At 56.0% G+C, this 115,343-nt stretch carries 91 protein-coding genes and 1 pseudogene (2 of these 92 only partly in view); 49 read left to right on the top strand and 43 right to left on the bottom strand.

Going from position 1 to position 115,343, the window contains the following annotated elements; all coding sequences use genetic code 11:
* The 7 genes from HH216_RS15975 to HH216_RS15945 all read right to left on the bottom strand — a co-directional run.
* Nucleotides 1-417, bottom strand: partial view of a SusC/RagA family TonB-linked outer membrane protein gene (locus tag HH216_RS15975; protein ID WP_169551718.1) — the 5' end (the start) only. 2,892 nt of this gene lie to the left of the window's left edge; 417 of the gene's 3,309 nt are visible here — the first part of the coding sequence; it begins with the start codon at nucleotides 415-417; the stop codon falls past the left edge of the window.
* Nucleotides 418-510: 93 nt separating this feature from the next.
* Nucleotides 511-1,617, bottom strand: coding sequence for a FecR family protein (locus HH216_RS15970; protein WP_169551717.1), 1,107 nt, complete (start codon nucleotides 1,615-1,617; stop codon nucleotides 511-513).
* 48 nt (nucleotides 1,618-1,665) lie between these two features.
* Nucleotides 1,666-2,241: an RNA polymerase sigma factor gene (locus HH216_RS15965; RefSeq protein ID WP_408641736.1), complete on the bottom strand. Its 576-nt coding sequence runs from the start codon at nucleotides 2,239-2,241 to the stop codon at nucleotides 1,666-1,668.
* Nucleotides 2,242-2,684: 443 nt separating this feature from the next.
* Entirely contained in the window at nucleotides 2,685-5,321 is a 2,637-nt protein-coding gene (locus tag HH216_RS15960; protein WP_169551715.1) for a glycoside hydrolase family 2 protein, read from the bottom strand.
* Between the two features lie 81 nt (nucleotides 5,322-5,402).
* Entirely contained in the window at nucleotides 5,403-6,413 is a 1,011-nt protein-coding gene (locus HH216_RS15955) for a formylglycine-generating enzyme family protein (RefSeq protein WP_254448449.1), read from the bottom strand.
* A 135-nt stretch (nucleotides 6,414-6,548) separates the two neighbouring features.
* Nucleotides 6,549-8,081 carry a sulfatase family protein gene (locus tag HH216_RS15950; protein ID WP_169551713.1) on the bottom strand — a complete coding sequence of 511 codons (1,533 nt, stop codon included), beginning with the start codon at nucleotides 8,079-8,081 and terminating at the stop codon, nucleotides 6,549-6,551.
* A gap of 289 nt (nucleotides 8,082-8,370) precedes the next feature.
* Nucleotides 8,371-12,177 carry a beta strand repeat-containing protein gene (locus tag HH216_RS15945; protein ID WP_169551712.1) on the bottom strand — a complete coding sequence of 1,269 codons (3,807 nt, stop codon included), beginning with the start codon at nucleotides 12,175-12,177 and terminating at the stop codon, nucleotides 8,371-8,373.
* Between the two features lie 397 nt (nucleotides 12,178-12,574).
* Here HH216_RS15945 and HH216_RS26035 point away from each other — a divergent pair, with 397 nt between their 5' ends.
* The 11 genes from HH216_RS26035 to HH216_RS15905 all read left to right on the top strand — a co-directional run bounded on the left by HH216_RS26035 (nucleotide 12,575) and on the right by HH216_RS15905 (nucleotide 26,505).
* The gene (locus HH216_RS26035) at nucleotides 12,575-15,073 is read left to right on the top strand and encodes a ligand-binding sensor domain-containing protein (protein ID WP_254448448.1); all 2,499 of its coding nucleotides are present in this window, start codon (nucleotides 12,575-12,577) and stop codon (nucleotides 15,071-15,073) included.
* Complete coding sequence (locus HH216_RS26030; RefSeq protein ID WP_254448447.1) at nucleotides 14,992-16,254, top strand: ATP-binding response regulator; 1,263 nt, start codon at nucleotides 14,992-14,994, stop codon at nucleotides 16,252-16,254. The genes HH216_RS26035 and HH216_RS26030 overlap by 82 nt, the downstream gene beginning before the upstream one ends.
* Nucleotides 16,251-16,730 carry a helix-turn-helix transcriptional regulator gene (locus HH216_RS26025; protein WP_254448446.1) on the top strand — a complete coding sequence of 160 codons (480 nt, stop codon included), beginning with the start codon at nucleotides 16,251-16,253 and terminating at the stop codon, nucleotides 16,728-16,730. Before HH216_RS26030 ends, HH216_RS26025 begins: the two co-directional genes overlap by 4 nt.
* Nucleotides 16,731-16,802: 72 nt before the next feature.
* Entirely contained in the window at nucleotides 16,803-16,931 is a 129-nt protein-coding gene (locus tag HH216_RS26450) for a hypothetical protein (RefSeq protein WP_256366328.1), read from the top strand.
* An 88-nt stretch (nucleotides 16,932-17,019) separates the two neighbouring features.
* Nucleotides 17,020-18,069, top strand: coding sequence for a hypothetical protein (locus HH216_RS15935; protein ID WP_169551711.1), 1,050 nt, complete (start codon nucleotides 17,020-17,022; stop codon nucleotides 18,067-18,069).
* Between the two features lie 132 nt (nucleotides 18,070-18,201).
* Nucleotides 18,202-19,371: a PQQ-binding-like beta-propeller repeat protein gene (locus HH216_RS15930; RefSeq protein WP_169551710.1), complete on the top strand. Its 1,170-nt coding sequence runs from the start codon at nucleotides 18,202-18,204 to the stop codon at nucleotides 19,369-19,371.
* Between the two features lie 215 nt (nucleotides 19,372-19,586).
* Nucleotides 19,587-20,762 carry a DUF4249 domain-containing protein gene (locus tag HH216_RS15925; RefSeq protein ID WP_169551709.1) on the top strand — a complete coding sequence of 392 codons (1,176 nt, stop codon included), beginning with the start codon at nucleotides 19,587-19,589 and terminating at the stop codon, nucleotides 20,760-20,762.
* 17 nt (nucleotides 20,763-20,779) lie between these two features.
* Nucleotides 20,780-24,313, top strand: a complete 3,534-nt coding sequence (locus HH216_RS15920; RefSeq protein WP_169551708.1) for a TonB-dependent receptor domain-containing protein — start codon at nucleotides 20,780-20,782, stop codon at nucleotides 24,311-24,313.
* Between the two features lie 177 nt (nucleotides 24,314-24,490).
* The gene (locus HH216_RS15915; RefSeq protein WP_169551707.1) at nucleotides 24,491-24,649 is read left to right on the top strand and encodes a hypothetical protein; all 159 of its coding nucleotides are present in this window, start codon (nucleotides 24,491-24,493) and stop codon (nucleotides 24,647-24,649) included.
* Nucleotides 24,649-25,830, top strand: a complete 1,182-nt coding sequence (locus HH216_RS15910; protein ID WP_169551706.1) for a type IV secretory system conjugative DNA transfer family protein — start codon at nucleotides 24,649-24,651, stop codon at nucleotides 25,828-25,830. Before HH216_RS15915 ends, HH216_RS15910 begins: the two co-directional genes overlap by 1 nt.
* 282 nt (nucleotides 25,831-26,112) lie before the next feature.
* Complete coding sequence (locus HH216_RS15905; RefSeq protein WP_332871404.1) at nucleotides 26,113-26,505, top strand: response regulator; 393 nt, start codon at nucleotides 26,113-26,115, stop codon at nucleotides 26,503-26,505.
* An 86-nt stretch (nucleotides 26,506-26,591) separates the two neighbouring features.
* Here the strand turns inward: HH216_RS15905 and HH216_RS15900 are convergent, their stop codons facing one another.
* Nucleotides 26,592-27,233 (bottom strand): deoxynucleoside kinase, encoded by a 642-nt coding sequence (locus HH216_RS15900; protein WP_169551705.1) that lies wholly within the window; start codon nucleotides 27,231-27,233, stop codon nucleotides 26,592-26,594.
* A gap of 56 nt (nucleotides 27,234-27,289) precedes the next feature.
* Between HH216_RS15900 and trhO the strand changes: the two genes are divergently transcribed.
* Complete coding sequence (gene trhO, locus HH216_RS15895) at nucleotides 27,290-28,252, top strand: oxygen-dependent tRNA uridine(34) hydroxylase TrhO (protein ID WP_169551704.1); 963 nt, start codon at nucleotides 27,290-27,292, stop codon at nucleotides 28,250-28,252.
* Here trhO and HH216_RS15890 read toward each other — a convergent pair.
* On the bottom strand, nucleotides 28,249-28,557 hold the full coding sequence (locus HH216_RS15890) for a cysteine-rich CWC family protein (RefSeq protein WP_169551703.1): 309 nt from the start codon (nucleotides 28,555-28,557) through the stop codon (nucleotides 28,249-28,251). The two genes, trhO and HH216_RS15890, sit on opposite strands and share 4 nt — an antisense overlap.
* Nucleotides 28,558-28,586: 29 nt before the next feature.
* Here HH216_RS15890 and surE point away from each other — a divergent pair, with 29 nt between their 5' ends.
* From surE to HH216_RS15870, 4 genes are all read left to right on the top strand, one after another.
* Nucleotides 28,587-29,372, top strand: a complete 786-nt coding sequence (gene surE / locus HH216_RS15885) for a 5'/3'-nucleotidase SurE (RefSeq protein ID WP_169551702.1) — start codon at nucleotides 28,587-28,589, stop codon at nucleotides 29,370-29,372.
* An 86-nt stretch (nucleotides 29,373-29,458) separates the two neighbouring features.
* The gene (locus tag HH216_RS15880; RefSeq protein ID WP_169551701.1) at nucleotides 29,459-31,000 is read left to right on the top strand and encodes a GH3 auxin-responsive promoter family protein; all 1,542 of its coding nucleotides are present in this window, start codon (nucleotides 29,459-29,461) and stop codon (nucleotides 30,998-31,000) included.
* Between the two features lie 223 nt (nucleotides 31,001-31,223).
* Nucleotides 31,224-32,372, top strand: a complete 1,149-nt coding sequence (locus HH216_RS15875; RefSeq protein ID WP_169551700.1) for a glycosyltransferase family 61 protein — start codon at nucleotides 31,224-31,226, stop codon at nucleotides 32,370-32,372.
* Between the two features lie 114 nt (nucleotides 32,373-32,486).
* Nucleotides 32,487-32,711: a heavy-metal-associated domain-containing protein gene (locus HH216_RS15870; RefSeq protein WP_169551699.1), complete on the top strand. Its 225-nt coding sequence runs from the start codon at nucleotides 32,487-32,489 to the stop codon at nucleotides 32,709-32,711.
* 90 nt (nucleotides 32,712-32,801) lie between these two features.
* On the opposite strand, the gene HH216_RS15865 is transcribed toward HH216_RS15870, so the two are convergent.
* Both HH216_RS15865 and HH216_RS15860 read right to left on the bottom strand, forming a co-directional pair.
* Nucleotides 32,802-33,437: a LysE family translocator gene (locus HH216_RS15865; RefSeq protein ID WP_169551698.1), complete on the bottom strand. Its 636-nt coding sequence runs from the start codon at nucleotides 33,435-33,437 to the stop codon at nucleotides 32,802-32,804.
* A gap of 106 nt (nucleotides 33,438-33,543) precedes the next feature.
* A complete protein-coding gene (locus HH216_RS15860) occupies nucleotides 33,544-34,092 on the bottom strand; it encodes an NUDIX domain-containing protein (protein WP_169551697.1) in 549 nt (182 codons plus the stop codon).
* A gap of 62 nt (nucleotides 34,093-34,154) precedes the next feature.
* Between HH216_RS15860 and HH216_RS15855 the strand changes: the two genes are divergently transcribed.
* The 3 genes from HH216_RS15855 to HH216_RS15845 all read left to right on the top strand — a co-directional run bounded on the left by HH216_RS15855 (nucleotide 34,155) and on the right by HH216_RS15845 (nucleotide 36,879).
* Nucleotides 34,155-35,162, top strand: a complete 1,008-nt coding sequence (locus tag HH216_RS15855) for a cation diffusion facilitator family transporter (protein ID WP_169551696.1) — start codon at nucleotides 34,155-34,157, stop codon at nucleotides 35,160-35,162.
* 110 nt (nucleotides 35,163-35,272) lie between these two features.
* Nucleotides 35,273-35,881: a TetR/AcrR family transcriptional regulator gene (locus HH216_RS15850; RefSeq protein ID WP_169551695.1), complete on the top strand. Its 609-nt coding sequence runs from the start codon at nucleotides 35,273-35,275 to the stop codon at nucleotides 35,879-35,881.
* Nucleotides 35,882-36,159: 278 nt separating this feature from the next.
* Nucleotides 36,160-36,879 (top strand): outer membrane beta-barrel protein, encoded by a 720-nt coding sequence (locus tag HH216_RS15845; protein WP_169551694.1) that lies wholly within the window; start codon nucleotides 36,160-36,162, stop codon nucleotides 36,877-36,879.
* Nucleotides 36,880-36,960: 81 nt separating this feature from the next.
* On the opposite strand, the gene HH216_RS15840 is transcribed toward HH216_RS15845, so the two are convergent.
* The 5 genes from HH216_RS15840 to HH216_RS15820 form a co-directional block, all read right to left on the bottom strand.
* Nucleotides 36,961-37,587, bottom strand: coding sequence for a TlpA family protein disulfide reductase (locus tag HH216_RS15840; protein WP_169551693.1), 627 nt, complete (start codon nucleotides 37,585-37,587; stop codon nucleotides 36,961-36,963).
* Between the two features lie 20 nt (nucleotides 37,588-37,607).
* Nucleotides 37,608-38,237 (bottom strand): hypothetical protein, encoded by a 630-nt coding sequence (locus HH216_RS15835; RefSeq protein ID WP_169551692.1) that lies wholly within the window; start codon nucleotides 38,235-38,237, stop codon nucleotides 37,608-37,610.
* A 136-nt stretch (nucleotides 38,238-38,373) separates the two neighbouring features.
* Nucleotides 38,374-39,594, bottom strand: coding sequence for an efflux RND transporter periplasmic adaptor subunit (locus tag HH216_RS15830; protein ID WP_169551691.1), 1,221 nt, complete (start codon nucleotides 39,592-39,594; stop codon nucleotides 38,374-38,376).
* 88 nt (nucleotides 39,595-39,682) lie between these two features.
* A complete protein-coding gene (locus HH216_RS15825) occupies nucleotides 39,683-40,894 on the bottom strand; it encodes a TolC family protein (protein ID WP_169551690.1) in 1,212 nt (403 codons plus the stop codon).
* Nucleotides 40,891-44,076 carry an efflux RND transporter permease subunit gene (locus HH216_RS15820; protein ID WP_169551689.1) on the bottom strand — a complete coding sequence of 1,062 codons (3,186 nt, stop codon included), beginning with the start codon at nucleotides 44,074-44,076 and terminating at the stop codon, nucleotides 40,891-40,893. The genes HH216_RS15825 and HH216_RS15820 overlap by 4 nt, the downstream gene beginning before the upstream one ends.
* A 381-nt stretch (nucleotides 44,077-44,457) precedes the next feature.
* On the opposite strand from HH216_RS15820, the gene HH216_RS15815 reads away from it, so the two are divergent.
* The 3 genes from HH216_RS15815 to HH216_RS15805 all read left to right on the top strand — a co-directional run bounded on the left by HH216_RS15815 (nucleotide 44,458) and on the right by HH216_RS15805 (nucleotide 50,214).
* A complete protein-coding gene (locus tag HH216_RS15815) occupies nucleotides 44,458-45,786 on the top strand; it encodes a TolC family protein (protein ID WP_169551688.1) in 1,329 nt (442 codons plus the stop codon).
* Nucleotides 45,787-45,890: 104 nt separating this feature from the next.
* The gene (locus tag HH216_RS15810) at nucleotides 45,891-46,976 is read left to right on the top strand and encodes an efflux RND transporter periplasmic adaptor subunit (RefSeq protein ID WP_169551687.1); all 1,086 of its coding nucleotides are present in this window, start codon (nucleotides 45,891-45,893) and stop codon (nucleotides 46,974-46,976) included.
* A 106-nt stretch (nucleotides 46,977-47,082) separates the two neighbouring features.
* Nucleotides 47,083-50,214 (top strand): efflux RND transporter permease subunit, encoded by a 3,132-nt coding sequence (locus tag HH216_RS15805; protein WP_169551686.1) that lies wholly within the window; start codon nucleotides 47,083-47,085, stop codon nucleotides 50,212-50,214.
* 405 nt (nucleotides 50,215-50,619) lie between these two features.
* On the opposite strand, the gene HH216_RS15800 is transcribed toward HH216_RS15805, so the two are convergent.
* Together HH216_RS15800 and HH216_RS15795 are read right to left on the bottom strand one after the other, a co-directional pair.
* Nucleotides 50,620-51,930 (bottom strand): DUF2254 domain-containing protein, encoded by a 1,311-nt coding sequence (locus tag HH216_RS15800; protein ID WP_169551685.1) that lies wholly within the window; start codon nucleotides 51,928-51,930, stop codon nucleotides 50,620-50,622.
* Nucleotides 51,931-51,949: 19 nt separating this feature from the next.
* The gene (locus tag HH216_RS15795) at nucleotides 51,950-53,188 is read right to left on the bottom strand and encodes a cation:proton antiporter (protein WP_169551684.1); all 1,239 of its coding nucleotides are present in this window, start codon (nucleotides 53,186-53,188) and stop codon (nucleotides 51,950-51,952) included.
* Between the two features lie 84 nt (nucleotides 53,189-53,272).
* Between HH216_RS15795 and HH216_RS15790 the strand changes: the two genes are divergently transcribed.
* On the top strand, nucleotides 53,273-54,670 hold the full coding sequence (locus tag HH216_RS15790; protein ID WP_169551683.1) for a TIGR00341 family protein: 1,398 nt from the start codon (nucleotides 53,273-53,275) through the stop codon (nucleotides 54,668-54,670).
* 630 nt (nucleotides 54,671-55,300) lie between these two features.
* On the opposite strand, the gene HH216_RS15785 is transcribed toward HH216_RS15790, so the two are convergent.
* The 3 genes from HH216_RS15785 to HH216_RS26015 all read right to left on the bottom strand — a co-directional run bounded on the left by HH216_RS15785 (nucleotide 55,301) and on the right by HH216_RS26015 (nucleotide 58,898).
* Nucleotides 55,301-55,690 (bottom strand): DoxX family protein, encoded by a 390-nt coding sequence (locus HH216_RS15785; RefSeq protein WP_169551682.1) that lies wholly within the window; start codon nucleotides 55,688-55,690, stop codon nucleotides 55,301-55,303.
* A gap of 194 nt (nucleotides 55,691-55,884) precedes the next feature.
* Complete coding sequence (locus tag HH216_RS26020; protein ID WP_254448837.1) at nucleotides 55,885-56,739, bottom strand: RecB family exonuclease; 855 nt, start codon at nucleotides 56,737-56,739, stop codon at nucleotides 55,885-55,887.
* Nucleotides 56,740-58,274: 1,535 nt separating this feature from the next.
* Complete coding sequence (locus HH216_RS26015) at nucleotides 58,275-58,898, bottom strand: hypothetical protein (protein WP_254448445.1); 624 nt, start codon at nucleotides 58,896-58,898, stop codon at nucleotides 58,275-58,277.
* Nucleotides 58,899-59,213: 315 nt separating this feature from the next.
* Between HH216_RS26015 and HH216_RS15775 the strand changes: the two genes are divergently transcribed.
* Nucleotides 59,214-59,375 (top strand): lmo0937 family membrane protein, encoded by a 162-nt coding sequence (locus HH216_RS15775; RefSeq protein ID WP_169551681.1) that lies wholly within the window; start codon nucleotides 59,214-59,216, stop codon nucleotides 59,373-59,375.
* Nucleotides 59,376-59,454: 79 nt separating this feature from the next.
* Here the strand turns inward: HH216_RS15775 and miaE are convergent, their stop codons facing one another.
* The 3 genes from miaE to HH216_RS15760 form a co-directional block, all read right to left on the bottom strand.
* Entirely contained in the window at nucleotides 59,455-60,051 is a 597-nt protein-coding gene (miaE, locus tag HH216_RS15770) for a tRNA-(ms[2]io[6]A)-hydroxylase (RefSeq protein ID WP_169551680.1), read from the bottom strand.
* Between the two features lie 94 nt (nucleotides 60,052-60,145).
* Nucleotides 60,146-60,553 (bottom strand): EVE domain-containing protein, encoded by a 408-nt coding sequence (locus HH216_RS15765; RefSeq protein ID WP_169551679.1) that lies wholly within the window; start codon nucleotides 60,551-60,553, stop codon nucleotides 60,146-60,148.
* A 107-nt stretch (nucleotides 60,554-60,660) separates the two neighbouring features.
* Entirely contained in the window at nucleotides 60,661-61,224 is a 564-nt protein-coding gene (locus HH216_RS15760; RefSeq protein WP_169551678.1) for a DinB family protein, read from the bottom strand.
* A gap of 551 nt (nucleotides 61,225-61,775) precedes the next feature.
* On the opposite strand from HH216_RS15760, the gene HH216_RS15755 reads away from it, so the two are divergent.
* The gene (locus tag HH216_RS15755) at nucleotides 61,776-62,324 is read left to right on the top strand and encodes an RNA polymerase sigma factor (protein ID WP_169551677.1); all 549 of its coding nucleotides are present in this window, start codon (nucleotides 61,776-61,778) and stop codon (nucleotides 62,322-62,324) included.
* On the opposite strand, the gene HH216_RS15750 is transcribed toward HH216_RS15755, so the two are convergent.
* The 6 genes from HH216_RS15750 to HH216_RS15725 all read right to left on the bottom strand — a co-directional run bounded on the left by HH216_RS15750 (nucleotide 62,321) and on the right by HH216_RS15725 (nucleotide 70,445).
* The gene (locus tag HH216_RS15750) at nucleotides 62,321-63,106 is read right to left on the bottom strand and encodes a hypothetical protein (RefSeq protein WP_169551676.1); all 786 of its coding nucleotides are present in this window, start codon (nucleotides 63,104-63,106) and stop codon (nucleotides 62,321-62,323) included. The two genes, HH216_RS15755 and HH216_RS15750, sit on opposite strands and share 4 nt — an antisense overlap.
* Nucleotides 63,107-63,223: 117 nt before the next feature.
* Nucleotides 63,224-63,853, bottom strand: coding sequence for a CAP domain-containing protein (locus HH216_RS15745; protein WP_169551675.1), 630 nt, complete (start codon nucleotides 63,851-63,853; stop codon nucleotides 63,224-63,226).
* A gap of 154 nt (nucleotides 63,854-64,007) precedes the next feature.
* Entirely contained in the window at nucleotides 64,008-64,709 is a 702-nt protein-coding gene (locus tag HH216_RS15740; RefSeq protein WP_174842717.1) for a SanA/YdcF family protein, read from the bottom strand.
* 27 nt (nucleotides 64,710-64,736) lie between these two features.
* Nucleotides 64,737-67,448: a DNA gyrase/topoisomerase IV subunit A gene (locus HH216_RS15735; RefSeq protein WP_169551674.1), complete on the bottom strand. Its 2,712-nt coding sequence runs from the start codon at nucleotides 67,446-67,448 to the stop codon at nucleotides 64,737-64,739.
* Between the two features lie 141 nt (nucleotides 67,449-67,589).
* Entirely contained in the window at nucleotides 67,590-68,522 is a 933-nt protein-coding gene (locus HH216_RS15730) for a D-2-hydroxyacid dehydrogenase (protein WP_169551673.1), read from the bottom strand.
* Between the two features lie 138 nt (nucleotides 68,523-68,660).
* Nucleotides 68,661-70,445, bottom strand: coding sequence for a hypothetical protein (locus HH216_RS15725; RefSeq protein WP_254448444.1), 1,785 nt, complete (start codon nucleotides 70,443-70,445; stop codon nucleotides 68,661-68,663).
* Nucleotides 70,446-70,681: 236 nt separating this feature from the next.
* Here HH216_RS15725 and leuS point away from each other — a divergent pair, with 236 nt between their 5' ends.
* From leuS to cysD, 12 genes are all read left to right on the top strand, one after another.
* Nucleotides 70,682-73,561: a leucine--tRNA ligase gene (gene leuS, locus HH216_RS15720; protein WP_169551672.1), complete on the top strand. Its 2,880-nt coding sequence runs from the start codon at nucleotides 70,682-70,684 to the stop codon at nucleotides 73,559-73,561.
* A 196-nt stretch (nucleotides 73,562-73,757) separates the two neighbouring features.
* Nucleotides 73,758-74,243 (top strand): DUF2306 domain-containing protein, encoded by a 486-nt coding sequence (locus HH216_RS15715; protein ID WP_169551671.1) that lies wholly within the window; start codon nucleotides 73,758-73,760, stop codon nucleotides 74,241-74,243.
* A gap of 47 nt (nucleotides 74,244-74,290) precedes the next feature.
* Nucleotides 74,291-75,151, top strand: coding sequence for a glycerophosphodiester phosphodiesterase family protein (locus HH216_RS15710; RefSeq protein ID WP_169551670.1), 861 nt, complete (start codon nucleotides 74,291-74,293; stop codon nucleotides 75,149-75,151).
* 210 nt (nucleotides 75,152-75,361) lie between these two features.
* Nucleotides 75,362-76,501 (top strand): glycoside hydrolase family 76 protein, encoded by a 1,140-nt coding sequence (locus HH216_RS15705; protein ID WP_169551669.1) that lies wholly within the window; start codon nucleotides 75,362-75,364, stop codon nucleotides 76,499-76,501.
* 149 nt (nucleotides 76,502-76,650) lie between these two features.
* A complete protein-coding gene (locus tag HH216_RS15700) occupies nucleotides 76,651-78,474 on the top strand; it encodes a glycoside hydrolase family 35 protein (RefSeq protein ID WP_169551668.1) in 1,824 nt (607 codons plus the stop codon).
* A 162-nt stretch (nucleotides 78,475-78,636) separates the two neighbouring features.
* A complete protein-coding gene (locus HH216_RS15695) occupies nucleotides 78,637-79,698 on the top strand; it encodes a sulfite exporter TauE/SafE family protein (RefSeq protein WP_169551667.1) in 1,062 nt (353 codons plus the stop codon).
* Between the two features lie 111 nt (nucleotides 79,699-79,809).
* Nucleotides 79,810-81,054 (top strand): trans-sulfuration enzyme family protein, encoded by a 1,245-nt coding sequence (locus HH216_RS15690; RefSeq protein WP_169551666.1) that lies wholly within the window; start codon nucleotides 79,810-79,812, stop codon nucleotides 81,052-81,054.
* 14 nt (nucleotides 81,055-81,068) lie between these two features.
* Complete coding sequence (locus tag HH216_RS15685; RefSeq protein ID WP_169551665.1) at nucleotides 81,069-81,296, top strand: UPF0175 family protein; 228 nt, start codon at nucleotides 81,069-81,071, stop codon at nucleotides 81,294-81,296.
* Nucleotides 81,277-81,747, top strand: a complete 471-nt coding sequence (locus HH216_RS15680; protein WP_169551664.1) for a DUF3368 domain-containing protein — start codon at nucleotides 81,277-81,279, stop codon at nucleotides 81,745-81,747. Before HH216_RS15685 ends, HH216_RS15680 begins: the two co-directional genes overlap by 20 nt.
* A gap of 1 nt (nucleotide 81,748) precedes the next feature.
* Nucleotides 81,749-82,837 carry a Gfo/Idh/MocA family protein gene (locus HH216_RS15675; RefSeq protein WP_169551663.1) on the top strand — a complete coding sequence of 363 codons (1,089 nt, stop codon included), beginning with the start codon at nucleotides 81,749-81,751 and terminating at the stop codon, nucleotides 82,835-82,837.
* Between the two features lie 46 nt (nucleotides 82,838-82,883).
* Nucleotides 82,884-83,618, top strand: a complete 735-nt coding sequence (locus tag HH216_RS15670) for a phosphoadenylyl-sulfate reductase (protein ID WP_169551662.1) — start codon at nucleotides 82,884-82,886, stop codon at nucleotides 83,616-83,618.
* Between the two features lie 90 nt (nucleotides 83,619-83,708).
* Complete coding sequence (cysD, locus tag HH216_RS15665; protein WP_169551661.1) at nucleotides 83,709-84,605, top strand: sulfate adenylyltransferase subunit CysD; 897 nt, start codon at nucleotides 83,709-83,711, stop codon at nucleotides 84,603-84,605.
* Nucleotides 84,606-84,612: 7 nt separating this feature from the next.
* Here the strand turns inward: cysD and HH216_RS15660 are convergent, their stop codons facing one another.
* Complete coding sequence (locus HH216_RS15660) at nucleotides 84,613-85,455, bottom strand: FkbM family methyltransferase (protein WP_169551660.1); 843 nt, start codon at nucleotides 85,453-85,455, stop codon at nucleotides 84,613-84,615.
* A 225-nt stretch (nucleotides 85,456-85,680) separates the two neighbouring features.
* On the opposite strand from HH216_RS15660, the gene HH216_RS15655 reads away from it, so the two are divergent.
* The 7 genes from HH216_RS15655 to HH216_RS15625 all read left to right on the top strand — a co-directional run bounded on the left by HH216_RS15655 (nucleotide 85,681) and on the right by HH216_RS15625 (nucleotide 92,143).
* Nucleotides 85,681-86,934 (top strand): sulfate adenylyltransferase subunit 1, encoded by a 1,254-nt coding sequence (locus HH216_RS15655; RefSeq protein WP_169551659.1) that lies wholly within the window; start codon nucleotides 85,681-85,683, stop codon nucleotides 86,932-86,934.
* 37 nt (nucleotides 86,935-86,971) lie between these two features.
* Nucleotides 86,972-87,634: a Uma2 family endonuclease gene (locus HH216_RS15650; RefSeq protein ID WP_169551658.1), complete on the top strand. Its 663-nt coding sequence runs from the start codon at nucleotides 86,972-86,974 to the stop codon at nucleotides 87,632-87,634.
* 133 nt (nucleotides 87,635-87,767) lie between these two features.
* A complete protein-coding gene (locus HH216_RS15645) occupies nucleotides 87,768-88,961 on the top strand; it encodes a glycosyltransferase family 87 protein (RefSeq protein ID WP_169551657.1) in 1,194 nt (397 codons plus the stop codon).
* 23 nt (nucleotides 88,962-88,984) lie between these two features.
* The gene (locus HH216_RS15640; RefSeq protein WP_169551656.1) at nucleotides 88,985-89,686 is read left to right on the top strand and encodes a class I SAM-dependent methyltransferase; all 702 of its coding nucleotides are present in this window, start codon (nucleotides 88,985-88,987) and stop codon (nucleotides 89,684-89,686) included.
* Between the two features lie 86 nt (nucleotides 89,687-89,772).
* Nucleotides 89,773-90,264: a hypothetical protein gene (locus HH216_RS15635; protein ID WP_169551655.1), complete on the top strand. Its 492-nt coding sequence runs from the start codon at nucleotides 89,773-89,775 to the stop codon at nucleotides 90,262-90,264.
* A gap of 37 nt (nucleotides 90,265-90,301) precedes the next feature.
* Nucleotides 90,302-91,615, top strand: a complete 1,314-nt coding sequence (locus HH216_RS15630; protein WP_169551654.1) for a serine hydrolase domain-containing protein — start codon at nucleotides 90,302-90,304, stop codon at nucleotides 91,613-91,615.
* Nucleotides 91,616-91,657: 42 nt separating this feature from the next.
* Entirely contained in the window at nucleotides 91,658-92,143 is a 486-nt protein-coding gene (locus HH216_RS15625) for a nuclear transport factor 2 family protein (RefSeq protein ID WP_169551653.1), read from the top strand.
* Nucleotides 92,144-92,223: 80 nt separating this feature from the next.
* Here HH216_RS15625 and HH216_RS15620 read toward each other — a convergent pair whose 3' ends face one another.
* Nucleotides 92,224-92,742, bottom strand: coding sequence for an acyl-CoA thioesterase (locus HH216_RS15620; RefSeq protein WP_169551652.1), 519 nt, complete (start codon nucleotides 92,740-92,742; stop codon nucleotides 92,224-92,226).
* Nucleotides 92,743-92,897: 155 nt separating this feature from the next.
* Here HH216_RS15620 and HH216_RS15615 point away from each other — a divergent pair, with 155 nt between their 5' ends.
* Together HH216_RS15615 and trxA are read left to right on the top strand one after the other, a co-directional pair.
* Nucleotides 92,898-93,788, top strand: a complete 891-nt coding sequence (locus tag HH216_RS15615) for a sterol desaturase family protein (protein ID WP_169551651.1) — start codon at nucleotides 92,898-92,900, stop codon at nucleotides 93,786-93,788.
* Nucleotides 93,789-93,878: 90 nt separating this feature from the next.
* Nucleotides 93,879-94,208, top strand: coding sequence for a thioredoxin (gene trxA, locus HH216_RS15610; protein WP_106138819.1), 330 nt, complete (start codon nucleotides 93,879-93,881; stop codon nucleotides 94,206-94,208).
* Nucleotides 94,209-94,396: 188 nt separating this feature from the next.
* Here the strand turns inward: trxA and HH216_RS15605 are convergent, their stop codons facing one another.
* The 3 genes from HH216_RS15605 to HH216_RS15595 form a co-directional block, all read right to left on the bottom strand.
* Nucleotides 94,397-96,169: a pyruvate dehydrogenase complex dihydrolipoamide acetyltransferase gene (locus tag HH216_RS15605; protein WP_169551650.1), complete on the bottom strand. Its 1,773-nt coding sequence runs from the start codon at nucleotides 96,167-96,169 to the stop codon at nucleotides 94,397-94,399.
* Between the two features lie 91 nt (nucleotides 96,170-96,260).
* Nucleotides 96,261-97,472, bottom strand: a complete 1,212-nt coding sequence (locus tag HH216_RS15600; protein WP_169551649.1) for a class I SAM-dependent rRNA methyltransferase — start codon at nucleotides 97,470-97,472, stop codon at nucleotides 96,261-96,263.
* A gap of 40 nt (nucleotides 97,473-97,512) precedes the next feature.
* Nucleotides 97,513-98,736 (bottom strand): acyltransferase family protein, encoded by a 1,224-nt coding sequence (locus HH216_RS15595; RefSeq protein WP_169551648.1) that lies wholly within the window; start codon nucleotides 98,734-98,736, stop codon nucleotides 97,513-97,515.
* Nucleotides 98,737-98,868: 132 nt separating this feature from the next.
* Between HH216_RS15595 and HH216_RS15590 the strand changes: the two genes are divergently transcribed.
* Nucleotides 98,869-99,282, top strand: a complete 414-nt coding sequence (locus HH216_RS15590) for a MaoC family dehydratase (RefSeq protein WP_169551647.1) — start codon at nucleotides 98,869-98,871, stop codon at nucleotides 99,280-99,282.
* A gap of 86 nt (nucleotides 99,283-99,368) precedes the next feature.
* Here HH216_RS15590 and HH216_RS15585 read toward each other — a convergent pair whose 3' ends face one another.
* Nucleotides 99,369-99,554, bottom strand: a complete 186-nt coding sequence (locus tag HH216_RS15585) for a histone H1 (RefSeq protein WP_106138814.1) — start codon at nucleotides 99,552-99,554, stop codon at nucleotides 99,369-99,371.
* Nucleotides 99,555-99,693: 139 nt separating this feature from the next.
* Nucleotides 99,694-100,998 (bottom strand): aminotransferase class I/II-fold pyridoxal phosphate-dependent enzyme, encoded by a 1,305-nt coding sequence (locus tag HH216_RS15580; protein WP_169551646.1) that lies wholly within the window; start codon nucleotides 100,996-100,998, stop codon nucleotides 99,694-99,696.
* A gap of 257 nt (nucleotides 100,999-101,255) precedes the next feature.
* Here HH216_RS15580 and accC point away from each other — a divergent pair.
* Nucleotides 101,256-102,751, top strand: a pseudogene (gene accC, locus HH216_RS15575) (acetyl-CoA carboxylase biotin carboxylase subunit).
* A gap of 251 nt (nucleotides 102,752-103,002) precedes the next feature.
* Here accC and HH216_RS15570 read toward each other — a convergent pair.
* From HH216_RS15570 to HH216_RS15560, 3 genes are all read right to left on the bottom strand, one after another.
* On the bottom strand, nucleotides 103,003-104,343 hold the full coding sequence (locus HH216_RS15570) for an ammonium transporter (protein ID WP_169551645.1): 1,341 nt from the start codon (nucleotides 104,341-104,343) through the stop codon (nucleotides 103,003-103,005).
* 57 nt (nucleotides 104,344-104,400) lie between these two features.
* Complete coding sequence (locus HH216_RS15565) at nucleotides 104,401-105,573, bottom strand: porin (RefSeq protein ID WP_169551644.1); 1,173 nt, start codon at nucleotides 105,571-105,573, stop codon at nucleotides 104,401-104,403.
* Nucleotides 105,574-105,924: 351 nt separating this feature from the next.
* On the bottom strand, nucleotides 105,925-106,275 hold the full coding sequence (locus HH216_RS15560) for a 4Fe-4S dicluster domain-containing protein (RefSeq protein ID WP_169551643.1): 351 nt from the start codon (nucleotides 106,273-106,275) through the stop codon (nucleotides 105,925-105,927).
* A 132-nt stretch (nucleotides 106,276-106,407) separates the two neighbouring features.
* On the opposite strand from HH216_RS15560, the gene HH216_RS15555 reads away from it, so the two are divergent.
* Complete coding sequence (locus HH216_RS15555) at nucleotides 106,408-107,517, top strand: aldehyde dehydrogenase family protein (RefSeq protein ID WP_169551642.1); 1,110 nt, start codon at nucleotides 106,408-106,410, stop codon at nucleotides 107,515-107,517.
* A gap of 100 nt (nucleotides 107,518-107,617) precedes the next feature.
* On the opposite strand, the gene HH216_RS15550 is transcribed toward HH216_RS15555, so the two are convergent.
* The 3 genes from HH216_RS15550 to HH216_RS15540 form a co-directional block, all read right to left on the bottom strand.
* Nucleotides 107,618-112,060, bottom strand: coding sequence for a nitric oxide synthase oxygenase (locus tag HH216_RS15550; protein ID WP_169551641.1), 4,443 nt, complete (start codon nucleotides 112,058-112,060; stop codon nucleotides 107,618-107,620).
* Between the two features lie 235 nt (nucleotides 112,061-112,295).
* A complete protein-coding gene (locus tag HH216_RS15545) occupies nucleotides 112,296-112,985 on the bottom strand; it encodes a LytR/AlgR family response regulator transcription factor (protein ID WP_169551640.1) in 690 nt (229 codons plus the stop codon).
* Nucleotides 112,982-115,343, bottom strand: partial view of a PAS domain S-box protein gene (locus HH216_RS15540; protein ID WP_169551639.1) — the 3' portion only. 527 nt of this gene lie beyond the right edge of the window; only the last 2,362 of its 2,889 coding nucleotides appear in the window; the start codon falls outside the window, past its right edge; its stop codon occupies nucleotides 112,982-112,984. The genes HH216_RS15545 and HH216_RS15540 overlap by 4 nt, the downstream gene beginning before the upstream one ends.

Here is a 115,343-nt window from a genome sequence, read left to right as displayed (position 1 = left end):
CTGATCGGCAACTACTTCGATAGACTCACCGGCTTCGTTGAGCTGAATCGTCATCGCTTCCGATACCGTCCGGGCCAGAATAATCTGCTCGCCAGCTACGGTGTAGCTCACCTGAAGGGGCGTCAGCAGTTTATTCAGCACGTCCTGCAAAGTACTGTTCTGCACACGCAGCGAAATAAGCTGCCGGGCCCGAACCACCTGCGGGCTGTACGAAAATTTGACCTTAGCGGTCTGCTCAAGCGTGCGTAGTACCGATTTGATGGATTGGCGCTCGATGGACAGACTAATGCGCCGACTTAGCAATTCGGGGGCGGGCAGGTCGGTGGCCTGCGTCGCCCGCGCCCATTGTACCAGCAGCAACGCGACTACCAGCACGATTCGCCTGTAGACGGGCAAATAACAGCTTATTTGTTCCATTGATTTACTTGGTTGAGTTTAGGAATAGACCCGGCGTACCGGGGAACTGGACACGAAGAAAAGGGGGCAATTCAGTTGTGAAGGTGTATTCGGCTATTGACAGGTACCGCCGTTGATAACGACCTGACCATCGACCATGTCGTAGGTGGCCCCGACCGTTGCGCAGATGATGCGGAGCTTACTGGCAAACGACTCATCGACCAGCGACGCCGTCAGCTGGCAGCTCGCGAGAGCGTCTTTGTTGTAGCGGATCTCGATACCGTAGGCATCCTGCAAGTCCTGAATCACCTGCGGAATCGGCGTGTCGCTATAGGTGAATGCGGGCGTCGCGGTTCGTTCACGGCTGGACGGGCGCACCACGATTTGCGGCAGATCAACGATCTGCTTGATGAACTGATCGGATTGCCGGTTGAACACAACCTGCTGATTCGGCAGCAGCAAAACGCCGTGTTGTTTGTTGGCCGTCTCCGCCGGTTTGTTCTGGTAAACAGCCACCTGCCCCGACTGCACCTGCACGTGTACGCTGCTCTCACCCGTATAGGCCCGCACGACGAAGCGGGTGCCGAGCACTTTGGTAACGACTTCGTTGGCGTAGACCAGGAAGGGTTTGGCCGCGTTCTTCGTCACGGCAAACGTGGCTTCGCCGGAGAGGTAGACCGGGCGATTTTTCTGGCCAAACGTGCGCGGGTAACTGATCCGGCTTGCCGGTGCCAGCTCAACCGTCGACCGGTCGGGTAAGGTGATTTGCTGAACCGCCTTCGTATCGTTCACGAATTCGCTGACGGGGTCGGGCTGCGCGGCTAGCTGCTGCGTATAAATCGAGACCGGGCGGCTATACCACCACAGGCCGAAGCCAGCCACGAGCAGGACCGAAGCCGCTGCCACCCACCAGACCCGGCGCAGGGGCCGGACAATCGGGTTGGCTACGGGCGTATGCTGCGCGTTGGTTTGCTGAATGCGGGTCAGCAACTGCCGGATGGTATCGTCTGGCAGTTGGGTATGGGCGTAGTCGTACAGCCCCGCTTCGATGGCCCGAACCAGCCGTTCGGCCTGCTGCCAGGTATCCCGGCAGTGCGGATGATTCGCCAGCCAGTCGGCCCAGAACCGGTTCGACTGATCGGTGGGCGCCAGCAGATGATCCACGAAGGCATCATCCAGCAAGAAGTCCGTTGTGGTAAAGGTGTTGTATGCAGGCTGCACGGGTTGTGGGTTATATCAATAGATGACGAAACCCGCAAAATGTACTCACTAAACCCAAAAAAATAGCTGAAAAATTAAAGAAATGCTGATTATCAATCGCCTTAGCTTCTCTACAGCCCTAAACACCAGATTCTTCGCCGACTGCTGATTGACGGCCAGTACTGCTCCGATCTGATCGTAGTTCATGTTTTCGACGAAGCGCAGTTTCAGGGCTTCCTGCTGCCGGGGTGGCAGTTGGGCAATCAGTCGTTGCAGCCGCTGCTGCTGATTATCGGCGGTTTCCAGCGCGTCGAGCAAGTCCGCGTCGGGTTCGGCCCACAGCGCGTCGTAATCCGTTTCGAGCAACGGCGAGAGGGGTCGCTCCTTTCGTTCGAGCAGGTGCATGATGCGATTCTTGAGCGCCCTCAACAGGTAGTACCGGATGTTGTCCGGGGTACTCAGCCGGGTACGCTTCGCCCACAGCTCGGTAAATACGTCGTGGATACAGTCGAGCACGAACGATTCCGACACCGCGACGAGACTCATGCCGTATCGGTACATGGCTTTGATGTGCTGCTGATACAACTGGGTATACGCACCTTCATCACCTGCCTGAAACGCCTGCCAGAGTTCTTGTTCGTTCACTATCATTCACTGTTACTAGTCACTAACTAAGCCCCAACTGGTGGGTGCCCAGTATAGTAAAACGCACAGGCAGGCTATTCTTTAGTTGTAGCGAGGATTTTTTTGCGAATAGGTGGATTGTCTTGAACTGTGATTGTCTTGAACTGTGATTCTTGTGATTACGCAGATAGACTATGATTCTTCTTTTAATCAGTGAAATCAATAAATCACAATAATCACAGTTCAAGATTGTCTGAACTGTGATTATTGTGATTACGCAGATGGACTGTGATTCTTCTTTCAATCAGCGAAATCAAAAAATCAGACGAATCATAGTTCAAGATTGTCTGAACTGTGATTCGTCTGATTACACAGATAGACTATGATTCTCTTTGTAATCAGCGAAATCAAAAAATCACACGAATCACAGTTCAGACAATCCTAGACCGCGATTCGTCTGGTACCTACTGCCCTACCGGCGCGAACTGTTCGGGGACGTTCCAGCCTTCCAGCGATACGAGCGGCATAACCTGTCCGGGGGTGTAGTCCAGCGTGATTGTTTTCTGCTGACCGGGTGGCACCGATACGTAATTGTCGCTGTAGAAGACGGGGAGCAGCCGTTTTTTCGTCGTCGCGTCGACCAACGACAGGCGGTTGAAGAAGGCGACCGGACCACCGGCGGGGTTGGTCAGCGTCACCTCGACCTTACCAGCAGCCACCTGCCGGGCGCTGAGCCGGACGGGGGCTTTCGCCAGTTGTTGCAGGCCCGAATGGGTACCCGTCGAGTCGGGGAGCCAGTACAGGTTATCGCTGATCGGTTTCCGGTTCAGGTCGAGGAGTTGCAGGTTCAGGAAGGCCCCGTTAGCGCGCGTCAGGTTGCGGATGGCGCGGTTGATCGGGACGTAGGGGCGCACCAGCGTCGGGCCGATTTCCGAGAATACCTGCGTTAGCGTCGTATCGCGCCCGGCCATGTCGTAGACCTTGATAACCATCATCATGTCGCGGTGGTACTGGAAGGTGTTGTTAGCCACCATCACCATGCTGTCGACGGGGTTGTACATGATGTGCAGGGGTTCGCTGCCGTGGTGCAGGCCGTACAGCCCGGCGTTGGGGTCGAGGTAGTAATCATACATCTGCCCGCGCATGGCCGTCCAGGGGTTTTGCGTTTTCCAGATGATCGTACCCGTGTACCAGTCCCACATGTGCGACGAAAATCCTTCCATCAGCGCGCGGTATTGATCGTAGTTGACGAGCTGCGCTTTCTTCGTGAAGTCGCGAATGTCAGTGGCCTTGCCGTAGGGGTCGATGGATGCGTCGTAACCGATGTATTTGTGGTACTGCCAAACCGAATCGACCACGCTTTTACCGCCCGGCACGTAGACCGGGGCCACGCGGTTGGCGTCGGGCATGAACCGCTCCAGCGATGCGTAATCGTTCACCCCTACCGACCCGACTTCCGAGTTGAACGGCCATGTGCGGTACGCCCAGAACCGGTTGATCGGCTGAATGCCGTAGGGACCGTCGCCATTACCACCGAGGAAATTGAACGACATCTCATCGGAGTTGGAGTAGTCGATAAACCAGCGCGTCCCGTCGAGTTTGGGCAGGATCGAATCGCGGAGGGGCGTCATAATGTCCTGCGGCAGTGTAATTTCGTTGCCCCCGCACCACATCGCCAGCGACGCATGGTTGCGTATCATCTTGATCTGATCGGCGGCCGAGGTCAAAAACAGCGCGTGGTCGTCGGGGTACTGTCGGCGGGTCCATTGGTCGTCTTTCTTCGCCGGGTCGACCCAGCGACCGTTGCAATCACCCGATCCCCAGAAGTCCTGCATCACCAGCAGGCCGTATCGGTCGCAGGCTTCGTAAAACTCCGGCCGTTCGAGCAGCGCACCGCCCCACACCCGCATCAGGTTGAGGTTCATGTCGCGGTGGAAGCGGATTTCGGCGTTGTAGCGTTCGGGCGACAGCCGCAGCATGGCGTCGGACACGATCCAGTTGGCACCCTTGATAAACACTTTCTGCCCATTGACGCTGACCTGCCGGCTGCGGGTAGTGCTGTTCCACTCGGTCTGCATTTCCCGTACACCTACGGCCAGTTTCTCCTCGTCCGACACGGTTTGCGAACCCGTTACGAACTGCATCGACGCGGGATACAAGTACTGCTCACCGTAGCCGTTGGGCCACCACAGCCGGGGGTTCGCCAGCGTTAGCGCGGGTAGATCGACGGTGGTGGTAGTATGCGGGGCCAGGCTAACGTTCTTGGTCACCGTCTGCCCATTCATGGTGTAGCGCAGGGTACCAGTCTGCATCGCACCCGTCGCGTTTTCCAACTCGGCCGATGGGCGGATCGTAGCGGGCGACTGCGTTCCCGTTGGCGTTCGCTGACCGGGCACGCGGGTGACGACGTGCGGATTGCGGACGTTGACCGCGCCCGTTTTTTCGATGGTCACCTTGTCCCAGATACCGGTGTTCCGGTCGCGCATGGGCTGAATCCAGTCCCAGCCAGCGACGTACTGATGGGCCACGTTCCGGGCGATGGTGCCGTCGCCCCCCTGCCCCCCGTTGGGATTCCCGACCGGGTCGGGTGGGTAAACGATGACGGCCAGCCGGTTTTTCCCGTCTTTTTGCAGGAAGGGCGTGATGTTGTAGCTCTGCCGGAGAAACATCCCCGTGAACCGCTTCGTGTTCAGCTTATGGCCATTCAGGAAAACGTCGCAACTGTAGTTGATGCCCCGGAAGTTGAGCCAGACCTGTTGGCCCGTTTTCGGTGCTTCCGTAAACTCATTGACAAACCAGTAGGTGTAGTAGTCGCGACCCGTGCGGTAGATGTCGGGAATGGCTTCGTTATTCATGCCGTAGAACGGGTCAGGCACCTGCCTGTTGGCCAGCATAGTCGTCAGCACGGTGCCGGGCACAACGGCAGGTTGCCAGCCATTCAGCGCGTAGGTCGGCGTGGAAATCGCGGTGCCAGCACCGGTTGTTTTGCCGATGGGATTGCAGCGCCAGCCAGCGGTAAGCTCGTACGTCGTCTGTGCGTTGGCCCAGTACGACACCAGTACGAGCAGGCCGATAAGTCGGCCGATGGTGAATCGATTCATGAAAAGTTGCAGGTTGTATCGTAAGCCCGCAAGATACTAAGGACACCCAATGTGGGCGGCCGACAGCCCAAAAACGAACCCCTATTTGTCGCGCACGCAGCGGAAACCGAGATTATTGCTGCCGCTGCTGACCTCCCCTTTTCCCCGACTACCGGCTTTGTAGCGGGTGCAATACTGATCGCTGCACAGAAAAGACCCGCCCCGCTGCACCCGCTTGACACTTCCCGGTTCGTCAGGGTCGTAGCTGTCGGCCGGTCCCGGTGGATTGGCCGTGGGCGATTGACTGTAATAGTCGGGACGGTACAAATCCTGACACCATTCCCAGACATTACCTTCCATGTCGTAGAGACCGTAGGGGTTGGCGGGAAAGCTCTTCACGGGCGCGATACCGGCAAAGCCATCGGCGCGGGTGTTGCGCTGCGGGAAGTCGCCCTGATAGATGTTGGACACCCATTTACCGCCGGGCGTCTGTGTGTTGCCCCAGTAGTAGGGTTGCTCTTCGCGCCCGGCTCGTGCGGCAAATTCCCATTCGGCTTCGGTAGGCAGTCGTTTCCCGGTCCAGTTGGCGTAGGCCATCGCATCGTCGTAACTAACGTGCACAACGGGTTCGTTCTCGTGCCCCCGGATCGAGCTGCCGGGGCCGGCCGGGTGCTGCCAGTTGGCCCCACCCACATACTGCCACCACTGCAACGGATTATCGAGCGACACGGCCTGCGCCGGGGGTGTAAAGACGGCCGAACCCTGCACCAGTTTGTCGGCCGGAACGTCCGGATAGTCAGCCGGGTCGAGTGGCCGTTCGGCGGTTGTCCGGTAGCCCGTCTGTTTAACAAATTGAGCAAACTCGGCATTGGTCACCTCGTGCGTATCCATCCAAAACCCGTCGACCGTAACGTTATGCACCGGGCGGGCATCGGCAAATTCGTCGCTGCCCATCCGAAACGATCCGCCCGGCAACCAGACCATGCCCGCCGTGCTGCCGGTCGCGGTTCGATGGGCTGGTACCGTCGTCGCCGTCGTATCGCGTTTCGTATCTGACTGACAGGCCGCTAGAGCCACAGTCGTGATTGTCAGCACAGTACCGAATAACCGCATAAGCAACATCAGTCCATTCAGGAATCAGTTCAATGTATTTTTTGTCATTCCGAGCCTGCGGGGAATCTTCGGTGAATTGTGACTTATACTGACTATTCCGAAGATTCCTCGCAGGCTCGGAATGACAAAAAAACACTAATAATTACCCTCGTAACGGTGGTCAAAGCGTTTTTGCCGGATGGGGTGTAATGGAATCTGGAGCCCACCCGTCGATTCGAGCCAGGTAAACACCTGGTCTTTCATATCCTTGGCAATGGCCTGATGCGCCGGACTCCGAATCAGATTATTGACTTCCTGTGGGTCGCTTTGCAGGTCGTAGAGTTCGTTAGCGTCCCAGACACCGTGGTTGAAAATGTATTTGTAGCGATCCGTCCGCACACCGAACATGGTGGGTGTCTGCGGAAAATCGGCTTCCCAGTAGTACTCGTAGAACGCCCGGTCGCGCCAGGGGATGCGCTCCCCTTTGAGCAGCGGCAGAAACGAATTGCCCTGCATCTGTGCCGGTTTGGGTAGTCCCGCATACGCCAGAAAGGTCGGGGCCAGATCGATGTTCTGCACGACGGATTCCAGCTTCGTACCGGGCCTAGCCACCGCCGGACAACGCACCAGCAACGGCACCCGCATCGACTCTTCGTACATATGCCGCTTGTCAATCAGCCCCCGTTCGCCGAAGCTAAAGCCGTTGTCGCCCATGTAGACGACCATCGTGTTGTCCAGTTGTCCGTTCTGCTCGAGCCACGCCAGCACCCGGCCCACACTGTCGTCAACACCCAGCAGCGTTTCGCAGTACTGCCGGTAGAAATCGTTGAAGCTGATCGTGCCGTGATAGAGATAGTCGACGCCGTGCCAGCTGTAGCGCTGCTGCTTCACCCAGTTCGGCATATCCGCCATGTTGACTTTCAGATCAGGGCTGACAACGGGCTTGGCGCCCGGCGTGGATTCGCCCCACACTTTACTGCTGTCGGTAGCCGTCAGGTACATCGTTTCGGGGTAATTGATCGGCGTATTCCGAAACGCATTCCGGTGGCGTTTGGCGGGTTGAAAACCCGCATGAACGGCCTTGTGCGAGAGGTACAAACAGAACGGCTTGCTCTTATCGACCGTGTTGAGCCATTTCAGCGCGTAGTCGGTGAGCAGGTCGGTGGTGTAGCTGCTGTCGGTATACGATACGCGCTTGCCGTTGATGTTAAACGTCGGGTTGTAGTAGTCGCCCTGCCCTCTGAAGCTGAGCCAGTAATCGAAGCCGGGCTGCGGGGCATCGTCGGTGTTGCCCATGTGCCACTTGCCCAGAAACGCCGTTTTATACCCCGCTTTTTTCAGGTACTGGGGAAAGAACCGCAACCCCGGCGTCAGCGGAGCAAAATTGTCGACCACCTTATGCGTGTGAGCGTACTGCCCCGTCAGGATGCTGGCCCGACTAGGAGAACACAGGGCCGTGCTGACGAACGCGTTTCGCACGTGGGCACCCTCGCGGGCCAGCCGGTCGAGGTTGGGCGTTTGCAGACCGGGCACTTTCCCGGTAAAGCCCATGAAGTCGTAGCGGTGATCGTCGGCCAGGATAAAGATGATGTTGCGCGGCCGGGTGGGCGCGTTCACCTCCGGCCGGAACGCAGCCAGCAAACTGGTGATAAGCACCAATGTACATCCGGCAAGGAGCGTGTTTTTCATTGGGTTGTTCTTGAACTGTGATTGTCTGAACTATGATTATTGTGATTACTCAGATAGACTGTGATTCTCTTTGTAATTAGTGAAATCAATAAATCACACGAATCACAGTTCAAGATTGTCTTGAACTGTGATTCAAAAAATCAGCGAAATCAAAAAATCAAAAGAATCACACGGGGCCGCCCGGCGGTTCAGACAGTTCACAAAAATCACAGACCAGGATATTCTACCGTAAAAAAAGCGCCCCGACTGATAGTCAGGGCGCTTTCACTCTTTATTGGGTCAGGGTTGCTTACGGCTTGAGCAATTTAATCACCCGACGTTCGGTGGCGGTGCTCACCTGCAACAGCAACTGCCCTTTCGCATTGCCCAGCGGCAGGCGTACCCGTTCGATAGCACCCGCCTGGTCAATCCGTTGCGCGTGCACCGGTTTGCCCTGCATGTCGATCAGGTTGAGTTGCACGGCCTGCCCGCTGGCTCCGCTGATCTCCACCTCGGCGATGTTGCCATACACGGGGTTACCCAACACCCGAACCACCAGGACTGATTCGGCTTCACCCAGACCAAGCCGCCCCGTCGGGTTGCACACCGACAGCCAGTTGTAGCGGTAGGTGCTTACCGCCGAACCCTGCTGTGCGCTCAGGGTAATGGCTGGGTTGTCGTTGTAAAGCCGCAGCGTGTAGGGACCCGGCTCCGTAGTGGGCCGTAGCTCGTTGACCACCGAGAAGCTGATGGGCGCTCCACTTACGCCGGCATACTGGGGCGTAAACGTCAGCTGACGCTCGCCCGCTCCGATCACCTGGCAACTTACGGTCGATACGCCCACGATAGCAAAGCCCGAAGGGGGCGTAACGGGCATGGGACTCGCCGTCAGTTGGAAGCTCGTGCTCACTTGCAGCCCGCCGGGGTCAATCGCCGTTACTTTGACCGTCGATACGCCTGTCTGAGCGGGTGTGCCGCTGATAACCGAACCCGTCAGGCTCAGGCCCGCCGGTAGACCCGAGGCCTGGAAGGTCAGGGCCTGCCCGTCGGGGTCGGTGAAATAGCTGGTCAGTTGCAGCTGGTAGGCCTGCCCCTCTACGATGGTCTGGTTGGGGATGCCCGCGGTGGTCGGTGGCCGGTTGGGGCTGGTACCACTCTGGCAGGACGCCCGCCAGTTGTAAGCGAAGCGGGCTTCGCCGTTGCCCGCCTGAGCGGCCACCAGGGTAATCACCGGATTGTCGGTGTAGAGCCGCAGCGAGTACGGGGCGGGAGCGGTTGTCGTTGCCAGTTCGTTGACCACTGAGAAGCTGATGGGGTCGCTGGTCTGGCCGGTGTACTGGGGGGTGAACTGCACCCGGTAGCCGCCTTTAGCTTCGTCGAAGAGCTCGCAGTTGACCATGCTCACCCCCGTGATGGCAAAGCCGCCGGGCCGGATTTGCAGCGCGAGTGGGGCCGAGGGGCTACTGGTGCAGCCGTTGAGCGAGCAGCTGGCCGAGAGGGTATAGTTACCCGGCTGGGTCAGCGTGTAGGTGTTGCCGCTGGCCTGGCCCGTGCCACCCAGAGCGGTCCAGGTGATGGTTCCACCCGTGCAGCCGCTGGCCGTAACGGTGATGGGCTGGTTGGTGGTGGTCGTTGCCGGAGCGGCTGCGAGGGTGGGGGCGGTCGGCGCATCGGTGGTGCCGCTGACGGTGGCCTGGGCTACGGCCTGGCAACCGTTGCTGCTAGTGACGGTCACCGAGTAAGTACCGGCTACGTTGACGCTAATGCTGGCGGTAGTTTGCCCGGTGCTCCAGATCAGGCTACCGGCCGATGCGCTCGCCGTCAGCACCACGCTGGGTGCGGTACAGCTTAGCATGGCCGTGGTGGGAGTAATCGATACGGTGGGCACCGTCTGATCGCCCGTCACCGTGACGGAGGCTACCGATGAGCAGCCATTGGCTGACAGCACCGTCACCGAGTACGTGCCCGCCGTCGTGACCGTGGCCTGATTGGTGGTGCCAATCGGGGTGGCTCCGTCACTGAAGCGGTAGGATTGCCCGTTGGGGCTGGCCGTCAGCGTGGCACTGGTCACGTTACAGCTGAGGGGCCCACTGCTGACCAGGCTGGCCGAGGGGGCCGCATTGTCCTGGCTGATGGTGATGCTGGTGGTACTAAAACAGCCCGTAGCGGTGTTGGTCGCCGTCACCGAGTACACCCCGGCCTGGGCCACCGTCGCCTGGTTGCCAGTCTGGGCCGCCACGTTGGGGCTAAAGCGGTAGGTGTCCCCGCCCGAGGCCGTCAGTGTGAGGGTAGGCTGGGCGCAGGTGAGCGTGGTCGAGGGGCTGGCTGCTAGCGTAGCCGTCACGACAACCGTATTGCTGGTCACGCTGGTGGTGGTGGTGCTGGTGCAGCCGTTCAGACTGGCCGTGACGGTGTAGGTGCCGGGGCTGCTCACGCTGGCCGTGTTGCCACCGCTGGTGATGGGGCCACCCGGCCCACTAAAGGCGTAGGTGGAGCCACTGGTGCCGCTGGCGGTGAGCGTAACGCTGGTCTGGGCGCAGGTCAGGGGGCCGTTGTTGCTCAGGTCCACGGTGGGCGGGGCGTTGACCGTCAGGCTAAAGGCGGTGCTGGTCACGCTGTTGCAGGCGCCGGTGACGACGACCGAATACGAGCCACTCTGGGCGGGCTGCACATTGGGTAGCATGAGCGTGGCTGAGGTCTGCCCACTAACGGCTTGACCGTCTTTGTACCACTGGTAGGCGCTGACCGTGCCGGTGGTGCTCACGGAGGTGATGACGGTAGCCCCGGCACAGACGGCTGAGCCGCTGGCGGGTTGCCGGATGATGCTGATGGGAAAGTTGGGGTCCCCCTGATACTCGTAGGCCCCCATATCGATCGTGCCTCCGTTGTAGCGACGGGGATTACCGGCCAGGTCGGTAGCGGTGGTGTTGGCCGCGTTATTGCCCGCATCAATGGCGGGTGCGCAGGCGTTGAGCCGGGTATCGGTGTCACTGACAAAGGGGGAAACAGCGGTGGTCAAGTTGTTACCCCCATTGCTGTAGTTTGTTATACCTGTCTCGAACAACGAGTAGGTTGCTGAGACGCTGGCTTGGGACATATAAAACGTATTCTGCAACAACCCCCCATTCCCCTTATTACCGAATACGATGCAGTTGGTCATCACCGAATTACTGGTACCACCGAAACCATCGCTTTGTATAACCCCGGCCGAACTTCTAGATGAGTTATTCAGAAACGAGCAGTTGGTCAGCACTGGACTACTAGCGCCCCTGGACCCATCATTGGTTATGGCCCCACCCCCATTTGTAGTTGAATTGTCCAGAAACGAGCAGTTGGTCAGCACCGGACTACTAGTGCCCCCACGAGACCCATCGTTGTCCATGGCTCCGGCCCCATTGAGAGACGAATTGCCCTGAAACGAGCAGTTGATCAGCACTGGACTACTAGCGCCGGCATAGGTCCCGTCATTGTCCATGGCCCCGGCCCCATTGAGAGACGAATTGCCCTGAAACGAGCAGTTCCGCACCGTGGGGCTGCACACGAAGCCGCTGCTACTGGTACTACCATAATCGCCAAGACCATTATTGTACATCCCCCCGCTATTGTTTACACCAGTACCGCCGGTGATGAGGAAGCCATCGAGCACCGCCGAGTTGGTTAAGCCCCGCGGGTTGCTGATGACGGTGTAACTGTTGTCAGCGGAGTTACCCACAATGCCAATGTCGCCACTGAGGATTGTCGCCAGGGCATTAGCCGGCACCCGTTGGCTCAGGTTGCCTTCAGTGCCCGCGAAGCCGCCGTAGATCGCCACCCCGTTCTTCATGGAAAAGCTGACGTTACGGTTAGAGTTGGCATCGCCCCCGGGCTTGTAGGTACCGGCCGCCACCCAGACCTGATCCCCGGCGGCACTGGCGTTGATGGCCCCCTGTAGGTTGGCAGTACTGTTGGCCCAGGTGGTGGCCGTAGCCGGGTTGGCATTTGGCCCATCGGTGCGCACGTAGCGGATGGCCGGGGTCGCGTTCGACTGAGCTTGAACCACCAGGCTAGTGCCCAGCAGCAGGAGCAGGCTGAGCATTCGCAGGCCAAGTCGGGAAAAAGAAGGTAAAGAATGTGTCATAGAGAAATCAGTTGGTTTGTTACGAGAGGAAATCAGCAACAGATGTCATTGCCGGGGACGGCGCATCGCCCTGCCCCGCAACGGGCGGAGACAGACCAGTTTGTGTAAATAGGTGAAGCATACTGAGCGCGGTTGGGTAGAACACAAAGCGGAACGAAACCGCAGGCATTGACCAACGGATTACCAGTCGGAAGTAGGTATTTTCCTGGTAGCCAATGCCTGTGCAAGTTTAGTGGGTCGCCATTACCCCGGTGTGCACATTTCACCCAAATAGGTGCACATTTGTTGCACGCGACGCGACGAATGAAAAAATGTGGCCCATTTGTTGTATTTTTTCAGACTAATCGACCCGGCGCCCTGTCCGTGCGCTCACGGGCGGAAGTACTTAATTCGCTCAATGGCCCACCCCTACTCGACAGCTTCCCCGCTGCGTAAGGCGCTGAAGCATCTGTCGTTGTCATCGATTTCGCTGATCATTGCCATCCTGCTTGGGTTCTGCTCAGTGGCGGGGGCGCAGCGTTTTGCGGCCACCGTGCAGCGGTATGGTCCTGAAGACGGCCTGGCGCACCGCGAAGTAAACGCCATTCTCCAGGACCGCCGGGGTTTTATGTGGTTCGGTACGAAGCTGGGTCTTTGTCGCTTCGACGGGGCCACGTTCACGACCTACACCCGGGAAAAAAACGGGCTCGACTTTGATGACATTCACTCGATGGCGCAGGATGCCGACGGGCTGCTGTGGCTCATGGGACCGTCGGGGCAATCAAACATCACGCTGTTTGACCCGATAACGGGCGTGGCTACCTCCTTCGAAAAACGCTTCCACCGATCCCGGCCTACGCACTTTTTCGGAGTATGGCAGTCGCTGCGGAGTAGCAACGATGGAACCATCGTGTTTGTCGATTACCAGCCGGCCAGGTTGAATGTTTACCAGTCCAAAACGGGCTTACGGACGGTGTCGTTACCCCAATACAAGAGCCTGTCGTTGGTGGCTGTTACGGCTCGAAACACGGTCTGGGTCTCTGCCGACCACACCCAGCTGGTCGAATTAACGATGGATGGGCGCGTGTTGCGTACGTATGATAACCCACAGCTACGAGGCATCTACGCCTGCGTGGGGCAATCGAATGCCAGTGCGGAAGTCTTTTACCGATACGCAAGGTCAGATGATCCATTGGCCCCTGTAGATAAGCTGTATAAAATTGACGGAGCGGGTCATCGCCAGGCCCTGTCCCCGGCCCTGATCGAATCGGCGAAAATGCAATACCCCCTCGCCTACGCGTTTAATCAGCATGGCCTACTCTGGAATGGCTGCCAGTTGCGCGACTCCACCGGCCGGGTTCTCCTCGATATCACCAGCCAGCTACCCAGCGGCCTCATTGAAGACCGAAGTTTTTTTCAGGATCGGACTGGGAGTATGTGGCTGGGGACCAGCTTTGGTCTTTACCAGATCCGGGTGGGCAGAGACTACTTTCAGCGCTTGTTCTATGAACCTGGCGAAGGGAAAAAGCCTGCCGCCCGGGGCATTACCGCCGTGGGAAAAACGCTCTACACGAATCTGGAAAACGTGGGGTTGTTCAGCAGTACGTTTTCGGGCGAATCCGTCCGCCAGTTATCAGTGGGCGAAGAGGTTTTCAACAGCATGAGCGATACGCTGGGCGGAAAGCTGTATTTAGCCCAGATTACCAAACTGGTGGCCTACGACTACCGGACCGCCAAAACTACCATCATGCCGACCCCGGCTCCGGGCATGATGGTCTGGAGCATTCATCGGTATTCGACAAAACCCAATCGGCTGCTGGCCGGTGGCGATCCGGGTCTGTCACTGGTCGACCCAATCGCCAACAAGATGCTCCCCTTCCGGGGCTATAACCAGTTTCCCGAATTAGCCAGGGCTCACATTCTGCACATTGGTACCGACCGGCAAGGTACGATCTGGCTCTGCGCCACAACGGGCCTGTACACCATCGACCCCCACCGGGGCGTTACGGCCCGCTACTGGAGTGGCGGCCGGGGTGTTTTCAGACTCCCCGCCGACAGCTACCAGCATTTTTACCAGGACCCGCAGGGGCTGTTCTGGCTGGCGACGGCCAATACCGGGCTGATTCGCTGGGATCGCGCCCGGAATAGCTACCGCCAGTTCAGACGGGCCGACGGGCTGAACAACGATAACATTTACGCGGTGTATCCCGACCGGCGGGGTCACCTCTGGCTAAGCAGCGACGAAGGCATCATGCAGTTTGACCCGGTCCGGCTCACCACCCGGACCTATACGGTGCAGGATGGTATCACCAACAACGAGTTCAACCGCATCGCCCACTACCAGGACGCGCAGGGACGGCTTTATTTCGGGGGTCTGAACGGGGTAACGGCCTTCGACCCGCGTGATTTCGACGCCGAGCCTTCACAACCCGCTCTGCCCCTGCGCGTGGTTTCCTTTCGCCAGTTCGATGACAGTCGCAACACGCTGGTCGACAAGACCGCCGAACTGCTCAGGACCAACCAGATTACGCTGCAACCCAACGACCGGAACAGTATCATTAACTTCGCGCTGCTCAACTACGCCGACGCCCGGAAAAATACGTACGCCTACCAGTTTAAGGGCATTGAGGACAGCTGGCACTACCAGCCCGAGCAGTACCTGCGCCTGAGCAACCTGCCCTACGGCGATTACCAGTTGCTGATTAAAGGGCAGTCCGCCGACGGGCGCATGTCGGCAGCTACGCTCGCCTTCGAGATGCACGTACTCCGCCCGTTTTACCTGCGCAGCTGGTTTCTCGTTTTGCTGATCGTTCTCCTGTTGGCTGGTACCTGGGTGTGGGGCGGTGGCGCGACCGTCGATACGAGCGGGCACAAATTCGGCTGCAAAGCCAGATCGACGAAGCCACCCGAACCATAGCTCAGCAGGCGCAGGACCTGAAACAGCTCGACGAGGCCAAATCCCATTTCTTCGCCAACATCTCCCACGAGTTCCGCACTCCGCTGACGATCATTATGGGCATGGCCGACCGGCTTCATCAGCAGGCCGACCCCCAGTTGCAGCAGTCGGCCGGTCTGATCAAGCGCAGCGGACAGAATCTGCTGCGGCTGGTCAATCAGATTCTGGACCTGACTAAGCTGGAGGCCGGAGCCATGTCGCTGCAACCCGTCCGGGCCGATCTGGTCGGGTTCATCCGGTACGTCGCTGAGTCGTTTCAACCCATGGCCACCACCAAAGGCATTTACCTGCACTTTCAGGCCGACCAGCCCACCCTCGACACCGACTTCGACAAGGATAAGCTGAATGACATCCTGTCTAACCTGCTGACCAACGCCCTCAAATTTACCCCCGCCGGTGGCCATATTTCCTGCCAGCTGACAACCCACCCGACATACCCACCCCTGCCAGCCGATTATTACGAAGCCATCGTGCCGACGCAGTCTGATGACGATTCCTGGATTTCGATTCATATCCGCAACACCGGCCCCGGCATCAGCACGCAGTACATACCGCACATCTTCGACCGGTTCTATCAGCAATCCACACTAGACAACCCGACGCTGTCGGTCTCCGGAGCGGGCGGAACGGGGATCGGGCTTTCGCTGGTGCGGGAATTACTGCTGCTCATGCACGGTGGCCTGGCCGTGCGGAGTCAGACGGGCGAGGAAACGGAATTTGTTGTCCGGTTGCGCCAGACCCGGCAGAGTTCTGTACCCCAGACGCCCGACACTGACCCGGTTGTACCTCATCAGTCCATACCAGACGAAGTTGCCCTCACGGCAGCTGCCGGGGCCGACAAGCCGGTGCTGCTACTGGTGGAAGACAATGACGACGTGGCCCGGTACATCGTTTCCTGCATTCAGACCGATTACAGCGTCCTTTGGGCACCCAACGGGCAGGCCGGCATTGATCTGGCTCTGGAGAAAATACCCGACCTGATTATCAGCGACGTAATGATGCCGGGCAAGGACGGCTTTGAACTCTGCGCCACGCTGAAGAGCGACGAACGAACCAGCCACATTCCCATCGTGCTGCTCACGGCCCGGTCCGCAGCCGACGACCGGCTGACGGGCCTGCGACGGGGGGCGATGCGTACATGATCAAGCCCTTTCAGCCGGAAGAGCTGCTGCTGGTGCTGCGCAATCTGTTACAGGCCCAACGGCGGCAACAGCGTTATTACAGCCAGCGGGCAATGGGTGCTATACAGCCTGATTCGACTCCGCCTGTAGAAGCAGACGTCCGGGAAGACGACTTCATCAACAAGCTACGCAGCACGCTGGAGCGTCACATGAGCAATGTGGATCTGGACACCGATCAGATCTGTCAGCTGATGGGCATGAGTCGCAACTCGCTGTACCGCAAGACATTGGCGTTAACGGGCATGTCAATCATCCCGTACCTGCGCGCGCTTCGCCTGCAAAAAGCCGAATTACTCCTGAAAAGCTCATCAATGAGCGTAGCCGACGTTGCCTTCGCGGTCGGCTTCGAGAACCCTCGCTATTTCAGCCGGGTATTTTCGGAGGAAAAAGGCATCTCCCCGAGCAGTTTCCGAGACACAACGCAGGCGGTGCAATAACGGACTTACGTCAGGCGAACCACTTAGAACCCCGCAGATCAGACGGCTTTCCATCACCAACAGTCGACAGGTATGTTCACCTGCCGTAGTCGTAGTCAGCAGGGGGTATTGCTGATGCTTGTTAGTGCGCTGGTCGGCGCGGTAAGCTACCAGCCCAGGCTGCAACTGGAGCCAGTAAGTGAATCACTTATCCGCTTGTGACGATTTGTTAAAAATTCCCAACAAACGTTAAAAAACTTGTACTCTGTCTGGTTAGACGGCTGCTTTGCGACAAAATCATCTGCACTGCATGAACAAGATATACGGTATTCTTCTACTCATTTGCTGTGGCCTGCTGCCCGCCCATGCCCAGCCGACCCGTCTGGAAGACCTTTGTCAGGTGTTCCACCTGCCAAGCGGCAAGGACACAACCACGTTTATTGTTTTCGGTACGAAAGACGATCTCAAGGTTAAAAAGCCCCTGTTTTTGTTTCGACAAGGCTCCCCCCCGACCCCATTCATCATTCGTGACAGTTCCCGGTATTTCCTTGCGGGGCCGTTTCGGTTTCGGGATTATAAAAGCGAATACCATTTTGCGATAATTCAGAAACCCGGTGTTCGACTCGTAGCCGACCAATCCTACCTCGACGCTTACCAGAAGGCTATCGAGCAGCCGGATACACCCGAGGAGTTTATTAGTAAAAAATACTTAGCCAACAACTACCGGGAACGATACGTCGAGCAGTGCGATCAGGTGATTAATTATCTGGTAAAACAGCCGTGGGTAGATGCCCGGAAGGTGGTGTACTGCGGTGGCTCGGAAGGGTTCACGGTAGGGGCTGATCTGGTCGCCAACGTCAATCGGCACGTTACGCACACGGTCCTGTTCTCCAGCAATCCGAACCGGCGATTTGAGGTGATCGTTCAGCAAATAAGGGCACAGATCGACCGGGGTGAGAAGTCGTTCGACGAAGGACAGGAACAAATCGAGAAGGTGTATCAGGTCTGGGCCGATATCTGCGCAAACCCGACGTCGATTGACAAGCAGTTTGGGGATACGTATCGAGCCTGGTATTCATTTTCACAACCGGTCCTGCCCAATCTGCTAGCCATACGTACGCCCCTCTACATCGCTTATGGGAGTGCTGATCGGGAAGTGGCGTCAGGGCTCGATGTAGTACCGCTTGAGTTTATAGCGCGGGGCAAAACTAACCTGACGCTAAAGCCTTACTTCGACCATGACCACATGTTTTTTAAGCTCAAACGCGATACGGCCGGCAAAATCATTGGCAGTGAATATAACGGTGATGCGGTTGCGAAAGACTGGATGAACTGGCTACGGACGACACCAGCGCATTAGTAAAGTAATTCGCACTGGATTGGCTGACAACAGAACGTGGCAACCAGATGATGTGCAGGCATTTGGCATGGATAGTAGACAAATGATTTGCTATCTTTTACCAACATTACTCCACGCAACGTTAGCCCCGGTATGTCGCTGCCCCAACTCTATCTGTGCACGGTCCTGTTGCTGGGGCTGGCGTCGTGCCGGACGGCGTCGGAGTTGAGCGTTGTACCGCCCCCACCCGACCGCCCCACCCCCCCGGTTACGACACCGACCGAGGTTACGCTGACCAACCCGACCCTGTATGTGGGCAGCTTCGATAGTAATCTCTACGCTATCGATACCACCGGCAAAACCAGCTGGACGTTCCGCGCCGACACGGCTATTCAGTCCAGCCCCGTTGTGGCATACGGGCGGGTGTATGTCGGCAGCAACCGCAATCACATCTACGCCGTCGATGCGCAGAACGGTGCCTTGCAATGGCAGTACCAGACGGGCGGGGCCGTAGTGTCGAGTCCGACGGTTGCCGCCGGTCGGTTGTTCGCGGGTTGCCTCGACGGTAAACTCTATGCGCTCGATGCCACAACCGGCAATCAGCTCTGGACCTACCAGTCGACCCACGGCATTTACGCCAGCCCGGCTCTGAGCACTAACCTGTTGTACGTAGCAGGTCTGAGTGGCCGGGTCGACGCGCTTGATCCGGCGAGCGGTACCCTTCGCTGGTTTTTTACAACCGGTGGGTATCTGCTGTCGAGCCCGATAGTCGAGAACGGTGTGGTGTACGTGGGTAGCGCGGACAATACGTTCTACGCCATCGACGCCCAGACGGGTACGTCCCGCTGGACTTACAAGGCTACGGCTGCCTTTGTCGGTAGCCCGGTCGTGGCCGACGGTATCTTGTACGTCGTCTGCTCCGACTGGCTGCTGTATGCCTTCAACGCGGTATCGGGTCAATCGCTGTGGACGTTCCCGCTGGGCGATTTCAATCCGGGTCAGCAGCAGCAGACGAGTCCCGTTGTGGCCAACGGCCGGGTGTACGTCGGTAGCCGTAACCACATCCTGTACGCGCTCGACGCCCGGACAGGTACGGGCCTGTGGCAGTTCACAACAAATTTTGACATCTATGCAACCCCACTGGTTGTCAACGGGATCGTGTATATCGGCAGCACCGACCGGTCGTTGTACGCGCTCGATGGCCGCACCGGTCAGCGCAGGTGGTCGTTCAAAACGGGTAATATTCTGTTCTCCAGCCCGACCAGCGCACTGAAAAGCAGTATCACTGGCAAGTACCCAACGATCAGCGGGGCGGGGAAATAGGCAAAGCGGTTTAAGGGTTAAGGTTGGCTGACGCATAACTCGCCTGACGGCCTACAAAACTCAAACTACATGGAAGCAATTTGATTGTCCCCGGCAGCATCCTGCTGTCGGAGCCGCGCCAGCGGCTAATCTGGCCACTGGATTTAGCCTGACGGCTCCGACAGCTAGAAGCTGCCGGGGACAACCAAACAACAAACTACAAACCACAAACTTCCATGCCCAAACTCCTCTCCCTTCTCCTCATTTGGCTGATGCTGGGCTGCGTCAGTGCTTACGACCCGAAGCTGTCGCTCGATGCGGATTTGGTGGTTGTCAGCGGCATGATTACCGACCTGCCCGAAACACAGACAATCAGCCTGAGCCGGTCGCGCTCGAAACGCGACAGCGCCGACGTCGTTACGCCCATTCGACGGGCGCAGGTCGACGTACGGGTGGATGAGGCAACAACGATCCGACTGACCGAATCGCAGCCCGGCGTTTACGCGTTTCCGGCCGACTTCCGGGGCAAGGTGGGTAGCCGCTACCAACTACGCTTTACGACCGAAGAAGGCGAATCCTACGCATCGACGGTCGAATCCATGACGGTCGCCCCCGCTATTCAACGGGCGTACGATCAGTTTACGCCGACCGGCCCAACCGTCCGCGCCGACGGAACGCCCATTCCGGCCAACGACGTGTACATCGATTTTCAGGACCCCGCCGGTACCCGCAATTTCTACCTGTGGCGCTGGCGGCTCTACGAAACGCAGCTGTGGTGTGCCACCTGCAAACAGGGGCGTTATATGGTCCGCGACATTGGGCCGGTGGGCGCGGGCCCGCTCGACGTCGTTGGCTGCGTGCCCGACCAATCGCTGGTCTACAGCAACCTGTACGACTACGCCTGCCGGAGCCAATGCTGGGATATTTTCTACAGCACCGCCATCGATACGTTTTCCGATATCTATACCAACGGACAGACACAGGTCGGGCATAAAGTGGCCAGTATTCCCATTTACCAGCTCGATCCGGCGCTGATCGTCATTGAGCAACTGTCGATTTCGGCGGATGCGTATCGCTATTACAAACTGTTTGCCGATCAGGTGCAAAACACGGGTACGCTGGCCGACTCGCCCCCCGCCCCCATCTCCGGCAATGTAAAAAACCTGAATAACGTGCAGGAGAACGTTGTGGGGTACTTTACGGCGGCCTCAGTAGCCGTTAGCCGGTACAAGCTCAAGCGGCAGAACGTAACGGGCGCGGGCCGGTATCAGGGGTTGTTCTACGCCCAGACCGGTCGGCTACCCAACGTCGATCCCGGTGGTGGTTCAACCTTTGGTACGGGCATCCCATCGGCCCTCTGCGTGCCGAGTGCTACCCGTACTGATTTGATTCCCGAAGGCTGGAACCAGTAACTCGTCATCGACACCCTATGATTCAGCGATTTATACCCTACCGCTTTCGGCAAATCATCTGGTCGTTGCTGCTGGTGTTGTCGATGGCAACGGCGACACTGGCCCAGACCGAGATACGTCTGTACAACGGTCCGACACTCGGTGGTCCGACACTCGGTGGTCCGACACTCGGTGGTCCGACACTCGGTGGTCCGACACTCGGTGGTCCGACACTCGGTGGTCCGACACTCGGTGCCGGGCTACGACCGGAAACGACCCAGCCCGACCGGTCGTTCAACCGGGTCGTGTACAACGTCAGCTCGCCTACGCTGACCGCTTACCTCCCCGACCCGGCGCGGGCTACGGGCCGGTCTGTGCTGATTTTTCCCGGCGGGGGACTGAGTCGACTGTTTATCGATGAACAGGGGGTATTTGTAGCGCAGCAGCTCGCGGAGAATGGCGTGGCGGCCTTCGTCGTTAAATACCGGCTCGCTCAGCGACCGGTCGGCAGCAGTACCGACCCGCTCCCGCAATTGCCAGCATCCGTTCGCGACAGCGCGCTAACACGGGCCGTTGCTGATGGTGCTACGGCCCTGACCTACCTCCGGCAACATTCGACGGACCTGGGTATTCAGCCAGACCGAATTGGCCTGCTTGGCTTTGCGGCTGGCGGTACCATCGCGCTGCGGCTGGGAACAACGTCAGACGGGACCCTACGCCCCGCGTTTCTGGCCCTGATCGACCCGGATATCACGACGCAATCAACCCCCACCGTTCAGCCTACCACGCCACCTTTGTTTCTGGTTACGGCTACCAATCAAACCCAGCCGGTACTACTGGCGCAGAGTCAACTGTATCAGGATTGGCTACGCGCTGGTCGGCCCACCGAACAACATAGCTACCCGGCCAACGCCACCGACCCCAACGCTCTGTCTATTCCGCTCGACAAATGGATTGACAGGCTGACAACCTGGATTGGCGAATTAGCGGCCTCTTCACCCCCACCGCCCGTTTCGCCATCGGCAACTCAGACCGCTCCACCAACCCTTCCGGCCATACCCCCATCGGTACCAGCTTCGACACCGACAACGTCACCAGCCAACTCAGCTAGTACGGCTTCGGCACCCGCAACAAACTCCAGTCCAGCCGCTCTAAAACCAGCCGACAAACCGGTTAGCAGCCGTCGGCCCGAAAAACAGGTTGTTCGGCAGGCACCCGTCTATGTCAGCGGACCGGGCGGGCTGGTCACGGGCGTCGTACGGGATTCGGCTACGGGAACACCGCTGGCCGGGGTCGCGATTGTTGTCGATTACCGGCGACACCTGACCGGCACCAGTACCAACGACCGGGGGCAATACAACATCGACCTGACCGCCGGGGAACACGTGCTGGTAACCCGGTTGGTTGGCTACACGCCCGTCCGGAAAATCGTACAGGTGAGCAATACCGGTGCCCTTCGGGTCGACATCAACATGGTGTCGGTTGCCAGTCAGCTGGAAGAAGTGGTGGTAACCACGAAAGGATTTGACCAGACAATCCGGCAACCACTGCTGGGCGTCAGCCAGATCAACATTGCCACGCTACGCAAGCTACCGGCCGCGCTGGGCGAAGTCGATCTGCTGCGGGGCCTGCAATCGTTGCCGGGCGTGACGAGCGTGGGCGAAGCCAGCAACGGGGTCAATATCCGGGGCGGCACCACCGATCAGAACCTGATTCTGCTGGACGAAACGCCCATTTTCAACCCGACGCACATGTTCGGCCTGTTCTCGGTCTTTCCCACCGACGTACTGAGCACGGTAGACCTCTACAAAGGCAACGTACCGGCGCGGTTTGGCGGGCGGGCGGCTTCGGTACTCGACGTATCACTGCGCAACCCCAACCTCGACCAGTTTCAGTTATCGGGGGGCGTCAGTTTCGTCTCTAACCGGCTCACGGCCGACATTCCCATTGTGAAAGGTAAGCTGGGGCTACTCGTGGCCGGGCGCGGGGCCTTCAATGACTTTCTCTTACCCAGAATATCTAATCGGCTGGCGGGTATCCGCGCCCGTTTCGGCGACGGCGTAACCAAGCTGTTCTGGCGCATCGACGACCGCAATACGCTGACCGCGACGGGCTACTACAGCAAAGACGAATTCCAAACGTCACTGCTGGCCAGCCTGCCCAACGTCAACGGTACCACCACCCGCTACGACCACCAGACCATCAACGGGATGGCCCGCTGGTTTCACACGTTTTCGCCCCGCACGTCGCTTCAAACGTCGGCGGTCTGGGTCGATTACGTCCCAAAAATTCTGGCTCCCGAACTCAACTCGACAAACACCGTCACGCTGTATTCCGCTGTACGACAGCGGCAAATCAAGTCGAACCTCAACTATCAGTTTACCAATCAGAAGCTGGAAGTCGGCCTGAGTGGCACGCAGTACCGGATTCAGCCCGGCACGCTGCTACCCGGTGCCAGCGACCGGGTCAATTACATTACAACACCCACCGAAAACGGGCTGGAACTGGCCGCGTACGCCGATTACGAACGAAGCATTACGCCCGATCTGGCGGTATCGGCGGGGCTGCGCTACTCCCATTTTCTGGCACTCGGTCCTTCGCTTGTGCGCCGGTACCTCCCCGGTCAGCCGCGCGACGAACTGTCGGTAATTGACTCGGTACGCTACGGGGCCGGGCAGGTCAGCAAACAGTACGGCGGCTTCGAGCCCCGGCTGGGTATCCGCTACTCGCTCAGTCCCACGGCATCGGTCAAGTTTGGGTATAACCTGATGCGGCAGTATTTACAGGTCGTCACCAACACCACCACGCCCCTGCCCACCTCACGCTGGAAAACCGCCGACGCCAACATCCGCCCGCAGGTCAGTCAGCTTGTGTCGGCTGGGTATTTTATGACCTTCCACAAAGACATCTACGAACTGACGGTGGAGGGTTACTGGCGCAGCACTGAGAACAGCATCGACTACCGGCCGGGAGCCGACTTCCTGCTGCAACCTTACCCCGAAGCCCAGCTATTGCAGGGCCGCAGCCGTTCGTACGGCGTTGAAACGATGATTTCCAAGAAGCGGGGCGAGATGACGGGCTGGCTCAACTACACCTACGCCCGCACGTTTAATCAGGTCTACGAGGGGCCGACCATCGAGCAGAACATCAACGGCGGGGCCTGGTACCGCGCCAATTACGACCGCCCCCATACGGTCAACGCGTCGCTGACGTTCGACGTCGACAAGCACAACAGTTTCGGTTTTACGTTTGCCTACAGCACCGGCCGACCCTACACCGCCCCAACCGGTTATGTGACCATCGACGGGGCGCAGTACCCGTACTACGGCGTTCGGAATCAGGCCCGCTTGCCCGATTACCACCGGCTCGATTTCGTCTGGAATATCTATAACCCCAGTCTGCAAAACCGGCGCTGGCAGGGTAAATGGGCTTTTACGATCTACAATCTGTACGGTCGCCGGAACGCGTACTCGGTATTTTTCCGCACGGAAAACGGTAAAACCAACTCGTATCAGCTCCAGATTTTTGCCACGCCTATTGCGTCGCTGTCGTACAACTTCATTTTCAAGTGACGGTACTTTGCCCGGCATCTGTTACACCCATCGGGACCGCTACACCCGCCACTCCAACTGGCGGCCTGACAAACCATCTTCTGTTTGACAATCAACTTACTAGAGTAAAAATTTAATCATTTTTTCAAGTCGGAGCATACGGCCTTTCGAATACATTTAGGGTTTAACGCTCTCTCCATGTCTTTCGATGTCACACCCCTGCTTGTCGGCTATAAAACCGACGATCCACCGGCTAGTCTGCCGTCAACACCGATTACGGGCTTCCACCGCCCCCGGCTGCCCCCGACGAACCCGCCCCGCACGATCCGATTTATTACGATGGTACGGCGCACCTGATGACCGTTGCGCCAACCGGTACGGGCAAAGGGCGCGGAGTCGTGATTCCAACGCTGCTCACGTACCCCGGCTCGGTGGTCGTGCTCGACCCAAAAGGCGAAAACTATCAGGTGAGCGCCCGCGCCCGGCGCGAAATGGGGCAGCACGTCATCCGGCTCAATCCGTTTGGGGTCAACGAAAAAACGTCCGATGCCCTCAACGTGATGGATGTGTTCGACCTGCCCGGCATCGACGTCGAAACCGAAGCACAACTCATGGCCGAACTGTTCTCGCAGGGGCAGAAAGGCCACAAAGAACCTTTCTGGGACATTACGGCCACCTCGTTGCTGGCGGGTGTGATCGGCTACGTAGCGACGGTATGCCCACCCGAAGAGCGTAATCTGGCTACCGTACGCGATATTTTGTTCGATAGTGATGTCATCTATCGGCTGGCGCTCATCCTCGATACCCATGGCAAGCAAATTCCCAAAGCCGCCTACCATCAGTTGTCGGCGTTTCTGGCTATGCCCGACCAGAATACCCGCCCCAGCACCCTGGCAACCGCAAACTCTTACCTGACAGCTTTCCTGAGCGAAGACGTTAACCGGGTCACCAGTCAGTCGTCGTTTAAGCTGGTCGACTTTCGCGACGGCAAGCCCCTGTCGATCTACATCATCGTGCCGCCCGACAAACTGGTGTCGCACCGGGCGTTGCTGAAACTCTGGATCGGGGTACTGCTCAAGACCATCACCAGCCGCGTCACGATCCCCGATCAGCAAACGCTGTTTATGCTCGACGAAGCGGGTCAGCTGGGCCATTTCGCCTACCTCTACAGTATCATCACGCTGTGCCGGGGCTATGGGCTGAAATGCTGGACGATCTGGCAGGATTTTCAGCAACTCGAATCCAACTTCCCCGACGACTGGCAGACGCTGATGAACAACTGTGGAGTGCTGCAATTCTTTGGCTGTAAAAACACGCAGATCGCCCGGCGCGTCGAGTTCGTGACCGGAACACCGGCCCATCACGTACAGAAACTCCGCTCCGACCAGCAGTTGTTGCTGCTGGACGGCGAGTCGATCTTCTCCCGCAAAGTCAACTACCTGACCGATCCCGCCTACCAGACTCGTTTCGACCCCAATCCGTTCTACCAGCGCAGCGGCTCAATGGGTACAGATACGACCGGCCCCGGCCGGGGTTAATAGTGGCACAGAAATCGGATCGTCGGGTAGCCAGTCGGTTGCGCAGCGATCTGATTTCTATGGTTATCCCGTGGGTCGACAGGCCATCTGCCGACCAGTAAATTTACGTTGCCTGACTACCCGACCAGCATCTATACGTATATACATCTAAATGACTGGCCTGCAATTTGTTATGTATATATTAAAAAGAGGCACAATCACTTGGACGTGTGCCTTTTACTCAACATCTTTACTTCCCGCTCCCACGAGCAGACTCCTCTTTCCAACACACCGTCAATCTATATGAACACGTACCAGCCTACTGATATCGATAGTAACGGCAACGGTACCCAGCTAAGCCGGACCAGTCCGGAGTTGGTACCAACCGTTTGGGTCGTTGATGACGACGATGATGATCAGACGTTTATTGAACTGGCCTTCGGCGTGATGACGCCCGCCGTCAACGTGCTGCCCCTGACCGACGGCGCGTCGCTGCTCACGCGGCTGAGCGAAAGCGAAACAGCGCCCCGGCTGATTATTCTGGACATCAACATGCCCGGTCTGGATGGGTTCGATACACTGCGACAGATCCGCAGCCAGTTGGCCTACGCCAACATTCCCGTTGTGATGATGACGACCTCGTCCAACTCCGACGACCGCGACAAATCGCTGGCGTTGGGGCTAATCAATTTGTGACCAAGCCGAATACGTACACGCAGCTAACGCAGCTGACCGCCAGTTTCTCGCAGCAGTGGGGGCTATCGTAGTAAATTCCGGCTTGCTTACGCACTCCTGGTTCGTGTGGCCAGCCATGCATCAATCTGCGCCGTAATGGCCGCAAAATCGGCGGGATTCGCGACATAATCGAGCTGATCGACATCGATAGTCAATAGCGCCCCGCCCGTATAGGTGGCTATAAACTCGTCGTATAGCTGGTTTAACCGCCCCAGATAATCGGCGGTGATCGACTGCTCAAACGAGCGTCCCCGCTTCTGAATTTGCTGTTGCAACTTGGGCAGGCCAGCCCGCAGGTAAAGCATCAGGTCGGGCGGCTCCACCAGACTCATCATATTGTCGAATACGCCCCGGTAGGTCTGGTAATCGCGTTCGGTCATTGTGCCGGCCTGATACAGATTCCGGGCGAAAATGGCCGAGTCCTCGTAGATCGTCCGGTCCTGAATAACGGTGCGCCCCCCGCCGGGTTCCTGCTTCAGTGCCCTGATCCGGCGCATCTGCGTAAACCGACTGTTCAGGAAATAAACCTGTAGGCTGAACGCCCAGCGGGGCATGTCGGCGTAAAAATCGGCCAGATACGGGTTTCCGGCTACTGCTTCGTAAAGTACGTCCCAGTCGTAGTGCCGAGCCAGTTGTTCAGCCAGTGTCGTCTTACCCGCCCCGATATTTCCCGTAATCGCGATGTGCATAGTGTCTCCTCCCTACTGAGGAACCAAGTCCGGGCAAATGGGTTTATTTTTGTACTATGAAACCGTACCGCGTCCTGCTTTATTACATCTATTCGCCCATCGAGAACCCCGATCAGTACCGCGACGAGCACCACCGGCTCTGTCTGGAACTGAACCTGCTGGGGCGGGTGATCGTAGCCGCCGAAGGGCTCAACGGCACGGTGTCGGGGCTGGCTGCCGACTGCGAGCAGTACATGGCAACGCTCCACGCCGACCCGCGCTTTGCCGGTATCGACTTCAAAGTCGACGAAAGCGACGTCCACGCGTTTCAGAAGCTACACGTCCGTACGAAAGCCGAAATCGTGCATTCCGACCTGCCCGTCGACCCGCTGCGGCAAACGGGTATTCACCTCGAACCGGCCGAGTTTCAGCGCATGAAAAACGACCCCGACGTGGTACTGGTCGATATGCGGTCGAACTATGAGCACGCGGTGGGCAAGTTCAGCGGAGCCGTCACCTTCGACATGGAGAACCTGCGCGACCTGCCCGACCACGTCCACGAACTCGACCATCTGCGCGACAAAAAAATCATCACCTACTGCACCGGCGGTATCAAGTGCGAGAAAGCGTCGGCCTATCTGCTGTCGCAGGGGTTTGAGAACGTGTATCAGTTGCACGGCGGTATCATCAAATACGGCATGGAAGCGGGGGGCGAAGGCTTCGACGGCGAATGCTATGTGTTCGATAATCGGCTGGCGGTACCGATCAACGAAGTAAACCCAACGGTTATTTCGACCTGCTACCGCTGCGGCACCCCCACGAGTCGCCTTATCAACTGCGCCAGCCCGGCCTGCAACAACCACGTGACCCTCTGCGACGACTGCGGCCACACCCACGAAGGTACCTGCACCGACGCCTGCAAGGAAGACCCCAACCGCCGACCCTACGACGGCACCGGTTACTACAGCAAACAAACGCAGAGCTATTCGCCCCTACAGGGCTACAAAAGCCGGCAGGGGCAACACGGACCACTGGTTTAGCGAGCGGCCTCGTCCGGCTGATTGTCCTGAAACTCGGTTTTCAATTCATTCAGACACGCCAGACACAGGCACTCCCCATCGTAGTCGAACAGGGATACGTCGCGGATGTACTCCGTCTCGGCCTTCGTCAACCCCACGTACTGACAGTCGCAGTGGAGCACGGTGTTGACTTTGCAGGTAAAGAGCCGCCCGCAGCGCGGACAGCTATCGATCGCGTGTTTTGGCATAGTCGTGTAACCCGACTTTTTCTGCCATCGTTCACGGGTAAAGCCGGTACGTTCGGGCGTATTTGCGTAGGTTTGCACACACGAAAGCAGACTTGCAACCCGACTATATGCCGGACAGAAAACCCCTTATTTTAGTAACCAACGACGATGGTATCACCTCGGCCGGTATTCGCACACTGGTCGAACTGATGCAGCAGCTGGGCACGGTAGTCGTTGTGGCCCCCAACAGTCCACAATCGGGTATGGGCCACGCCATCACCATCTCCAGCCCGCTGCGGCTCTACCCGTCGGACCTGTTTACCGATGCCACCGACGTCATCGCCTACGAATGTTCGGGTACCCCCGCCGACTGCGTGAAGCTGGCCAAGCACCACGTCCTGAAAGATCAGGCCCCCGACCTGGTTGTCAGCGGTATCAACCACGGCAGCAATACGTCGATCAGCGTGCTGTATTCGGGTACCATGTCGGCGGCAATCGAAGGAGCCCTCGAAGGCATCCCGGCTATTGGTTTTTCGCTCAACGACTTTACCCGGCAGGCCGATTTTTCGCATACGCACGAGCATATCCTGACCATCGCCCGGCAGGTGCTGGAACGCGGACTACCGAAAGGCACGGCCCTCAACGTCAACTTCCCGGCGCGCGCGGCCGAACCTATCCAGGGTATCAAAATCTGCCGGCAGGCCAACGCCAAATGGCAGGAGGAGTTCGACGAACGGCGCGACCCCCACGGCCGTCGGTACTTCTGGCTGGCGGGTGAGTTCGTCAACTTCGACACCCACGCCGAAGACACCGACGAATACGCCATCGCCCAGAACTACACGTCCGTCGTTCCGTGCCAGTACGACCTGACCGCCTACGGCCTGCTCGACGAACTGGCGGGGTGGAACATGTGACCTTGAGTTTAAGGTTTAACGTTTTCGCGCAGAACATTAAACGTTAAACATTGAACCTTAAACGTTAGACGTTAACCCCAAAATCAATGGCTTTACTGGGCAGTATGTTGAAAACCGGCATTCGACTGACGAATGCCGCCCGCCGACGGCAGACTACCGCGTATCGGCAGCAGCGTAAAGTATTCCGTAAACTGGTTGGCAAAGCCCGTCACACAGCGTTTGGGCAGGCGTATGGCTTTGAGCAGCTGACCCAGGCCGCCGAGTTTGGTACGGACCATACCTTTTACGAGCAGTTTAAAACCCGCGTTCCGATCCACGATTACAACCGGATGTTTGAGGGCTGGTGGAAACGGACACTCGACGGTGAGCGCGACGTAACGTGGCCGGGGCGGGTGAAATACTTTGCCCTCAGTTCGGGTACGTCGGAAGCAGCCTCGAAGTATATCCCCGTGACGAAGGCGATGTCGAAGGCGATACAGCGCACCAGCATCCGGCAGATTCTGACGCTGGGCCGCTACCAGAACCTCCCCTCGACGCTCTACGAAAAAGGCTACCTGATGCTGGGCGGCAGCACCACGCTCAGCGCCCGCGAAGGCCATTTCGAAGGAGATCTGAGCGGTATTACGGCCAGCCAGATACCGTTCTGGTTTCAGCGCTTCTACAAGCCCGGCCGCGAGATTGCGCAGGAACGCGACTGGGCCCGCAAGCTCGACGAAATCACCGAGCAGGCGGGCAACTGGGACATTGGTTACGTGGTGGGCGTACCGGCCTGGATTCAGCTGCTGATGGAAAAAATCATCGCCCGCTACAACGTCAAAACCATTCACGACGTCTGGCCCAACCTGATGGTGTTTTGCCACGGTGGGGTGTCGTTTGAGCCGTACCGGGCGGGCTTCGAGAAACTGCTGGCCCACCCGATTACCTATATCGAAACCTATCTGGCATCGGAAGGATTCATTGCCTACCAGACCCACCCCAACGCCCACGGCATGAGTCTGGTGCTGAACAACGGGCTGTTTTTTGAATTTATCCCGTTCAACGAGCAGAACTTCACCCCCGACGGTGACCTGACCGACCAGCCCGAAACGCTGATGATCGATGAAGTCGAAGAAGGTAAAGAATACGCCCTGCTGCTGTCGACCTGTTCGGGGGCGTGGCGGTACCTGATCGGAGACACCATCCGGTTTATCGACACCCAACGCGCCGAAATCGTTATTACGGGCCGTACCCGACACTTCCTGAGCCTGTGCGGAGAACACCTGTCGGTCGACAACATGAACAAAGCGGTTGAACTGGTTTCCGACGAACTGGACATCGCCATTCGCGAATTTACGGTTGTCGGCAGTAGTCACGATACGCTCTTTGCCCACCACTGGTATATCGGCACCGACGACGCGGTCGACGCCGGTGTGCTGCGCGACCGTATCGACGCCCACCTTAACGAACTCAACGACGATTACGCCGTCGAGCGGAAGCATGCCCTGAAAGAGATAACCGTAACGGTACTCCCGGCCGCTACGTTTTACCGCTGGATGGAGTCGCGGGGGAAAATTGGCGGACAAAACAAGTTTCCCAGGGTGCTGAAAAAACAACTGGCTACCGAGTGGGAAAAATTTGTGACCGATTAGGAGATATGCGCGTGTCAGACAGGTGACTTGGGGCCGTGGTGGGCGTCAACGTTATAAGATAACCCATCTGTACCCAAAACTTAAGCGGAAGCAGTATTTGCTACGCAATCGGATTACCAGCTTTCGGCCAGCTAAGTTGCTGGTCAAACGGTTCGTTCACGGACGATTCAACCCGAAGTAAGATGACCCGATTCATGGCATACCGCTGTTTTTGCAACACTCCATGTCACCACTGTCCTTCAAAGAAACGGCCAAGGCGTCGGCTCTTACTGTCGCTCGTCTGTTAGGCGTCACGTTTCTCGACAAAAACCAGACCATCGACCTGCTCCGACCGTACGAGCAGGTCCATCACCCGGCTAATCGGCAGTTGTTAAGCGCCGTTCCCGACCTGATCGACCCCACGTTACAGCTGTTTGACGAGCAACAGGCGGAGAGTCAGCCCACGCACGCGTGGCTGTTCGAACGCGGCACGCAGTCGGCCGTGCAGTTACGTTGCGGCAACGTAAAAATTGGGGGAAAGGTACTCTGCACCGACTATGGCAATGAGAGCCTGCTGCGCGACAGTCTGCGGCCTGGAAAACGCACGGTAATCGAGGTCGATACGCTCGTTGCCCCCTTCGGGCACTACCAGGATGGCATTGTGTTTGGCGGTTACTACGACTTCATCTACCTGGTGGCGGCCAAGCTTAGCCGCATCCGGCAGAGCCTGCCCGGCGGCTTTCCCGCTGGCGCGGTAGTGGCCTACCCCTTGTTTCACACCAGCTACGAGCAGGAGTTTCTGGCGCACCTGGGCTTCCAGCCAGACCAGATTTTCGACACCCGGCAGTACGACGTCCGGTTCAAACGCTGCCTGCTGGGTAGCAGCGGGCATTGGTTCTATCCCAACGCCAGCGATGTGCGGGCCATCCGCAACGAGTTGGCTCCCCTGATTCAGCCGTCACCCGTTCGGGAGCGGGTGTATATCAGCCGGGTCGGGCGTCGGCGGGTACTCAACGAAGACGAACTCACGACGATGCTGGCCCGGTACGACTTTACCGTGATTGAGGATACCCCCCGTACACTGCGGGAGCAACTGGCGATCTACAACCGGGCTTCGGTCGTGCTTGGCCCGCACGGTGCATCGTTTTCCAACCTGATCTGGTGCCAGCCCGGCACGCAGCTGATCGAGCTATTTTCGGCGAATTACGTTCCTAACTTTTTCCAGTACCTGTCGAGCCTGAGCGATCTGCGCTATGCCGCGGTACGGCAGGGGCAGCCCGATCCCGCCCGCCACAACGATCTGACGGAAAACATACAGGTCGACGTCTCCGCATTCGAGCGTGGCCTGAACCAGTTGTTTGAAGACGAGCACAGATCGATGTCGCTGCGTTAGTTCGGGCGTTTTTGTGCCGTCAATCGATCATTTCAGAGCAAACCGTGTTATACCCACAGAACGCCGTCAATCCTCGGCGTTGATACACGGTTTTCTCTCTGGACTGGTACAACTATGGAAACGTTGAACTTCAAAACGAATATCAAGTGCAGTAACTGCGTGGCCGCTGTGACGCCGTTCCTCAACGACATCGAGCAACTCGACGGCTGGAACGTCGACACGAATAGCCCCGACCGAATTCTGACTGTGCAAACCACCGACACCCGCATCGGCGACGAGGTGAAGAAGGCCATCGAGAAGGCTGGGTATAAGGCTGAGCCGATGACCGAGCGGCCCTAACAACGCGTTAGCACGTACTGAGAATGATTGACTTGTCCCCGACACCGGACCGCCAAAGCGGCTGGAAGCTGTCGGGGACAAGCTTTTTCGTTACCAGTGCAGCAATTTCGATGCGGGTTCGAGCAGGCGGGTATAGGCGATATTAATTGCCCCGATCAGGAAGACTACCCCGGTAACGCGGTTGAAAACCGTAACGACGCGGGGGGTGAAAAACCGTTTGAGCCGGTTAGCATAGTAGGCCAGTGCCGATTCGGTCGCGAACACGCCAACCAGACTGGCAATCATGAACGCGTACTGCTGACCAACCGTGTAGTGCAGATGCCCGCGGATGTACGCGACGATGGCTACCCACGACACGAAGTTGACCGGGTTGAGGGCATTCAGAAAGAAGCCCGTGGTGAAGTAGTAGATGAAGTTGCCGAAACGGGTTTGCGGATAAGCCAGCCGGGGGGTTCCCTTGAAGATATTAACCAGCCCCATCGCCACCAGAAATACCACGCCCACCAGCGCCATGATCGTTTCAAACCCGTTGATCGGTGGCAGAAACGACGTGCCAAACAGAGCAGCCGCGACAAAGATGGCGTCGCCGGTGATGACACCCAGCACGATCTTCATTCCCGACCGGAAGCCGTTGTCGACGCTGTTCTGAATAAGGGCAAAAAAGACGGTTCCGAACGTCAGGCAAAGAGCCGCTCCCAGCAGAAACCCGTATAGAATAGGTAGCAAATCGGTTTGTAGTTTGTAGTTCGTAGTTTGTAGTTCTACCGGCGACAGACCCGCTATTCGGTTCGACCTTAACTACGAACCAAAAACTACAAACCACAAACAAATGTTAAATGCCCCTCAATCGGGCTACCATGAGCAGCGCGCTGACACTGAGCGCGTCGGTAATTTCGCTGCGCATGACCATCTCGACGGCTTCAGCCAGCGGCAGACGCCGGACGTGTAGCTGTTCGGTATCTTCAGGTTCGTGATCGCCCTGCTCCAGTTCTTCGGCGATGTAGAGAAACCCCTCCTCATCGGTGGCGGAGTTAGACGTATGGATCCGGGCAAATTTGGTCCATCGCTGGGCCACTAAGCCCGTTTCTTCCCGCAGCTCGCGCCGGGCCGACTCCAGCGGATCGGTTCCGACGGGCGAGCCGCCTTCCGGGATCTCCCACGAGTATTCGTTGAGCGGATAGCGGTACTGCCCCACCAGATAGGTGTACCCATCGGCATCGATCGGAACCACACCGACGGCTTTGTTTTTGAAACTTACCACACCATAAATGCCTGGTGTTCCAGCTGGTGTGACTACTTCTTCGTGCCGAATCGACAGCCACGGGTTCTCGTACCGAATGGCCGAGTTGAGCGTCTGCCAGGGGTTTTCAGTCGTATTCATGTGGGCGAAAGTACGAACTTTTCGTGGGCGACGACTACCTTTACAGTCCGGCTAAGGTCATTATGCAATCTCTTCAACAACTTAAATACCGCTGGATGGGTATCTCGCTCGGGCTGAGCGTGGTGCTGCTGGTGGTAAAATTTGCGGCTTATTTTCTCACCTATTCCACGGCCATCCTGACCGATGCTGTCGAATCGATCGTTAACGTTGTAGCCAGTGGTTTTGCGTTCTACAGCATCTATCTGGCCGGACTCCCGCGCGATCAGAACCACCCCTACGGCCACGGCAAAGTCGAATTTCTGTCGTCGGGGTTCGAGGGTGCCATGATCCTGTCGGCCGGGCTGGTTATCATCTGGCAATCGATCCTGAGCTTTTACGAACCCCATGCGCTGAGTAACCTCGACTGGGGTATAGCACTGGTGGGCGTTACGGCCGCGGCCAATGCGTTTGTCGGCTACCGGCTTATCGAAACCGGCAAACGGGCCGATTCGCTGGCCCTGATCGCCGACGGGCGCCATCTGCTGACCGACGTTTTCAGCAGCGTGGTCGTTATGGTAGCCGTAACGCTGGTCTGGGCAACGGGCCTGACCTGGCTTGACCCGGTGCTGTCGATGGTGCTGGCGCTGGTGATTATCTACAATGGCTTTCAGCTGGCCCGGCAGTCGGTGGCCCGGCTCATGGACGAAACCGACGCCCCTACCCTCGACCGGGTCGTTACGCTGCTCAACGTGCATAAAGACCGCAACTGGATTGACGTACACAACCTGCGCGTACAAAAATACGGGGCTGACCTCCACGTCGACTGCCACCTGACGCTGCCCTACTACTGGGATTTAAACTGCGTTCACGACGAAGTCCACCACTTCGAAGACACGATAAAGGAAGGCTTTCAGTCGGAAGTCGAGATTTTCGTGCACACTGATCCCTGCGTCAAGGCCTGCTGCTCGTACTGCCGGGTTGCCGACTGCCCCGTTCGGGCGTTTGCCTTCGTCCGCGACGTCGACTGGACACCCGATAATCTGCCCCTCAACCAAAAGCATTTTCCGCCCCTGCTCGCCCCGGAAAATTGATCGGCTACGATAATACCGTGACGTTGGCAGGTATCGACTAAGCCAACTGTTCAGGCATTATCCTGAGTACACAAACCAGTCTTAACTTTATAGGTATAGTAAGGCTTCACATGGAAAGTGCGCTGACAACGGAGGAAAAAATCAGGCAGGCAGCGACCAGACTATTTCTGGAGAAGGGTTTCGACGGAACCACTACGCGCGATATTGCCGCTGAAGCCGGTATCAACGTAGCGTTGCTGAACTACTATTTCCGCAGCAAGCAGAAGCTGTTCGATTCCGTTTTCGAGGAGATGCTCCTGCTTTTTTTCGCGGGCGTCAACACCGTGCTTAGGCAACCCATTCCGCTCAGAGAAAAAATTGTCGCCCTGATCGATCACGACTTCACCACGTTTCGGCAAAGCCCGGATCTGGTCATTTTCGTACTGAGCGAGCTACACAGAAACCCAGACCTGATTGTATCCAGCATCATCGACGCTGAAGCGAAATTGACGACTTTATTTCAGGAACAACTCGAAGAAGCCCACCGGGCAGGCCTGATACGGTCGATCAACGCATCCCATCTGATGAGCATTATGTCGGCGAATACGCAGTCCGTTTTCATCAACAAAAACGTCCACCTGAAACTCTGGAATCAGACGGAAGAGCAGTTTGAAGCCTTTGCCCTGGAACACAAAAAACTGATCGCCGATATGATTATTAATTACTTGTTTATCACTTAACCACCGATCCGTTTTTTTTTCGATCATGTGTTAAACAAATGATTAATCAATCTGATTAAGACGTCTGTATCTCATCTGGAATCACTTATCCGACCAATTCCGCAGGCTAACTATACAATTTAACGGTCCGGCCGAAACCTTGCATCTGGCAGGCAGTTGTAGGTGATATAACCAGATCGTTTTACAACCAGTAGTCGCCTGGCGATTGGTGATTCGGCGATGGGGATACAACCTAACAATCAATTTAAAGTCCGTTTAACTCCCAAAACAATTACGTTATGAAAAGTAAATTAACTGTTCCTTTTGTAGCAGCCTGCCTGCTCGGTCTGGGTTTCGCTCAGGCACAGTCGACCACCGAAAGCACACCCGAAACGGTTGCTGTTACTACTACCACCGAAGGAGGTCCGGCCACTTATACGGCTCCCGCTGACGTCAAGCGCGCCAAAGCCGACTACAAAAATTTCGCTTTCGGTATATACGCTGGTCTGAACTCGACCAAGCTGCCGGGCGAAAGCAACAGCTCAAACGGAAACGTTTCGGGCCGTCTTGGTTACCAGGCCGGTTTCTTTGTACGGGGTGGTGGTCGCCTGTTCGGGCAGATCGGTGCCGAGTATTTTGCTTCCAGCTCAAACTACTTCACCGCTGGCTCGGGTCAGAGCGTATCCAGCATTCAGGACCAGATCAACATCCAGTACGTGCAGGTTCCGGTGTATATCGGCTATAAACTGACGGAATCGGATCGGGGCATATCGGCCGTGCGCGTTCAGCTTGGTGTTGAATACGCGAACCGCATCAACTCGAACAGCAACTCATTCAACCTGAGCAACGGAGAAATCAAAAGCGGCTCGTTCAACGGGCTGGGCCAGATCGGTCTCGACGCGGGTCCGGTATTTCTGGATCTGACGTATCACTACGGTTTCAGCGACGCCATCAGTGGCACAGGCTTCAACGGGTCGGCCCGCCGGATTCTGAGCGCCAGCGTTGGCTTCAAGTTCTAGACAATACATTACCAAATGCGAAAGCGGCCCGCCGATTCCTGATCGGCGGGCCGCTTTCGCATTTGATTACTCAGATTTACCTTACGGTTTACGGTTTATCAGCTGACTAAGACTGTCAATCATCTGACTTCCGCGTAAATCCTTCAGCACCACCTTTCCATCCCGGTCGAGCAGAATGGTTGTCGGCCAGCTATCAACATGATACTGATCGACCAGCTTGTTTGTGTCGTCGGCGAGTATCTGTGGCCACTGGGCTTTTTCACTGGCGCAATACGCTTTTATTTTCTCCGCCGTATCGTCACAGCCAATGCCAATAATTTCCAGGTCCGACCGACTGAACTGCTCGTACGCCCTCCGTAAGTGGGGCGTCTCAGCGCGACAGGGGCCGCACCAGGTTCCCCAGAAGTCGAGCAATACGTAACGCCCTTTGTAGTCACTCAGCGCCAGCTTTTTATCGGTGTGCAGGTTTACCGCATTGAACTGATGCGGACGAAAACCAACTTGCGGGGAAAATAAGCTGTCCTGCTTACTGACACGCTTGAGCTGGAGCAGCTTACGGCCATAGTCAACGCGTTGTAATTCAAACACATCCGGCCCGACGGTAATATACTCGCCCTGCTTGATTAAATCGTGCCGCGAGAATCGGCGTGTGGAGTCGTGTTTGTCGGTAACGATGGCTGCTACCGCTGGCTCGTATACCGGATTCATAAACGACTCCGGGGAAATCGTCAGCGACTTGGTTTCGCCCCACTACGAATCGACGCCGACGCATAAGTCGGATAATTATACAGGACATTGCCGTCTGACAGGGCGAACAGCACTTTGACCGGATACGTTACAACCTGCCCACCCCGATAAAAGTCAGCGGGCAGACTCACAATAGCTTCTTGCAGCGGCCCCGTTTTCCAGATCGATAACATTGTCGGCGGGTAAACGACGCGTTCATCGGTGAAATCAAGGTCATGGTTTGTATCGACCAGTACGCCCTGTTTACCGTCGCTGGTAGTGCCGGTTACGACGTAGACAAAGCAGCGAATGGGCTTGGGTGATAGTTGCGTCGTATCTATCTTCCAGCCCTCCTTTAACCCTTGATAAACATCGGCCTGTAGCAGCCCTGCCCGGTAATTCTGGTAGGCAAACTGGTGCGCGTCGATCCAGATATTTCCTTTTTTGACGTCTTTCCACGAAGCCGGTATTCCCTTCACAGGTTGGTATGTTTTGTACCAATCGTTATCGTTCGGCCCGCGCTCCCAGTTAACGCCCCCGTATCCGGGTGCAAACAAGCCATGTCCATCGTGAAATTCCAGTGGCACTTCTACCACCGGCGATTGCGCGAGTAGCCGGGTCCCAGCGAGCAAAAAGCAGCTTAGTATGAGTCGTGATATCATGTCGTAAGCTACCGTAAATCAGTCAATTACTCAACCGAATATTAACCGGCGGCACAAAAAAACGCCGGGTGCTGACCCGGCGCAGGTATTCTCGTACAGCAACCGTTTACTCGCCTTTCTTGCGCTCGGCTTCGAGGGCCAGCACGTTGTTGTTGGCGATCTTGATATTGACCGGCAGCTTACCCAGCGGCTTTACTTCGACGTACTGATCGCCCTGCCGGGTAATTTCGATCTTCTGCTTGCGGAATGGAATGGTGTCGGCGGTCGACTGGCTTGTAACGAACATGAACTTGCCTTCGCCATCGTCCAGAATGGCGGTACGGGGCAGCGCCGTTTTGCTGACGTATTCGCCCGTTCCGACGAGCCGGGCCTGCACGGTCATGTCAGCAGCCAGCAGTTCACCCTTGGGCCGGTTGAAGTTGACGTGCAGCGTAATGGCGTTGTTTTCATCGTCGACAGCGCGGGAAATGTAAGCTACCGTGCCCTTCACCGTCGGCAGCGACCGGTTGACGAAGCTCAGGTCGACGGTTTGCCCTTCCTTCACGAAGTCGGCGTCTTTTTCGTAGACGAATACGTTGGCTTCGATCCGATCGGGGTTGATGATTTCGGCCAGCAGGGTCTGCGGCTGCACGAGTGTGCCAATGTTTCCGTGAAACTTGGAGATATAGCCATTGATCGGCGAACGGATAATGAGCGTCGAGGTCATGCTCCCGCCCTGACTGATGGCCGATGTGCCAACGCCAATCAGCCGAAGCTTGTCGCGCAGCGACATTTCGCGGGCGCGGGCGGCTTTCAGCTTGGCATCGGCCGACTGGTACTGCGACAGCACACCGATGTTGCTCTTTCGCAGTTCATTCTGCCGGTTGTATTCGGCCAGCAAAAACTCGACATCGCTGTGGGCTTCGGCGTACTGGTTTTGCAGTTCGAGCAACTGGAAGCTGGCCAGTTGCACGATCGGTTGCCCCTGACTGACCCGCTGCCCCTCGCGCACGTAGATTTTGTTGATCTTCCCCTCGATATGGCTGCTCACCTCCGCCCGGCTGTCGGGCAGCAGGGCCAGCACGCCGTTTGCCAGAATAACGGGTTTCAGCGGCTGCGTTTTGTAGTCGACCATACTAACGTTGACCAGCTGTAGCTGCCGGGGTGTCAGCCGGACGGTATCGGCACTGCCCGACGAGGCTTTATCAGCGGCCTTATCGGGCGAATCGTTCGTGGCCGTTTCCCGGCCGCTTTCGTTCTCGTCGCTGTCCTTGCTTTTGGAGTCACTACAGGCACTTAGCCCCAGAACCAGCAAGGCCGCCCCCATGTATATCGTTGTGTGTGTCATAATTCCGTTTAACGTCTATGGTTCAATGGTCAAGGTTTCCTGACGGCAGAGCACAACCTTAAACCTTGTACATTGAACCTTAAACCAATTATTCCCCCTTCAGGTAATTGAGTGTGACGACAGCCTGATTGTAGTTACGAAGCGCTTCCAGATAGCCGAAGCGGATTTTAAAGGCCTGCTGTACGTTAAGCAGGTAGTCGTAGTACCCGATGCTGCCCAGCCGGTAAGCGTCGCTGGCGGCCGTTACGATGGCTTCGGCCTGCCGCAGACCGATTGTTTCGTAGTAATCGACCGCTTCCGTGTATTGCAGAAAATCGGCGTAGCCCTTGTCATAATCGCCCTGCAACTCGTATTTGTTCAGCTTAATCTGGCTTTTGGCAATTTCGACGTCGGTCTTAGCCGCGTTGATGCGCGAACTCGCCACCCAGCCCCAAACGGGTAGCGATAACCCGAACCGAAACCGGTAGAGTAACGGCGACTCCGGGCCACCCTGATTCAGATACCCGACGATGATGTTGGGCAGCCGACGCTTACGTTCGAGCACCAGCGCCGATTCGTTGAGCACCTGATTCTGCTTGTAGTAGTCGGTCTGCGGGTTGCGCAGGAAGGTGCTATCGGTGGTCAGAAACGGATCGGTAAACGACATTTTCTCGAAGGGGCCGGTGGCTCGCAGCGAGGTGTCGTTGGGGGTTCCGATGAGCAGGCCGAGCTGAATTCGGTTGCTGCGCACCTGCGCCCGCGTCTGATCGAGCTGATACTGAAGTTCCTGCTGCTGCGAACGGGCGTTTAGCACTTCGATCCGCGAGATTTGACCCACCCGCTGCCGCACTTCGGTTACCCGCGTAAATACCTGCAAGAGGCTGTCCTGACGCCGGTAGTTGTTGATGCTTTCGCGCAGATACAGCAGGTTGTTGTAGGTCGTGCGGACGTTGTAGCGAATGGTATTGGTCGTAATCGCTTTCTCGCGCTGACTCAGCTTCACCTGCTGCTCCTGCACGATCCGCTGGTTTTTATAGACCGTCGGCAGTGAGACTGGCAGCAGGATTCCGGGCTGAAACTTTGTCGTCGTAGGGGCTTCAAAGATCAGCTCCGGCCCCGACAGACTCAGTGCGCCCGGTATCAGTGCCCGCTGCTTGTCGATACGCAGATTGGCCACGTTGACCTGCGGGTTATTTTCCTGCGCCAGATCGAGGGCCTGTTGCAGGGTAACGAACCGGCGCGACTGACCGGGCTGGGCATGCGTAGAATGGACCACTAGCAGGGCGAGTGCGGCCCCGGTTATCGAAAGGTGTTTGTTCATACAACGTCGGCTTCTTGTTCCTGGTGGGTGGGGGTAATTACGCGGGGCGATACCATCGCGTAGAGTACGGGCAACACGATCAGGGTCAGTACGGTAGCCGTCAGCAGACCGCCGATAACGACCGTTGCCAGCGGCTTCTGCACTTCGGCACCCACACTGGATGAAGTCGCCATCGGCATAAAGCCCAGTGCGGCCACAAACGAGGTCATCAGCACCGGCCGCAACCGCTCCTGCAAGCCCCGCAACACCCGTTCGTTGGGGTCTTCTACGCCTTCGGCACCCAACGCGTTGAAGTGACTGACCAGCAGAATACCGTTCAGCACGGCTACGCCAAACAAGGCGATGAAGCCCACGCCCGCCGAAATACTGAAGTTCATGTCGCGCAGCAGCAGCGAGAAAATACCGCCCACGGCCGACAGCGGCACGACAGCGTAGATGAGCAGACTGTCGCGGAAGTTGCCGAACGTCAGATAAAGCAGGCCGAAGATGACCAGCAGCGAAATCGGCAGCACGATCGACAGCCGTTCTTTAGCGCGGCTGAAATTTTCAAACTCCCCCCCGTACGTAATCGAGTATTCAGCGGGTAGCTTCACCTTCGCCCCGACGGCCTTGATTACGTCCTTGACGACCGATTCCAGATCGCGCTCCCGCACGTTGAAACCCACGTTAACCAGCCGCTTCATGTCGACGTGCGTGATCTCCGACGGGCCAACGTCTTCGCTGATGTCGGCCAGTTCGCGCAACGGAATCGGATTGTTATTCTGATCGTTCACCAACAGGTTCGCGATAGCGTCGGGCCTGACCCGGTCGTCGCCCGCGAGCCGGAACGTCAGGTCGAAGCGTTTGTCGCCTTCGTAAACGACCCCGGCCGTAGCCCCGCCAAACGCCATCTGAATCGCGCGGTTGATCTGCTCGACCTTGATACCGTGCAGGGCCAGCCGATGCCGGTCGTACTTGATATTCAGCTGCGGCAACCCAAATACTTTACTGGCTTTCACGTCGACCGCACCGGGCACCGTGCGGACGACCCCGATCACCTGCCGCATTTTCTTCACCAGCGTATCGAGGTTGTCGCCGTAGAGCTGCGCCACCACGTCGGTACGGGCCCCGTTCATCATGTCGTTGACCCGGCTTTCGATTGGCTGCGTAATGGCGTAGACCGGCCCCGGATACTGCGCCATAAATTCATTTACTTTCACCGCCAGTTCCTGCTGCCGGGTCGCTTTTTTCCACTCCTCCTTGGGGGTCAGCGATAAGTATAATTCCTGTGATTCGAGCGGCAGCGGATCAACCTTTACTTCCGACGTACCAATCTTGGAAACAATGTTTTCGATTTCGTCGGGAAATTCTTTCAGCAGCGCGCCCTGAAACTCCTGACTCAGCCGGATCGACTCGGTTAAGGTCGTGCCCGTTGGCAGGTCCATATCGATCACCATGTCGCCCTCCTGAAGTTTGGGAATAAACTCGCCCCCGATGCGCCCAAACCCGATGACGCCCAGCACCAGAATACCGACGGCAACGCCCACCACGACGTAGCGGGCCCTGAGCGCGGCCGTCAGCACGGGCCGCAGCCCCCGGTAGAAGAACTGCACGATTTTCTCCGAAAAACCGTGGTCATGGGCCGATTTGGGCGGGCGGAGCAGCAGCGCACTCATCATCGGCACGTAGGTAATCGATAGCAGCAGGGCCCCCAGAATGGCGAAACCGACGGTCTTGGCCATGGGTGAAAACATCTTGCCCTCAACGCCTTCCAGCGTCAGAATGGGGAAATACACGATCAGGATAATCAGTCCGCCGAACACCACGGAGCGTTTCACTTCCGAGGTTGCGCTGATGATTACGTCCTGCCGGTCTTTGTAGGTCAGGGTCGCGCTGGTACCGGTCTGTTTGGTTTTTTCCTGCTGGTATTTCGCCATCGCCAGTGCCAGAAACAGCACCGCCGACTCCACAACGATAATCGCCGGGTCGACCAGCAGGCCGAAGTCGATAGCCCCCAGGCTCATGATATTACCCACAATACCCAGCTGACCCATCCAGATAAACGCAAACAGCATGGCCAGCGGAATAACCGAAGCCGCCAGCAGACTCGCCCGCCAGTTGCCCAGCAGCACCAGAATCACGATCACGACGATGGCCGCCCCTTCGAGCAGGTTGTGCGCAACCGTGTCGATTGCCGCCGTTACGATTTCCGACCGGTCGAGGAAGGGTTCTATAATCAAACCGGCGGGCATTCCTTTCTGAATCTCCCCAAACCGATCTTTCAACCGGTTGATGACTTCGTTGCCGTTGGCCCCCTTCATCATCAGAATTGAGCCGCCCACTACTTCGCCCTGCCCGTTGCGGCTCAGCGCCCCGAACCGCAGCGCGTGGCCCATGTCGACGTCGGCCACATCGCGGACGAGTACCGGCGCGTTGCCGTTTTTGCGAACCACCGTCTGCGCGATCTCGTCGAGGTTATTGACCAGACCAATCCCGCGAATGGTGAATGCTTTGTTGTCTTTTTCGATGTAGGCACCGCCTGTGTTGCCGTTGCCCTGCGAAAGAGCCGCGTACAGATCATCGACCGTTACGCCCAGCGCCCGCATCCGGTCGGGTTTGAGTTTCGCCTGGTACTCCTTGCTGTAGCCACCGTATCCGCTGACGTCGGCCACGCCCGGCATACCTAACAGCTTGCGCCGAACGTACCAGTCCTGAATCGTGCGGATTTCGGTGAGGGTGTAGCGGGGGCTGCTGGGGTCTTCGGGCTTGATGACGTACTGGTAAATTTCACCCAAACCCGTCGATACCGGCCCGAGGGCGGGTGTTCCGGCTCCCTCAGGAATATCGGCTTTAACGCCTTCGAGCCGCTCGAATACCTGCTGCCGGGCCCAGTAGATGTCGGTCTGATCGGTAAAAATCAGCTTGACAACCGACGACCCGAATTTAGACACCGAGCGCGTTTCAATCAGCCCCGGAATATTGGCCATTGCCATTTCGAGGGGGATGGTGATAAACTTTTCGATCTCCAGTGAGGAAAGATTCGGCGAGTTAGTAATGACGTCAACCTGCTGGTTTGTCACGTCTGGTACGGCGTCGATGGGCAGTTTTTTAAGGGAGTAGCCCCCTGCCAGTACGAGAATCAGAACCAGAAAACCAATCGTCCAGGGACTTCGCACGCTGAACGCAATCAGCCGATCGATCATAGAAAAGTGTGTTGAGTGTACCGGCAGTCATTACCCGTCTGCCCGATGCAAAGAGCCTGCTTGGCGAGCAAATGTCACATGGCAGGCTTTTTGTTAAAATACCATTAAACCGAAAAAGGTTTCCTTCTCCTATTGAGCAGTCCGTTCAACGCATCAATTCAGGTCGTTGATTGACCATAAATTGGTAACTGCCAGTTGCTCAGAATAGCAGCCCTGTTCTGGGCTTTTGGCTAAGCAGTTTTACTTAATTTTTTAAGATTTACTTAACAAGGCTTTAACAATGGATTAATTTGACGGGCGCTACTTGCCACCGGAATCTCACCCCCCGGTTTACCAGCTGCGCGTTTAGTGCCCGATTCCAGACTTGCCCGTACATCATCCATGACACGCATTAGCACTCAGATCATTAAATCGTTTTTCTTACTGATTGGCAGTTTGGTCGCGGTACCGCTACTCGCTCAGACCCCCACCCCACCCGCATCGGCCGATACCCTCCGTGTTTCCCTGCCCCAGCTGGAGCAGCAGTTTCTGGAGCGTAACTACCAGCTGATCGCACAGCGGTACCAGATCGACATTGCCGGGGCCGCTATCACGCAGGCCGGTCTGCGCCCCAACCCCAACCTGTGGTTTCAGACCAACCTCTACAACCCCAACACGGGCAAGGTGCTGCCGCTGAAAACGCCCTCGCAGGCCGACATCAACAGTCAGGTTTTCAACAGCGGGTACTTCGCCGTGCAGCTACAACAGGTGCTCTTGCTGGCCGGTAAGCGGAGCAAGCTGGTGGCGCTGGCCGAAAGTAACCGGAGTCTGGCCCAGCTGGCTTTTCGCGATGTGCTGCGGACGCTTCGCTACCAGCTCTACACGACCTACGCCAACCTGTTTTACGATCTTCAGGCACTCAATCTGTTTCAGGAAGAACTGGTCCGGCAGCAGCGGCTGACCGAATCGTATCGGATTGCCCAGCAAACGGGGGGGGTCGCCCCCTACGAGGTAACCCGTCTGGAAGTGGCCACGCGCGACCTGCAAGCCAACATTGCCAATTACAGCTCGCAGATTGCCGACGAGCAGGCGACGTTGCGGGTGTTGCTGCGACAGGCCAATACGCGGGCGTTTCTGTTACCCACCGAACTGTCTATGAATGTACCAGCCCTGCCCAACGTCGCCACAGCCATTGATTCGGCGCTGACCAATCGCCCCGATGCGGCTCTGTCGCAGGAGCAGATTACCAACGCCGAGCGGAGTCTGGCCCTCGAAAAATCCCGCCGGACGCCCGATCTGACGACGGGGATTCTGTTTGAACGCTACGGAAATGCGTACGTCAACTTCACGGGCCTGCAACTGGCGATGGACCTGCCCGTGCGAAACAGGAATCAGGGCGCTATCCGGTCGGCTGAACTGACGTTGCAGAGTGCGGGTGTGGGCCGGGAAAACCAGCAGGCCATTATCCAGAGCGACGTGCTGAACGCCTACGACAAGCTGAACACCTACTACGGTCAGTACAACAGCCGCCCCACCGGGTACCTCGACCGCATCCGGAATATTTCGGTCGAAGCCACCCGCGCCTACAACGCCCGCGTAATCGGCCTGCTCGACTACCTCGACAAGATCCGCACCTACCAGCAGGCCCAGCTCAACAACATCAACCTCCAGAACAATCTATTCCAGTCGCAGCAACTGCTCGACTACGTGACGAATACGCGGTTTTTTTAATGATAGAATGACTGAATATTGAATGATTGAATAGGTCAGGGTCCGTTTTGCCATTCAATCATTCAACAACTCAATCATTCTATCATTCTACCACTCATTGAACCATGAAGTTTCCCCTCATTCTCCTCTCCGGTGTGTTGCTTGTAGCCTGTGGGCACAAGGAAGAAGCCGAACAAGTACCGACCTCAGCCGCTGATTCGAGCAGCAGCTACCTGACCGATTCGGTGCGCCGTATCAACCCCGAAAGCGAGCTGACGCTCAACGGTACCGTTACCTTCGACCAGGACAACGTTGTGCGGGTGTTTCCGCTGGTGTCGGGTAATGTCGAAAAGGCAACCGTCACGCTGGGCAGCTATGTGCAGAAAGGGCAGGACCTGGCCCTGATCCGGTCGGGTGATATTTCCAACTACGTCAACGATTACCAGGCCGACAAAGCCGATCTGGAAGTGGCGCAGCAGAACCTGAAAAACGTACAGGCGCAGTACAAAGCCGGTTTCACGTCGGAAACAGACTTTATCACGGCCAAAAACAACCTGCAAAAAGCGAAAGACGAACTTGGTCGGTCGGGAAATATTCTGCGGGTGTATGGCGGCAGCAACACCACCGGGCAACCCTATTTCAGCGTGAAAGCGCCCATCGCCGGGTATATCGTCGAGAAGAACGTGAACAGTGGGCAGGATCTGCGGTCCGACAATACCAACCCGCTCTACACCATTTCGAGCCTGCAACAGATCTGGATCATGGCCAATGTCTACGAAACCGACATCCCCGAAATCAAGCAGGGGCAGCCGGTCGACGTGCAGGTGCTGGCCTACCCTGACAAGGTATTCCGGGGCCGTATCGACAACATCAGCAGTGTGCTCGATGAGCAGGCGCGGGTGCTGAAAGTCCGGATCGTACTCAGCAACAAAGACGGGCTGCTCAAACCCGATATGTTCGCGACCATCCATGTTCACCTGCCCAACACGGCCGCGCAGCAGGGGTTAGCGGTAGCGCAGAAAGCCCTCGTCTTCGACCGCGACCACTACTACGTGATCGTGCAGAGCGCCCCCAACAAATTCGACGTCCGCGAGGTAAAAGTCATCCAGAACACAACCCGGTACGCCTTCGTCGAAGGCGGCAATCTCCAACCCGGCACCCGCATCGTAACCGAAGGTAGCCTGCTGCTTTATAACGACCTGACCAATTAAATTTTGAATGATTGAGTGATATAATGACTGAATAGGCTAACTGAGATATGTTTTGCCGGATGGGCTATTCAATCATTCTATCATTCTCTCACTCAATCATTGATCTATGAATTCCTTCATTCGCAGTATCATAACATTTGCGCTGACGAATCGCTTTGCCGTGTTTTTCGGCATCGGGATCATCATCGTAGGGGGTGTCGTGAGCTTCATGAACACGCCCGTTGAAACGTTTCCCGACGTCACGAACACCAACGTGATCGTTATTACGCAGTGGCCGGGCCGGTCGGCGGAAGAAGTCGAGCGGTTTGTGACAATCCCGCTCGAAACTGAGCTGAACTCGGTGCCGCGCAAAAGCACGCTGCGGTCGGTGTCGCTGTTCGGGCTGTCGGTCGTGACCATGATTTTTGACGATGGCGTCGACAATTTCACCGCCCAGACCAACGTCTCCAACCGCATGGCCGACGTCGATCTGCCCGACGGAGCCAACGCCGAAATCGAGCCGCCCTACGGCCCGACCGGTGAGATTTACCGCTTTACGCTGGAATCGAAAACCAAAGACGTAACCGAACTGAAAACCATTCAGGACTGGGTGATCGAGCGGCAGATCAAAAGTGTGCCGGGCATTGCCGACGTCGTCAGCTTCGGTGGCAAAGTCAAAACCTACAACGTCGACCTCAACCCGACCCTGCTCGCCAACTACGGATTTACCGCCATCGACATTGCCCAGGCGCTGCAACAAAGCAACATCAACGTCGGGGGCGATGTGATCAAGCAGGGTAATCAGTCGCTCGTCGTGCGGGGTATTGGTCTGCTGACCAAACCCGAAGACGTAGCCGGTATCGTTATCGACAATGTTAACGGTGTGCCTATCAAGATCAAAGACGTGGCTACGGTACGTGAAGGGTTTCAGCCCCGGCTCGGTATCGTCGGGCGCGACAGGCAGGACGACGTCGTGGAGTGTATCGTGGTGATGCGGAAGGGCGAAAACCCCAACGAAGTCATCCCGGCGCTAAAAGCCAAAGTCGACGAACTGAACAATCAGGTGTTGCCCAAAGACGTCAGGATCAAGACGTTTTATGACCGCACGACGCTCAATAACTACACCCTGCATACGGTAGGCGAAAACGTGCTGACGGGTATTTTCCTCGTCACGCTTATCCTGCTGATCTTCCTGGCCGACTGGCGAACTACGCTGACCGTAGCGATCGTGATTCCGCTGGCGCTGCTCTTTGCCTTCATCTGCCTGCGGGCGCGGGGCATGACCGCCAACCTGCTCAGCATCGGTGCCCTCGACTTCGGTATCATCATCGATGGGGCCGTGGTCATGGTCGAAGGGTTGTTTGTGATGCTGGCTTTGCGGGCCGAACACATGGGCATGATGAAGTTCAACGGGCGGGGCAAACTTAGCTGGATTGCCAGCACCGCCACCGAACTGGGCAAATCGATTTTCACCTCGAAAGTCATCATCATCACGGCCCTGCTGCCCATCTTCACCTTCCAGAAAGTTGAAGGCAAGCTGTTCAGTCCGCTGGCCTGGACCATCGGCTTTGCCCTGCTCGGTTCGCTGATCGTCAGCCTGACACTGATCCCGCTGTTGTGCGCGATACTGCTGAAAAAGAACGTTCGGGAGCGACACAACCCCATCGTACTGGGGCTGGAGAAAGGCTACGTACCCGCGCTGGCCTGGGCCATTCGCAAGCCGGCCACCATTTTCGGTATCGCCATCGGCTCGCTGGCGTTTGCGCTTTACCTGTTCCTGTTCCACATTGGGTCGGAGTTTCTGCCGCAGCTCAACGAAGGGTCTATCTACGTCCGGGCCAGCCTCCCCTACTCGGTAGCCCTCGACGAAAGCTACGTCTACACGCGGAAGTTCCGCGCCATCTTCGACGAGTTTCCCGAAGTGCGTGGGGTGATTTCGCAGACGGGACGCCCCAACGACGGCACCGACCCGACGGGCTTCTTCAACAACGAATTTTTCGTGGACCTTTACCCGAAAGAAGAATGGAAGCGCGACATCACGAAAGACGAGCTTATCAGCGAAATGCAGAAAAAGCTGTCTCGTTTCCGGGGGGTTAGCTTCAACTTCTCGCAGCCCATTTCCGACAACGTCGAAGAAGCGGTGTCGGGCGTGAAAGGGTCGATGGCCATCAAGATCATCGGGCAGGACCTGAACGTGCTCGATAAGGAAGCGACGCGAGTGTACGACATCATGAACAAGGTGCCCGGCGTAAGCGACCTGGGCGTGTTCCGCAACCTGGGTCAGCCCGAATTCCGCATCACGCTCGACCCCGCCCGGCTGGCGCTGTACAACGTCCCGACCGACGTGGTGCAGTCAGTGATTGAAACGGCGATTGGTGGCAAAACGGCCACGCAGCTCTACGAAGGCGAACGCCATTTCGACGTGAAGGTGCGCTACGACGAGCGGTTCCGGTTTGCGCCCGAACAAGTTGCCAACCTGCTCGTACCGACACGCTCCGGCTCGAAGATTCCACTCAAAGAACTGGCCGACATTGGTACGCGCTCCGGCCCGGCCTTCGTCTACCGCGAAAACAACGCCCGGTTTATCGCTATCAAATTCTCGGTGCGGGGCCGCGACCTGGGTAGTACCATCGCCGAAGCACAGCAGAAAGTGGGCGCGGCTGTCAAGCTGCCCGACGGCTACCGGATGCGCTGGGCTGGTGAATTCGAGAATCAGACGCGGGCCGAGCACACGCTGGCGATCGTCGTACCAATCAGTATCACGATTATCTTCCTAATTCTGCTCTTCACCTTCGGCAGCGCCATCGACGCAACGCTCATTATCCTGAACGTTCCCTTCGCCCTGATCGGCGGTATCCTGGCCCTGTGGCTGACGGGTATCAACTTCAGCATCTCGGCCGGGGTGGGCTTCATCTGCCTGTTCGGCGTATCGGTGCAGGACGGCGTTATCCTGATCAACCGGTTCAAGGAGAACCTGCACAACCGGATGCCTATGCTCGACGCCGTGCGGGAAGGGGCGCAGACAAGGGTACGACCGGTGGTGATGACGGCCCTTATGGCGTCGCTGGGATTGTTGCCAGCTGCCCTCAGCACGGGTATCGGGTCGGAAACGCAGAAACCGCTGGCAACGGTAATGATCGGCGGACTGATTACCTGTACAATCCTGTCGCTGCTGATTCTGCCGGTTATGTACAACCTCATTCACAGCGGCCGTATCCGCCGGGAAACCGAACGCCGGGAACGAAAGACGGTGGCGTAGGCAGGTTTACGGTTTTCAGTTTATAGTTTACGGTTGTTCGTAGCGGCCCCGGTATCATTGCTGGGGCCGCTGCTTTTTGTCGTTCTCTTCCCCCCAGGGGCTGTGTCTTCACAGCCCCCTTCCCCGGCAGGCTAGCGAGTGCTTGTCTGTTCACCCCCGGCCATCCAAATAGCAGGGCTACCAAGTTCTGATTAGCTATACCCTCGGCCCCCTGAGAGGTTGTTTGGTGAACGATTTTAGGGTCCTAGAATCGTCTTTTTTGTCATCCCGACGCAGGAGGGATCTTCTGTAAAAGCAAATAAAACCGCCTATTAGCGAAGATCCCTCCTGTCGTCGGGATGACAAAAACACCTCCCTAGACAACCTCTGAAGGAGAATGGCGCGGGGCGAAGGCGAAACAACTAACTACAAACTGTTAACCACCTCCTTCTCGTAGCGGGTTTCCAGCGTTTTGTCGGAAAATTCCCGGACGAGGGCCGCGTGTCGGCGGATGATCATCAGGCGATCGGAATCGTGTGTTTGCCCGGCCAGCTTGTCGAACGTGCGGAGCAGAGTCAGGAAAACGGCGTGGTTGGCTTTCCCGCTGATCCGGATCAGGTCGAACGCGTCGGCCATCATCTGATCGAACTGCGCCGACCGGGTCAGTACGAGAAGCTGCGTGCCGTCGGTGCGGAAGGGTGATGGAAACGGTCGGGTCACCAGTCGGCCGATCACGACGCCCAGATGGTCGATAGCCATGATGGCGGTCGTGGTGTCGTTGATACCCGGCGACAGCGCTTTGATGGCGACGTCGACCAGCTGCTGAATACCGAAGCGGACGTCCTGCTCAACGGTTCGGTACCGACCCAGTTGCAGACAATCCTGCAAGTCGTCGCACTCACCATCGGTCAGTTTGCCAGCAACGCCCCGTCCGTCGACCGGCCGGACGCTGAGCATCGGTAGCCCTTTACCGATAAAATAGCCCGTATCGTGCTCCAGCCGCACGATCATCTTGTGTTCAACGGCCCAGTCGAGCAATCGCACGCTGTCGACCTCTTGCAAATACCCCGACCGCGACGCCGACACTATTGTCCAGCCGTCCGGCTCGTTCAGCAGTCGCTTAGCCTTCTCGTTCAGCGTGGCCGATACGACCGGCTCGCCCAGTTCCTGCGGAAAAAGTTTGTCGATAGCGTCGGTTGTTTCATCCATGATTTTGTAGATGATCGTTCCGACCTGCATCGACTCGGCAATGTGGTGAATAAACAGAATCAGGGCCAGCACCCCACCCAGCGCCAGCAGCAGTCCCGCCAGCACCGCAATCGACGGCACAAACGTGACTTCATCACCGCCCCGGATGGTACGCAGCACAATGAGGCAGTAGGCAAAGGAGCCCGTAAAATACCCCATCACAAACTGGTTGATCCGGTCTTTCATGAAGTTGCGCAACAGCCGGGGTGAGTACTGACTACTGACCTGCGAAATGGCCGACAGGGTCAGGGTAAAACTCAGGCCCGCGACGGTTAGCATCGAGCTGGCAATGGCCGACAACATACCGCGCGACCCGTCGGCCCCGACGCCAAACAGCAGCGGGTACTCGTTGCCGCCGTGAAGCGGGTAGTACACTTCCAGTTCTACCAGCCCAAGCCCAAGCGCCATTGAGCTTATAATCATCAGCCCCGGTATGAACCAGAGCGAGTCGGTCAGCAACTTCCAGAGTTGACGTAGTTTTGTCTTCATAAAAGATACAGTTTACGGTTTACGGATACAGCCGCCGGATGAGTCGCTCCATGGTCAGGCCCTGCCCGAGCACGGAGAATAGCACGACGGCGTAAGTGATCGTTACGATGATATCTTTGTGGGGTATGGTGTTGTCGATGGAGAGCGCCATGGCGATGGATAGCCCCCCGCGCAGCCCGCCCCACGTTAGCATGACGGGGGCTTCCGGCCCCAGATCGATCCAGCGCCGGGCCAGCGACACCGGAATCAGGATAGACAGATAACGGGCAAGCAACGTGATTAGAACGGCCAGCAGTGAAAGCATCAGATACGCCCGCTCAAACGGAATAACCAGCAGCTCCAGCCCGATCAGCACGAACAGCAGGGCGTTAAGTATGCTGTCGATTAGCTCCCAGAACTTGTCGAGGTACTCTTCAGTGGTGTGGCTCAGCGCATCTTCGCGGGCCTGATCGCCCACCAGCAGCCCCGCCACCACCATGGCCAGCGGTCCCGACACGTGCAGATGCCGAGCCATTAGGTAACCGCCCATGACGCCGGCCACCGTGATGAGCACCTCCGTCTGGTATTCGTTTACCGAGCGCAGCAGCCAGTACATACCGTAGCCGATTGCCAGTCCCAGCAGCACTCCGCCACCCGCTTCTTCCAAAAAAAACAGCAGTGTTTTGCCGGGGTCAAGATGCGTCGATCCCGACTCGACCAGCTGGTAGAGCGTCGCGAATATCACAACCCCCACGCCGTCGTTGAAGAGCGATTCGCCGACGATGTTTGTCTTTATCTGTTCGGGCAGATCAAAGCGGGCCAGAATACCCAGCACCGCCACCGGGTCGGTGGGTGAAATCAGCGCGCCAAACAGCAGGCATAGCGTGTAAGGCAGCTCGTAGCCCAGCCCGTCGGCCGCGTAGTACAGGGCCGTACCAACCAGTCCCGTGCTGATGAGTACGCCTACAAACGCAAACAACATGACCGACCGCCGTTCGACCCGCAGTTTCGATGCATCGGTATGGAATGCCCCGGCAAACAGCAGCAGGCTCAGCATCACATTGAACAGAAGTTTGTAGAAGTCGATACCGGCGATTGCTTCCCGTATTGTCGCGAAGGCGTCGGGAATCAGCGAATTGAATACCAGCAGCAAGGCCGAAAAAGCCAGCGAAACGGCCATTACCCCAATAGCGCCGGGGAGTTTCAGCAGACGGGTGTTGAGGTAGGCAAACGCAGCGGCTATGACGAGGAGAATAGTAAACAGATCAAAAAAAGCCATAACAGAGGGGCAAAAGCACCCGTTAGATACTAACGGGTCAATATGATAAGTTTAATTTTTCCCAGATTGTTTTCCCCTCTGACTATGACACCAGCCGACAAACACTCGACCACATCCCCTGCTCCACCAGGCCTGTGGTTTGCTTTCCGCCGGTTTCTACACGACCGGTTTAGTCTCGACGAAGACAAGGACGACGAGGCCGCTATCATCCAGTCGATCAGCCGGGGTATCGAGTTTCGGGGGATTAATCTCTGGACGCTGATCTTCGCTATTTTCATCGCATCCATCGGCCTGAACGTTAATTCCACGGCCGTCATCATCGGAGCCATGCTGATTTCCCCGCTGATGGGGCCGATCATGGGCATCGGGCTGGGCGTTGGCATCAACGACCTCGACATGATCCTGCGGGCTATGAAAAACCTGGCTATCGCCGTGCTGTTCAGCCTGATCACGTCGACGCTGTATTTCCTGGTCAGCCCGCTGCACGTTGCCCAGTCAGAGCTGCTGGCCCGCACCTCACCGTCCGTCTGGGATACGTTTATCGCGTTTTTCGGCGGTCTGGCGGGGATCGTGGCCGGTTCGCGCCGGGAAAAAATCAGCAACGTCGTGCCGGGTGTTGCCATCGCCACGGCCCTGATGCCTCCTCTCTGCACAGCGGGCTACGGCGTCGCAACCGGCAACCTGATCTATTTCGCCGGGGCATTTTATCTGTTTCTCATCAACAGCGTTTGTATCAGCCTGAGCACATTTCTGATCGTACGATTTTTGGGCTACCAGCAGAAGCCCTACCCCTCGGCGCAGGTCGAACGACGCGTCCGAACGACGATCTGGGCGGCCGTCGTCGTCGCCATCGTACCAAGTACGTACCTCGGCTATCAGCTTGTTCGGAAAACGATTTTCGAGCAGAACGCTAAACGCTTTGTCGATGCGGAAATCAACTCGCAGTCCCGGCAGCTAATCGGCTACAAGGCTCGGTTCAACCGCAAACTGCCAACCCTCGAACTAACCCTCGTCGGCGAGTCGCTCCCCGCCGATTCGCTGGCAAAGTTGAAGGCGTCGATGCCACGTTACGACCTCAACAACACAAATCTGGTGGTGAAACAGGGCAATTTTAAAGACGCTAACGTCGATGTCGACGCCATTACGTCGACCATTACCGATCAGGTTATTCAGTACAGTCAGGCGTCGATTGCCCGTAAAGACCAGACCATCGACTCGCTGCGCCGACAGATCGAGCGCACCAACCTGTCGCGGTTACCGGTTGCCGATCTGCGCGACGAACTCAAAACGTTAATGCCTGACATTCGGACATTTACGGCGTCCCGCGCCCTGCTCATGACGGCTACCAGCGCCCGCCCAGATACCCTGCTACTGGTCTATGCCCGGTTTAGCCGCCCTCATTCCACGGCCGAAAAACAGCGTATTGAAAACTGGCTGCGCAGCCGCACGAAAAGCCCACGGGTGAAGCTGATCGTTGAGTAACCACATGGGCACAATCATTTTATTTACGTTATTTTTTATCCGAATAGTTGAATTATTTCTTTTTATTCAACAATTTTGGTCCGGATTCAGTAGTGTTATTACTGTTGAAAACAGGATTTTTCAATTCAGGTTGTATTCATAATACGGGTCAAAAATGCCTTCTACCAGTGTGTAAGAGGGCATTTTTCCTTTATGACCAATCTATCCTCGCTTCTTACCTACCAAACACAGGTTTATATACATCTGGCACACCCATAAAGTAGCCTGGTATCACTGACTGTAAATCGCTCCACCCGGCCGATCCGATAAAAAAAGGACAGTCGCAAAACGGCTGTCCTTTTCTAAATACCAAACTTTTTTTCTCGGTTAGTAAACCGCTTACTCAGCATTAGAGTTCCTACTCTACGCAGCCAATCGACTAGAAGCCAGTCAATGGTCCGTTCGCAAACTATTCCGTCGATGCTATTTCGCCAGTCATTTTACTAACCGAATCCAATCAAGTTTTACAGGCTTCCGCCGAGCAGGCTCCCACGGGAGAGTACGGTACGCTATTAAAGCTGAGCCACTACGCCAACCCCGTAGGCCAGCGACTCGTCGACGCCATCATTGCCGCAATTCCCTACGCGAGGTTTAGATGTTGTCGGTACTTTTTAGCGCCCAGTACACCAGCAAAGGCTGAAAGAACAGCCGGACAAACCGCTTCCGGTCGGTGTCTAGGCCCAGCGAACTCCGGTGCCGGGTATACTGCTCAATGTTGCCGGGAAAGATGGCGGTGAAAAAACCACCGGCAATCTGACCCACCGTTTTCTGCTGCTTCTCATTGGCAAACACCAGACTGCCCCCCAGCAGCATCTCCACGATACCCGAGTAAACGACTGTATCATCTTTCTCCAGCGGAACAAAGTCGGGTACCTGCGCCTGAAAACCCTTGCGGGCAAAGGTCAGGTGGCTCACTCCGGCAAAAATCAGGGCCGATCCCAGCGCGACGCGGGCTATATTCTTGGCTGCTTTTTCAGTCATGGCGATACGATGTAACAGGTTGTTGCGCAAAACGCGTTGATTCACCTTACATAACCCGCCCAGCCGCCGAGGGTTTGTTTTATGGACAGGATTGGTTTCATAGACAGGATTACAGGGTTTACAGGATTTGATTTTCTTATCGATAAGAGTGTAATCCTATTAATCCTGTCTAATAAAAACCTTATCCGTAAAAATCATCGTCCGCAGATGCCTTTGAAATCGCAGTATTCGCAGGTGTCGAGCTGATCGGTACGTTTGAACGGCTCGTCGGGGTTTAGCATCGCCCGGACCAGTTCGCCCAGCAACTCCTCCGACTCCGCAATGTAATCGGCTACCGACTGTTCCGTACCGAACTGAACGGGGTTCGTTTTGAACCCACCCGGCACGTCGCGAAACGAATAGAATCCCGCTTCGACGGGCATCCCCACGGCCGGGTAAATGTCGCCGTCGTTGTCGCTGCGGGGCAGTCCACTCTTCTCCTGAATGGTTTTCAGGGCCAGATACCGGTATAGCCACACCTGCCGCATCTTCTCCTGCCCACCGTCGTGGAGTAGCTTCTCGCGGAGTTGGTCGGGCGAAATCCGATTTTTCAGATCGACCTTACCAGTTTTGTAGTCGACGATACGGATTATGTCGCCGAAGCGTTCAATCCGGTCGATCTTCCCGGCAATCGTCACCTCCAGCGGGTCGCGGCCTTCCCCCATCGACACGCGCAGCTTCGTTTTCAGCGTCTGCTCCGTACCGATCACCGTCAGGTTGGGCAGGCTGTTTTGCTGCCGCTGAAAATCGAGCATCAGTTGCCGGGCCATGTCGTAGAGCAGCAGGTTCATGCCCGACTCTACTACCCGCCCTTTCATGCTGTTGGCAAACTCCTCTTCGAGCAGGCTGCGGATAATTGGCTCGCTGACAGGCTGCCCCTTGAGCCGGTAATCGATATCAAGCCGTTCGAGCACCTTGTGCAACCAGTTACCGAAGTCGGCCGCGCCCATCCGCTCTTCGATGTCATCTTCCTCACTGATGTTGACGATCCGGCTAAAGTAAAAGCGCATCGAGCAACTGACGAACTGATTGAGCATCGACGGATACAGTCCCCGCTTGGAGTCGGTCAGCAACGATCGAATCCGGTCGGTAATCTCGACCGTCTTGGGTACCGTCATTACGTTGACCGCATCGACCGGCAGCCCGCTTTCGCGCCCGAACCGTACGGTTGGTTCGGTGAGCATGATACGGCTGTTGGCCGGGATCAGTTCGTGTTTGATCTGCCGGATGTAGCGGCTGGGCTCGCCCTTACTCGACCCGTAGGCGTCGGTCGATGTGGTGTGAACCAGCACGACCTCGCTTGCCCGCTGAAGCAGCCGGTAGAAGTGATACGCCATCACCGACTCCTGCTCGCGGTAGGTTGGCAGACCAATCTCCTGGGCAATGTCGAACGGGATGAGTGAGTTCATCTTCCGGGCTTTGGGCAGCGTACCTTCGTTGACCGACAGAATGATGACCCGGTCGAAGTCCAGCCCCCTCGTTTCGAGCATCCCCATCACCTGTAGGCTGCTGTCGCCCTCGCTGGTAAACGGAATGCTCGTCTGCCGGATCAGTTCGTAAAGAAACGTGCGGAAACTTTTCACCGTCACGGGCGATGCCTGCCTTTGACTAGCCTGCCGGTGGAGGGTGGTTTCGAGTTGCCGAAGCAGGGTGTGGAACAGGTACAGGTACTCGATCTCGATGGCGTCCTGACTGCTGCGGTACACCTCCCGCAACAGGTCGATCAGGTCGTAAAAAACCCCGATCACTTTATCGGGCCGACTATCGGACCAGCGCCGGAAGAGTAGATCGATCAGCGGATCGTTGTTGCTCAGCGCCAGCATATCGTCGCGGGTCAGGTATACCCGCTGGTCCTTCACGATGCTTTTGGCCATCCACTGAAACAGCGGTTCGGACGGCATCACGTCGCCATTGGGCAGTGGTTCTCCCCCCGGCCAGATGCACTGATTAATGCGCTCGTACTGCTTTACGAACGGGTGGTTCAGCACCTTAACGACGTGCCGATGGTGGAACTTGGGGATCTTCAGGTTTCGTCCGTCGCGGGCGCGAAACTCGTGTACCGTCCGCTGCATCTCGAACAGCGTATCGATGAGCGTAAACAGCAGCGAACTCCGCAGCGACAGCCCCATCGTCACGTTCAGATTCGTCACGCTCTCGTCCAGCGCGTAGAGCGTCGGTACCAGCAGCGTTTCGTCGGCCAGTATAATCGCCGTTTTGCGGGATTTCCCGTCCAGCGGCCGGGGCTGACTGGCGTCCGGCGTTTCGTGCTGCCAGTCCTGATACAGTTTACCGGCGACTTTGGTTTGCATACTGGCGTTGGGAACACCCACGACGCGCATGTTCTTTTGCGACGTCAGCAACAGCGACGGCTGGTTCAGATCGTTGTGATTGTCGCGGCTGAACAGCAGGCCGTTCTGTTTGTACTTGCGCAGAAACGTACCCGCTTCCTGCATAACATCGTCGACGTAGTAGCTGTCGGCATCCCAGAGCAGGGCGGCTTTTTCGGCCTTCGACAGTACTTCGATAATCCGTTCTTCGGCCGCACTCAGGGCGTTGAACCCCACAAACCAGAGCCGTTCATAGGCCGTATTGTCGCGGATGAGTGGACCGACATTCTCAGCCAGTCGCCGGTAGGCCATCCCCCGATAAGCCAGCCCCTGCCGATCGAGCCGCTTCTGAAGGCTGGCGTACGCTTTGTTAAGGTTATCAAACAGGGCAAAATACCGTGTCGTACCCGTCGTTTCGCTGATGGGGCCGCGCCGGGCGGCAGTTCCAGATTCCACGCTTCGAGCCGCTTAACGGCCGTCAGGTTTGAAAACAGGGCTTTGGTGTCGATGAGGTACTGATCGATGCGGTCGAAGTCGGTCAGCAGCACCGGTGCCCAGCCCACAAACTGCTCGAACTCGACGGTAGGGTCGATCTCGCGGAACACGTCGTACAGCTCAAACAGCAGACTTACCGAATCAATCTGCTGCAAGCCAGCCGCCTGGGCAATAAAATCATCGACGGCCAGCGCGTGGGGTGCCAGAAAAGGCCGGTCGGAGCACTGCGCCAGTTCGGCCAGAAACACCGATACGGCCCGGCGGGTAGGCAGTATCACCCACACGTCGCGCAGGCTGGCACCGTGGTAATCGTAAATGCGTTGAGCCGTTTGTTTAAGAAACGTCATTAAGTTGTCGTACTACCCAAACTGATTCCGGGTTCTGTAAAGATAACCATCCATCGTTTCTCCACGGGTATACTGTTCGACGAATCACGGCCCGACAGCCTACGGGTCTGGCGCTTGTTGAGGGGATCGTTTCGGGCTTCGGATGACCAGTAGCGTAATGCTGATGCCAGTAACAAAACAGTGTATAACCCCTGAGAACTGGTGAACAGGCAGGCTCTATCTGACGTCGATCCTGTACACTTTTCAGAACATATTGCTCTATGCTCAGTTATTAGCTACAAATACACCTAATTCTATCACTAAACACTACCAATCATGGGTAACTTACTTTACACCATCGCAGTCGTTCTGATCATCATCTGGCTGCTCGGTTTTCTAGGCTTCAACAGCTTCGGCCTGGGAGGAATTATCCACGTACTGCTGGTCATCGCAGTTATCGCTATTATCCTGCGATTGATACAGGGTCGTGGCGTCTGATCCTGACTCAACCAACTGATTTCACGACAAAGCCAACTCCTGACGGGGTTGGCTTTTCTTTTTCCAGCGTAGATCGATCTTAGTGCATCCGGTCGTTGCGGACGTCCAAATTGGCCATGATATCGGCTTCCACAGCCAGGAATTCTTTCCAGCGTTCGCGCACGCGCTCGGCGGGTAAGTATGTCTCAGCCAGTTCGATGAAGCTCCGGTAGTGCCCGGCTTCCGAAATCATCAGTTCGCGGTAAAATTTCCGCAGCCCTTCGTCGGCCACGTGCTCAGACAGTAGTTTGAAGCGCTCGCAGCTACGCGCTTCGATCAGGGCGTTCATGAGCAGGTTGTCCATCAGCTGCTCTTTCTGATCGCCGATAGACCGGCGCAACCGACTCCGCACCTGATTGACGTACTCATCTTTCCGCTGACGCCCCAGCGGAATACCGCGCTTACTCAACTCCTTCAGCACCCGCTGAAAATGCCCCCATTCTTCGGCCACGATGGGCGTCAGTGCGTTCACCAGTTCGACTTTGTCGGAGTATTGCACGATCAGCGAAATACAGGACGAAGCCGCTTTCTGTTCGCAGTAGGCATGATCGATCAATATATCGCCAATGTTCATTTCGGCAATATTGACCCAGCGTGGGTCGGTGGGCAGTTCCAGACCAAGCGTCGTCAGGGACATGGTTGTTTTGTGTTTAATGTTTGCGGTTCAAGGTTTAGGGTTTGCCGATACTACCGCGAAACGTTAAACCTTGAACTACAAACGTTGAACTTGCCTACTGGCCCAATTGCAGAATCAGTTCGAATTCGTCGGGGCGGACGGGCATCACCGATAGCCTCGACTGCTTGATGAGTGCCATTCGGCCCAGCAACAGATCGGCGCGGATCTGCGACAGCATCACCGGCTTGGCCAGCTTCATCACCGGCTCCAGTTCGACAACCACCCAGCGTGGGTCGTCGGGGCTGGTCGGGTCGGGGTAGGCTTCCCGCACAACGGTGGCCAGCCCTACGACGCCGGGTTTCGTTACGCTATGATAGAACAAAACCTGATCGCCGAGTTTCATAGCGCTCAGATTGTTACGGGCCTGGTAATTGCGCACACCGTCCCAGACGGCACGGCCCTGAGCCGTGAAATGGTCCCACCCGTATTTGTCGGGTTCGGACTTGACAAGCCAGAAGTTCAAGGGAAATTTTGAATTACAGACTGACAGACTGATAGAGTGGTTGAATGACTGTCTAGGGACAGGTGTGAGTCATTCAATCACTCTATCAGTCTGTCAGTCAAAATTTATCAATAGTAATCGTCGTGGTCCTGCGTGCTGCCGTACCGGTCGTTGTAGTCGTCCTCCTCGTCGGCGTATTTTGACCCCGCACCCAGTGCCTTTTTCAGGATCACCACCTGCCCCGTATGGTAGAGGTCGTGGTTGATGATACCGTGCAGCATGTCGTAATAGGTGTAATCGCGCCCCGGCACAATGTCTTCCAGAAACTCATCGTCATCCCGCTTGTCGAGTTCGTTGATGAGTTCTTCCTGACTCAGGCTCAGCTCCATTTCGAGGGCTTCCCACTCGAAATCGTCGATTTTGTCGGGCAGGGCACCGAAGTTCTTGTCGGGCGTCAGAATATCGAAGTTAGCGTCACCCTGCATCTTTTTCACGCAGAAGATACGCCAGCTCGTCATGTGAAACACCAGTTCGGCGATATTGTGCGTGTTGGGGGCAATTCGGCGGCCCGCCATATCGGGCGTTACGCCCCGGAGTGCTTCCACTACCGACGGGCCATGCCAGGCTTCTTCACTTTCGTACGTTGTATTGAGCAGATCAATAATCCGTATCAATTCATCATTAGGCACCATAGTATTCAAAAGCTGCGAAAGGGAGGTAACATACTGAACAAACGAAACCAGCGCAATCGGGTCGCCGTTGTCAGCGTAATTTTTTACTCAAGCGGTCTGTTTTCTCTCCTGCCGGTGTACTAAACGGTTTCTCAGTCGCCAGTCAGCAGCCGCTACCGGCGTTCCTTCGGCGAGGTATATACCAACAAAGGTACGGTATTGTTGGTGGTCTGCCACACTATCGCCCATTCATCGGACTGATCGGCGGGCGTCGATCGTTTGCCGCTGAGTCAAACTACGCCTGTTCAGATATAGTACAATACGCATTTCCCCGCAATATGTGGCAATCCGGAAGCAACTGACCCGGTTCGTGCAAATCGGTTCCAGACAGGCCATATTTTACCGTTAGATAGATCGAATTCCAGTAACTGTCTCGACTTTGGCACCAACCATACGTCGAAACCTACATATTTGTGGATTACACACGAAACAGTCCCGTTTGTCGCTGTCTCGCGCCAGCGAACGGCTTTAATTGGACAAAAACGTGTTGCCCTAACTCACCGAATAATTGTATGAACCATCAACTACGCGACGAAGAGCTGATACAGCAGTATCTGCACACCCGCGAAAACGACTACTTTGAAGTACTCTATAATCGGTACGCCAGCAAGGTATACCGGCGTTGCCTGTCGATAACCAAAGACGTGGCCCGGGCAGAAGATTTTACGCAGGATATTTTTCTGCGAATCTATGGTAACCTGAACAGCTTTAAGGGTCGGTCGGCGTTTTCGACGTGGCTGTATTCAGTATCGTATAACTACTGCATGGATCAGCTGCGTCATGCCAGCCGCACCCCACTCGTAGCCCTCGACGAACGACAGGAGTTTGTCTACGACGACAGAAACGAACAGGATTGCGTCGACACGCAGCTGTACTATCTAACCACGATCATGAATACCATTTCGCCCGACGAAGTGCGGATGATCCGGCTCAAATACGAAGACGGGCTTGATGTGCGGGAAATTGCCCGGCAGTTCCGGCTCAACGACAGTGCCGTCAAGATGCGGCTGAAACGCACGCGCGACAAAATTCGCCGGCTCTATCAGGCACAGCTCAGCTAGTTAAGGTTCAGCCCGATCGTTACACCCAGGTAAGGCTTATTTCGGTAAATCCAGAATCGGTTGTCCGCGCTGATCAGGTTCTCAAACCCGAGGGCCAGACCAGCCGTGAACGTTTTGTAACCGACGATGCTGGCAAGGCCATAGTTTAAACCCAGGGCCTCGTATTCGTCGGTGATGGCTCCGTTGGTCGTGAACGAGCTGACCAGTGCCGAACCGATGCTGGAGAAACCCCCGAGCCCAAAACTCAGCGACCGAATTTCGGATCGACGTTCACGCCGGAAGAACAGCGTTCGATACCCGCCCCGGTCGTAGCGCAGGCCTACATAAATACCCACGTTAGGATTTGTGTTCAACTGCCCGGGGCGGCCTTCCTGCGGAAACCGGAACTTGAACGGCACGGTGAACAGGTCGATATCGAACGACTTGAGCTGATAATTAAACCAAGGGCTTTCTTCTTTGATACGCTTCAGCACGGGGTTGTGGTGAACAAACAGTACGGCTGTTGAATCAGACTGATCGAGCGTGCCGGGATCGTTATCAGTCGGGGGCAGCGATTTGGCGATAAACTCGGCAAACAGGGTATCGTTGCGCTCGTACAAACCGGCTTTTGTAAGCTGCGTGTTTAGCTTTGACACGACCTTCCCCCGTTGGTATGTAAACAGGGTTTGCCGGGGACGGACCTGAAAAATATCGTTCAGTTCCAGGATTTCCGACCGTTGGTGAACGCTGGCGCAGGAAGTCGCAACCCAAAGAAACAATACGAACAGGGAGAGTTTTTTCATACGCTGGCAAGTTTGCCGCAAACATACAACGTCCCGGACAGGAAGTCCCCGACAGGAAGTCTTGAACTTCCTGTCGGGGACTTCCTGTCCGGGACGTTATCGTATGAGAACGCTGTACTACCGCCGTTTGCCAAAGTCGGTAACCCAGTAGTGTTTGTAGGTGCTGTTGGTGTTGTAGCCGTACCCCACGCCGACTTCCGCAAAATTGGCGCTCATAATGTTTTTGCAATGTCCCGGCGATTTGAGCCACCCGTCGACCGTAGCGCGTACCGTCGTGTAGCCAGCCGCGATGTTCTCGCCCGCTGCCCGCCAGCTATAACCCGCCCGCGTCATACGGTCCCAGGGCTGCGAGCCATCCAGGCCCGTATGGCTGAAATAATTGTTTGTCGCCATGTCGACGGCATGGGCGTCGGAAGCAGCGTTGAGCTGTGTGTTGAGGGTCAGCGCCGGAACCGCCGGGTAGGTCGTCGTACCACATTGGCAGGATTTTGACCGGGCCTGATTGATGTACGTCAGCATTTCCTGCTGTTGCGCCGAGGTAGCCGCAGCCACTTTCGCGCCCGACAGATCAGGGGTTACGGCACCGTCCGGTGTGGCACCATCCGGTGTGGCAGCATCCGTGCGCTCAGTGTAGGTCGACGATTGTACCGGCGCGGGGGTCTGAACCGTTGAATCCGACTCGGTCTGACAGGCAGTAACACCAGCCAACAGGGCAACAATGATGAAAAGGTAAGGGGTACGTTGCATAAAGCGTAAGGTGATTTGTTGATTAAACGGTATCCTATGCAGCTTAGTACGTACATGATCCTGTTTTCAACTATCAACTTTTCCCACAAACAAAATCAGCAACAGACCGAAGCCCATTGCTGAAAACTAAACCTGTATGTCGAAAACCGTACGCTTACTTCCCCACCCGCCAGTTGCTGGTTTCCACAGTAGGGCGTAGCAGGTACACATCCATAATGGCGTACGGCCGGGCGAGGTATTCGCGGATAAGCGTCCGCAGCGAATACCCATCCGGTACATCCTGCGCGGCAAACGCAACGGCTTCCATGCCTTCGTGATTACCGATGAACAGGGCGCGGGTGTTGTGGAAATTCTGCGAGATAATCGTAATCTTTTCCTGATTGAACACCTCTTTGCAGCGCACGACTGAGTCGAACGTGCGGTACCCGGCATAGTCGAGCGTCATGACCGACGCCGGAACACCCATCTTTTCCAGGGCCCGCTGCATATCGGCGGGTTCGTTGTAATACTCCGAATCGTTGTTGCCGCTCAGCACAAGGTATTTCACCTTGCCTTCTTTCCAGAGCCGGGCGGTCGCTTCCATCCGGTAGCGAAAAAACAGATTTTCCTTCCCCGACCGCACAAATTTGCTCGTTCCCAGCACCAGCCCAACGTCGTTGGCCGGTAGCTTATGGATGTCGAAATAGGTCTGCTGGCGGGTGTTGTAAACCACCCACCAGTTACTGACCAATATGAGCACCACGCCCGCAAACGACAGCACAATGATGCCTTTCACGATGCGCTTCACCACGCGCACGCCGGTACCCTCCGTGTGGGGCATATCGTCGGCATAGTCGGTGGCAAACGTGGTGTTCATGAGGAGTTTGCGGTAGTACGGGTAAAGTTAAGAAAACAACCCTAACTGAGCCGTTTCTTTCGTTTCCGGCTCTTCGGCTTCAGCCAGAACAGGGGTCTGAACAGCAGCGGGTGCTTCTTTGACCACTTTCGGTTCCAGCAGTTTAACATCCTTTACGCGGGCGAAGGGCAATTTGTTGCCTAACGCCTTCCAGCCCCGTATTTCGATGAATCCTTCCGGCTCCAGCACCATCTTCTCCACCGGCCCCCGGTCTTTGACCTGATGCACGATTTCGATGCGCGGATGGTGATCGGTGGTTACGGCCAGATTCTTCGACCCTTTCACGTCGCCGATGAAGCTGAATTTCTTATCCAGCGTCGTTGTCTCGACCTTGAACCGCTTTACGTACCACGCTTTCTGGTTGGCTTCGTAATACACCGCCGACACCACCGTTTCCGGCTCGAACCGGTTCAACGATTGAATCTCATTGGGTTCGTAGCGGTTGGTCAGGTCGAAATTGGTTAGTTCGTACTGCCCGTCTTTGTAAATCACCAGGATGCTGTCTTTGGCGTCGAACTTACCCAGTAACCGCCCCCGCTCGTCGCGGTTGAGCCGGCCCAGGTGCTCGTCGTACCAAATGTCGACCCCACCGAGCGTCGAAACGCCCCCGCTTTTCTGCGTAAGCTTCCGCACCGGGTATTTGGTCAGGATGTTGCCCTGCGCCGACCGGTTTTTGATGCCCACACTGGCAAAGTCGTAGTCGAACTGCTTGATCTTGGCCGAACTCTGCGCCGTCAGGTTTACGGTAATTACTTCCGCTTCGCCGTTTTCGTTGGCGCTGAAGTAAGTGATCTTCGACTTGGGGCTGCCCATCGTCAGGTCGTATTCCCGATCGCGGGTGACGCCCGTAATGGGGAACCGTTTGATCATTGAAATACCCGATTTCGCGTCCAGATACACGAGGTTATAGATTTTCCGTTCGTCGTTCTTTTTAAAGACCGACACGTACAGAATATCCTTACCAACGAATACCTTTTCCTGCACTTTCGTAACCACGCAGACGCCGTCGCGCCGGAACACGATTACGTCGTCGATGTCGGAGCAGTCGCTGACGTATTCGTCTTTTTTCAGCCCGTAACCGACGAAGCCGTTTTCTCGGTCGACGTACAGTTTCTGGTTGGCAGCGGCCACCACGCTCGCGGCAATGGTGTTGAAGCCCCGAATTTCGGTCTTGCGTTCGCGGCCCTTGCCATACTTCTTTTGCAGGTCTTTGAAGTACGCAATGGCGTAGCGGGTGATGTTGGCGAGGTTATCTTCGACTTCGGCCAGTTCCTGCTCCAGCTTCCGCATCAACTCCTCGGCTTTGAAGCCGTCGTACTTCGAAATCCGCTTGATCTTGATCTCGGTCAGCCGGATCAGGTCGTCCTCCACGATTTCGCGGTAGAACTGTTTCTTGAACGGTTTGAGGGCTTTATCGATCGTTTGCAGTACGGCCTCGAAGGTTTCGCACTCTTCGATTTTGCGGTAGATGCGGTTTTCGATAAAGATCTTTTCCAGCGAACTGTACAGCAGCCGCTCCATCAGCTCACCCCGGCGAATCTCCAGCTCACGCTGCAACAGGTTTACGGTCTGATGGGTGTTGACCTTCAGAATGTCGCTGACACTGACGAAGTGGGGCTTGTCGCCGATGATAACGCAGGCATTGGGCGAAATACTGACCTCGCAGTCGGTGAAGGCATACAGCGCGTCAATCGTGACGTCAGGCGAAACACCGGGTTGCAGGTGAACCAGAATCTCGACGTCGCGGGCCGTATTATCAACCACAGCGGCCACGTTACGACTCGGTGCCTTAATACGGATTTTGCCCAGCTCGGCCGCTTTTACGATCGAATCAATCAGTTGTGAAGTCGTTACGCCGTACGGGACGTCGCGGATCGCCAGTGTCTTTTTGTCAACCTCTTCAATACGGGCCCGAACGCGCACTTTACCGCCCCGGTGCCCATCGTTGTAATTGCTGACATCAATGAGGCCGCCCGTCTGGAAGTCGGGAAACAACTGCACCGGTTTGTCTTTCAGCACCTGAATCGACGCGTCGATCAGCTCGTTGAAGTTATGGGGCAGCACTTTGGTCGACAGGCCCACGGCGATGCCTTCCACCCCCTGCGCCAGCAGCAGCGGAAACTTCACCGGCAGCGTTACCGGCTCGCGCTTACGGCCGTCGTAGGTTAACTGCCACTCGGTGGTTTTCTCATTGTAAACCGTGTCGTGGGCAAACTTCGACAGCCGCACTTCGATATAACGCGGAGCCGCTGCTCCATCGCCCGTACGCACGTCGCCCCAACTGCCCTGCGTGTCGAAGAGCAGTTCTTTCTGCCCGATATTGACCAGGGCTTCGCCAATTGATGCGTCGCCGTGGGGGTGGTATTGCATCGTCTGCCCGATCACGTTGGCCACCTTGTTGAAGCGACCGTCGTCCATCTCGCGCAGCGCGTGCAGAATGCGTCGCTGAACGGGCTTGAGGCCGTCTTCCACGGCTGGTACCGCCCGTTCCAGAATTACGTACGACGCGTAATCGAGGAAGTAGTTTTCGTACAGACCCGACACGACCGTCTGGTCGTGCAGCACCTGGGTTTCGGTAGTCGAGTCAGCCGACTGCCCATCGGGTTCGGTGACCGGGGGTAGCTCAGCATCGGCGGGCGTGGGATCACCGGGCTGTTCGGCCGACTCGTCCATCGGGTCCAGATTTTCTTCGTCTATCATGAATGATTACACAAACTTGCTATGAATATCGAGCGGCAAAAGCCACCGAAATGGCCACCGTTCGACTCCCTAAATATACGAAGAAAAGTTAAAAAAACCCGCCCTATTCGCTACAAAGCCTGAAAGCATCACCACTTACGCTCAATACCCGCGTCCCAGCTCAACCGCGTTTTCGAGGGCTTGCCCCGCCCGGAAGCGGTTCAGATTTCGCAGCAACTGCGCCACTTTACCGCCGTCTTCGTTGGGTAATCCACCACCGGTATGCTGGGTCAGCAGCACAGTCGGCATCGTCCAGAGCGGACTGTCGGTGGGTAGCGGTTCGGTCTCGGTCACGTCGAGTACGGCCCCGCCCAGCTTACCCGTTTGTAGGGCATCGATCAGGGCTGGTTCGTCGGTGGTGCTCCCCCGCCCGACGTTGGCATAGACGCAGGTCGGCGACATGGCCGCAATGACGGCGGCTGAGACAAAGCCCCGCGCCGTACCGGGCAGGCAGTTGATGACCAGGTCGGTTTCGGGTAGTTCAGTGATCAGTTCGTCGGCCGAGTGCAGATCGGCTTGCGGATCGGTACGGGCCAGCATCCGAACGGAGCAGTCGAAGCCTCCCAGCATCTGCTTTACCGCCATTCCGATGGTGCCGGTACCAAGCACCACGACCCGCTTACCACGTAACACCTGCATCTGTTCGCGCAGGGGTGCACCAATCCATTCGCTGCGACTTTGCAGCACGGCCAGTTCGGGAATGCGTCGGTACAGACCCAGAATACCGGCGATCATCGTTTCGGCGCAGGGCCACGCGAAGTAATCGCCCATGTTGGCCACCTGCGCCGAGGTTTTTACCCCGCTGAATTTATCGAACCCGGCCGAGTCGATCTGCCAGAACGCCAGCCTGGCCGGCCCATTGTCGAACCAGTCAGATGGCGGGTTGCCCAGTAGCGCATCGGCCTGCTGGAACGCTGCCTGCTGTTCAGATTCGGGCAAATCCTGCCGAAAAACCAGCGCCACATCGTTGGGTGTGTGCAGTTGTAACTGCGTTTTTACAGGCTCAGAAAGGGTCGGATAAATGAAAAGGTCCATGATGAAGGGGTAGCTGGTTTGTCGTTCGTAATTATCAATAGTAACCGAAGATTAAGCGGATTGGCTTGCAGCAGCGGTGATTTACTGGTTGCGGATGCGTGTAGCGCGCCCACCCGGACCTGGACCCGCCACGCTACTTCATCTCAAAGGCACAAACACCAACCGCCCAGCTTCAGGGAAACGGGTTTGGGCGATGGGATTGCCGTAGCGTCGGTAGAACCCTGCCAGTTGTTCGGGTGTTAGCAGGTCGGGGTAGAGGTTGATACCGGCGAAGTGATTCTCCCGTAAAAAGCTATCTAGAAACTGCCAGTCGGTATCAGTGAAGACGTGACCGGGCGCAAGCAGACGGGGCCAGTTGTCGCGCAGGAAGGGCTGAATCTGATCAGGGTGTAACCGCCCGAAGTACTGCCCAACCCCTTTCTTATCGTAGAACCGCCGGAAGGTAAACACGGCGTTTTGCCGCACGTAGTACGGGCATAGTCCTTCCTTCTTCCCAACCCCGTCGGCCCCGACGGTGCAGAACGGAAAATCGAGCACGGCCACACCGGGTTGTTGCCGGATAACGGCGCAATAACGCAGCACATCGGCCGATACGACCGGCGTCGGCACGAATTCACGGAGTCGATAGGCGGTGTACCACTCAGCCCCCAGCAGACCCAGCACCGCTATACCGATTACCGCCCCCACCCGATGCCGGGGCCACCGCACCGACAGGGCCAGCAGACCGAACAATACCGGATAGACCAGACTGGCGCGGCCACCGTGCCGATTGTACGTAAACCACGGAAACAGTTTCAACGTCGGTAGAAGCACCGGGTGATAGAGCAGGCACAGTACCAGCATCGACCCGATGGGTAGCCACAGGGCCACCCGCCGACGAATTTGCCACCAACCCAATCCCGCCAGTACCACTAACCCCAACCCCGGACTACCCTGCCCGAAGCTTTCGTAGATGTCGTGGATCCAGCGCGAATAGTCATGGTCGAAGGTGTGCAGGCCGGGCAGATACGGAATCAGCAGCCGCACCGGACTAGACCAGAGCGGAGCCAGCGGCACCTCCGCGAAATCGAAGCCCCACGCGCCAAACGCGATCTGAATTGTCAGCGGCAGATACAGCCAAAGGCTCAGTAGAATCAGCCCGATCATTAGCCAGCCCGACGCACCGGGTTTGAATCCGGCGATAATTCCTGCCCAACCCGTTTGTTGATACCAACGCCACAACGCCCACCCCAGCACGGGCAGCGTCAATGTCGTAAACGTCAGCGCGTAACCCGCGACGTAGGCCAATTCCTGCCCCAGCACCTGCACGTGTAGCCATACCCAGACCAGCACAAACGATAGCGTGAGCGGTCGGCGGTCGAGCACGTCGCGCAGTAGCCGGTAGGTTGCCACCATGCACAGCACCGTCCAGTGGTCGATGCAGACGTTCATGTGCACCGGAAATTTCCAGACCGCGTAGACGTTGAACACCGACACGGCCAACCCAAACAAGGCACTTTTCGCGAAGCCGTACCAGGGTCGCAGCAGCGCGCAGCTCCCAACGGCGGTCAGCACCAGCGTGTAAACGTAGTAGTATTGCAGGTACGGCCCGGCGGGACCAAACAGCCGGTAACAGATGGCGTACCAGTAGTCACGCTCGAAGCCCCAGTCGAGAAAAATCTGGTTGATGCCGTAGGGGTAAAACGTCTGGTTGTTCAGCAGATGAAGCATCGGCCAGGGCCAGAGCGTCAGGTTGCTGGCAAACACATAACCTACGTACTCAAACTGATCGGTGTCGGTACCGTCGGAGAGCGGGTGGCTAAAATCGCCGACGATACCCACCGCCAATAAGCCCGTCAGCACCGCCAGCCCCGCATAGGCCAGCCACAGCCGATAGCTGGTTTGCTGGTGCGGTACGATTGGCGCGACGGCGAGGTTAGACATAGATTTTTGGACAGGATTACAGGATTCGCAGGATTTGTGGAATTTTATGTAAGTCATCCATTACCGTGGTGTCATGTCTGGAACGCCAGCCCGGCGATGAATGAATCAAATAAAATCCTGTCAATCCTGTAATCCTGTCTAATAAAAATCCGGTCGGGCAAAAGTCTCGGTAAACGGCTATTTTTGCAATTCATTTTGCGGGGCCGTCCCACCGATAGCCCCCCACCTACTCCGTCATGGCCGATTACAACCACCAGCAAGTCGAAAAATACTGGCAGCAATTCTGGGACGACCACAACACGTTCAGCCCAAAATCCGACACCGACAAACCAAAGTACTACGCGCTTGACATGTTCCCCTACCCATCGGGTGCCGGGCTGCACGTGGGCCATCCGCTGGGGTATATCGCGTCGGATATTGTTGCCCGCTACAAGCGACTTAAAGGATATAACGTACTGCACCCCATGGGTTTCGACTCGTTTGGTCTGCCCGCTGAGCAGTATGCCATTCAGACTGGTCAGCATCCCGCCGTGACCACCGAAGCCAACCTGACGCGCTATATCGAGCAGTTGAAAAACATCGGTTTCAGCTACGACTGGACCCGCGAAATCCGCACCTCCGACCCATCGTATTACAAGTGGACGCAGTGGATTTTTATGGAACTGTTCCGCTCGTGGTATAACAAAGAAACCGATCATGCTGAGCCTATCGAAACGCTGACGGCGAAGTTTGCCGCCAACGGTACAGCGGGCGTTCAGGCGGCCTGCGATGACGACGTTACGTCGTTCACGGCCGACGAGTGGAACGCAATGAGCGAAACGGAGCAGTACGCCATCACGCTCAAATACCGCCTGACGTTCCTGGCCGATGCGGTCGTGAACTGGTGCCCGGCACTGGGTACCGTACTCGCCAATGACGAAGTGAAAGACGGCGTATCAGAGCGGGGCGGCTACCCCGTTGAGCAAAAACTGATGCGGCAGTGGATGATGCGGATCACCGCATACGCCGATCGCCTGCTCACCGGCCTCGACACCATCGACTGGACTGAGTCAATCAAGGAACAACAACGCAACTGGATCGGCAAATCGGTCGGCGCGAGCGTGCGGTTTAAGGTTCAAGGTTTAACGTCTAAGGTTGATGAAAGCGAAGCAACCACAAACCACAAACTTCAAACCACAAACTTCATCGAGGTCTTCACCACCCGTGTCGACACGATCTATGGCGTGACGTTTATGGTGCTGGCCCCGGAGCACGAACTGGTGCCGAGCCTGACGACGCCCGAACAGCAGCAGGCCGTTGAGGAGTACATCAACGCAGCCAAAATGCGCTCGGAGCGCGACCGGATGGCCGACGTAAAAGGCGTGTCGGGTGTGTTTACGGGCAGCTGCTGCCTCAATCCGCTGAACAACGAGCCCGTCCCCATCTACCTGGCCGATTACGTACTGGCGGGTTACGGCACGGGCGCGGTCATGGCCGTTCCGTCGGGCGATCAGCGCGACTACGGCTTCGCCAAGCACTTTAATCTGCCGATCATCCCTGTCCTTGACGCGCAGAAGGACCTCGATCAGCAGGCCGACAACACGAAGGAAGGTCATTACATCAATTCGAGAATCATTAATGGCCTGACCTACAAGGAGGCCACGGCGACGCTGATTGCCTGGCTGGAAGAACGTGGAATGGGCAAAGGCAAGGTCAATTTTCGCCTGCGCGATGCCGTGTTCAGTCGCCAACGCTACTGGGGCGAACCCGTTCCCGTGTACTTCGGCGAGAATGACGGTTCGACGGGTCGATTGCCTTACCTGATCGACGAATCAGACCTACCGCTCGAACTGCCCGCCATCGATAAATACCTGCCGACCGAAACGGGCGAACCCCCGTTAGGCCGCGCGGAAGGGTGGAAATACAAGGAAGAATACGACTACGAACTGAGCACGATGCCGGGTTGGGCGGGCTCGTCGTGGTACTGGTACCGCTATATGGACCCGCACAATTCTGACCGCTTCGCCAGCAAAGAAGATGTCGACTACTGGCAGAACGTCGACCTGTACATTGGCGGTACCGAGCACGCAACGGGCCACCTGCTCTACAGCCGGTTCTGGAACAAGTTCATGCACGACCGGGGCTACGTGCCACAGGATGAGCCGTTCAAAAAGCTCATCAATCAGGGCATGATTCAGGGCCGAAGCAACTTTGTGTACCGGGTTAAAGGTACGGGCGTCGAAGGCATTGCCCCGGTGTTTGTGTCGCTCAATCAGATCAACGGACAGGACGTAACGCCCCTCCACGCTGACGTCAACATTGTCGACAATGACGTGCTGGACATCGAAGCGTTCAAAAAGGCGCGTCCTGATCTGGCCGACGGAGCTGAGTTTATTATCGAACCCGACGGCAAATATATTGTCGGGGCGGAAGTCGAGAAGATGTCGAAGTCGAAGTTCAACGTAGTGAACCCCGACGACATCGTCACGAAATACGGGGCCGACGTGCTGCGGATGTACGAGATGTTCCTCGGGCCGCTGGAGCAGGCTAAACCGTGGAATACCAACGGCATCGACGGCGTTTACCGCTTCGTTCGGAAGTTGTGGCGGCTGTTCTATAAAGACAACGCAACCGGTGAGAGCGAGTGGATCGTGACGGATGAAAATCCCACGCCTGCTGAGTTGAAAGTGCTGCACCGCACGATTCAGAAAGCCGAAAACGACATCGAAACGTATTCGTTCAACACGTCTATTTCGGCCTTCATGGTCTGCGTCAACGAACTGACGAGCCTCAATTGCCACAAGCGGGCCGTCTTGCAGGAACTGGTGTTGCTGCTGTCGCCCTACGCGCCACACATCGCCGAGGAACTGTGGGCGAAGCTGGGCAACGAGCCCGGCACGGTGTCGTACGCGCCATTCCCGGTCTTCACCCCGAACTACCTGGTCGAAGACTCGTTTGAGTACCCGATTCAGATCAATGGCAAGGTGCGGACAACGCTCAACTTCGCCGTCGACCGGGCACCGAAGGAGATCGAAGATGAGGTATTGGCTGACGAGGTCGTGCAGAAATGGCTGGAAGGCAAGACGCCTAAGAAGGTCGTCGTCGTGCCGAAACGCATCGTCAACGTAGTGATCTAGTTTTTATCGTCCATCAGAACAGAGCGGGGTGTTGGTTGCAACTGTAACCAACACCCCGCTTTGCATATCCGCTATCACGGTATTCATCATCGGTCTAGCCAGTTTCGCGCCAGCATAAGCTGTGTTCGTCAGAATTGCCATCGCGAGGGAGTTCGGCACAGGTAGGTTTGTATAGTCAACGCACTCCGAACCGACCATGACCCTCTCAACCATCGGCCTTGTCCACCTCATTGCGGCTTTCGTCGCCCTGCTAACCGGCACCCTCATCTTTTTTATCAATAAAGGTGGGCTACTGCACCGGCGGATCGGGTACGGCTACGTGGTCAGCATGTTGGTACTGAACCTATCGGCGTTCATGATTTACCGGCTGTTCGGCAAGTTTGGGCCTTTCCATGTGATGGCGCTGTTCAGCACGGCTTCCATCCTGGGCGGCATGGTACCGGCCTTGTTCCGCCACCGCGTGCGCAACTGGCTACAGTGGCATTATTACTTTATGAACTGGTCGGTCGTTGGCCTTTATGCCGCGTTTTGGGCCGAAACCTTTACCCGCACCCTGCCAATGGGTCAGTTCTGGCCGATCGTCGTGGGGGCCACGGTAACGACGACGACCGTAGGCGCCATCCTGATCCGGCGTAATGCCGCCCGATTTCTGTCCGTAGTCAGGAAAAAGGCACTCGTCTGACTGTCGGGTTTTCCCTTACCTCCGCTCGAAATCGCTAGCTTTGCCCAATGAAAAACTGCATTGCTGCGGGTCTGCTGGTTCTTTCGCTGGCGGGCTGTTCGCCCAAAACTTATACCCGCGTTCCGGCGGGCAAATCGGCTGGCTTCTTTAGCTATCACCCCAATCAGACTCCCAAAATTTCGGCGCACCGGGGCGGTGGCGACCTGAAAGGTTACCCCGAAAACTGCATCGAATCGTTTGCCTTTCTGGCGAAGCAAATGCCCGTCATAATCGAGTGCGACATCGACCTGACCAAAGACAGCGTGCTGGTGATGATGCACGACCAAACCCTCGACCGCACTACCACCGGCACCGGCAAACTCATCGACAGGACCTACGCCGAACTGGCGCCGTTTCGGCTCGAAGACAACATGGGCAACGTGACGCCCTACAAAATTCCGACGCTCGAACAGGTGCTGCGCTGGGGCAAGGGCAAAGTGACGTTCACCCTCGACGTGAAACGTAACGTGTCGTTCGACAAGGTGGTCGATATGGTACACCGGACGGGCGCGGGCGACTACGTGGCCGTGATTACCTACAACGCGCAGGACGCAGCTAAAGTCAACAAGCTTGATCCGAACCTGATGATTTCAGTAACGATCCGCAACCGCGCCGAGTACGACCGCCTGCACGATCTGGGCGTTCCCGACAACCGCATGGTTGCATTCGTGGGCGTGAAAGAACCCGACGCTGAACTGTACCAGTTTCTGCACCAAAAAGGCATTGCCTGCATTCTGGGCACGCTCGGTAACCTCGACAAACAGGCCGCTGCCAAAGGCGATCAGGTCTACAAACAGTTCGCCCGCAACGGTGCCGACATCATGTCGACCGACCGGCCGCTGGAAATCTGGCAGGCCGTACGCCCATAAGGCTGGTTCTTTTTACCCCTAAATCCCCTGAAGGGGACTTTGTCTATGTGCTAGCAAAGTCCCCTTCAGGGGATTTAGGGGTAAAAAGCCCTACACCTGCTAGTCAACTTTTCCGTCGGCGAATCTAGACAACCACCATAAAACCTCAGACAAATTCAGTAAACGAGTCGTCGTCTGCGCTTCTTTCCGCACGAACTCAACGACTCATTTATGTCAATTACCCGGCTACTGCCTGTCCTGTGCGTGGCAATTTGCGTTACTATCGATGCGGTTGGTCAGTCAACACAGCCCTCACAAACTGCATCGACTATCAACTGGGCCAAAGCTGCCGATAGTGCTTCGGCTACGCTAAATCGAGGTTTTTACGATATCAACGCGCACTACTACCGCAACGGCAATCTGGGCGACACGACCTTTCACTACTGGCCACAGGCCCACGCGCTCGACGTCTTGACCGACGCTTATCTGCGGACGCGTTCCCCCCGCTACGTCACCCTGATGAACGAGTGGATGGATGGGGTTCGGCGCAAAAACGGCAACACCTTTCTGAACGAGTATTACGACGACATGCTCTGGAACGCGCTGGCGATGCTGCGGGTCTATGAAGCTACGCACGACAAAAAATGGCTCATGGCCACGCTGACGCTTTGGGAGGACATAAAAACCGGCTGGAACGACACGATGGGCGGGGGCATTGCCTGGCGGAAAGGGCAGCGGTACTACAAAAACACGCCCGCCAACGGCCCCGCAATCATCCTCGCGGCCCGGCTCCACCGCCTGCTGCGTCGCCCCGCCGACCTCGCCTGGGCTACCCGCATCTACAACTGGGAAAAGAAAACGCTGGTCGATCCGGCGTCCGGGCTGGTCTACGATGGTATCAATCAGGACAATGACGGCAAGCTGAATACCCGTTGGAAGTTCACCTATTGCCAGGGCGTCTGGATTGGCGGAGCACTCGAACTCTACAAAATCACTAAAGACCGGGCATACCTGGCCGACGCCGTTAAAACCGCCGACCTCTCGCTCACGGACCCCACTCTTACGACCGACGGCCTGATGCGCGACGAAGGCAAGGGCGACGGCGGGCTGTTCAAAGGGATACTGGTGCGCTACCTCACTCAACTGGTACTAGAACCCACCCTCGACAACGCCCGACGCAGCCGGTACGTGGTTTTCCTGCAACGCAACGCGCAAACGCTCTGGCAACAGGGCACCACCCGCCCCGAGCTGACGTTCGGTACGTTCTGGCAACGCCCACCCGCCGAAGGCAAAACCGACCTACCCACCCAACTCAGCGGCACCATGCTACTCGAAGCGATGGCCCTGCTGAATCGCAGCCGGATTGACTAGCAACGAGGATTACAGCCTAATTTTTTATCATCCCTCCTGCCGTCGGGATGACATATCAGAACTGCGTAAGTGGGCATTCAAGGCCAGGTTTTGGTTCTGAGCGCGTAGCTTTGCGATCGCCGTATGTCTTCCGGCTTCCTCCTCCGTTCATGACATTAATTCGTTCGCTTACCCGGCTCTTTACGGGTTTACTGCTCATTTTTTCATCAATCAACCCCGTTCAGGCGCAGCGCAGTCAACATATGTTCGCGCTGGGTAAAACCGACTTTCTGCTCGACGGCAAGCCGTTTCAACTGATCAGCGGGGAGATGCACCCCGCCCGCATTCCCCGCGCCTACTGGCAGCACCGCATCCGCATGGCGAAGGCGATGGGCTGCAATACCATCGCAGCTTATGTGTTCTGGAATTACCACGAATCGAAGCCGGGCGTGTTCGATTTCAAAACCGATAACCACGATATCGTCGAGTTCATCCGGCTGGTGCAACAGGAGGGTATGTGGGTGCTGCTGCGGCCCGGCCCGTACGTCTGCGCCGAGTGGGACTTCGGCGGACTGCCTCCTTACCTGCTCAAAACCGCCGATCTGAAAGTCCGCTGCCTCGACCCGACCTACATGGCTGCGGCCGAACGCTACATCAAAAAGCTGGCGACATTAGTTAAGCCGTTGCAGGTGTCGAATGGTGGGCCGATTCTGATGGTACAGGTCGAAAATGAGTACGGCAGCTACGCCAACGACCGCGACTACATGCAGCGCATCCATCAGCTCTGGCTCGACAACGGTATCAAAACCCCGTTTTACACCGCCGACGGACCGGCCGTGCCCAACCTGACCGCCGGTTCGCTACCGGGCGTGGCCGTGGGGCTTGACCCCGGTGCGAGTCAGGCCGACTTCGACCGGTCTGGCCGCGTCAATCCGGGTGTGCCGGTATTCAGCAGCGAAACCTACCCCGGCTGGCTCACGCACTGGGGCGAAAAATGGGCTCGACCCGATACCGCCGGTCTGCTGAAGGAAGTCCGCTTCCTGCTCGACACGAAGAAGTCGTTCAACCTGTATGTCATCCACGGCGGTACAAACTTCGGGTTTACGGCCGGGGCTAATGGCTTCAAACCTACCGAGTACCAAGCCGACGTTACCAGTTACGACTACGACGCGCCGATTAACGAACAGGGTCAGCCAACACCCAAATACCATGCCCTGCGCCAACTGATCGGGCAGCACGTTGGTACCTTGCCCGCCATTCCTGACCCCATTCCGGCGATGGACGTTCCCGCCATCACGCTCCGCCCCTTCGCAACTATCTGGGATAACCTGCCAAAACCCATCACCGTAGCGCAGCCGAAACCGATGGAAATGTTCGATCAGAACAGCGGATTTATTTTGTATCGCACCAAGATCGTCGGCTACTCGCCCGGCACACTAACCATCACCGAGCCGCACGATTACGCGCTGGTGTATCTGGACGGCAAATACATTGGTCCCGTTTACCGTGACGGCGGCAAGTGGAGCATCGACCTGCCCAAGACAGCTAACAACGAACCGGTGCTCGATATTCTGGTCGAAGGCATGGGCCGCATCAACTTCGCGCAGTACATGATCGACCGAAAGGGTATCACCGACCGCGTGTCGCTGGGCAGTATGACGCTGATGAACTGGCAGGTGTTCCCCCTCCCCTTCGAGCGTTCGTACATCAGTCAGTTAAAGCCCGGCCAGCCTAACACCGATCAGCCCGGCCAGTTCTTTACCGGTCAGTTTTCACTCGATACCGTCGCCGACACCTACTTCGACCTGAGCGGCTACAAAAAGGGCGTTGTTTACGTGAACGGGCATAACCTCGGGCGTTACTGGGAAATTGGACCGCAGAAACGGCTGTACTGCCCGGCCACCTGGTTGAAAAAGGGTGCAAACGAGATCGTCGTGTTCGACCTGCACCAGACAATGGCGGCTCCCATCAGCGGTAGCAGGACACTGGAATAGGCACCGACCACCAGTAGCTTTCGGCAAAGCCGTGAATCAACTGCGTACTTTTTCGGTTAGTTGTGTACCTTTGCCCCACTCAACCCTGTTCAACAAGCGGCACTCCAACGTGCCGCTTTTCATAGATATAAAAACCTATTAAGTCGATAGAATTTAAGAACTATGAATCCATCGGACGAGCTGATTAAATCCGACGCTCCCTCCATCGACCTGAATGGCTTGACAATTACGGTACAGGGCCCACGGGCAAGCGAACAGGCCAATGCACTACGGGCAACGTTTCCGACGGTTAAAGTCATGGCTCCCGGCGCGGCTACGCTGACCACCGACTCCCTGCTGCTTCGTCCCCGCACCCGTACTGAGATTGCCATCTACGTCTTCGCGTCGCTGGCCCTGATGATCGTCGGGCACCTGCTATTCAGCTATTTCACCATCGACCGGATCACCGTATTAGCCGGTTCGGTAAAGGTTACACCCGACATTTTTTATTACCTGATGGCAGGCTTCGTCGCGCAGATGATCGACGGCGCACTGGGCATGGCCTACGGCGTTACGGCTACTACCTTCCTGACCAGCGTGGGCATCAGTCCGGTATTTGCCACGGCCAGTGTACACAGTTCGGAGATTTTCACCTCGGGCGTGTCGGGCTACATGCACCTCAAATTCGGCAACGTCAACAGTCGGTTGTTCAAAGCCGTCCTGATTCCGGGCGTCATTGGCGCGGCTTTAGGCGCTTATCTGATCACGGCGCTGTCGGATATGGAAATCATTGCCAAATACCTGTCGCCCGTCATCTCGGTGTACACCGCTATCTTGGGCGTACTGATCCTGCAAAAAGCACTGGTAAAGCGAACCGAGAAAAAGCCAGTCCGCAAAATCGGGCTGCTGGCCTGGTTCGGCGGCTTTGTCGACGCTATTGGCGGGGGTGGCTGGGGTCCGATTGTCAACTCGACGCTGATTGCCGCCGGTCGGCACCCGCGCTACACGATTGGATCAGTCAACCTGGCTGAGTTCTTCGTATCGTTCGCCAGTTCGGTAGTTTTCGCGCTGTACGCTGGTTTGGACAATTACGGAATGGTAATTTTGGGCCTGATTCTGGGCGGTATGATTGCCGCGCCGATTGCCGCACACCTCGCCCAGCGTCTACCCGTTAAAACGATGATGATCCTGGTCGGTATCGTCATTATCATCGTCAGCTTGCGCAAGATTATTTTGTTTTTTTGACAGGATTATGGGATTGACAGGATTCTACTTTTCGTAAGCAAAAGATCTAAATCCTGTTAATCCGCGACGGCGGCCTGGCTGTAATCCTGTCCACAGTTCTGTTCTATTACCATGAAAAAGCAAACCAAAGCCATCCGTATCCAAACGCCGAAGTCGGGCAACCGCGAACATTCGGTGCCGCTGTACCTGACATCGAGTTTCGCCTTCGAAAGCGCCGAGCAAGGCAAAGCCCTGTTCGACGAAACCGAAGACGGTAACATCTATAGCCGCTTTTCAAATCCTAACGTCACCGAGTTTGTCGACAAGGTGTGTATGCTGGAGAATGCGGAAGACGGTATCGCGACGGGTACGGGGATGGCGGCTGTGTTTGCCAGCATGGCGGCTTTGCTGAAATCGGGCGACCACATCGTAGCCTGCCGTGCCCTGTTTGGTTCTGCCCATCAGATTATCACGCAGATTCTGAGCAAGTGGGGCATCACGCATACCTACGTCGACGCAACGGCGACGGAAGCGGAGTGGGAAGAAGCCATTAAAGCGAACCCCGCTACTGGAACCGCAACGGCGGACCGGCCGGCCGCAAAGATGGTTTACCTCGAAACACCGTCGAACCCCGGCCTTGAACTGGTCGATCTGGCGATGCTGGCGCGGCTAAAAGAGAAGTACGGCTTCATTCTGAACGTCGACAACTGTTTCGCTACGCCCCTGCTGCAAACGCCCATCGATCTCGGTGCCGACCTGTCGGTTCACTCGGCAACCAAGTTCATGGACGGTCAGGGCCGCGTACTGGGCGGGATCGTTGTGGGGTCGAAAGAGTTGATTCAACCGATTCGTTTTTTCGCCCGGCACACGGGACCGTCGCTGTCTCCGTTCAACGCCTGGGTACTGTCGAAGAGCCTGGAAACGCTGGATTTGCGCATGGAACGCCACTGCCGCAACGCGCTGGCGCTGGCCGAAGCCCTCGACGCCCATCCTGACGTAGCGGTGGTAAAGTATCCGTTTTTGCCGTCGCACCCCCAATACGAACTGGCGAAGCAGCAGATGAGCGCGGGCGGTGCCATCGTAACGATTGAGCTGGAAGGCGGTTTTGACCGGGTAAAATCGTTCTTCGATTCGCTGGAGATAGCCACGCTATCCTCGAATCTCGGCGATTCGCGCACCATCGTCACCAACCCCAACACGACGACCCACGCCAAGCTGAAGCCGGAAGAAAAAGCCGCCCTTGGCATCACCCCCGGCCTGATCCGGATTTCGGTCGGTCTGGAAGCCATCGAAGACCTCATCGCCGACTTCACGCAGGCCCTCGAAAAATCGGCCGACGTAGTAGCGGCCGACGTGGTAAAGGAGAACGTAACGTAGTTAACGCCAAGCCCATGAAAACCCTGACCATCAATTTACCGGACAATCTCGACATCGAGGAGTTTGAAGCTAAGATGCTTCTTGCCGGGCAGCTTTACGAAAAGGGTAAAGTGACAATGGGTCAAGCTGCTGACATTGTAGGTATCAGTAAACGTTCATTCATGGAAGTTATGGGGCGATTTGGATTTTCTCTTTTCAGTCAGTCATTAGACGATTTGCACCATGATATCCGCAACGCCTGATAATCTGGTTATTTCTGATACCAGTTGCCTCGTGTTGCTAACCAATATAGATGAGTTAGACTTGTTGCGTCGTTGCTACGACCGCATACTCATTACGCCGGAGGTAGCTACGGAATATGGGATACCCTTGCCGGAATGGATCGAAATAAGGTCGCCTTCGGATAGAAATATGCAACAGGTCCTGCTGGAAACGTTGGATTTGGGCGAAGCAACCGCACTTAGTTTAGCGTGGGAGCTTCGTCATTACACAGTTATCATTGACGATTTGAAAGCTCGTAAAGCTGGCATCAGAATGGGACTGCGCGTGACTGGCACCATCGGCGTTATTGTCCGGGCAAAGCAAAAAGGCATTTTGACTCAAGCTACTCCAATACTGGCAAAAGTCCAGCAGACCAATTTTCGGGTGAGTGATAACGTAATTGCAGAAGCAATTAGAGAAGCCGGTGAATAATATGCGCTTGTACTCGACACTTATCATCCTGCTACTCACGCTAACCCAAAGTTTCGCGCAGAAGAAGCCGTTACGGGTGGGTGTGGCCGGGTTGGTGCATTCGCATGTGCACCAGATTCTGAACACGATTGGAAAATCGAATGAGATCGAGATAGTAGGTATAGCGGAGCCGAATCGTGAACTGGCCGAGCGCTTTGCCAAGCGATACGGCTACCCGATGAGCATGGTCTACCCGACGGTGACGGAGATGATTGCCAAGACGAAGCCCGAAGCCGTCACCGATTACGGTCGGATTGTCGATCACCGCAAAACGGTCGAAGCGTGCGCCCCGGCCGGGATTCACGTTATGGTCGAGAAACCGCTGGCGACGACGTATGCCGACGCGAAAGCGATGGCTGCGCTGGCCCGGAAGCACAAGGTACAGTTGCTGACCAACTACGAAACAACCTGGTACGGCAGCAACCACAAAGCTTACGCCATTGCTGATAAAGACAAAGCCATCGGCGACATTCGAAAAATCGTCGTACATGATGGTCACGAAGGTCCCAAAGAAATCAACGTCGACCCGGAGTTTCTGGCATGGCTGACAGATCCGGTTGCCAACGGAGCCGGTGCCCTGTTCGACTTTGGCTGCTACGGAGCTAACCTCTCGACCTGGCTTATGCACAATCAGCGGCCCACGTCGGTGATGGCCGTTACTCAGCAAATCAAGCCCGACATCTATCCGAAAGTCGACGACGAAGCCACGATAATCCTGACCTATCCGAAGGCGCAGACGATTATTCAGGCGTCGTGGAACTGGCCGTTCAGCCGGAAGGACATGGCCGTTTATGGCCGAACGGGCTACGTGACTACCATCGACGCAACCCGAATGCGTGAGCGGTTACTAGGCGAAAAAGCTGAGCACGAGCTACAAGCAACAGCGTCAGACGCACCAGCGACGAATCCATTTACGTACCTGACGCAACTACTGCGGGGTGAAACCAAACCCGACGAATTAACGTCATTGGAAAATAACCTGATCGTCGTAGAAATTCTCGACACGGCCCGCCAATCGGCCAAAACGGGGAAGGCGATCCAGCTGAATTAGAGGCCTTTGTCATGCTGATCAGTCAGCACGACGAACTATAAAGAGTATGCTAGCAGAACCAACCAACCATACACAGGAGAGCCTGACCGATCAACTGGCCGGGCTGTCGGAGGTCGATGCACTACGTCGGCTGGCCGAGTTGTATCCGGGTCAGATCGTCTTTTCGACCAGCCTGGGTTATGAAGATCAGGTCATCACCGATATGATTCTGGCCAACGACATCCCCATCCGCATCTTCACGCTGGACACGGGCCGGATGTTCGCCGAGACGTATTCGGTCTGGAAAAAGACCAACGACCGTTACGCGACCAAAATCGAAACGTACTTCCCGGAGCGCGCGGCCGAAGAACGGCTGATGACCGAAAAAGGGCCGTACAGCTTCTACGATTCGGTTGAGAATCGGAAAGAGTGCTGTGGTATCCGTAAGGTTGAGCCGCTGAACCGGGCATTGTCGGGCCAGAAAATCTGGATTACGGGCATTCGCGCGGAGCAGTCGCCCAACAGGCAGACGATGACGCAGGTCGAGCGCGACGATGCCCACGACCTGTTCAAGTTTCATCCCCTGATGAACTGGACGTTCGAGCAGGTAAAGGAGTACGTAAAAGTTAACAACGTACCTTACAACCCACTGCACGACCGGGGCTTTGTCAGCATCGGCTGTCAGCCCTGCACCCGTGCCATTCAGCCGGGCGAAGATTTCCGCGCCGGTCGGTGGTGGTGGGAAGACAACTCGAAAAAGGAATGCGGCCTCCACACCCACGAGGAAGCGTTCAAGGCATAACAAAGAGCGAAAGAGTGAATGAGTGAAAGAGCGTTTTTTAGCACAGTCATCTTTCACTCTTTCATTCTTTCACTCATTCACTCTTTAGAAATGGATTATCTAGACCAACTTGAGTCCGAAGCCATCCACATCATGCGGGAGGTTGCCGGACAGTTTGAGCGCCCTGCCCTGCTGTTCTCGGGCGGCAAAGACTCGATCACGCTCGTTCACCTGGCACTGAAAGCCTTTCGGCCGGGCAAGTTCCCATTCCCGCTCGTGCATATCGACACGGGCCATAACTTCCAGGAAGCCCTCGACTATCGCGACGATCTGGCAAACCGCATTGGCGAAAAACTCATCGTACGCTACGTGGAAGACACTATCCGGACGAAAAAGCTAAAAGAGCCGACGGGTCGGAACGCCACGCGCAACGGATTACAGACCTTCACCCTACTCGATACAATCGAAGAGTTTGAGTTTGATGCCTGCATCGGTGGTGCCCGTCGCGACGAGGAGAAGGCACGGGCTAAAGAGCGAGTCTTTTCGGTACGTGACGAGTTCGGCTCGTGGGATCCCAAGCGGCAGCGGCCCGAACTCTGGAACCTATACAATGGCCGGATTCACAAGGGTGAAAACGTCCGCGTGTTCCCCATCTCGAACTGGACCGAACTCGACGTCTGGAACTACATCCGACGCGAAAAAATCGAGCTACCGAGCATCTATTTCGCCCACGATCGCGAACTCATCATCCGCGACGGCAAGCTGATGGCCACCGCCGGGGGCGTTATCAAACCCGAAGCCGACGATCAGATCGTGACGCGCCGGGTCCGGTTCCGCACTGTTGGTGATATTTCCTGCACGGCCGCATCGCCCTCGCATGCCGCTACCCTCGACGACGTTATCGACGAGATTCAGGCGACGCGCATCTCCGAGCGGGGCGAAACCCGCATGGACGATCAGCTCTCGGAAGCCGCCATGGAAGACCGCAAAAAAGGCGGCTATTTTTGATGAGCCATTAATTGACGTGTCTGATTGAGCCACTGTGCTCATCACTTTTTTTGCAGAAAATGTTCAGTTGATTTTCAAAACCATGTTTTGGAACCTCATAAAATGGGTGTTTGACTCCTTCTGTTGCCGCTTGGATGTTATACCTAAATCCGGCGGAACTTAGCATATTGAGCATAGCACCTAGTTGTTGGGGTTTTCCAAGCATACCGTGATATTCCAAGAATACGTACGGGATCGAATCAATTAAATTGGCTAAATCCGGCAGCACTGTATTCTCGGCTCCTTCTATGTCCATTTTTAAGAATTCTACCTGATTGGATGACAGTATTTTCTTCAAATCAATGGCAGCAACTTTATACTTATTGTCGCTGGCGTTAGCGTAATTTATTTCTGTCGATCCTGCTAACGAACCTTCCGCATAGAAATCTAATTCAGTATCTTCTGTCCAGACAGCAGCATTGTGTATCTGAACGTCCATAAGATTGAACGATTTCAAATTGTTTTCGAGCAACTTATATATGGCAGCGTCCGGTTCAAACCCAATGATTTTTGCGTTAGGGAATCGCTGTTTAAAATAAATAATGCTCAAGCCAATGTTTGATCCGCAATCGACAATAATTGGGTTTTCTGTTTCAGGGATAAAGCTATATACCTCATCGATAAATAGTTCTTGCAATGAATGTAGAAAGCCAGGCGCGTCGGAGTATTCCAGATTATTACCCAAAAACTTTAATTTACCTACGGTAAATCGGTCGGTTTTAATCAGTTGTTGGTAATCCTCATCACTCAAAAATTTTGAGTACGGATTTTCAACTTTTTCCTCACGTTTTTTTCTTTTAAACAGATTCATAATTGCTCACATTTTACGCTGTTAGATGAAAGTCTACTCGTGGGTTAACTGCGTTACTTTTTCAGAATGGTAATGTAGATTTTCCAGACTAACAAATATAAAATGCGCTTTGTGTAAATTTACATGACTTTTCTAAGGCGCGATATGACCCGCTAATTTTATGGCCGCCATCACCGCATGCAAAACTAGTAGAAAAGTCACCTCAGAATCATCCTGTTTAGTACAATGGACTTACTTCGCTTTATAACAGCCGGATCGGTTGACGACGGCAAGAGCACCCTCATCGGGCGGTTACTTTACGATTCAAAATCGATTCTGGTCGATCAGCTTGAAGCGATCGAACGGGCCAGCAAAAGCCGCGACGACGGCGAAATCGACCTTGCCTTACTGACCGACGGACTGCGTTCGGAGCGCGAACAGGGCATTACCATCGACGTGGCTTACCGGTATTTTCAGACGCCGAAACGCAAGTTTATCATCGTCGATGCACCGGGGCACATTCAGTACACCCGCAACATGGTAACGGGGGCGTCGAATTGCCAGCTGGCGATTGTGCTGGTCGATGCGCGGCACGGCGTCGTGGAGCAGACCCGGCGGCACTCGCTCATTACCAGCCTGCTCGGTATTCCGCACATCGTCGTGGCAATCAACAAAATGGACCTGGTTGATTTTTCGCAGGATGTTTACTCCGATATATGTATTCAGTACGCCGATCTGGCGAAGAAGCTGAATGTGAAGCAGGTGACATACATCCCGCTGTCGGCCCTGAATGGCGACAATGTGGTTGACCGGTCGGTGGCGATGCCGTGGTACGAAGGCCCGACGCTGCTCGAACATCTGGAAACTGTTCCGCTGACCAACGATTTCGGCGTTCAGTTGCCAGGCCGTTTTCCGGTGCAGTACGTCATCCGGCCGCAGACCGCCGAGTTGCACGATTACCGGGGCTATGCGGGCAAAATCACCAGTGGTACATTCCAGAAAGGCGATGCGATCACGGTCCTGCCCTCCGGTGAAACTTCGACTATCGACGCGATCGAAATCGCTGGTACACACCTCGACACGGCCGAAGCACCGCAATCGGTTGTGCTGCACCTGTCGAGCGATGTCGACATCAGCCGGGGTGACCTGATTGTGCGTTCGGATGCACTGCCAACCAGCAGTCCGACAGTCGAAGCGATGCTGTGCTGGATGGATACGAAGGAGTTTAAAGTCGGCAACAAGTACGTCTTGCAGGTTGGCACCTCGCGCACGCGCTGCTCGGTACGGGAGATTGCCTACAAACTGAACGTCAACACCTACGAAGAAACCGAAGACGTCGATAGCCTGAAACTGAACGACATGGCGAAAATCGTACTGCGGACAGCCCAGCCCATCAGCTTCGATGCATACCAGCAAAACCGCGCGACCGGGGGCGCCATTCTGATCGACGAAACTAGTAACGTAACTGTCGGTGCGCTGATGCTCATCGGCGAAGCCTAAGCCGTTTTTTGGTATATTTGGTAAAACACACCAAACAATGACCGAATTAGCTGCCCAGTTACTAGAGTCGCCCAAAGCCCCGCAGATTATTCAACAGGTGCAGGCAATTCTGGTGACTGAACGCAGGAACAGGCAGTTCTTCTACAAGTGGCGGAGCGACGACATGAAAGCCGAGTTCATTAACGGAGAAATCGTTGTGCATTCGCCCGCATTAGAACGGCATAACGCTGCTGTTCTGCGGTTGGGTATGCTCATGAATGCTTTTGTTGATGACAGGGAGATTGGTATGGTTCGTATTGAAAAGGCACTTGTCGAGCTGTCCCGCAATAGCTACGAACCGGACATTGTCTTTTTCGCCAACGAGAAAGCAGCCCTCATTATACCAGACCAGTTATACTACCCAGCCCCGGACCTGATCGTCGAAGTGCTGTCGAAGAGTACGCAGCAGAACGACCGGGGCGTCAAGTTTGAAGACTATGCGGCCCACGGCGTGACTGAATACTGGCTGGTTGACCCAGTTCGCGAGACGATCGAAACGTTTAGCATCGATGCCGATACGACTGAATATGCTGCGACGGGTTTGTTTCGCGTCGGGCAGTCGGTGGGCAGTCAGGTGGTGGCGGGTTTTACCATACCGGTTAAAGCGGTGTTCGACGCCGGAGCTAATGTAATAGCCCTACGCGCGATACTTACCGCATAGAGTACCGACAACGTGACAAAAAGGACTGGTCGACGGCCGGTCCTTTTTTGTGGGACTACTTACCGATTTCTTCTCCTTATCTTTGTCGATTGTCAGGTCGGTTTACCACCGCTTACCGACTCGTTCTGCCTGCATGATCGACTTTTTCAAAAGACCGCTGTTCAGCGATTTTCGATTTATTTTCGCCGTCTACTTTGTGCTGACGCTCTTTGCCAGCGTTCGTATTGTGTTCTGGGAAGGCTCGAATAACTACAGCATTTTTTATTATTCGCTGGAGCACCTCATCAACAACCAGAGCCTGTATTCCGAGTACCCGGCGCAGTATTCCGACCACTACCACTACGCGCCGACCTTCGCGGCCCTGTTTTCGCCCATCTTCGCCCTTCCCTATTCGCTGGGGCTGTTTCTGTGGCACTTTCTGTTTACCGGTGTCTGGGTCTACGCCATCTACAAACTGCCGCTGACGCACCAGCAAAAGGTGTTTGCCTACTGGTTTGGCGTGCAGGAGTTGTTTACCTCACTCGTTAACAGCCAGACCAACCCCATGATTGCCGCACTGTCGGTATTCGCGTTTCTGAGCTTCGAGAAGAAACAGCCGTTCTGGGCCGCGTTTTTTATTATGCTGGGGTTCAACGTCAAGATTTACAGCCTCGTAGCTGCCGGTCTGTTTATTTTGTACCCGCAAAAAATCAAATTTCTGGCGTCGATGGTGCTGTGGGCCGTTGTGCTGGCGGTATTGCCGCTGCTGTTTGCTACCCCGGCCGAGCTGTACCACCAATACGAACTGTGGGTGACGCAATTGATGATCAAGTCAGACGGCGACATTTGGGCTAATACGTCCATCCACCGGCTGATTCACCTCGCTATTTCGCCCACCATCCCGACCGCTGCCATCATCGGTGTGGGCGTGGCCATTTTCTGTACCGTTTATGTGCGGGTCGGGCGGTACCGGGAGTTTACGTATCAGCTGCTGATGCTGGCGTCGGTGCTGATTTTCCAGGTAATCTTCAACCCCGTTGCTGAATCGCCAACGTACATCACGGCCGTAACGGGGGTCGTCATCTGGTGGGTAGTCAGCCCGCGCACTACGCTCGACCGGGTGCTGCTAATTAGCTGTTTTGTACTGACGATTCTGTCGCCAACCGACATTTTCCCGCCTTACCTGCGTAAGACGTTCGTGCTGCCTTACGCGCTGAAAGCCCTGCCCTGCGTGCTGATCTGGTTCCGCATCGTCTGGCTCATGCTTCTCCCCGCGCCCCCCACCGTCGCGAGCCGGTCCGCCAAGCTACAAGTTAGCAGCCTGGGAACGTCGCCCGCCGAAAACTGAAAACTGTAAACCGATTACCACCAATGCCCTCCACCTGGCTTGATTTCTGGCAGCAGGAAAATGAATTCGACAACTCGATGTCGGCCAATTACGCGTACTTCCTCGACCGGGTTGAGCAATACGCTCCGCTGAACAAAACCCTGCGCGTACTCGACATCGGTTCCGGTCCGGCTAATCTCGAAGACGCCTGGCACGACCGCGTCGGCGAGTTGCACGGGCTGGATATTTCGCAGCGGTACAACGAGATTGCCCGCGCCAAACACGCCAGTCATCCCAACGTGTTTTTCCACGACATCCCTGCCGACGATTACCTGAATTTCGACGTCGTCGCCGGTAAACAGTTCGACCTGATTATCGTGATGAGCGTGGTGCAATACTACCGCAACGCGGGTGAAGTGGAGAAACTGCTGGCCAACATTAAATCACTGGCTGCGCCGGGCGCGAAAGCACTGGTCTGCGATCTGATCGTAGAGGAAGGCGTGCTGGGCGACGTACTGAGTATTCTGGGTCGGTCGTTGCGGCAGGGCAAACTGTTGTCGATGCTGAATCTGCTGTTCCGGCTGCGCTTCTCGGCGTACTACAAGATTCGGCAGGACAATGGCTTTCTGATCGTGCCGAAGAGCGAGTGGCTGGCGATGTGCAAACGACTGAACCTGAACGCCCGCTTTGTCGATGAGCCGATTACGATGCAGCAGGAGCGGCAGAATCTGCTCATTCAGTTTTGAGTATCTTTCAGTAGCCCCACATACTGACTAAACCCGGCCCGGCGTTTGTTGTCTGACAGGTAGCTAACCGTATCGTCCAACACACAATGAACTCTATTTCACTTCGCCCGTCAGTGCGGCCTCTTTTGTTCGCGCTATTGACTATACTTTCACTGGCCACTGGCTGTAAAACGTCCGGGTCTGCCGATGAAGTTGATCCCCGCGATCAGTACATCGGCACCTATGATGGTGGCTATCAGGCATCAACATTTGTTAACAACAGCCGTGAAAGCAACCGGGAAACCGGTACCGTCAGTGTTGCAATCACGAAAACGCAGGTAGCCAACCAACTGTATTTCAACATAACATTCAACGGAGCAACGAAGCAGACGCTAACCGCCGAACTCAACGGCAACGCGTTTACGATCATCGACAAACAGAGCGAGTCGTTCATCTATGACGGGCAGAGTATTAACGGCACGTATAAGGCAAGCGGGCAGTTTACCGACAATGTTCTGGCGCTGAACACGGTAGTTGAAAATCTGGATGGCGGGGTCACCGTCACACGTCGGGGCGCTATCACCGGTACCAAGAAATAAGTACATTAGCGCCGGTTTGTAAACGATACACCCCGGCATGAAAACAATGATTCTGACCGGCCTTATGGCCGGTTTTTTTTGGTCGGCATCGGCCCAGACTACTCCCCGCCCAACCCGTACCAACCCGCCGACACTTCAGGACGCGTCGCCCGAATCCGTCGGCATGAGCACGGATCGTCTTCACCGCATGGACGCCGTTATCAACGAGTACATCAGCAAAGGTCGGCAGGCAGGTGTCGGGGTGCTGGTAGCTCGTAACGGCAAAATCGTTTACCATCAGGTATACGGTCAGGACGATGTTGATGCCAAAACGCCCCTTAAGCGAGACGCCATTTTTCGTATTGCTTCGCAGACTAAAGCCATTACCAGCATTGGTCTGATGCTCTTGTTTGAGGAAGGTAAATTTCTGCTCGACGATCCGGTCAGCAAGTATATTCCGGCCTTCAAAAACCCGGTTGTGCTCGACAAGCTAAACATGGCCGACACCACCTATACGACCGTTCCAGCCAAACGCGAAATCACCATCCGGCAGTTACTGACCCATACGTCGGGCATCAGCTATGCCACTATCGGCACAAAAGAAGCCGTCGCTATCTACGCTAAAAACCGGATTCCGAGCGGTATTGGTACCCCAGAAGGCAAACTGAGCGATGCGATTAACCGGCTGGCGAAGTTACCGCTCATGTTCAACCCCGGCGAAAAGTGGAGCTACGGCCTGAGCACCGATGTGGTGGGCTACCTGATCGAAGTACTGTCCGGACAACCGCTCGATCAGTATTTACGCACCCGCCTGCTCGATCCGCTGGGCATGAACGACACGTACTTTTATCTGCCCAAAGACCGCCAAAACCGCCTGACAACGCTATATACGGAAGACTCTACAAAAGCCATTCGCAAACAAACAACTCGTTTCGGCCTGTCGCCCGATTATCCCAAAGCGGCTGGCACCTACTTTTCAGGTGGGGCCGGTCTGAGTTCAACCTTGTCTGACTACGCAACATTTTTACAGATGCTGCTTAACGGTGGCGAATACAACGGCAGACGCTACCTCAGCCCAACGACGGTCCGGCTGATTACGAGCAATCAGATTGGCGATCTGAACATGGGCGTCAACAAATTCGGACTGGGTTTTGGTATCACGACCGAGCGCGGATCGGCGCAGCTGCCGGTATCGGAAGGTACTTATGAATGGGGTGGTTACTTCGGCACGACGTACTGGGTCGATCCGAAAGAAGGCATCGTTGGCCTGATCTACACCCAGAAGTCGCCAAACTCCTACGGCGATCTGTCCGACAAGTTCAAGGTGCTGGTTTATCAGGCCATCACGCAGTCGCAGGCCCCTCGAAAGTAAAAGCGCAGTCGCACCGGCTTTCTGGTTGCAGATCCCGATTCTATGAAAATCCTCCTTACCCTGTCGCTTCTGGCCTGTAGCTCGTACTTATACGCGCAAACCGCCGTTTCTACCTCATCTGCCGGTCCGGCCGCGCCAGCAACGCAGACCGCCATGTCGGCCAGCGAAAAAGCCGTAGCCGATGCAGAACGGCAGCGTTTTGCCGCGCAGGTCAGCAAAGATTACGCTGCCCTCGACAAGCTCCTGGCCGACGATCTGGTATACACACACTCAAGCGGCAATACGGACAACAAAGCGTCGTACATTCAATCCATCCGCGATGGTAAGTCGAAGTACGACGCCATTGAATCGCAGGAAATGAAGGTGCGGGTATACGGCAACACAGCCATCATCAACGGTGTCTGCCTGATAAAAGCGATGAACAACGGCGAAACGATCAACACCCGCCTGCGCTACACCGACGTCTACGTTAAAAAAGGCAACCAGTGGCAGATGGCCACCTGGCAATCGGTGAAGCTGGCGAATTGAGTTTACGGTTTGATGTTCAAGGTTTAAGGTTGTTCAGATCACCTAACATTAAACCTTGAACATCAAACGTTAAACCCGCGTCAGCCCACTTGCAAAAAGGCCCGCAGCTCGGTAGCGTCCTCTGGTTTCATGCGCCCGGCCAGCACCAGCCGAAGCTGCCGACGGCGCAGGGCACTCGCAAAGCGGTCTTTTTCCTCGTCTGTTTCGGGAATCACACCCGGTACTTCAATCGGTCGACCGGTTTGATCGACGGCGACAAATGTGTAGAAGGCGCTGTTGGTACTGACGCGCACCCCTGCCGGAATATCCTCGGCCCACACCTCGATAAACACTTCCATTGACGAACTGAACGACCGCGTCACCTGCGCCTTCAGCGTTACGATATTACCCAGCCGGACAGCCTCCGCAAACGAGACATTATCGACCGATGCTGTCACTACGATGCGGTTGGAATGTTTCTGGGCCGCAATCGCAGCTGCAATATCCATGTAATATAACAGCCGCCCACCCATCAGATTTCCAAGTGTATTGGTATCGTTGGGCAGTACCATCTCGGTCATCACCGTGACGGATTCGCGGGCAAATTTTGGTTGAGGCATGTTGTTGATTCAGTAATTCAGTCGAAACTGCAAACCAACAATCCAACCGGCAAACGGCCAAATAATCGTAAATCCCACATCTGAAGGGATAAGCTCTATCGAACCATTCCAATCCGTATATTTGTTTTATAGCAGTAAAAAATGAGACAAAACGAATGGAACGACTGGTCAATTACTTTGAGCATATTCCATCGGCGCACCGCGGCCTGATTCTGGTAGGCGGCATAACGCTGTTCTGGCTGATTGAGAGTGCCGCGCCCCTGTTCCGGTTTGAGCAAACCGAACCGGGCTACCGCAAATGGCACCATGCCGGTATCAATATTTTCTTCACGATCACGACCATTATCGTCAATACGGTGCTGGCGTTTCTGCTGCTCCGCACCAGCGACTGGACAGTGCAGCACGGCGTCGGCCTGCTTCAGTGGGTTCAGTTACCGCTTTGGGTTGAAGCAATTATGGGCCTGCTGGTACTCGATCTGGTGGGCGCATGGTTTCCCCACTGGGCTGAACACAAAGTCACGTTTCTGTGGCGCTTTCACCTTATTCACCATACTGATACGCATATCGACACGACCACGGCCAACCGGCATCATCCCGGCGAAAGCGTTATTCGCTTCGTCTTTACGCTGGTGGCGGTGCTGCTGACGGGCGCGCCGATGTGGCTGGTGTTCCTGTATCAGGCGCTGTCGGTGGTGCTCTCGCAGTTTAATCACGCCAATATCGAACTCCCCCGCTGGGCCGACCGGCTGCTTGGGCTGGTGATCGTGACGCCCAACATGCACCACGTCCACCACCATTACGTACTGCCCGTAACCAATACCAACTACGGCAATATTTTTCCTTACTGGGACCGGCTGTTCGGTACATACCACGAAATGGCCGGGCGCGACCTGCATTACGGCATCGATACGCATCCCCATCAGCACGAACATTCGCAGCTTGGCAACCTACTGAAGATCCCGTTCCAGACATACCGCCCGCCCGTTGGTGAACCCGCAACGTCGCAAAAAATCGGCTCGGATCAGCTAAACACCGCCGACCGATGAACCGTATACGTTGGCAATCCGTCGGAACTAAACGGGTACATTCCGGTTTATTGAGAAGAAACAAATCAAACCAATAAACTGATTTCACTCATGGCAGCAGGTTCACACGCCGTAGAGGCAACTGATGCAAATTTTGACGAGCTGATCAATTCTGATAAGCCGGTTCTGGTCGATTTCTGGGCCGAATGGTGCGGACCTTGTAAGATGATCGGACCCGTTGTCGAGCAACTCGCCGGCGAATACGAAGGCAAAGCTGTCGTGGCTAAAATGGACGTCGATCAGAACGCGCGCATTCCCGCGCAGTTCGGTATCCGCAGCATCCCGACGCTGATGGTCTTCAAGAACGGACAGATGGTGGAGAAGGTAGTAGGTGCCGTTCCCAAAAACGTACTGGAGCAAAAGCTTCAGGCGGCAATGTAAGTTTGACGTTTAAGGTTTAGTGTCTAAGGTTTAAGGTTATTTCTCTACCCGGGCACTTACCTGATTTAATAAAAAGAAAGGGTCTCAACGTGAGTTGAGACCCTTTCTTTTTATGGATAGTTTAAGGTTTGTGGTTTAACGTTGCCGTGCTGACAGCCTTAACCATTAAACCACAAACCTTAAACCCACTATACCAGCATGCGCATGGGGTTTTCCAGCAGTTCTTTGAACGTTTGCAGGAACGAAGCACCACTGGCGCCGTCGACCACACGGTGATCGCACGACAGCGTTACCTTCATCACGTTGGTTGGTTTCGCCACGTCGCCCTCAAACTTAACGGCGGTTTTGATCGCACCAACGGCCAGGATGCACGAATCGGGTGGGTTGATGATTGCCGTAAATTCATCGATACCGAACATACCGAGGTTCGAAATCGAGAACGTACTGCCTTCCCAATCTTTCGGTTGTAGCTTCTTGTCCTTGGCTTTTCCGGCCATGTCCTTCACTTCGCCCGCAATGGTCGACAGCGTTTTCTGATCGGCGTTGCGCACAACGGGAACCAGCAGTCCTTCATCGACCGCTACTGCTACGCCGATATTGACGTAGTTGTATTTGCGGATTTTGTCGCCCAGCCACGATGAGTTGACCGTCGGATGCTGTTTCAAGGCAACGGCAGCCGCTTTGATGACGAAATCGTTGAACGAGATTTTGACCGGGCTGACGCTGTTGACCGTGCCGCGCAGTTCCATCGCCTTGTCCATGTTGATTTCCATGGTCAGGTAGAAATGCGGAGCCGTAAACAGGCTTTCGCTCAGGCGACGCGCAATCGTTTTCCGCATCTGACTGACCGGCGTATCGGTGAAGTCGCCAGTAGCTGGTACGGCCGGTTGTGGAGCCGGGGCTTGTTGCGGTGCCGGAGCGGGTGCTGCCTGTTGTGCGGGTTGCGGTGCAGCAGCCGGTTTTGGCGCGGCTGGCTTCGGTGCTGGCGCACTGCCGGGCACGAACGACTCGACATCGCTCTTCACGATGCGGCCTTCCGGGCCACTGCCTTTTACCTGCTCCAGTTTGATGCCTTTTTCTTCGGCAATGCGCTTGGCTAACGGCGACGCTTTCATGCGGCCGGTTGGCTCAACTTCATCACCCGTACCACCACCGTACGACAGATCAGTATCGGCATTGGCGGGAACGTCCGCCTGTGGGTTCTGCTCAGCGGTGTTACTACCGCCTTCGCCCGTCGCGGCTTCCTTACCGTTGCTTGAAGCCGGTGCTGAGCCACCACCGTTCGCGCCGTCGATCAGCACTTTGAAGTTGGCTCCTTTTTCACCGATCACGGCAATAATATCATCGACAGCTACCGACGAACCTTCTTTCACGCCCACATACAGCAGCGTACCTTCTTCGTAGGCTTCGAGGTCCATGGTGGCTTTGTCGGTTTCGACTTCGGCCAGTACGTCACCCGATTTTACCGTGTCGCCTTCTTTTTTGTGCCAGGCAACGATGGTACCCTCAGTCATGGTATCGCTCATTTTCGGCATCCGGATGACCGACGCGTTGACGTCTTCCGCCGGACCAGCCGATACCGCTTTGGGGTCCTGCATCTTGGTGTTCACCTCGTCTTTGCTCACACCCTCAGGCGTAGCCTCCGGCTTGGTTTCGTTGGCAGGAGCACTGGCTTCCTGACTACCACCACTCGTTCCGTCGAGCAGCGATTTGTAATCTTCGCCGTCTGCGCCGATGACGGCCAACACACCATCAACCGGAACCGACGTTCCTTTTTCGACACCGATATACAGCAGCGTACCTTCTTCGTACGACTCCAGATCCATCGTTGCCTTGTCGGTTTCGACTTCGGCCAGTACGTCGCCGGATTTTACTTTATCGCCCACTTTTTTGTGCCACTCCGCAATGACGCCTTCGGTCATGGTGTCGCTCATCTTGGGCATTCGAATCAATTCAGCCATAGCAGCTATATGTGTGTCGGGTTTGACAAAAGAATCAGCCTGTGCGTCAAAATTAGCGCAAAGGCGGCAAGAAATAAAAGTATGAGCAGTATTACTCTACCCACAGGACGAGCCCTTTCAGATAACCGCCTTCGGGGTGAAACAGGCTCACGGGGTGATCGGCAGGCTGACTCAGATGGTGCAGCACCCGTACCTGCCGCCCGGCTTCGATTGCGGCCGCTACAATTGTGTTGTAAAATAACTCCCGGTCGACAACCTGCGAGCAGGAAAACGTGAAGAGAATACCGCCCTTCGCCACCCGGCGCAGCCCTTCGGCGTTGAGCCGTTTGTAGCCCTGCACCGCCCGGTGCCGCGCCGACAGGCTTTTGGCGTAAGCCGGTGGATCGAGTACAACGACGTCGTACTGATGGTCGTGCCCCTTGAGGTAATGCATCACATCATCGGCGTAGGCTTCGTGGTGCGAACCGTCGACGCCATCACTTAGGTTGGCCTCGACGTTCTGATTCGTCAGATCGATGGCTTTCTTCGACGCGTCGACCGAGTGCACCTGTTCGGCTCCGGCACTGAGCGCGTACACCGAAAATCCACCCGAGTAGCAGAATGCGTTCAGGACTTTTTTGCCGTGGGCGTATCCCGCCAGCAACGCCCGGTTGTCGCGCTGATCGAGAAAAAAACCGGTTTTCTGACCCGTAATCCAGTCGACCAGAAAGGTATGGCCATTTTCCTGCACCGGGTGCGGTACGGGCGTCCGGCCGAAGAGGTAGCCGTTCTGCACGGTGGCCCCGTACTGTTCGGGGAGTGTCTCGGCACTCTTATCGTACACCGCCTGTAGTTCATCGCCGAATACGGCCCGCAGCGCGTCGGTAATGAGCATCCGTTCGCGGTGCATCCCGATCGAGTGCGCCTGCACGACGGCCACGCCATTGTACATGTCGACAATCAGACCCGTACAGCCGTCGCCCTCGCCGTGTATCAGTCGGTAACAGTTGGTTTCGCCGGTTTGGTTGGCAAGAATTGCCTGACGCAAGGCCCGAATGCCAGTCAATTTCGCGGTCCAGTAAGCCACGTCGGGCGTGACGGGGCCACCCGCCGTAGCCGCGAACGAAAACAGCCGCACGGCAATGCTACCATCGTGGTAATGCCCGGTAGCGAGGTACTCCCCTTTCTTGTCGAATACTTCGACGGTATCGCCGTCATTGAGGTCGCCGTCGAACCGACCGATAGCCCGCGAAAAGACCCAGGGGTGAAACCGCCGGACGGCTTCGTCGCGCCCCGCCTGTAGATAGATTTTTGAATAACTCATGCACCCGCAAAGATACGGCACCCAACGCGGATATGCGGATTTAACTGCTGACCTGTTCGTTGGTCAGCAGGGTGGGCTCTTTCTTCGACATCCGCTCACGCAGTTCCGTTACGGGTTTTTCAAAGTAAGCAAACAGCAGCGTCGACAGTATCAGCGTCAGCCCCCAGAAGATACCCACTTTCGCCCAGCCTACTGCCGCCGACGTCGTCGGGAAGCGTTCCAGGAAGGTAATCATGATGGGCGTCAGGTTGAGCAGGTACATCGAATACGAAATCAGGCTGATGTGCGTGATAAACCGGGCGATGCCGAACCGCGCCCACGCGCCCGTTGCCGTTCGCCAGCCATCCATATACGGTAAGATCAGCGCCATACTCAGGCCGATCATCGGGAAGTAAAACGTGCGTTTGTAGAATACGTAGCTGGGGTAGATACCCGCCTGCACATAGTATTTCAGGATAACGATCGATGCCGTAAACGACGTGATCAGAATCAGGGCTAGCCCGGCAATAGCCAGTCGATTACGGGTGCGTTCGGCTGTCCAGAATGCGGGGAAATAATGCTTGACGTAAGCCGCCAGCACCCCGTACGAGATCGCGTCGAGCCGGGTAACGACAATGCCCCGGAAGCCCAGTTCCCCGTCTGAAATGGGCGTCAGTATGGCCGTAACAAGGCGCAGCAGGTTCGTACCAATAATAATGAAAAGAATGGCCGTCAGCATAATGCGCTGCCGGGGCCAGCGGCTGGGCATCAGCGTATGCAGCGCCCACAGCACCAACGGCAACGTGATGTACGACCATTCTTCGATGGCCAGACTCCAGGTTTCGGGAAAGAAATCGGGAACGTAGGTGGCGAAATTCTGTAGAAACAGATAATACTTAATCAGTTCGCCTTTGGCGGGTAGCGTGTGATGCAACCCACTTCGCCACGCCCGAAACAGGGCCAGCCCGATCAGGCTCGTCAGCACAAGGTAGTAGTTGGGTAGGGTGCGAAACCACCGGCGGGTCCAGAAGTTGAGCAGCAGCGGGCCGTCGAAGCGACCGTTTTTTTCGTAGGTGCGGATCAGGATACCACCGATCAGGAAGCCACTCAATACGAAAAACAACTCGACCCCGTCGGGGAGCAGGTGGTGCCAGAACGCTCCATCATAATATTCTTTGAGCGCAACCGTCGCGTGCGCGTCGACGACAATCAGAATAGCCAGCGCCCGCATGACGTCCAGCCCAAAGACCCGTTTTCCCGCCGATAAACCAAAAAGATGTACCATAAACAGCACAAAGCTACGCTATGCAGGTGTAAGGTTTAACGTTTGTCGTTTAAGGTTTACCCGTTGAGCGTTATCGTCCTTCACCGGAAAGCTGCAACTTTGACCATTAAACCACGAATAGTAAACTTGCCAATGATTCCCGATTTTGCTCTGAACGCCGTTTACCGCTACCCGTTTCGCTTTTCGCAGGCCGATGTGATCGACTTCGCCCGCGTTACGGGTGATAACAACCCGCTGCATCTCGACGCTGACTTTGCCGCCCAGACGCCGTTCAAACGGCCCATCATCCACGGCATGCTGGGGGCCAGCATCTTCACCAAAGTGCTTGGCACCGAGTTCCCCGGCTACGGCTCGGTTTATCTGGGTCAGACGCTGGAGTTTCTGCGGCCCATGTTTGTCGACACCGATTACGAAGCCGTCTTTACGGTTAAAAGCATGAACCCCGATAAGCACACCGCCGAAATTCTGGGCGAACTGCGCGACGTACAGACCGGTAAGGTAGCCACGCGCGGCACGGCAACGCTGATGCACCGCGAAAAAATCTGATCGGTTCAGAACGGGCCGAAAAAATCATTGCCCCACTGGTGCAGCGACCAATGGGGGCAATAATCAGTTGGATAAACGACGAACGACTACTCTTTGTCGGCGCTGTTTTTGGTATCCTGAACTTCCGCACGAATCGTCTGGGCCAGTGTTTTCAGATCCTGCATTCCTTTCCGAACACGGGTACCGGCAGCCTGATTTTTCTTGTCATAGAACTTCTCGAAATCGCCTTCGAGCGACATTACCAAATTTTTTACTTCGTCGAAACGTGACATAGCGCTTTGGATGGGGTTAAGTGAAAATGCCCAAATTCCGCTAAAAACGCGGTTTTTCCGGAAATTTAGTCATTCTCACATACAGCGCAATAGTCGCGACAAAATTTTAGCTGAAAAATGCAATTTTCAGCTAAAAACCCTATTCAGCGGCAGATTCGGCCGATACTTCCAGTTCTTTTGGGCTAACGACCGGTCCGGCACCCCGGTATGTCCCATTTTCGATTTTTTCAGACACTTGGGAGAAAGCGTCGAGCGTCCGCTGCACATCGTCGAGCGTGTGTGCCGCCGTCGGGATAATCCGCAGCATAACGATGTCTTTCGGAACGACCGGATACACGACGATTGAGCAGAAGATACCGAGGTTCTCGCGCAGGTCGCGGATGATGCCCGTCACTTCGGGAATGCCACCCTGAATATTCTGAAGCAGTACCGGCGTCACGGGCGAAGTCGTATCACCGATATTAAAACCGCGCTCTTGCAGCCCGCTCTGCAAGGCCCGCACGTTGGTCCACAGTTTGTCGCGGAATTCCGACGAGTTACGAATCATCTCCAGCCGCTTCAGCCCGCCAACTACGTATGGCATCGGCAGCGCTTTCGCATACGTCTGCGACCGCATGTTGTATTTCAGGTACATGATGATGTCGTGATCACCGGCGATAAACGCGCCGATAGCCGCCATCGACTTGGCGAAAGTCGAGAAATACAGATCGATACCATCCTGACAGCCGAGCATTTCACCAACACCCGCCCCCGTTTCGCCCATCGTGCCGAAGCCGTGTGCATCGTCGACCAGCAGTTTGAACTCATATTTCTCTTTCAGCGCAACAACTTTATCCAGGCTGCCTACTTTTCCCGACATACCGAACACGCCTTCCGTGATAACCAGAATGCTGCCACCTTTTTCGTTGGCCAGTTTGGTTGCCCGTTGCAGGTTCTTCTCCAGGCTCACCATGTCGTTGTGGTTGAATTTGTAGTATTCACCCATCTTGGCCTTGTGCAGCCGGATACCATCGATCAGGCAGGCATGACATTCGGCGTCGTATACGATCACGTCGCGGTGATCGACAATGGCTTCGATGGCCGACATGACCCCCTGATAGCCGTAATTGAGCAGAAACGAGTCTTCCTTACCGACAAACTCGGCCAGCTCTTTCTCAAACTGCTCGTGCAGATCTGAGTTACCCGACATCATACGGGCTCCCATCGGATACGCCAGCCCCCACTCGGCCGCAGCATCGGCGTCGGCCTTGCGAACCTCCGGATGGTTGCCCAATCCAAGATAGTTGTTCAGGCTCCAGTTGAGCACGGGCTTGCCCTGAAAGCGCATATGCGGCCCTAACTCACCTTCCAGCTTAGGGAATGCAAAATAGTGGTGTCCGTTGAAGTCCCGGGCGGGTGAGCCAATCGGCCCTAAGTTGTTGCGTAGTTTCTCGAATAAATCCACTTTTTTCTATTGTTATAGGGGCTAAACCCCTGTTTTTCGCATAGTAAGTGCAAAAATACGAGTTAGTTTCGGTAGGCCAAAACTGCGGGGTAAAATTCAATTTTACTGCCCTTTTGCCATAAAACGTGCATATTGGTGTTTTGACAAAAAAAGAGAACCGACGTGAGCAGGAAGAGGGGGTCGCTTTGCTCCGTAGTTATACCTAAACTAGCCTCATCATTCGTTCGTCTCACGTCATTCTTCGTTCACCTTTACCAATGACCATCCAGAAACTGCTTGTTGCAAACCGGGGCGAAATTGCGCTTCGGATCATGCGGACGGCCCGCGAAATGGGCATCCGCACCGTTGCTATTTATTCCGAAGCCGACCGGCAGGCACTTCATGTGCGCTACGCCGACGAAGCCGTTTGTGTTGGCCCGGCCCCGTCTTCTGAATCGTACCTTCGGGCTGATATCATTATCGAGGTCTGCAAACAACTGTCCGTTGACGCCATTCACCCTGGTTACGGTTTTCTGTCGGAGAACGCCAGCTTTGCCCGGCAGGTGCGCGATGCCGGGCTGATTTTCGTTGGGCCGTCGCCCGAAGCCATTGAGGTTATGGGTAGCAAACTAGCCGCCAAAGCTGCCGTTGCGGCCTACAATATCCCAATGGTGCCGGGGACGCCTTCGGCCATCACCGACCGGGCTGAGGCCAAGGCGATTTCCGCCCAGATTGGCTATCCGATCCTGATTAAAGCGTCGGCGGGGGGCGGTGGCAAGGGCATGCGCGTGGTCGAGAATGAAGCCGAATTCGATGAGCAGATGGACCGGGCGGTGAGCGAAGCCCAGTCGGCGTTTGGCGATGGGTCGGTATTTATCGAGAAGTACGTTACCTCGCCCCGGCACGTTGAGATTCAGGTTCTGGGCGATCAGCACGGCAACATCATTCACTTGTTTGAACGCGAGTGCTCGGTACAGCGTCGCCACCAGAAAGTGGTGGAAGAAGCACCGTCGGCCATCCTGACGCCGGAAATCCGCGACGCTATGGGCCGGGCGGCCGTCGACGTAGCACGCGCCTGCGGCTATTACGGCGCCGGCACGGTCGAGTTCATCGTCAACGACAATCTCGATTTTTACTTTCTGGAGATGAATACCCGACTTCAGGTCGAGCACCCGGTCACAGAACTGATTACGGGCGTCGATCTGGTGAAGCAGATGATCTGGATTGCAGAAGGAAAGCCACTGACTATTCAGCAGGATGAGTTACGTATTAACGGCCACGCGCTTGAACTGCGCGTCTATGCCGAAGACCCGGCTAACAACTTCCTTCCCGACGTTGGTACGCTCGATACCTACGTACGCCCACAGGGCAACGGTGTCCGGGTCGACGATGGGTTTGAACAGGGCATGGCTATCCCGATTTACTACGACCCGATGATTGCCAAGCTTGTTACCTATGGCGACTCCCGCGAGGAAGCCATCGAGAAGATGATCCGGGCCATCGACGAATACCAGATTTCAGGCGTACAGACGACCCTGTCATTCGGCCGGTTTGTGATGGAGCACGATGCGTTCCGGTCCGGTCAGTTCGATACGGGCTTCGTCAGTAAGTATTTCACCCCCGACAACCTGACGCCCCCGCCGACCCTGCCGAAGAGCAACTGGCCTCCGTTCTGGCGGCATGGCTGCTGACTAATAACAAGTCTACCGCTGCTAACGCTCCCACGCAACAACTGACTGTTCAGCGCAGCAACTGGAAAAAGAACCGGCTATGATCTGTATTGACAGCATCCAGCCGCTTCGGCGGTCCGATGCCGAAGACAGACCCGTATAAAAATAGGAAACCGCCCCCAAGCGGGAGCGGCTCCATGAGTACAACAAAACCACAGTAAAGCTGCCGGTCTATTCGGCCAGACAGAGTACCTGTGGGTCTGTCGTTATGTCGGTTTACGGTTTGATGTTTAACCATCAAGGTTGTCAGTCGCTGAGCAACTTTGACCGTTAAACACCAAACCGTAAACTAAGCTTATGCTTCGATTAGATACTCGTCGTGCTGGCTGACGTCCAGACCCGACTGCTCGTCTTCTTCCGATACACGCAGGGGCAGGATCAGGTCGGTTACTTTCAGCAGGACAAACGACATGATAAAGGCGAAAGCCGATACGCCAACCAGCGCGATCATGTGGTTGATGAACAGGCTCGTCTGACCGAAGGCCAGTCCTTCGCTACCTTCAGCAACGGCCGAGTTAACGGCGCGGCTTGCGAAGATGCCCGTCATGACCATACCAACCATACCGCCAACACCGTGGCAGGGGAACACGTCCAGCGTATCGTCCAGCGTCGACTTAGTCCGCAGGTGAGCGATGAAGTTTGATACGATCGAGGCCAACGTACCGATGAAGATGGCTGTCGGAATCGTCACGAAACCAGCGGCAGGCGTGATGGCAACCAGACCAACGACGGCACCGATACAGAAGCCCAGCGCCGATACTTTCTTGCCTTTCGCTGCGTCGAACAGCACCCAGCCCAGACCAGCCGCAGCAGCAGCCGTGTTTGTTGTGGCGAAGGCCGAAGCAGCCAGCGTTGATGCCGATACGGCCGAACCAGCGTTAAAACCAAACCAGCCGAACCACAGCAGACCCGTACCGAGCAGTACGAATGGAATGTTAGCCGGTGGGAAGTAGCTCGATTCCAGGTGCGATTTCCGACGCTTGAGGTACAGCGCGCCCGCCAGCGCGGCCCAGCCTGCCGACATGTGTACAACCGTGCCTCCCGCGAAATCGAGTACGCCCAGCTTGAAGAGGATACCCTCGGGGTGCCACGTCATGTGTGCCAGCGGTGCGTAAACGAACAGGCTGAACAGGATCATGAACAGTACGTACGAGCGGAAGTTGACGCGCTCAGCCATCGAACCCGTCACCAGCGCGGGGGTGATAACGGCGAACTTCAGCTGGAAGAATGCGAAAACAACCAACGGAATCGTGGGGGCCAGCGACCATGGCTTGCCATCGAGTACACCTTTGAACATGAAGTGGTCCATCGGGTTACCCACGAAACCACCGATACTGGTACCGAAGGCCAGGCTGTAGCCAACTACTACCCACAACACACTGATTACGCCCATCGCGATGAAGCTTTGCAGCATCGTCGAGATCACGTTTTTGTTGTTCACCATCCCACCGTAGAAGTACGCCAGACCGGGGGTCATCAGCAGTACCAGCGCCGTTGCGACCAGCATCCACGCCGTGTCGCCAGAGTTTATGCCTTCCGTCACGATTTGGGTCGGCACGCTGTTGAAGCCGGGTATGATGCCGAGCACGGCAACGACTCCCAGCAGAATCAGAGGAACGTAATTGGGCTTTTGCATACGAATTTATCGGTTTTTGTTGTACTAAAAATTGGTTGAGGTTAGGTGAACGGTTGGTTAAAACTTGAAGATCGCGGCCATGCCCAGCGTTGCCTGACTCTTTTTCAGTACGCTGTTGCTGTCGTAGAATTTGTCTTTGTTGTAGCTGTCCATACGGAATTCAGGCTTGAGCAATACGTGCCCATCCGCAACGGTGATGTTCCCTGTAATGGTCAGTGATTTAACGGTTACCCCAGATATCCCATCGGCTGCTAGCAAAGCGCGAGCGGCACCCGAGTTGTCGAAGTAATCGTACCGAACGCCCATACCGAATTTGCCGGTGAATGCATAGTTGGCGTAGCCGGCAACACCGCCCCAGTTGGTCGATTTGGTAGTATAGGTTGCCGTTGCATACGGGTTAGCCCCCTGCTGATAGCCGCCCGTCTGCCAGCCTGTTACCGCGTTCAGACCCAGCATAAACTTATCCGTAATCTGGTAGGTCGTCGTCAGGTCATAGATGGCATACATGCCCGTCGAGTCCTTGCCGTTCGCTTTCTTATCGGCTTCGTTGGAGATGGCCGTGTTCAGATACACGTTCCAGCCTTTCGCGGGGCTGACGAACAACTGAGCGATAAACCCTTTCGCGTGGTTGTTATCGTATACCCGGTCGACGTTATTGACGATACCCGCCATCAGGTAAACCCGGTCACTGAAGGCATACTGCGCTTTCAGGCCGATGTGATAGAACGGACCGTTGTTGAACAGGTTCGACAGTGAGTAATTGTAGTTGACGGGTGCATCGATAACCTCGTAACCGATGTGCGTACCGAACTGACCGGCCGTAAACGACAGCTTGGGCGATGCTTTCAGCGTGATGTATGCCTGTTTGATAGCGAGTGCCGTAGAGGTGGCGGCTCCGCTGTTCAACGAAAATACGTTGCCATAGTTACCGAGGTCGGCAAACGACCCCCACGTCAGATCGAATACAGCATCTACTTTATCGGAGGTGTAAGTTGCTTTTCCCTGCACCAACCCTACTCCAAACTGCCCGGCCCGCTGATCGAACGCACGAGCCCCACCAGCCGCACCGATGTTCAGCTGATCGGGCGGACTGTTGAAGTTCCCGAAGTAATACGTGTCCATGTAACCCGAAAAAGTGAATTTGCCGGGTGTGGCCGTGGTGGTTGAGTCCTGAGCGCGGACTACGAAACTGGCAAGCAAAGAAAAACCAAGTAAAATTTGTTTTCTCATAATTTATATTCTGTTCAAACTTAGATAGGTTGTACTCTTATTCTGTGACAAATCTTATTGTAAAAAGATGATCTTCCAAGCTTTAGTGCAAGAAAAAAGGCGTAAATAGTATAAAAATGATAAAATAATTTGAAAAATACTATAACATTATCTGCATATTCATATTTGCACCCCTTACCGCTATCTTTAATTAAATTTCGCCTTTTATACGTTTATCAAAATATTCTTTTAGAATACATTTTGCCTTTCGGAGACAATTATTCATCTTAAAAAGCACAAAAAAACCCGAATCAGCTGACTGATTCGGGTTTAGAAACGATCTGCTCTTGCAGATCTTCATGCATTCCTTAATTACGCTTCGGCGTGCAGCCACGCTTTCTTTGAGAGCAGCGTCTCTTCGTCTTCCTCGCGCTCAGGATCGGGCACGCAGCAGTCGACGGGGCAAACCGCAGCGCACTGTGGCTCTTCGTGGAAGCCCACACACTCGGTGCATTTATCGGCCACGATGTAGTAAAACTCGTTTGATACGGGCGATTGTGGCGCTTTACCGCTCACAACCGTACCATCGCCAAAATCGACGTCGGTCAACTCAGTGCCGCCACCCCACGTCCACTCAACGCCACCTTCGTAAATAGCTGTGTTAGGGCATTCGGGTTCGCAGGCACCGCAATTGATGCACTCGTCGGTGATCATGATAGCCATGAGCAGTACAGATTTATAGGACTATAATTGGTGTTCTAATACCAGTCAACAAATATAACTATTTAAAGGTTGGTGGCAAACTAAAATTTAATCACTTCCGTTGATGGGGTATTCCATTTGTTTATCGACTTCATGCTTTTATCTGAACGCCTGCAAACGTTCGCAGCCCTGGGTGATTTCCTTCGCCGGGCCGATTCTGAACCCGAACTGACCGCGCTGGCTGAGCGTGCCTACCATAAAAATAACTGGTTTACCCCCGACAATACGATACGCTCTCTACGGGCGATTGCCGATAAATTTTTGACCCAAGACGCCCTGACAGCTTGGGTCACTCAATACGGCTACGACCTCAATTTGCCATTTCATCCGGCTTACACGGGTCAGGAGCCGAGAGCCATCGGTGTTGTGATGGCGGGGAATATTCCGGCTGTCGGCTTCCACGATCTGCTCTGCGTACTGGTAAGCGGCCATAAGGTACTGGCAAAACTAAGCAGCCAGGATTTTGTACTTATCCATTATTTAATACAAAAAATAAAGGAGTTAAATCCTGCATTTACCGATTATATCCAGGAGGCCGAACGGCTGAACGCAGCGGATGCTTTCATCGCCACGGGTAGCGACAATACGGCTCGTTACTTCGATTACTACTTCGGCAAGAAACCCCACATCATCCGGCGTAACCGCTCGTCGGTGGCGTTGCTGATGGGTGAAGAGCAGCCCGACGATTTTGTGGCACTGGGGCACGACCTGTCCGATTATTACGGACTTGGTTGCCGCAACGTGTCGACCTTACTGGTACCGGAAGGTCCGCATGGGCGGAATGGTAAGCCGGAGCCGTATGATTTCGTACCGATGTTACGCGCGCTGGAGCCGAACGCAGCGACCTACCTCAACAACCACAAATACCAGAATAATTACGACTACAACAAGTCGATTTACCTGATTAACGGAGTACCTCACTTCGACAACGGGTATCTGCTGGTAACCGAGAATGCCGGGCTGGTTTCGCCAATTTCGGTGGTGTATTACCAGACCTACAAAACGCTCGACGACGCAACGCAGTGGCTCACCGAACGGAGCGACCGTATTCAGGTTGTCGCATCGGCGAAGGGTTGGTACAAGGGCAGCGACTCTACCGCATCGGCCGACCGGCACGGCGTCGCATTCGGTCAGACGCAGTGCCCCTCCCTGACAGATTACGCCGATGGAGTCGATACGATGGCGTTTTTAAAAGAGTTATAGGGTTTTAAAGTTGGATAGTTGTAAAGTTGCTGGCGCGTCACAGCTGACGCCGGATGGCAACTTTACAACTATCCAACTTTAAAACCCTATAACTCTAAAACTACTTCCCCACCCGTTCCAGCCACCGTTCGCCCTGGGTGTAACGGGCGTCTTTCACTTCGGCCAGGGCCTGTTTTGCATTGAGCAACACACCCCACACATCGGCGACGAAGCGCTTCTCGGCTTTCATGCGCCGGAAGAAATCAACCGCCTGTGCGTGGGTTAGGCCACCAACTTTCCGGGCGATATTCATCAGCACATCGAACACATCGTCGGCCATGCGGGCGTCGCCACAGACGTAGTAATGGCAGTCGGGTTGCGACAGTACGTTCCAGAGGTCGGTACTTTGTTGCGCAATCAGGTCCTGTACGTAGATTTTTTCGTCGCCCATGCGGGAGAAGGCCACGTCGAGATGCGTCAGCAGGCCGACTTCGTGCCAAGTTTCCAGTTCGTGCTGGTAGAGGTAGTCGTTCAGGTCGTGGCACCCAAAAAACAGGCGCGTATCAACCGCAGGGGTTTCTACCGGTACGTCGGCAACGGGTGTAGCCGATCCGTTACGCTCACTGTGCAACATGCGTAACTGAATTTCGCGGTGTTGCAGGAACCCCATCAGCGGAGCCAACCCCGTACCCGGCCCAACCAGCAACATCGGCGCTTCGGGATTGACGGGGGGACGAAAGCCCGATGTCCGTACCGCCAATCGAACCGTGTGGCGCTGCGCCGGATCGAGCCCCGCCAGAAAATTCGAGCACAGCCCCTGTCTGACCCGCCCCGCTTCGGTAGTAGTACGCACAACCCCCACGGTGAGGTGAATCTGCTCCGGATTGGCCAGCGAACACGATGAGATCGAGTAAAGCCGGGGCTTCTGCCGGGGCAGCACGGCCAGCAAATCGGCAAAGGACACGTTGGCCGACGCGAACTCATCCAGCAGGTCGACCACCGTCAGATACCGCGCGGTGATATCGGCTTTCAGCGTCAGTACCTCAGGCTGCTGATCGTCGCGCGCCAGCACCCGCTGCCAGCTGGTCAGCCGATACCGGTCAAGGTCCGACGAAACTTTATTGAGCAGCACACTCAGCAACTCGTCGAACGGCTCATGCAGGCTTAAATCGACGTCGTTTGTCAGCACGTCGGCCACCTGTACCGGCGTATCGTATGTTTGCCCATCAGCGGCATCCGTTCCCTTTGTTGTAAACCAGGACTCGCCCGCTACGCCCAGGCGCTGGCAAAGCCGCTCGACCAGCGCAGCCGGATTTTGCGGGTAGATCGCCACATGATCGCCCGTTTCGTACTGCAAACTCGTACCGGAAATATCAAACGACAGGAATCGGGTGGAGCGGCTACCCGCAATCACTTCTTTAAGCAGTTCCCGATTCGCCACAACGGGTACGCTGACGCCCGCCCGTCGGCGATCGATCCCCGCCAGATGCGGGCAGACCGTACTTTTGTCGAGAAACGTAACCGACAAAGTCGAAGCCCCGCCGGAGCCAGCCGTGGTGGGGTCTTCACCCAGCAAACGGGCTACCAGTTCGAGCCATTGCCGGAAACTATCAGCCTGCCCTTTGATCTCGTCGGCCTGCTGCATACTGATCACCCGGTTGCCACCCACGCGGGCCAGTTCGCGGTCGATAGCGATACCAGCCGCGCAAAAATTGGGGTAGATCGTGCTACCCAGCGCCATTACCGAGAAGTTGAACCGATTCACCGATTCGCCCGGTAACTGCCGTAGTGTTGCCAGAAAATTAGCTGCGTTGCCGGGGGCCTCACCATTTCCGAAGGTCGATGTTACGACCAGTACCAGTTGTTCCTGCGCCAGCTGAGCGGGGTCAAACTCATCGAGCGCCATAATCCGGGGGCGGTGCTGACTCAGTCGCCGGGCGGTCTGCCGGGCGTAGCGTTCGGCCGTTCCCGTTTCCGATCCGTACAGGATCAGCGGACGGTTGCTCACGGTGGGTTCGGCTTCAGCAAGCTCGCCCGCCAGTGTCAGATCGTCGTCGAGCACGGCCCATTTATCGGCCGCGTAATGGTAGCTGGGCGACAGGTAGAAATCGCGCATTTCGTGATGCCACACCGTCGTTGTGCTGCCCCCGGCTGCGGGAGTTACCCAGGACCACTGCGCCGGACATTCGCGCCCCGCCCGCTTCTCGCGCTGATCGTGGATCATGAACTGTTGGGCAGCCGTCTGATGGTCGACCAGCGTCACTTTGGCCTGCGTAAACGAGTGTAGTACTGCCGCGTTCAGCTCCAGAAACGCCCGGTCGCGCCAGAGCGTTTGCTCAGTCGACGTGTCCAGCCCCATCACCTGCGCCAGCTGCGTGGCCATACCGTAGCGCTCATCTTCCCAGAGATTACGGGTGATTTCGGTTTCCATAAACCAGCCGTTGAACGGGGCGCAGCCATAGTCGACCCCACCGATAGCAAGCCTGAAATTGGCGATAACCGGCACGGCGCACCACTGCATTCCCAGGTCCGCGAAGGCCGGGTAGTTAGGGTGCTCGATGGGAATACGCAGTACGTCGGCGGGGTCGAATTCGTAGCGCCGGGGCGCGTGACCCGGTACGTCGATCACGAGCGGCAGGCAGTCGTAAGCCGTTTTCTGGGCGGGTGGTGTCCAGCCCTGCCGAATGATTGCCTGCGTCAGTTTCAGATTGGCTTTGTCCCCCAGAATGGTGCCGTCGGGCTGTTCGTAGGCGGCAAAGCGGATATACTGGCTGTTCCAGATGCGGGGGCCCCAGCGTTCGAGCGGCTTTTTGGGCCGAAACACGTTCATCACAATCTGCACATTGCCACTATTCGTACCCAGGCGCAGGTGTTCGACCGTTTCGCGGAACAGATCGTCGGGGTCGGTCAGGTGGCGCAGGTCGCGCACGATCATGTTGCGCCAGGCGATCCGCCCGATGCACTTCGACGCGTTGCGCCAGGCGAGCTGCGCACCATAGGCCAGCTCTTCGTAGGTGTGCGTGTAGGTACCCGTCGTGCGGATTTCCCGCTCGATTTCATCCAGCCGGGAGGTAAGCGTTTCCGGTTCCCAGGTTAGCTCGTCGGCTACCTGCCGGATAAACTCATCCGCCTGTTTCAGGATATGCTGCTGGTTGAGCATCGGCTGACGCAACACGTTGCTTACCCGCTCGAGCAGCACCAGCCATGCCTGCGCTTCGGCCTCCGTAAAAGCCGGATTTGCCTGCCGCATAACGGCCAGCAGGGGTTTCCCCACCGCCCCGTACAGTTCGGCCGGAATACGGTGGTTGGCGTGAATGCGGGCCAGTTCCCGCAGTTCTTTCTGCACATTCTGCCCGGCGTCGAGCGACCGGATCAGGAAGGCGACGGTCTGCATCAGGTGCCGCGACAGATTATCCATGTCGGTACGACCGAAGTACGGCAATACATCGGGGTTGGCCTGAAACAGCAGTCGGTAGAATTCCACGCCATACCCCAGCGGATCGGTAGCCAGCTGATCGCCGGTTTTGCGCATCAGATGCACCATATCGGGGGTAATGGCCCTGTCGTACTGCTGAATCGCCGTCAGCGCGGGGGCCAGAATGTGCAGCGAAAAGAAGCGGTACGAGGCCGACTGTACGCCTTTGGCCAGGTTTTCCCGGTCGTAGTCTTCCAGATACGGCACATTGGTCAGCATCCAGTTCCAGACCCGCCGGGCTGTTTGCCAGTGGGCGGGCCGCATGCCCAGTTCAGCGAGTTGCGCCAACAGCCTGTCGGCAGGCGTTGGCCCGGCCTCCGGAGCCGGATAAATACCCTGGTATGTTTCGCGCAGCGGCCGCTCGACGCGGGGTTTTAACTGACGAACAGTCGTGTCAAATAATTCAGCAAACTGCCGGGGTACCTCGTCGATTGCATCGCCGAAATTATCGATCAACTCGGGTTCCTCGTGCAGCAACCGCTCGAAAAACATACCCACCAACATGTCCTGATACGCCAGCAGTTTGTTCCATATATCCCGCACGATTACCTGCTCAATGGCTGTCATCGGGGTCATTTCCTGCGCCGTCGTCAGGGACTCTTCCTCCACACCCATGGTAGCAGTAACACCCCGGCTGGCCCGTCCGTTCACCGGCATCTGCCGGTCGACCCGGCGACCGGTCTGTTCCCGCGACAGCCGCAGGCTCAGACCTAGCTCCGGCGCGGGTACCCAGCCCGGCAGGGCCTGCTCGACCACAACACTCAGCGACCCGGTCAGCCCCGGCCGGGTGTCGACGGCGGTACGGCCCAGCGGTTGCCAAAGCGGCCCGTCGACGGGTCGCGCCTGTATGTCCACAACCAGTTGCCCCTCGCCCTGATGCAGTACATTGACCAGCCATTCGGGCTTACGGCGCACCTGTAGAACCTGCTCGCTCAGTATCCGCCCCCCCTCATCCAGCGACCAGACCATACCTTTATACTCATACCCATCGTCGGGTATATGTTGGAGCAGCACGTTGGTGACTGAAAGCGCAGGCAGGTTGGGACTGAGTTGATTCCCAGACCGGTCAGGATCCGTTAGGCTTACCATGTTCGCGTCGACTATCTGTGAGAGCGTGTTATGCCGGGCACTGCACGCAGTAACCTGGCGAGTTACTACATGAAAAATCAAGTAATCGTATACACCAACTCAAACGATTTGGTTACGCAAATAAAAAACAAGGTACAAGTTGATTGTTTAATTTGACAACAGTATATACTCAATTTTTTAATTATATAAAATACGTTATAGTATATACCGTATATAGGTTACCTGTATTATTCACTTATAATAAATTAAGTCTTTTCAGTAATTCGGCTTTGTTTGCCCGGCTGATTGGGATGACTTTGTTACCGATAACGAGGGTATTTTCTTCGATATCAACAATCTTTCGCAGGTTGATGATATACGATCGGTGTACGCGGACAAACCCATCGCTCAAACTATCCTCCAGTGATTTCATGGTCATATAAACCAGACACGACTGCGTTTCGGTCACGATTCTGACGTAATCGCCCACATTTTCGATGTACTCAATCGTTTCGGGCGGTATCTGAAGCGACTGCCCGTCGACCCGTACGCGCAGAGCAGGTTCGACGGGAGGGGTTGTCTGACGCAGCCGGTACCGGTCGAGCACGCGGTCGACAGACACGCTGAATCGCGCCCAGTCGATCGGCTTTTTCAGATAGTCGACCACTTCGTGCTGGTAGGCGTCGAACGCATAATCCGTTTTGACCGTCGTCAGCACGACCAGCGGGTCGATGTCCAGCCGTTTGAGCATGTCGAAACCCGACAAACCCGGCATCTCCACATCGAGCCACAGTAAATCTACGGGGTGCTGATCTAGAAAGCGCAGTGCCGACCAGGCGTTGTCGAACGAGCCCAGCACGGCCACGTTCTCATGGCGGTTACAGAGCCGTTCGAGCGACCGGCGCGACAGAAATTCATCGTCAATAATCAGGCTGGTGAGGATCATGTACTAATGGGCAAACGCTTCTGCAACTCCTCGCGTACTAGCGGAATCATCCGGTCGAGTTCAAGAACAACGCTGTTACAGTGCTCTTCAATCTGCCAGACGGGTTCTTCGTCGTGCACGCTTTGTTCAATCAATTCCAGCTTACGCTCAAAACTGCTCAACCCCACCATCGGCAACGTTGGCCTGAGTTTGTGGGCCAGTTGAGCCAGTTCGGTCAGCTGTTTCGCCTGGCACAGTTCGGGCAGTCTGCTAATTTCCGGTACGATATCGCTCAGAAACGTAGCAAACATCTCCGACGCGTAGGCATCATCGGTACCGTAGAGGGCGTCCAGCTGCCGGTAATCAAGCGTCCCCTGCTGCGCCGTTGTCGATGGGTCCGCAGCCTGTACCGCCAGCGTAGTTGCCGACAGGTTCGGAGTGCCGCCGGGAGCATACCGCTGAAGCACGGCCAGCAGTTGCGCTGGTTCGAAAGGTTTGGCCAGAAAACCATCCATACCGGCCCGCGTCGCCCGTTCGCGGTGATCGTTCATGGCCGAGGCCGACAGGGCCACAATGGGCGTAAACTGGTTTGGGCCGGGGGTACTCCGAATCACCGACGTTGCTTCGTAGCCATCCATGATCGGCATCTGAATGTCCATCAGGATCAGGTCGTACGGTTGCTGCCGGGCCATGTCAATCACTTCTACTCCATCGGTCGCCAGCTTGTACGGAACCATCCACTTCGTCAGCAGGCTGATGATGTATTTCTGGTTCATGCCGTTGTCTTCGGCTATCAGTAACCGGCAAAGCGGGAGGTTAATGGGAGCCGTTGCCGGTGATACCGCAATCGTGGGCTGAATCAGTTCGTTTGTTTTGGCAAACGACAGCGTAAACGTAAACTGCGACCCAAAGCCAGGCTGACTCCGCACCGAGATCGTTCCCCCCTGCAACTCGACCAGTTCTTTGGTGATAGCCAGCCCCAGGCCGGTACCTCTGTGCTTGTGCCCCTGCGGGTTGACCTGCCTGAACTTCTGAAATACCGAATCCAGCTTTTCCGCCGGAATGCCAATACCCGTGTCACTCACGGTGAAGTCGATCAGGTAATCGCGCTCGTCTTCTTTTCGCACCCGCGCCGTAATCTGAATATTGCCTTCTTCGGTAAACTTCTCGGCATTACCGACCAGATTCAGCAGAATCTGATTGAGCATCAGATCGTCGCCCACGACAGTACCCCGGATGCGGGTATCGAGCAGTACATCGATGGTAATCGGTCGGCCCGTGAGCTTCATTTCGAACACTTTCTGGGTCGACTGAAGCAGCGCAACCAGATCGAACGGACGCGGACTTACGTCAATCCGGCCCGCTTCGATTTTGGTCATATCAAGCAGGTCGGAAATCAGGCTGTGCAAAAAACCAGCCGACGTTTTCAGCGCGTCGATGTACTCGTGCTGCTGCGGGCTGGGCTGCGTATCGAGCAGCAGGTGCGACATGCCGATGATGGCATTGAGCGGGGTGCGGATTTCGTGGCTCATGTTGGCCAGAAATTGTTTTTCCGCCAGTCGCGCATCTTCCGCTACCTGCCGGGCCAGTGCCAGTTCGTGCTCCAGCTGTTTACGCTCCGTGAGGTCGTAGTGAATGCCCATCGACCCGACCTGTTCGCCCAGTTCGTTGTAAATCGGCACGCCACTGACCAGCACCCACACGCGGCTGCCGTCTTTGCAGACCAGTTGTAGCTCGTAGGAGCTGGCAACCCCATTCTGCCGGTTGCGGTACTGTTGATCGACAACAGCCTGAAATTCGGGAGGCAGTAGTGCCTGATTGATATTAACCCCAATCAGTTCGGATTCCGTGTACCCGACCATCGCGCAGAACCGATCGTAGACGCGTACGATGATGTCGTTTATGTCGACTTCGATCAGGCCCAGGTCCATGTTGTTCATGATGCCCCGGTACTTTTCTTCACTTCGCCGGATCAGCTCGCGGGCGTGAAATTTCTCGGTAACGTCGCGGTACGTCCAGAGGTGGCCCATGTGCTTACCGGCCAGTAGAATGGGCGCGTAATCGCGCTCCAGAATCCGGCCGTCGCGCAGGTAGATTTCCTCACCTTCCGTCAGGCCGCGCTGTTGAAGCAGGTCGGTCAGCCGCGCCCGGAACGCGTCGGCGTCGGCAAGTATGGAATGCGCCGACAGCAGCGACTCATAGTGCGACTGCCCCCGCAGCTGATCGGGGCTGACCTTTAGCCCGAAAATATCGCAGTACTGCTGGTTGGCCAGAATAACCCGCCCCTGCTCATCTTCGACCAGCACACCCGCGTGCAGGTTCGATAGCAGGGTTGAAAAGCGTATTTCGGTGGTTTGCAGCGCCAGTTCAGCTTCCCGC

The organism is Spirosoma rhododendri (assembly GCF_012849055.1).
Classification (GTDB): Bacteria; Bacteroidota; Bacteroidia; order Cytophagales; family Spirosomataceae; genus Spirosoma; species Spirosoma rhododendri.
This window is presented reverse-complemented; position numbering and strand designations above follow the sequence as displayed.

Coding starts and splice junctions, on each gene's coding strand:
- HH216_RS15960 (WP_169551715.1), bottom strand. CDS start 5,321: ATGAATCGATTCACCATCGGCCGACTTATCGGCCTGCTCGTACTGGTG.
- HH216_RS15955 (WP_254448449.1), bottom strand. CDS start 6,413: ATGCGGTTATTCGGTACTGTGCTGACAATCACGACTGTGGCTCTAGCG.
- HH216_RS15950 (WP_169551713.1), bottom strand. CDS start 8,081: ATGAAAAACACGCTCCTTGCCGGATGTACATTGGTGCTTATCACCAGT.
- HH216_RS15945 (WP_169551712.1), bottom strand. CDS start 12,177: ATGACACATTCTTTACCTTCTTTTTCCCGACTTGGCCTGCGAATGCTC.
- HH216_RS26035 (WP_254448448.1), top strand. CDS start 12,575: ATGGCCCACCCCTACTCGACAGCTTCCCCGCTGCGTAAGGCGCTGAAG.
- HH216_RS26025 (WP_254448446.1), top strand. CDS start 16,251: ATGATCAAGCCCTTTCAGCCGGAAGAGCTGCTGCTGGTGCTGCGCAAT.
- HH216_RS26450 (WP_256366328.1), top strand. CDS start 16,803: ATGTTCACCTGCCGTAGTCGTAGTCAGCAGGGGGTATTGCTGATGCTT.
- HH216_RS15935 (WP_169551711.1), top strand. CDS start 17,020: ATGAACAAGATATACGGTATTCTTCTACTCATTTGCTGTGGCCTGCTG.
- HH216_RS15930 (WP_169551710.1), top strand. CDS start 18,202: ATGTCGCTGCCCCAACTCTATCTGTGCACGGTCCTGTTGCTGGGGCTG.
- HH216_RS15925 (WP_169551709.1), top strand. CDS start 19,587: ATGCCCAAACTCCTCTCCCTTCTCCTCATTTGGCTGATGCTGGGCTGC.
- HH216_RS15920 (WP_169551708.1), top strand. CDS start 20,780: ATGATTCAGCGATTTATACCCTACCGCTTTCGGCAAATCATCTGGTCG.
- HH216_RS15915 (WP_169551707.1), top strand. CDS start 24,491: ATGTCTTTCGATGTCACACCCCTGCTTGTCGGCTATAAAACCGACGAT.
- HH216_RS15910 (WP_169551706.1), top strand. CDS start 24,649: ATGACCGTTGCGCCAACCGGTACGGGCAAAGGGCGCGGAGTCGTGATT.
- HH216_RS15905 (WP_332871404.1), top strand. CDS start 26,113: ATGAACACGTACCAGCCTACTGATATCGATAGTAACGGCAACGGTACC.
- HH216_RS15900 (WP_169551705.1), bottom strand. CDS start 27,233: ATGCACATCGCGATTACGGGAAATATCGGGGCGGGTAAGACGACACTG.
- trhO (WP_169551704.1), top strand. CDS start 27,290: ATGAAACCGTACCGCGTCCTGCTTTATTACATCTATTCGCCCATCGAG.
- surE (WP_169551702.1), top strand. CDS start 28,587: ATGCCGGACAGAAAACCCCTTATTTTAGTAACCAACGACGATGGTATC.
- HH216_RS15880 (WP_169551701.1), top strand. CDS start 29,459: ATGGCTTTACTGGGCAGTATGTTGAAAACCGGCATTCGACTGACGAAT.
- HH216_RS15875 (WP_169551700.1), top strand. CDS start 31,224: ATGTCACCACTGTCCTTCAAAGAAACGGCCAAGGCGTCGGCTCTTACT.
- HH216_RS15870 (WP_169551699.1), top strand. CDS start 32,487: ATGGAAACGTTGAACTTCAAAACGAATATCAAGTGCAGTAACTGCGTG.
- HH216_RS15860 (WP_169551697.1), bottom strand. CDS start 34,092: ATGAATACGACTGAAAACCCCTGGCAGACGCTCAACTCGGCCATTCGG.
- HH216_RS15855 (WP_169551696.1), top strand. CDS start 34,155: ATGCAATCTCTTCAACAACTTAAATACCGCTGGATGGGTATCTCGCTC.
- HH216_RS15850 (WP_169551695.1), top strand. CDS start 35,273: ATGGAAAGTGCGCTGACAACGGAGGAAAAAATCAGGCAGGCAGCGACC.
- HH216_RS15845 (WP_169551694.1), top strand. CDS start 36,160: ATGAAAAGTAAATTAACTGTTCCTTTTGTAGCAGCCTGCCTGCTCGGT.
- HH216_RS15840 (WP_169551693.1), bottom strand. CDS start 37,587: ATGAATCCGGTATACGAGCCAGCGGTAGCAGCCATCGTTACCGACAAA.
- HH216_RS15830 (WP_169551691.1), bottom strand. CDS start 39,594: ATGACACACACAACGATATACATGGGGGCGGCCTTGCTGGTTCTGGGG.
- HH216_RS15825 (WP_169551690.1), bottom strand. CDS start 40,894: ATGAACAAACACCTTTCGATAACCGGGGCCGCACTCGCCCTGCTAGTG.
- HH216_RS15820 (WP_169551689.1), bottom strand. CDS start 44,076: ATGATCGATCGGCTGATTGCGTTCAGCGTGCGAAGTCCCTGGACGATT.
- HH216_RS15815 (WP_169551688.1), top strand. CDS start 44,458: ATGACACGCATTAGCACTCAGATCATTAAATCGTTTTTCTTACTGATT.
- HH216_RS15810 (WP_169551687.1), top strand. CDS start 45,891: ATGAAGTTTCCCCTCATTCTCCTCTCCGGTGTGTTGCTTGTAGCCTGT.
- HH216_RS15805 (WP_169551686.1), top strand. CDS start 47,083: ATGAATTCCTTCATTCGCAGTATCATAACATTTGCGCTGACGAATCGC.
- HH216_RS15800 (WP_169551685.1), bottom strand. CDS start 51,930: ATGAAGACAAAACTACGTCAACTCTGGAAGTTGCTGACCGACTCGCTC.
- HH216_RS15795 (WP_169551684.1), bottom strand. CDS start 53,188: ATGGCTTTTTTTGATCTGTTTACTATTCTCCTCGTCATAGCCGCTGCG.
- HH216_RS15790 (WP_169551683.1), top strand. CDS start 53,273: ATGACACCAGCCGACAAACACTCGACCACATCCCCTGCTCCACCAGGC.
- HH216_RS15785 (WP_169551682.1), bottom strand. CDS start 55,690: ATGACTGAAAAAGCAGCCAAGAATATAGCCCGCGTCGCGCTGGGATCG.
- HH216_RS26020 (WP_254448837.1), bottom strand. CDS start 56,739: ATGCGCTTTTACTTTAGCCGGATCGTCAACATCAGTGAGGAAGATGAC.
- HH216_RS26015 (WP_254448445.1), bottom strand. CDS start 58,898: ATGACGTTTCTTAAACAAACGGCTCAACGCATTTACGATTACCACGGT.
- HH216_RS15775 (WP_169551681.1), top strand. CDS start 59,214: ATGGGTAACTTACTTTACACCATCGCAGTCGTTCTGATCATCATCTGG.
- miaE (WP_169551680.1), bottom strand. CDS start 60,051: ATGTCCCTGACGACGCTTGGTCTGGAACTGCCCACCGACCCACGCTGG.
- HH216_RS15760 (WP_169551678.1), bottom strand. CDS start 61,224: ATGGTGCCTAATGATGAATTGATACGGATTATTGATCTGCTCAATACA.
- HH216_RS15755 (WP_169551677.1), top strand. CDS start 61,776: ATGAACCATCAACTACGCGACGAAGAGCTGATACAGCAGTATCTGCAC.
- HH216_RS15750 (WP_169551676.1), bottom strand. CDS start 63,106: ATGAAAAAACTCTCCCTGTTCGTATTGTTTCTTTGGGTTGCGACTTCC.
- HH216_RS15745 (WP_169551675.1), bottom strand. CDS start 63,853: ATGCAACGTACCCCTTACCTTTTCATCATTGTTGCCCTGTTGGCTGGT.
- HH216_RS15740 (WP_174842717.1), bottom strand. CDS start 64,709: ATGAACACCACGTTTGCCACCGACTATGCCGACGATATGCCCCACACG.
- HH216_RS15735 (WP_169551674.1), bottom strand. CDS start 67,448: ATGATAGACGAAGAAAATCTGGACCCGATGGACGAGTCGGCCGAACAG.
- HH216_RS15730 (WP_169551673.1), bottom strand. CDS start 68,522: ATGGACCTTTTCATTTATCCGACCCTTTCTGAGCCTGTAAAAACGCAG.
- HH216_RS15725 (WP_254448444.1), bottom strand. CDS start 70,445: ATGTCTAACCTCGCCGTCGCGCCAATCGTACCGCACCAGCAAACCAGC.
- leuS (WP_169551672.1), top strand. CDS start 70,682: ATGGCCGATTACAACCACCAGCAAGTCGAAAAATACTGGCAGCAATTC.
- HH216_RS15715 (WP_169551671.1), top strand. CDS start 73,758: ATGACCCTCTCAACCATCGGCCTTGTCCACCTCATTGCGGCTTTCGTC.
- HH216_RS15710 (WP_169551670.1), top strand. CDS start 74,291: ATGAAAAACTGCATTGCTGCGGGTCTGCTGGTTCTTTCGCTGGCGGGC.
- HH216_RS15705 (WP_169551669.1), top strand. CDS start 75,362: ATGTCAATTACCCGGCTACTGCCTGTCCTGTGCGTGGCAATTTGCGTT.
- HH216_RS15700 (WP_169551668.1), top strand. CDS start 76,651: ATGACATTAATTCGTTCGCTTACCCGGCTCTTTACGGGTTTACTGCTC.
- HH216_RS15695 (WP_169551667.1), top strand. CDS start 78,637: ATGAATCCATCGGACGAGCTGATTAAATCCGACGCTCCCTCCATCGAC.
- HH216_RS15690 (WP_169551666.1), top strand. CDS start 79,810: ATGAAAAAGCAAACCAAAGCCATCCGTATCCAAACGCCGAAGTCGGGC.
- HH216_RS15685 (WP_169551665.1), top strand. CDS start 81,069: ATGAAAACCCTGACCATCAATTTACCGGACAATCTCGACATCGAGGAG.
- HH216_RS15680 (WP_169551664.1), top strand. CDS start 81,277: ATGATATCCGCAACGCCTGATAATCTGGTTATTTCTGATACCAGTTGC.
- HH216_RS15675 (WP_169551663.1), top strand. CDS start 81,749: ATGCGCTTGTACTCGACACTTATCATCCTGCTACTCACGCTAACCCAA.
- HH216_RS15670 (WP_169551662.1), top strand. CDS start 82,884: ATGCTAGCAGAACCAACCAACCATACACAGGAGAGCCTGACCGATCAA.
- cysD (WP_169551661.1), top strand. CDS start 83,709: ATGGATTATCTAGACCAACTTGAGTCCGAAGCCATCCACATCATGCGG.
- HH216_RS15660 (WP_169551660.1), bottom strand. CDS start 85,455: ATGAATCTGTTTAAAAGAAAAAAACGTGAGGAAAAAGTTGAAAATCCG.
- HH216_RS15655 (WP_169551659.1), top strand. CDS start 85,681: ATGGACTTACTTCGCTTTATAACAGCCGGATCGGTTGACGACGGCAAG.
- HH216_RS15650 (WP_169551658.1), top strand. CDS start 86,972: ATGACCGAATTAGCTGCCCAGTTACTAGAGTCGCCCAAAGCCCCGCAG.
- HH216_RS15645 (WP_169551657.1), top strand. CDS start 87,768: ATGATCGACTTTTTCAAAAGACCGCTGTTCAGCGATTTTCGATTTATT.
- HH216_RS15640 (WP_169551656.1), top strand. CDS start 88,985: ATGCCCTCCACCTGGCTTGATTTCTGGCAGCAGGAAAATGAATTCGAC.
- HH216_RS15635 (WP_169551655.1), top strand. CDS start 89,773: ATGAACTCTATTTCACTTCGCCCGTCAGTGCGGCCTCTTTTGTTCGCG.
- HH216_RS15630 (WP_169551654.1), top strand. CDS start 90,302: ATGAAAACAATGATTCTGACCGGCCTTATGGCCGGTTTTTTTTGGTCG.
- HH216_RS15625 (WP_169551653.1), top strand. CDS start 91,658: ATGAAAATCCTCCTTACCCTGTCGCTTCTGGCCTGTAGCTCGTACTTA.
- HH216_RS15620 (WP_169551652.1), bottom strand. CDS start 92,742: ATGCCTCAACCAAAATTTGCCCGCGAATCCGTCACGGTGATGACCGAG.
- HH216_RS15615 (WP_169551651.1), top strand. CDS start 92,898: ATGGAACGACTGGTCAATTACTTTGAGCATATTCCATCGGCGCACCGC.
- trxA (WP_106138819.1), top strand. CDS start 93,879: ATGGCAGCAGGTTCACACGCCGTAGAGGCAACTGATGCAAATTTTGAC.
- HH216_RS15605 (WP_169551650.1), bottom strand. CDS start 96,169: ATGGCTGAATTGATTCGAATGCCCAAGATGAGCGACACCATGACCGAA.
- HH216_RS15600 (WP_169551649.1), bottom strand. CDS start 97,472: ATGAGTTATTCAAAAATCTATCTACAGGCGGGGCGCGACGAAGCCGTC.
- HH216_RS15595 (WP_169551648.1), bottom strand. CDS start 98,736: ATGGTACATCTTTTTGGTTTATCGGCGGGAAAACGGGTCTTTGGGCTG.
- HH216_RS15590 (WP_169551647.1), top strand. CDS start 98,869: ATGATTCCCGATTTTGCTCTGAACGCCGTTTACCGCTACCCGTTTCGC.
- HH216_RS15585 (WP_106138814.1), bottom strand. CDS start 99,554: ATGTCACGTTTCGACGAAGTAAAAAATTTGGTAATGTCGCTCGAAGGC.
- HH216_RS15570 (WP_169551645.1), bottom strand. CDS start 104,343: ATGCAAAAGCCCAATTACGTTCCTCTGATTCTGCTGGGAGTCGTTGCC.
- HH216_RS15565 (WP_169551644.1), bottom strand. CDS start 105,573: ATGAGAAAACAAATTTTACTTGGTTTTTCTTTGCTTGCCAGTTTCGTA.
- HH216_RS15560 (WP_169551643.1), bottom strand. CDS start 106,275: ATGGCTATCATGATCACCGACGAGTGCATCAATTGCGGTGCCTGCGAA.
- HH216_RS15555 (WP_169551642.1), top strand. CDS start 106,408: ATGCTTTTATCTGAACGCCTGCAAACGTTCGCAGCCCTGGGTGATTTC.
- HH216_RS15550 (WP_169551641.1), bottom strand. CDS start 112,060: ATGGTAAGCCTAACGGATCCTGACCGGTCTGGGAATCAACTCAGTCCC.
- HH216_RS15545 (WP_169551640.1), bottom strand. CDS start 112,985: ATGATCCTCACCAGCCTGATTATTGACGATGAATTTCTGTCGCGCCGG.